Annotated in this window: 114 protein-coding genes and 3 pseudogenes (2 of these 117 running past the window's edge); 71 read left to right on the top strand and 46 right to left on the bottom strand. The window is 45.4% G+C overall.

What is annotated here, in order from left to right; genetic code table 11:
• From KJS52_RS03285 to glnA, 3 genes are all read left to right on the top strand, one after another.
• Window positions 1-281, top strand: partial view of a methionine gamma-lyase family protein gene (locus tag KJS52_RS03285; RefSeq protein ID WP_213513187.1) — the final stretch only. It extends 985 nt beyond the left edge of the window; the window shows 281 of its 1,266 coding nt (coding positions 986-1,266); its start codon lies beyond the left edge, outside the window; it ends in the stop codon at window positions 279-281.
• A gap of 92 nt (window positions 282-373) precedes the next feature.
• Entirely contained in the window at window positions 374-784 is a 411-nt protein-coding gene (locus KJS52_RS03280) for a MerR family transcriptional regulator (RefSeq protein ID WP_213513186.1), read from the top strand.
• Window positions 785-1,087: 303 nt separating this feature from the next.
• Window positions 1,088-2,416: a type I glutamate--ammonia ligase gene (gene glnA, locus KJS52_RS03275; protein WP_213513185.1), complete on the top strand. Its 1,329-nt coding sequence runs from the start codon at window positions 1,088-1,090 to the stop codon at window positions 2,414-2,416.
• Between the two features lie 99 nt (window positions 2,417-2,515).
• Here the strand turns inward: glnA and KJS52_RS03270 are convergent, their stop codons facing one another.
• Window positions 2,516-2,752: a ferredoxin gene (locus KJS52_RS03270; RefSeq protein WP_213513184.1), complete on the bottom strand. Its 237-nt coding sequence runs from the start codon at window positions 2,750-2,752 to the stop codon at window positions 2,516-2,518.
• A 172-nt stretch (window positions 2,753-2,924) separates the two neighbouring features.
• Here KJS52_RS03270 and KJS52_RS27270 point away from each other — a divergent pair.
• Window positions 2,925-3,501, top strand: a pseudogene (locus KJS52_RS27270) (kinase).
• A 37-nt stretch (window positions 3,502-3,538) separates the two neighbouring features.
• On the opposite strand, the gene KJS52_RS03265 reads toward KJS52_RS27270, so the two are convergent.
• Window positions 3,539-3,826 carry a transposase gene (locus KJS52_RS03265; RefSeq protein WP_213513183.1) on the bottom strand — a complete coding sequence of 96 codons (288 nt, stop codon included), beginning with the start codon at window positions 3,824-3,826 and terminating at the stop codon, window positions 3,539-3,541.
• A 155-nt stretch (window positions 3,827-3,981) separates the two neighbouring features.
• On the opposite strand from KJS52_RS03265, the gene KJS52_RS03260 reads away from it, so the two are divergent.
• Window positions 3,982-4,137, top strand: coding sequence for a hypothetical protein (locus KJS52_RS03260; protein ID WP_213513182.1), 156 nt, complete (start codon window positions 3,982-3,984; stop codon window positions 4,135-4,137).
• Between the two features lie 53 nt (window positions 4,138-4,190).
• Here KJS52_RS03260 and KJS52_RS03255 read toward each other — a convergent pair whose 3' ends face one another.
• Together KJS52_RS03255 and KJS52_RS03250 are read right to left on the bottom strand one after the other, a co-directional pair.
• Entirely contained in the window at window positions 4,191-4,997 is an 807-nt protein-coding gene (locus KJS52_RS03255) for a hypothetical protein (RefSeq protein ID WP_213513181.1), read from the bottom strand.
• A gap of 134 nt (window positions 4,998-5,131) precedes the next feature.
• The gene (locus KJS52_RS03250) at window positions 5,132-5,746 is read right to left on the bottom strand and encodes a hypothetical protein (RefSeq protein ID WP_213513180.1); all 615 of its coding nucleotides are present in this window, start codon (window positions 5,744-5,746) and stop codon (window positions 5,132-5,134) included.
• A 484-nt stretch (window positions 5,747-6,230) separates the two neighbouring features.
• On the opposite strand from KJS52_RS03250, the gene KJS52_RS03245 reads away from it, so the two are divergent.
• Window positions 6,231-6,914 (top strand): hypothetical protein, encoded by a 684-nt coding sequence (locus KJS52_RS03245; protein WP_213513179.1) that lies wholly within the window; start codon window positions 6,231-6,233, stop codon window positions 6,912-6,914.
• A 75-nt stretch (window positions 6,915-6,989) separates the two neighbouring features.
• Here the strand turns inward: KJS52_RS03245 and KJS52_RS03240 are convergent, their stop codons facing one another.
• On the bottom strand, window positions 6,990-7,268 hold the full coding sequence (locus tag KJS52_RS03240; protein ID WP_213513178.1) for a hypothetical protein: 279 nt from the start codon (window positions 7,266-7,268) through the stop codon (window positions 6,990-6,992).
• A 189-nt stretch (window positions 7,269-7,457) separates the two neighbouring features.
• On the opposite strand from KJS52_RS03240, the gene KJS52_RS03235 reads away from it, so the two are divergent.
• Window positions 7,458-8,651, top strand: coding sequence for a copper amine oxidase N-terminal domain-containing protein (locus KJS52_RS03235; RefSeq protein ID WP_213513177.1), 1,194 nt, complete (start codon window positions 7,458-7,460; stop codon window positions 8,649-8,651).
• Between the two features lie 149 nt (window positions 8,652-8,800).
• Here KJS52_RS03235 and KJS52_RS03230 read toward each other — a convergent pair whose 3' ends face one another.
• From KJS52_RS03230 to KJS52_RS03215, 4 genes are all read right to left on the bottom strand, one after another.
• Window positions 8,801-9,097, bottom strand: coding sequence for a hypothetical protein (locus KJS52_RS03230; protein WP_213513176.1), 297 nt, complete (start codon window positions 9,095-9,097; stop codon window positions 8,801-8,803).
• 81 nt (window positions 9,098-9,178) lie between these two features.
• Entirely contained in the window at window positions 9,179-9,625 is a 447-nt protein-coding gene (locus KJS52_RS03225) for a hypothetical protein (RefSeq protein ID WP_213513175.1), read from the bottom strand.
• Window positions 9,622-10,452 (bottom strand): non-homologous end joining protein Ku, encoded by an 831-nt coding sequence (ku, locus tag KJS52_RS03220; RefSeq protein ID WP_213513174.1) that lies wholly within the window; start codon window positions 10,450-10,452, stop codon window positions 9,622-9,624. Before ku ends, KJS52_RS03225 begins: the two co-directional genes overlap by 4 nt.
• A 156-nt stretch (window positions 10,453-10,608) precedes the next feature.
• Window positions 10,609-10,896, bottom strand: a complete 288-nt coding sequence (locus KJS52_RS03215; protein ID WP_213513173.1) for a phosphatidylinositol kinase — start codon at window positions 10,894-10,896, stop codon at window positions 10,609-10,611.
• 185 nt (window positions 10,897-11,081) lie between these two features.
• On the opposite strand from KJS52_RS03215, the gene KJS52_RS03210 reads away from it, so the two are divergent.
• Window positions 11,082-11,714, top strand: a complete 633-nt coding sequence (locus KJS52_RS03210) for a nitrite reductase (protein WP_213513172.1) — start codon at window positions 11,082-11,084, stop codon at window positions 11,712-11,714.
• A gap of 105 nt (window positions 11,715-11,819) precedes the next feature.
• Window positions 11,820-12,428 (top strand): acetylglutamate kinase, encoded by a 609-nt coding sequence (locus KJS52_RS03205; protein WP_213513171.1) that lies wholly within the window; start codon window positions 11,820-11,822, stop codon window positions 12,426-12,428.
• Window positions 12,429-12,559: 131 nt separating this feature from the next.
• On the opposite strand, the gene KJS52_RS03200 is transcribed toward KJS52_RS03205, so the two are convergent.
• Window positions 12,560-13,243 (bottom strand): hypothetical protein, encoded by a 684-nt coding sequence (locus KJS52_RS03200; protein ID WP_213513170.1) that lies wholly within the window; start codon window positions 13,241-13,243, stop codon window positions 12,560-12,562.
• Between the two features lie 136 nt (window positions 13,244-13,379).
• Between KJS52_RS03200 and KJS52_RS03195 the strand changes: the two genes are divergently transcribed.
• The 10 genes from KJS52_RS03195 (at window position 13,380) to KJS52_RS03150 (ending at window position 24,697) form a co-directional block, all read left to right on the top strand.
• Window positions 13,380-13,610, top strand: coding sequence for a hypothetical protein (locus KJS52_RS03195; protein ID WP_213513169.1), 231 nt, complete (start codon window positions 13,380-13,382; stop codon window positions 13,608-13,610).
• 282 nt (window positions 13,611-13,892) lie between these two features.
• On the top strand, window positions 13,893-14,837 hold the full coding sequence (locus tag KJS52_RS03190) for an ABC transporter permease (RefSeq protein ID WP_213513168.1): 945 nt from the start codon (window positions 13,893-13,895) through the stop codon (window positions 14,835-14,837).
• Window positions 14,838-14,866: 29 nt separating this feature from the next.
• Window positions 14,867-15,763, top strand: coding sequence for a carbohydrate ABC transporter permease (locus KJS52_RS03185; RefSeq protein ID WP_246563085.1), 897 nt, complete (start codon window positions 14,867-14,869; stop codon window positions 15,761-15,763).
• A gap of 148 nt (window positions 15,764-15,911) precedes the next feature.
• Window positions 15,912-17,696, top strand: coding sequence for a type 2 periplasmic-binding domain-containing protein (locus KJS52_RS03180; RefSeq protein WP_246563082.1), 1,785 nt, complete (start codon window positions 15,912-15,914; stop codon window positions 17,694-17,696).
• A gap of 220 nt (window positions 17,697-17,916) precedes the next feature.
• Window positions 17,917-19,671 carry a sensor histidine kinase gene (locus KJS52_RS03175; RefSeq protein ID WP_213513167.1) on the top strand — a complete coding sequence of 585 codons (1,755 nt, stop codon included), beginning with the start codon at window positions 17,917-17,919 and terminating at the stop codon, window positions 19,669-19,671.
• A complete protein-coding gene (locus tag KJS52_RS03170; protein WP_213513166.1) occupies window positions 19,664-21,052 on the top strand; it encodes a response regulator in 1,389 nt (462 codons plus the stop codon). The genes KJS52_RS03175 and KJS52_RS03170 overlap by 8 nt, the downstream gene beginning before the upstream one ends.
• A 5-nt stretch (window positions 21,053-21,057) precedes the next feature.
• Window positions 21,058-22,704, top strand: a complete 1,647-nt coding sequence (locus KJS52_RS03165; protein ID WP_213513165.1) for an extracellular solute-binding protein — start codon at window positions 21,058-21,060, stop codon at window positions 22,702-22,704.
• Window positions 22,705-22,810: 106 nt separating this feature from the next.
• Window positions 22,811-23,176 carry a response regulator gene (locus tag KJS52_RS03160; protein ID WP_213513164.1) on the top strand — a complete coding sequence of 122 codons (366 nt, stop codon included), beginning with the start codon at window positions 22,811-22,813 and terminating at the stop codon, window positions 23,174-23,176.
• Between the two features lie 116 nt (window positions 23,177-23,292).
• A complete protein-coding gene (locus tag KJS52_RS03155) occupies window positions 23,293-23,724 on the top strand; it encodes a zinc ribbon domain-containing protein (RefSeq protein WP_213513163.1) in 432 nt (143 codons plus the stop codon).
• On the top strand, window positions 23,714-24,697 hold the full coding sequence (locus tag KJS52_RS03150; RefSeq protein ID WP_246563185.1) for a TRM11 family SAM-dependent methyltransferase: 984 nt from the start codon (window positions 23,714-23,716) through the stop codon (window positions 24,695-24,697). The genes KJS52_RS03155 and KJS52_RS03150 overlap by 11 nt, the downstream gene beginning before the upstream one ends.
• 48 nt (window positions 24,698-24,745) lie before the next feature.
• Here the strand turns inward: KJS52_RS03150 and KJS52_RS03145 are convergent, their stop codons facing one another.
• From KJS52_RS03145 to KJS52_RS03130, 4 genes are all read right to left on the bottom strand, one after another.
• Window positions 24,746-25,525 (bottom strand): energy-coupling factor transporter transmembrane component T family protein, encoded by a 780-nt coding sequence (locus KJS52_RS03145; RefSeq protein ID WP_213513161.1) that lies wholly within the window; start codon window positions 25,523-25,525, stop codon window positions 24,746-24,748.
• A complete protein-coding gene (locus KJS52_RS03140) occupies window positions 25,494-27,134 on the bottom strand; it encodes an ABC transporter ATP-binding protein (protein ID WP_213513160.1) in 1,641 nt (546 codons plus the stop codon). Before KJS52_RS03140 ends, KJS52_RS03145 begins: the two co-directional genes overlap by 32 nt.
• A 17-nt stretch (window positions 27,135-27,151) precedes the next feature.
• On the bottom strand, window positions 27,152-27,721 hold the full coding sequence (locus KJS52_RS03135; RefSeq protein WP_213513159.1) for an ECF transporter S component: 570 nt from the start codon (window positions 27,719-27,721) through the stop codon (window positions 27,152-27,154).
• Between the two features lie 252 nt (window positions 27,722-27,973).
• Window positions 27,974-28,555: an LOG family protein gene (locus KJS52_RS03130; RefSeq protein ID WP_213513158.1), complete on the bottom strand. Its 582-nt coding sequence runs from the start codon at window positions 28,553-28,555 to the stop codon at window positions 27,974-27,976.
• Between the two features lie 512 nt (window positions 28,556-29,067).
• On the opposite strand from KJS52_RS03130, the gene KJS52_RS03125 reads away from it, so the two are divergent.
• The gene (locus KJS52_RS03125) at window positions 29,068-29,613 is read left to right on the top strand and encodes a sigma-70 family RNA polymerase sigma factor (RefSeq protein WP_213513157.1); all 546 of its coding nucleotides are present in this window, start codon (window positions 29,068-29,070) and stop codon (window positions 29,611-29,613) included.
• Window positions 29,606-30,901 carry a DUF4179 domain-containing protein gene (locus KJS52_RS03120; protein WP_213513156.1) on the top strand — a complete coding sequence of 432 codons (1,296 nt, stop codon included), beginning with the start codon at window positions 29,606-29,608 and terminating at the stop codon, window positions 30,899-30,901. Before KJS52_RS03125 ends, KJS52_RS03120 begins: the two co-directional genes overlap by 8 nt.
• Before the next feature lie 111 nt (window positions 30,902-31,012).
• Here the strand turns inward: KJS52_RS03120 and KJS52_RS03115 are convergent, their stop codons facing one another.
• Entirely contained in the window at window positions 31,013-31,738 is a 726-nt protein-coding gene (locus KJS52_RS03115; RefSeq protein WP_213513155.1) for a copper amine oxidase N-terminal domain-containing protein, read from the bottom strand.
• A gap of 91 nt (window positions 31,739-31,829) precedes the next feature.
• Between KJS52_RS03115 and KJS52_RS03110 the strand changes: the two genes are divergently transcribed.
• Both KJS52_RS03110 and KJS52_RS03105 read left to right on the top strand, forming a co-directional pair.
• Window positions 31,830-32,681: an EAL domain-containing protein gene (locus tag KJS52_RS03110; RefSeq protein ID WP_213513154.1), complete on the top strand. Its 852-nt coding sequence runs from the start codon at window positions 31,830-31,832 to the stop codon at window positions 32,679-32,681.
• Between the two features lie 59 nt (window positions 32,682-32,740).
• A complete protein-coding gene (locus tag KJS52_RS03105; RefSeq protein ID WP_246563078.1) occupies window positions 32,741-33,724 on the top strand; it encodes a GGDEF domain-containing protein in 984 nt (327 codons plus the stop codon).
• Between the two features lie 73 nt (window positions 33,725-33,797).
• Here the strand turns inward: KJS52_RS03105 and KJS52_RS03100 are convergent, their stop codons facing one another.
• Complete coding sequence (locus KJS52_RS03100; RefSeq protein ID WP_213513153.1) at window positions 33,798-34,358, bottom strand: LOG family protein; 561 nt, start codon at window positions 34,356-34,358, stop codon at window positions 33,798-33,800.
• 589 nt (window positions 34,359-34,947) lie between these two features.
• Here KJS52_RS03100 and erm point away from each other — a divergent pair.
• Window positions 34,948-35,784, top strand: a complete 837-nt coding sequence (gene erm / locus KJS52_RS03095) for a 23S ribosomal RNA methyltransferase Erm (protein WP_213513152.1) — start codon at window positions 34,948-34,950, stop codon at window positions 35,782-35,784.
• 214 nt (window positions 35,785-35,998) lie between these two features.
• On the opposite strand, the gene KJS52_RS03090 is transcribed toward erm, so the two are convergent.
• Both KJS52_RS03090 and KJS52_RS03085 read right to left on the bottom strand, forming a co-directional pair.
• Window positions 35,999-37,705 (bottom strand): FAD-dependent oxidoreductase, encoded by a 1,707-nt coding sequence (locus tag KJS52_RS03090; RefSeq protein WP_213513151.1) that lies wholly within the window; start codon window positions 37,703-37,705, stop codon window positions 35,999-36,001.
• Window positions 37,702-38,004, bottom strand: a complete 303-nt coding sequence (locus KJS52_RS03085) for an ArsR/SmtB family transcription factor (RefSeq protein WP_213513150.1) — start codon at window positions 38,002-38,004, stop codon at window positions 37,702-37,704. Before KJS52_RS03085 ends, KJS52_RS03090 begins: the two co-directional genes overlap by 4 nt.
• A gap of 204 nt (window positions 38,005-38,208) precedes the next feature.
• Here KJS52_RS03085 and KJS52_RS03080 point away from each other — a divergent pair, with 204 nt between their 5' ends.
• On the top strand, window positions 38,209-39,090 hold the full coding sequence (locus KJS52_RS03080; protein WP_213513149.1) for a DUF4085 family protein: 882 nt from the start codon (window positions 38,209-38,211) through the stop codon (window positions 39,088-39,090).
• A complete protein-coding gene (locus tag KJS52_RS03075) occupies window positions 39,083-39,379 on the top strand; it encodes a hypothetical protein (RefSeq protein ID WP_213513148.1) in 297 nt (98 codons plus the stop codon). Before KJS52_RS03080 ends, KJS52_RS03075 begins: the two co-directional genes overlap by 8 nt.
• Before the next feature lie 50 nt (window positions 39,380-39,429).
• Here the strand turns inward: KJS52_RS03075 and sigK are convergent, their stop codons facing one another.
• Complete coding sequence (gene sigK, locus KJS52_RS03070) at window positions 39,430-40,149, bottom strand: RNA polymerase sporulation sigma factor SigK (protein ID WP_213513147.1); 720 nt, start codon at window positions 40,147-40,149, stop codon at window positions 39,430-39,432.
• A 309-nt stretch (window positions 40,150-40,458) separates the two neighbouring features.
• On the opposite strand from sigK, the gene KJS52_RS27630 reads away from it, so the two are divergent.
• The 4 genes from KJS52_RS27630 to KJS52_RS03050 all read left to right on the top strand — a co-directional run bounded on the left by KJS52_RS27630 (window position 40,459) and on the right by KJS52_RS03050 (window position 44,382).
• Window positions 40,459-41,730, top strand: coding sequence for a collagen-like domain-containing protein (locus KJS52_RS27630; protein ID WP_281425560.1), 1,272 nt, complete (start codon window positions 40,459-40,461; stop codon window positions 41,728-41,730).
• Between the two features lie 57 nt (window positions 41,731-41,787).
• Window positions 41,788-43,038 carry a collagen-like protein gene (locus KJS52_RS27625; protein WP_281425543.1) on the top strand — a complete coding sequence of 417 codons (1,251 nt, stop codon included), beginning with the start codon at window positions 41,788-41,790 and terminating at the stop codon, window positions 43,036-43,038.
• 74 nt (window positions 43,039-43,112) lie between these two features.
• Window positions 43,113-43,946, top strand: a complete 834-nt coding sequence (locus KJS52_RS03055) for a collagen-like domain-containing protein (protein ID WP_281425542.1) — start codon at window positions 43,113-43,115, stop codon at window positions 43,944-43,946.
• Window positions 43,930-44,382 carry a hypothetical protein gene (locus KJS52_RS03050; RefSeq protein WP_213513842.1) on the top strand — a complete coding sequence of 151 codons (453 nt, stop codon included), beginning with the start codon at window positions 43,930-43,932 and terminating at the stop codon, window positions 44,380-44,382. Before KJS52_RS03055 ends, KJS52_RS03050 begins: the two co-directional genes overlap by 17 nt.
• A gap of 77 nt (window positions 44,383-44,459) precedes the next feature.
• Here KJS52_RS03050 and KJS52_RS03045 read toward each other — a convergent pair whose 3' ends face one another.
• On the bottom strand, window positions 44,460-45,125 hold the full coding sequence (locus tag KJS52_RS03045) for an IS3 family transposase (protein ID WP_213513146.1): 666 nt from the start codon (window positions 45,123-45,125) through the stop codon (window positions 44,460-44,462).
• A gap of 348 nt (window positions 45,126-45,473) precedes the next feature.
• A complete protein-coding gene (locus KJS52_RS03040) occupies window positions 45,474-45,668 on the bottom strand; it encodes a helix-turn-helix domain-containing protein (RefSeq protein ID WP_213513145.1) in 195 nt (64 codons plus the stop codon).
• 115 nt (window positions 45,669-45,783) lie between these two features.
• On the opposite strand from KJS52_RS03040, the gene KJS52_RS03035 reads away from it, so the two are divergent.
• Window positions 45,784-45,972, top strand: a complete 189-nt coding sequence (locus tag KJS52_RS03035; protein ID WP_213513144.1) for a hypothetical protein — start codon at window positions 45,784-45,786, stop codon at window positions 45,970-45,972.
• Between the two features lie 506 nt (window positions 45,973-46,478).
• On the opposite strand, the gene KJS52_RS27620 is transcribed toward KJS52_RS03035, so the two are convergent.
• The 4 genes from KJS52_RS27620 to KJS52_RS03015 all read right to left on the bottom strand — a co-directional run bounded on the left by KJS52_RS27620 (window position 46,479) and on the right by KJS52_RS03015 (window position 49,241).
• On the bottom strand, window positions 46,479-46,724 hold the full coding sequence (locus tag KJS52_RS27620; RefSeq protein ID WP_213513143.1) for a hypothetical protein: 246 nt from the start codon (window positions 46,722-46,724) through the stop codon (window positions 46,479-46,481).
• A gap of 301 nt (window positions 46,725-47,025) precedes the next feature.
• The gene (locus KJS52_RS03025; protein WP_213513142.1) at window positions 47,026-47,853 is read right to left on the bottom strand and encodes a hypothetical protein; all 828 of its coding nucleotides are present in this window, start codon (window positions 47,851-47,853) and stop codon (window positions 47,026-47,028) included.
• A gap of 76 nt (window positions 47,854-47,929) precedes the next feature.
• Complete coding sequence (locus tag KJS52_RS03020; protein WP_213513141.1) at window positions 47,930-48,748, bottom strand: cytochrome c oxidase assembly protein; 819 nt, start codon at window positions 48,746-48,748, stop codon at window positions 47,930-47,932.
• Window positions 48,741-49,241 (bottom strand): DUF2243 domain-containing protein, encoded by a 501-nt coding sequence (locus KJS52_RS03015; RefSeq protein WP_213513140.1) that lies wholly within the window; start codon window positions 49,239-49,241, stop codon window positions 48,741-48,743. Before KJS52_RS03015 ends, KJS52_RS03020 begins: the two co-directional genes overlap by 8 nt.
• Window positions 49,242-49,771: 530 nt before the next feature.
• Here KJS52_RS03015 and KJS52_RS03010 point away from each other — a divergent pair.
• From KJS52_RS03010 to KJS52_RS02980, 7 genes are all read left to right on the top strand, one after another.
• Window positions 49,772-52,015: a rhamnogalacturonan lyase family protein gene (locus KJS52_RS03010; protein WP_444980912.1), complete on the top strand. Its 2,244-nt coding sequence runs from the start codon at window positions 49,772-49,774 to the stop codon at window positions 52,013-52,015.
• Between the two features lie 416 nt (window positions 52,016-52,431).
• The gene (locus KJS52_RS03005; protein ID WP_213513138.1) at window positions 52,432-54,201 is read left to right on the top strand and encodes a cellulose binding domain-containing protein; all 1,770 of its coding nucleotides are present in this window, start codon (window positions 52,432-52,434) and stop codon (window positions 54,199-54,201) included.
• A 217-nt stretch (window positions 54,202-54,418) separates the two neighbouring features.
• Complete coding sequence (locus KJS52_RS03000) at window positions 54,419-55,105, top strand: hypothetical protein (protein WP_213513137.1); 687 nt, start codon at window positions 54,419-54,421, stop codon at window positions 55,103-55,105.
• A 3-nt stretch (window positions 55,106-55,108) separates the two neighbouring features.
• Window positions 55,109-56,440: an oligosaccharide flippase family protein gene (locus tag KJS52_RS02995; protein WP_213513136.1), complete on the top strand. Its 1,332-nt coding sequence runs from the start codon at window positions 55,109-55,111 to the stop codon at window positions 56,438-56,440.
• Entirely contained in the window at window positions 56,437-57,648 is a 1,212-nt protein-coding gene (locus KJS52_RS02990; RefSeq protein WP_213513135.1) for a glycosyltransferase family 2 protein, read from the top strand. The genes KJS52_RS02995 and KJS52_RS02990 overlap by 4 nt, the downstream gene beginning before the upstream one ends.
• A gap of 46 nt (window positions 57,649-57,694) precedes the next feature.
• Window positions 57,695-58,603 (top strand): decaprenyl-phosphate phosphoribosyltransferase, encoded by a 909-nt coding sequence (locus tag KJS52_RS02985; RefSeq protein WP_213513134.1) that lies wholly within the window; start codon window positions 57,695-57,697, stop codon window positions 58,601-58,603.
• A gap of 70 nt (window positions 58,604-58,673) precedes the next feature.
• On the top strand, window positions 58,674-59,081 hold the full coding sequence (locus tag KJS52_RS02980) for a divergent PAP2 family protein (RefSeq protein ID WP_246563075.1): 408 nt from the start codon (window positions 58,674-58,676) through the stop codon (window positions 59,079-59,081).
• Between the two features lie 117 nt (window positions 59,082-59,198).
• On the opposite strand, the gene KJS52_RS02975 is transcribed toward KJS52_RS02980, so the two are convergent.
• The 6 genes from KJS52_RS02975 to KJS52_RS02950 form a co-directional block, all read right to left on the bottom strand.
• Window positions 59,199-59,591 carry a hypothetical protein gene (locus KJS52_RS02975; RefSeq protein WP_213513133.1) on the bottom strand — a complete coding sequence of 131 codons (393 nt, stop codon included), beginning with the start codon at window positions 59,589-59,591 and terminating at the stop codon, window positions 59,199-59,201.
• A 10-nt stretch (window positions 59,592-59,601) separates the two neighbouring features.
• The gene (locus KJS52_RS02970) at window positions 59,602-60,969 is read right to left on the bottom strand and encodes a sensor histidine kinase (protein WP_213513132.1); all 1,368 of its coding nucleotides are present in this window, start codon (window positions 60,967-60,969) and stop codon (window positions 59,602-59,604) included.
• Between the two features lies 1 nt (window position 60,970).
• Window positions 60,971-61,636, bottom strand: a complete 666-nt coding sequence (locus KJS52_RS02965) for a response regulator transcription factor (RefSeq protein WP_213513131.1) — start codon at window positions 61,634-61,636, stop codon at window positions 60,971-60,973.
• Entirely contained in the window at window positions 61,633-63,735 is a 2,103-nt protein-coding gene (locus KJS52_RS02960) for an MMPL family transporter (RefSeq protein ID WP_213513130.1), read from the bottom strand. Before KJS52_RS02960 ends, KJS52_RS02965 begins: the two co-directional genes overlap by 4 nt.
• A 176-nt stretch (window positions 63,736-63,911) precedes the next feature.
• A complete protein-coding gene (locus KJS52_RS02955; protein ID WP_213513788.1) occupies window positions 63,912-66,098 on the bottom strand; it encodes a pectate lyase family protein in 2,187 nt (728 codons plus the stop codon).
• Between the two features lie 396 nt (window positions 66,099-66,494).
• Entirely contained in the window at window positions 66,495-67,592 is a 1,098-nt protein-coding gene (locus KJS52_RS02950) for a glycoside hydrolase family 88/105 protein (protein ID WP_213513129.1), read from the bottom strand.
• Between the two features lie 130 nt (window positions 67,593-67,722).
• Between KJS52_RS02950 and KJS52_RS02945 the strand changes: the two genes are divergently transcribed.
• Window positions 67,723-68,553: an AraC family transcriptional regulator gene (locus KJS52_RS02945; protein ID WP_213513128.1), complete on the top strand. Its 831-nt coding sequence runs from the start codon at window positions 67,723-67,725 to the stop codon at window positions 68,551-68,553.
• Between the two features lie 10 nt (window positions 68,554-68,563).
• Here the strand turns inward: KJS52_RS02945 and KJS52_RS02940 are convergent, their stop codons facing one another.
• From KJS52_RS02940 to KJS52_RS02920, 5 genes are all read right to left on the bottom strand, one after another.
• Window positions 68,564-69,334 carry a Ger(x)C family spore germination protein gene (locus KJS52_RS02940; RefSeq protein WP_213513127.1) on the bottom strand — a complete coding sequence of 257 codons (771 nt, stop codon included), beginning with the start codon at window positions 69,332-69,334 and terminating at the stop codon, window positions 68,564-68,566.
• Window positions 69,327-69,701 (bottom strand): Ger(x)C family spore germination protein, encoded by a 375-nt coding sequence (locus KJS52_RS02935; RefSeq protein ID WP_213513126.1) that lies wholly within the window; start codon window positions 69,699-69,701, stop codon window positions 69,327-69,329. Before KJS52_RS02935 ends, KJS52_RS02940 begins: the two co-directional genes overlap by 8 nt.
• On the bottom strand, window positions 69,694-70,773 hold the full coding sequence (locus KJS52_RS02930) for a GerAB/ArcD/ProY family transporter (RefSeq protein ID WP_213513125.1): 1,080 nt from the start codon (window positions 70,771-70,773) through the stop codon (window positions 69,694-69,696). Before KJS52_RS02930 ends, KJS52_RS02935 begins: the two co-directional genes overlap by 8 nt.
• Window positions 70,774-70,786: 13 nt before the next feature.
• Window positions 70,787-72,259 (bottom strand): spore germination protein, encoded by a 1,473-nt coding sequence (locus KJS52_RS02925; protein WP_246563072.1) that lies wholly within the window; start codon window positions 72,257-72,259, stop codon window positions 70,787-70,789.
• Window positions 72,260-72,378: 119 nt separating this feature from the next.
• Window positions 72,379-72,726: a hypothetical protein gene (locus KJS52_RS02920; protein ID WP_213513123.1), complete on the bottom strand. Its 348-nt coding sequence runs from the start codon at window positions 72,724-72,726 to the stop codon at window positions 72,379-72,381.
• A gap of 183 nt (window positions 72,727-72,909) precedes the next feature.
• Between KJS52_RS02920 and KJS52_RS02915 the strand changes: the two genes are divergently transcribed.
• The 5 genes from KJS52_RS02915 to KJS52_RS02895 all read left to right on the top strand — a co-directional run bounded on the left by KJS52_RS02915 (window position 72,910) and on the right by KJS52_RS02895 (window position 76,059).
• Complete coding sequence (locus KJS52_RS02915; protein ID WP_213513122.1) at window positions 72,910-73,452, top strand: ATP-binding protein; 543 nt, start codon at window positions 72,910-72,912, stop codon at window positions 73,450-73,452.
• 50 nt (window positions 73,453-73,502) lie between these two features.
• On the top strand, window positions 73,503-74,039 hold the full coding sequence (locus KJS52_RS02910) for a P-loop nucleotide/nucleoside kinase family protein (RefSeq protein ID WP_213513121.1): 537 nt from the start codon (window positions 73,503-73,505) through the stop codon (window positions 74,037-74,039).
• Window positions 74,040-74,105: 66 nt separating this feature from the next.
• Entirely contained in the window at window positions 74,106-74,642 is a 537-nt protein-coding gene (locus KJS52_RS02905; RefSeq protein WP_213513120.1) for a phosphoglycerate mutase family protein, read from the top strand.
• A 46-nt stretch (window positions 74,643-74,688) separates the two neighbouring features.
• The gene (locus tag KJS52_RS02900; protein WP_213513119.1) at window positions 74,689-75,450 is read left to right on the top strand and encodes a GNAT family N-acetyltransferase; all 762 of its coding nucleotides are present in this window, start codon (window positions 74,689-74,691) and stop codon (window positions 75,448-75,450) included.
• A gap of 63 nt (window positions 75,451-75,513) precedes the next feature.
• Window positions 75,514-76,059: an HAD-IIIA family hydrolase gene (locus tag KJS52_RS02895; protein ID WP_213513118.1), complete on the top strand. Its 546-nt coding sequence runs from the start codon at window positions 75,514-75,516 to the stop codon at window positions 76,057-76,059.
• An 85-nt stretch (window positions 76,060-76,144) separates the two neighbouring features.
• Here KJS52_RS02895 and bioB read toward each other — a convergent pair whose 3' ends face one another.
• Window positions 76,145-77,131 carry a biotin synthase BioB gene (gene bioB / locus KJS52_RS02890; protein ID WP_213513787.1) on the bottom strand — a complete coding sequence of 329 codons (987 nt, stop codon included), beginning with the start codon at window positions 77,129-77,131 and terminating at the stop codon, window positions 76,145-76,147.
• A gap of 279 nt (window positions 77,132-77,410) precedes the next feature.
• On the opposite strand from bioB, the gene KJS52_RS02885 reads away from it, so the two are divergent.
• Both KJS52_RS02885 and KJS52_RS02880 read left to right on the top strand, forming a co-directional pair.
• Window positions 77,411-77,839 carry a GNAT family N-acetyltransferase gene (locus KJS52_RS02885; RefSeq protein WP_213513117.1) on the top strand — a complete coding sequence of 143 codons (429 nt, stop codon included), beginning with the start codon at window positions 77,411-77,413 and terminating at the stop codon, window positions 77,837-77,839.
• Window positions 77,840-78,147: 308 nt separating this feature from the next.
• On the top strand, window positions 78,148-79,131 hold the full coding sequence (locus KJS52_RS02880) for a hypothetical protein (protein ID WP_213513116.1): 984 nt from the start codon (window positions 78,148-78,150) through the stop codon (window positions 79,129-79,131).
• Between the two features lie 234 nt (window positions 79,132-79,365).
• Here KJS52_RS02880 and KJS52_RS02875 read toward each other — a convergent pair whose 3' ends face one another.
• From KJS52_RS02875 to lexA, 5 genes and pseudogenes are all read right to left on the bottom strand, one after another.
• Window positions 79,366-80,115 (bottom strand): type II toxin-antitoxin system prevent-host-death family antitoxin, encoded by a 750-nt coding sequence (locus tag KJS52_RS02875; RefSeq protein ID WP_281425539.1) that lies wholly within the window; start codon window positions 80,113-80,115, stop codon window positions 79,366-79,368.
• Window positions 80,116-80,260: 145 nt separating this feature from the next.
• Window positions 80,261-80,589, bottom strand: a pseudogene (csaA, locus tag KJS52_RS02870) (chaperone CsaA).
• An 18-nt stretch (window positions 80,590-80,607) separates the two neighbouring features.
• Window positions 80,608-80,724, bottom strand: coding sequence for an excalibur calcium-binding domain-containing protein (locus KJS52_RS27255; RefSeq protein WP_246563177.1), 117 nt, complete (start codon window positions 80,722-80,724; stop codon window positions 80,608-80,610).
• Between the two features lie 99 nt (window positions 80,725-80,823).
• A pseudogene (locus KJS52_RS27250) lies at window positions 80,824-81,225 on the bottom strand (NucA/NucB deoxyribonuclease domain-containing protein); the annotation flags it as partial.
• Window positions 81,226-81,448: 223 nt separating this feature from the next.
• The gene (gene lexA / locus KJS52_RS02860) at window positions 81,449-82,084 is read right to left on the bottom strand and encodes a transcriptional repressor LexA (protein ID WP_213513114.1); all 636 of its coding nucleotides are present in this window, start codon (window positions 82,082-82,084) and stop codon (window positions 81,449-81,451) included.
• A 164-nt stretch (window positions 82,085-82,248) separates the two neighbouring features.
• On the opposite strand from lexA, the gene KJS52_RS02855 reads away from it, so the two are divergent.
• The 4 genes from KJS52_RS02855 (at window position 82,249) to KJS52_RS02840 (ending at window position 84,383) form a co-directional block, all read left to right on the top strand.
• The gene (locus KJS52_RS02855) at window positions 82,249-82,656 is read left to right on the top strand and encodes a LysM peptidoglycan-binding domain-containing protein (RefSeq protein ID WP_213513113.1); all 408 of its coding nucleotides are present in this window, start codon (window positions 82,249-82,251) and stop codon (window positions 82,654-82,656) included.
• Window positions 82,657-82,815: 159 nt separating this feature from the next.
• Complete coding sequence (locus tag KJS52_RS02850) at window positions 82,816-83,016, top strand: DUF896 domain-containing protein (RefSeq protein WP_213513112.1); 201 nt, start codon at window positions 82,816-82,818, stop codon at window positions 83,014-83,016.
• Window positions 83,017-83,064: 48 nt separating this feature from the next.
• On the top strand, window positions 83,065-83,574 hold the full coding sequence (locus KJS52_RS02845) for a hypothetical protein (RefSeq protein ID WP_213513111.1): 510 nt from the start codon (window positions 83,065-83,067) through the stop codon (window positions 83,572-83,574).
• Between the two features lie 23 nt (window positions 83,575-83,597).
• A complete protein-coding gene (locus KJS52_RS02840) occupies window positions 83,598-84,383 on the top strand; it encodes an HAD family hydrolase (protein ID WP_213513110.1) in 786 nt (261 codons plus the stop codon).
• A 100-nt stretch (window positions 84,384-84,483) separates the two neighbouring features.
• Here KJS52_RS02840 and mtnD read toward each other — a convergent pair whose 3' ends face one another.
• Window positions 84,484-85,023 (bottom strand): acireductone dioxygenase, encoded by a 540-nt coding sequence (gene mtnD / locus KJS52_RS02835; RefSeq protein ID WP_213513109.1) that lies wholly within the window; start codon window positions 85,021-85,023, stop codon window positions 84,484-84,486.
• A gap of 204 nt (window positions 85,024-85,227) precedes the next feature.
• Between mtnD and metH the strand changes: the two genes are divergently transcribed.
• From metH to KJS52_RS02775, 12 genes are all read left to right on the top strand, one after another.
• Window positions 85,228-88,608, top strand: coding sequence for a methionine synthase (gene metH, locus KJS52_RS02830; RefSeq protein WP_373871344.1), 3,381 nt, complete (start codon window positions 85,228-85,230; stop codon window positions 88,606-88,608).
• 236 nt (window positions 88,609-88,844) lie between these two features.
• Window positions 88,845-91,124, top strand: coding sequence for a DEAD/DEAH box helicase (locus KJS52_RS02825; protein WP_213513107.1), 2,280 nt, complete (start codon window positions 88,845-88,847; stop codon window positions 91,122-91,124).
• Between the two features lie 27 nt (window positions 91,125-91,151).
• A complete protein-coding gene (locus KJS52_RS02820; protein ID WP_213513106.1) occupies window positions 91,152-92,657 on the top strand; it encodes a ribonuclease H-like domain-containing protein in 1,506 nt (501 codons plus the stop codon).
• A gap of 166 nt (window positions 92,658-92,823) precedes the next feature.
• Complete coding sequence (locus tag KJS52_RS02815; protein ID WP_246563069.1) at window positions 92,824-93,630, top strand: HAD-IIA family hydrolase; 807 nt, start codon at window positions 92,824-92,826, stop codon at window positions 93,628-93,630.
• A gap of 95 nt (window positions 93,631-93,725) precedes the next feature.
• The gene (locus tag KJS52_RS02810) at window positions 93,726-94,538 is read left to right on the top strand and encodes a DNA-formamidopyrimidine glycosylase family protein (protein WP_213513105.1); all 813 of its coding nucleotides are present in this window, start codon (window positions 93,726-93,728) and stop codon (window positions 94,536-94,538) included.
• 54 nt (window positions 94,539-94,592) lie between these two features.
• Window positions 94,593-94,949 (top strand): cyclic-phosphate processing receiver domain-containing protein, encoded by a 357-nt coding sequence (locus tag KJS52_RS02805; RefSeq protein WP_213513104.1) that lies wholly within the window; start codon window positions 94,593-94,595, stop codon window positions 94,947-94,949.
• Window positions 94,946-95,968, top strand: a complete 1,023-nt coding sequence (locus KJS52_RS02800; protein WP_213513103.1) for an SAM-dependent methyltransferase — start codon at window positions 94,946-94,948, stop codon at window positions 95,966-95,968. Before KJS52_RS02805 ends, KJS52_RS02800 begins: the two co-directional genes overlap by 4 nt.
• 146 nt (window positions 95,969-96,114) lie before the next feature.
• The gene (locus tag KJS52_RS02795) at window positions 96,115-97,689 is read left to right on the top strand and encodes a serine/threonine protein kinase (protein WP_213513102.1); all 1,575 of its coding nucleotides are present in this window, start codon (window positions 96,115-96,117) and stop codon (window positions 97,687-97,689) included.
• Window positions 97,690-97,820: 131 nt separating this feature from the next.
• Window positions 97,821-98,516: a response regulator transcription factor gene (locus KJS52_RS02790; RefSeq protein WP_213513101.1), complete on the top strand. Its 696-nt coding sequence runs from the start codon at window positions 97,821-97,823 to the stop codon at window positions 98,514-98,516.
• On the top strand, window positions 98,516-99,871 hold the full coding sequence (locus tag KJS52_RS02785; RefSeq protein ID WP_213513100.1) for a sensor histidine kinase: 1,356 nt from the start codon (window positions 98,516-98,518) through the stop codon (window positions 99,869-99,871). The genes KJS52_RS02790 and KJS52_RS02785 overlap by 1 nt, the downstream gene beginning before the upstream one ends.
• A 17-nt stretch (window positions 99,872-99,888) precedes the next feature.
• Complete coding sequence (locus tag KJS52_RS02780) at window positions 99,889-100,737, top strand: carbon-nitrogen hydrolase family protein (protein WP_213513099.1); 849 nt, start codon at window positions 99,889-99,891, stop codon at window positions 100,735-100,737.
• Between the two features lie 68 nt (window positions 100,738-100,805).
• A complete protein-coding gene (locus KJS52_RS02775) occupies window positions 100,806-101,468 on the top strand; it encodes a GNAT family N-acetyltransferase (protein WP_213513098.1) in 663 nt (220 codons plus the stop codon).
• 161 nt (window positions 101,469-101,629) lie between these two features.
• Here the strand turns inward: KJS52_RS02775 and KJS52_RS02770 are convergent, their stop codons facing one another.
• From KJS52_RS02770 to KJS52_RS02760, 3 genes are all read right to left on the bottom strand, one after another.
• The gene (locus tag KJS52_RS02770; RefSeq protein ID WP_213513097.1) at window positions 101,630-102,274 is read right to left on the bottom strand and encodes a TetR/AcrR family transcriptional regulator; all 645 of its coding nucleotides are present in this window, start codon (window positions 102,272-102,274) and stop codon (window positions 101,630-101,632) included.
• Window positions 102,275-102,371: 97 nt separating this feature from the next.
• Window positions 102,372-103,409, bottom strand: coding sequence for an ABC transporter permease (locus tag KJS52_RS02765; RefSeq protein WP_213513784.1), 1,038 nt, complete (start codon window positions 103,407-103,409; stop codon window positions 102,372-102,374).
• Window position 103,410: 1 nt separating this feature from the next.
• Window positions 103,411-104,130 carry an ABC transporter ATP-binding protein gene (locus KJS52_RS02760; RefSeq protein WP_213513783.1) on the bottom strand — a complete coding sequence of 240 codons (720 nt, stop codon included), beginning with the start codon at window positions 104,128-104,130 and terminating at the stop codon, window positions 103,411-103,413.
• Between the two features lie 237 nt (window positions 104,131-104,367).
• On the opposite strand from KJS52_RS02760, the gene KJS52_RS02755 reads away from it, so the two are divergent.
• The 9 genes from KJS52_RS02755 to KJS52_RS02715 all read left to right on the top strand — a co-directional run.
• Entirely contained in the window at window positions 104,368-105,042 is a 675-nt protein-coding gene (locus KJS52_RS02755) for a GNAT family N-acetyltransferase (protein ID WP_213513096.1), read from the top strand.
• 142 nt (window positions 105,043-105,184) lie between these two features.
• Window positions 105,185-106,975 (top strand): sensor histidine kinase, encoded by a 1,791-nt coding sequence (locus KJS52_RS02750; protein WP_213513095.1) that lies wholly within the window; start codon window positions 105,185-105,187, stop codon window positions 106,973-106,975.
• Window positions 106,968-108,524: a response regulator transcription factor gene (locus KJS52_RS02745; RefSeq protein ID WP_213513094.1), complete on the top strand. Its 1,557-nt coding sequence runs from the start codon at window positions 106,968-106,970 to the stop codon at window positions 108,522-108,524. Before KJS52_RS02750 ends, KJS52_RS02745 begins: the two co-directional genes overlap by 8 nt.
• A 180-nt stretch (window positions 108,525-108,704) precedes the next feature.
• A complete protein-coding gene (locus tag KJS52_RS02740; protein WP_213513093.1) occupies window positions 108,705-110,024 on the top strand; it encodes an ABC transporter substrate-binding protein in 1,320 nt (439 codons plus the stop codon).
• Window positions 110,025-110,079: 55 nt separating this feature from the next.
• On the top strand, window positions 110,080-110,853 hold the full coding sequence (locus tag KJS52_RS02735) for an MBL fold metallo-hydrolase (RefSeq protein WP_213513092.1): 774 nt from the start codon (window positions 110,080-110,082) through the stop codon (window positions 110,851-110,853).
• A gap of 76 nt (window positions 110,854-110,929) precedes the next feature.
• Window positions 110,930-113,209, top strand: coding sequence for a helix-turn-helix domain-containing protein (locus KJS52_RS02730; RefSeq protein WP_213513091.1), 2,280 nt, complete (start codon window positions 110,930-110,932; stop codon window positions 113,207-113,209).
• A gap of 2 nt (window positions 113,210-113,211) precedes the next feature.
• Window positions 113,212-113,496 (top strand): hypothetical protein, encoded by a 285-nt coding sequence (locus tag KJS52_RS02725; RefSeq protein WP_213513090.1) that lies wholly within the window; start codon window positions 113,212-113,214, stop codon window positions 113,494-113,496.
• A gap of 23 nt (window positions 113,497-113,519) precedes the next feature.
• Entirely contained in the window at window positions 113,520-114,476 is a 957-nt protein-coding gene (locus KJS52_RS02720) for an ABC transporter permease (RefSeq protein ID WP_373871328.1), read from the top strand.
• A gap of 15 nt (window positions 114,477-114,491) precedes the next feature.
• Window positions 114,492-115,343: the 5' portion of a carbohydrate ABC transporter permease gene (locus KJS52_RS02715; RefSeq protein ID WP_213513089.1), read on the top strand. 48 nt of this gene lie beyond the right edge of the window; 852 of the gene's 900 nt are visible here — the first part of the coding sequence; the start codon lies at window positions 114,492-114,494; its stop codon lies off the right edge, out of view.

Below are 115,343 nucleotides of genomic sequence, written 5' to 3'. Positions count from 1 at the left end.
TTGGACAAGCCGATCATTTGATCAGCTTTGTGCAGGGCATTCAGCAGGCCGCAGCAGTTGATGCGCATGTTACACCGGAGCCGTGGGACATGCCTGGCTACGAGCATGCAGTTATTATGGCGGCGGGCACCTTTATTCAAGGCGGCAGTCTGGAGCTCTCAGCTGATGCCCCGATTCGCGAGCCGTACATCGCCTACATGCAGGGCGGCTTGACCTATGCTCATGTCAAATATGGCATTTTAACGTCGCTTGCGAAAATGAAAAATAATGGGCTAATTTAGCGGTTTATTGTAATTAAACCTTACACTGGTTGACATATTTGTCACGTGTCGGTACAATAAAAGCAATATAGCAACAGGAAGGATGGTGCGATATGGCTGACGAAATTCGTAGAAATATGGCTTTATTCCCAATAGGTATTGTGATGAAGCTTACAGATCTCACAGCAAGACAAATTCGTTATTATGAGCAGCATGAGCTGATTGTTCCTGCAAGAACTGGCGGTAACCAACGTTTGTTTTCATTTAATGATGTAGAACGATTACTTGAAATAAAATCACTTATTGAAAAAGGCGTCAACATTGCTGGAATAAAGCAAGTGATGAATCCTGTTTCCAAGGAATCAGAGGAAGCGACCAAAGTAAGCGAGCAGTCGGAAGTAAAGCGCAGAGAAATGTCCGATACTCAGCTTCATCGTATGCTGAAGCAGCAGCTGCTTGAAAAACGCCCAGGTCAAACGTCAATCATTCAAGGGCAGCTTACAAGATTTTTGCATAAGCGTTAATACTAATTCAGAGAATGTTCGACAAGCCCGATTTCGGAGCTTGCCTGGACTAGGGCGTGTATACAACCACGCTTAGGGGCATCTTACACCGCCTTTTCGCCCCCTGCTTCGTTGCCTTTCCTTGACGTACACCCGGTACGCATTCGAAAAAGCGCCTTGCATGGAACGAAAATTCGGCATAATCTGCTCCCTTCTAAGTTTGCATACACGCCATGGTGTAATAAGCTCAAGCTTTCGCAGCGTTTTTCATGTACACGGAAGTATAATTAGCACGCAGCATGAAAAATTTAAGGAGATGATATAATGGGTTACACGAAAGAGGACATTAGACGTATCGCAGCAGAGGAAAATGTACGATTTATTCGCTTGCAATTTACTGACTTGCTTGGCTCAGTAAAAAATGTGGAGATTCCGGTAAGTCAATTGGAAAAGGCACTAGATAACAAAATGATGTTTGATGGTTCCTCTATTGAAGGCTATGTCCGCATAGAAGAGTCCGACATGTACCTGGTTCCGGATCTGGATACATGGGTTGTCTTCCCTTGGGTAACGGAGGATCGCATCGCTCGCTTGATCTGCGATATATATATGCCAGACGGCACGCCATTTGCCGGCGACCCGCGCGGTATTTTGAAGCGCGTGCTCAAGGAAGCGGAGGAAATGGGCTTTTCCAGCATGAATGTAGGGCCTGAGCCAGAATTCTTCTTGTTCAAAACAGATGAGAAGGGTAACCCGACAACTGAACTGAACGATCATGGCGGATATTTCGATTTGGCGCCGATGGATTTAGGCGAAAACTGCCGTAGAGATATTGTATTGACGCTTGAGGAAATGGGCTTTGAAATTGAAGCATCTCACCATGAGGTAGCACCTGGCCAGCATGAGATTGATTTCAAATATGCAGATGCGATCCGTGCAGCCGATCAAATTCAAACCTTCAAGCTAGTTGTGAAAACAGTAGCACGCGTGCATGGCTTGCATGCATCCTTCATGCCGAAGCCGCTATACGGCTCCAACGGTTCAGGCATGCACTGCCACGTTTCCTTATTTAAGGACAATGAAAACGCATTTTACGACGAAAGCGATCCGCTAGGACTAAGCGATACAGCTCGTCATTTCATGGCAGGAGTTATGTATCACGCGCGTGCGATGGCAGCGATCACGAATCCAACCGTCAACTCTTACAAGCGGTTGGTTCCTGGCTACGAAGCGCCTTGCTACGTTGCATGGTCTGCAAGCAATCGTTCGCCGATGATTCGCATACCGGCATCTCGCGGCATTTCAACACGTGTAGAAATCCGCAACCCGGACCCGGCAGCTAATCCTTACTTGACGCTGGCTGTCATCTTGAAAGCGGGCCTGGATGGCATTCGCAACAAAATGTCGCTGGTTGCTCCAACCGATCGCAACATCTACATCATGACAGAAGAGGAGCGCCTGGACGAAAATATCCGCAGCCTGCCTAACGATCTTCGCGAGGCGTTGAATGAATTGCTGCGCTCCGATGTAATTTGCGATGCACTTGGCGATCACGCACTTGCTCATTTCTACGAGCTGAAGGAAATCGAGTGGGATATGTATCGCACACAGGTTCACCAATGGGAATTGGATCAGTATTTGACGCATTATTAAAATTGTAAAGGTCTGTAGCACTACGGGCTAGGGGGATTTATAGTTGGGGACACCTAACCACACAGATAGTGGTTAGGTGTCCCTGATTTAGTAGGAGGGCTAAATATTAAAAGGGTGATCTGCAACCTTAACTGCAAGGGTAGGACAGCCTTCATAGGCATCTTGCAAATCATCATAAAGATAACTCGGAATTTCCATAACTCCACGGTTTGCATCCCCATTGAAGATGACTTCAGCATAGCCATCATCATCGTGACCGTATATATCAGGCGCAGCCGCATAACAGCCTCCACATGCGATGCATCTATCCTTTTCAATCCATGTATATTTACTCATATATTATTGCCTCCTGCTAATATGTACACTAGGTATAAGAGAGATTCATTTCAAAATCAAACAAATCCTTCCTCATTTCTCCAAATTATATGGTACAATCTAGGTAAACACAACAGGTTTATACGTTCGATCCAATGGATTTAGTCAGGCATTCTACGGATTTTCTATATTAATGGTAATGGATATCATTTTGAGCCGCTATATTAACAAACGACTCGTACTCGGGATTGACGGGCTAAGTCGTTCGGGAAAGACCACATTCGTAGCGGAATTGATGAGTAGGATGAGTCAATATCAGAAGCCTATATGCATCTTCCACATTGATGATCACATTGTGGAACGCAAGAAAAGATACGACACTGAATATGAGCAATGCTATGAGTATTACAATCTTCAATGGGATGTTGGACTTCTGCGTAAACAGTTATTTTCAAAGTTAAACCATGCAGAAGACATAAGTCTTCCTTTCTACAACTCCGTCTTGGATCAGTTAGAAATAAAGACCGTTACTATACCTAGTGACTGCATTCTGATTGTTGAAGGTGTGTTTCTTCAACGACCAGAGTGGCGGGACTTTTTTTGATTTCATCGTGTATTTGGATTGCCCAAGAGAAAAACGATTCGAACGTGAATCTGCATCTGCAAAGGAGAATATTGAAAAATTCAAGTCGAGGTATTGGAAAGCGGAAGACTACTATTTGGACTCGGTAGCTCCTTTAGCCAATGCCAATTTGATTATAAGCTCCTAAAGAATGTCTTATTGCATCCAGTAATTGTGGTGAAGATCTAGCTTTCTTGAAATGTTACAATGAGCAGTCTATAGACAATGTATAGCCCAAGGTAAGCTCCAGTTATTAAAAACAATGGATTGAGAAATACACTATGAATTGTTGTCATAAAAACAGCATCGTCAATAATGATTTGGTAAATGGAAATAGATGCAATGCTCCCGAAAATAACGGCTGAGATAACGGCTATAATATTAAAAAATAATTGGGATTTTTTACGTTTACGTTTTAGATAAAGCATAAATAGTGGAAACACGATAATGCCTACAATTATTAAGATTTTCATAACATCCCTCCTTTGAAATATTTATTTCCTAACAAGAAGGAGAGTAAACATATCGGAGTATACGGTATTATGAAGGGTTGAAATTACAAGATGATCCAGCAGAACAATTGTAGCGGCAGACTAAATAAAACGTAAAAATAGAGAAGGGGAAATCCATGAGAATTTTAGGTTTTATTGTTATGGGGATGGCTATTGCATATCTATTATTATTTTTGGGTGAATTTGGCTTGATCCTGCTAGGCGGGGCAGTTTTTGGACTACTTCTCTATATTGCAATTGAAATTACGAAAAATAATCAACGAGGAACATAAAGAACGTATGTTTGATTTTTTCTGTTAAAAGAAAAGCCCGAAACGGGCTTATTTTAATTACTTAAGTCCGCTCCTCCAAGAGCTTCGTAAGCCTCCATTACATTTTTAATAGCAGTTTTTTCTTTGTTTGTGAGGGTACGATCATAATAATACTGGCCTTGGTGCCGAATTATTGTTTTTTCTGAGGCCAGGATCGATTCAATTATTTCATAATTTTCCGAAGTAATTGGTATGTCTAACCATTCCCATACTTTGGCTCCGCCATTGTCTTGATTTACATCTCCAAACTCAGTGTAGATCGTGAAGGTATCATCATCCGTTTTTATAATGTATTTATCAATGAAAAGCCAATTGTCACCTTCATATTGGATTCTTAGCCTTAGGAACGGAGGGTACTCTTTCATTATTCCAGCGTATATATAAAAACCATTTTCGTTTACATATTTTACTGAAGTTTTATCGAAATAATATGCTGTTTCGGTTACTTCATCTTTTTTAATCCTCATATTTGTTAATTTTGCGCTTACTTCAGCGATGCGTTGTTTTTCCTTCTCAGCATCTTCCTTCTTTTTAATTGCAGTCAACTCATCGCTCATTTCTTTAACAAATGCAATTTGTTCTTTAGCTTCTGGTGTATTGCTTTTTAGTTTTGCCAAAACTTCATTAACTTTTGTTAAATCGTTTTCTTCATAGTGTTTTCTAGCTTGAAAAAGCAACAAGTCTGGATCTTCCATTACTGGTGTAGGTGTTGCTGTTGTTTTATTTTTAGTCAAGTTTTTTTCGGCTTCTGCAGGGGTTTCAATATTGCCGCAAGCACTCAGCATTAAAATCACCAAGGCTGTAATCAATAAGCGCTTCATGTTTATTTACTCCTATGTGTTCCTGATCGGTTCAGGGATTTGCTAATATGTTTGTTCAGGTGCACCATTTCAGTATAGTAAGATGCGTTGAGATGAATTACCACAGCACATGACAGCATAGATGAAGTTTGCTACTAAGTATTGGGTTCGTGATTTTGAGGACGACCAAATCGATATATGATCCGACGATTGCTTAAAGTGGCTGACAAAATTTGATATTGATCGTCGGAAAGATGAACTGTGAGAGGGTGTTCCTTTTCGATTTCATCTATCACAATCATGAATTTTCTAAGAAGTGTTTTCTTATTATCTTCAATTTTAAAATGTACAACTAGGGCAGTTGACATTAAAGCAATACTTATAACAAGAACAATCGAATAACTCATCATATCAGTTAGTACTGGCATTATAAGTTTTGGGTCCACAGCAACAATACAAGTAATAACCATTGCAGCAACTGCTATTATTGTTGCAATAGTTGTAAACTCAGTAGAAACCATCTTAGTTGTGAAAGTATCCTCCCTTATGGAACGTATTGTAAACTTAAGTTTTCTAAAGATTTCGGGTGAAAGAATTTTGACTTCATCATATAGAATCTCAATGTTTGACATAATTCGTTTTTTAGTTTTTGAAGAAATGTTCCTTCTCAAACAACCAGTTATTTTCTTTACTAGTCTTAAATAAGCTATTAGCTCAAATATCATGATTAGACCGAATAAGATGATTATTCCGATAACCGCATAAATCAATTAGTGTAACTCCTTTCTTAAAAGTAATCTCAATTAATTATTTATCGGCTATGGAGGTTGTAATATGTAGTGTCAAAAACGAAGTGTAACTTGAGAAACAATGAAACTTGCTCTAAAGTATTCAATCGCATAATAATATAATTAAGGGGGCTTTATATGTGGAGATTGCCTAAAACGTTTACTTTCTGGTTGGCTCTGCTTTCAGTATTTGTATGCGCACACAATCTGTTGGGCTATGACGACAAGAATCTCCTGCTTGGCTACACGAGTCCTTTGTTATTGTGGTTCAGCTCTCAATTTACGAGACTACACTACTCACTGGAAAGTGAGCAATTGTTTTATTTGATTTGGTATGTGACTCATTTAGTTACATGGCTGCTTATCGGACTCGTGATCGACTGGGGAGTTTCAAGGATCAAGCGAAACAAAAGCTAAAGAACTTACTGCAAATCGCAATATTACAGTTACTCAAACTTCTTAATATATGGTAACATGGAATATATTACATATAGGGGCTGACAAAGTGCGTTTAGTTCGAAATATATTAGCTGCAATTTCTTTTTTATTGGCATTTATGTTCTTCTTGATAGCAGCAATGGCTTTCTTGGTAGAATTCGAAGGACTCGGATTAGCAATCGGATTAACGGTATTTTGTACTGTTGCAGGGTTTATGCTTAGTACAAAAACTAAACGGCGAATCAATTTTGAAACCGAGCGAGAGCTGCGAGGAATACTTGAATCCACTAAAACGCATCATCTTGAAGGCTTGCCAATTGCAGAAAAAACAAACTGTGAGATTACTTTATTTTATGATCGACTTGAGATAGTCGGTGGTGGTATTAATTTTACTTTGTCTATCAACCAAATTGTTGCAGCGGAAGTTAAAACAGATGTTGAAATTGCACGTATCATTCATAGTAGTGCAATGAAAGGAAGAGTCGGCGGGCTATTATTCGGTCCTATAGGCCTTGTTGTTGGTTCACGCGCAACTACGAGGGTGAAGAGGAAACTGCACTATTACTTGGTCATTAACTATATCAGTTCTTCTGGTGAAGTTGCATTTATGCTGTTTCAAGATAATGTTATCCCATATTTTACGAAGCAATTAGTATCAAAACTAAAGCCAATGCTGCCGGAAAAAAGTCAGGTTACAAGAATACAGCTATAATGACAAAGGCAAAACACTCTTACAATATGAGGGTGTTTTTGCAAATGGCATGATGGTACAAGTTTGCCGACTATTTTAACGATTTAGAACGATACGATGGAGCAAACGAATGATTTCGCCAATACCGATCAGGATCAATCCTGTTGTTAGCTCACGGAAAGCAGATGAAAGAAAGGTAAGAAATTGCACCTTACCATCCAGCTCGTTGGATTGATAAATTCCGCTAATGCAACCGACAATTAAAATAACCCAACCAGCAATGCTCATTAACACTGAAACCCAGTTTGTAGAAGGTATTGCATCTAATTTAGACGTAGGCTTGACTGTTTTTTCATAGTTTTCATATTCTGGCACTTTAGCACCTTCCTTTCTCCTTCCAATTCAAAACGGACATTCAACAAATTTCATCCAAATTAGTAATCCACTGTAATATCTATTATAGCCGATAAGTTGTTCATGGCGATATATAGAAAAGAAATGAAACGAAAATAACCAGGATTCGTAATCTATGGTTGAGTCTAGTAAAAAATGGGAGGTAAGTAAATGTTGAAAAAAGGTTTAGTTAGCTTGCTTACAGTAATACTGCTTTTTAGCTCTGCCTCAGTATTTGCTCAAGGAAAGATCAAGATTTATATTGACGGCACTGCCTTGAAGGTGTCTGTTGCGCCTATCGTGGAGAAAGGTACTACGCTTGTGCCAATGCGCAGCATTTTTGAAGCGCTTGGTGTGCCGCTGAATTGGGATAAAAAGACTCAAACTGTATCAGCGAAGCAAGGCGATAAAGAGATCAAGTTGACGATTGGCAAAACGACTGCTTATGTGAATGGTAAGAAGGTAACGCTTGCTGTTCCAGCTAAAGTGGTAAAAGGCAACACGATGGTTCCGCTAAGATTTGTGACGGAAGCTTTGGGAAGTAAGGTGGAATGGCGCTCGTCGATTAACAGCGTCCTTATTTCGACAGGTAGCTATGTATACGCCAAGGATTTTGCAGTAGATGAACAAGATGAGCTGTATGCAGTAAATGCATCTGGACAATATGCCGGATATAAGCGATTGATGGGTTATCCTGGAGACGACAAATATTTGATCTATTTCCAAGGTGACAGAGACTATTTCCACACGAAAACGGTGGACAAACGAAATATTAATATGAATGAAAAGGTAACGTGGAAATACGGCGGGAAAACCTATAAGTCTACAAAGCAACAGCTTTATGGCTTCTTTTTGGATACATCACAGCTTAAAAACTATTTAGGAGCTTCTAATTATACCTTTACGACAGAATGGTACCAGAATACATTTGGAGATGTTTATGATGAGTGGTTGTATGGCTTCGCTATGGACAATGACGCACCTAGATTAGTTCAACAGTACTTTGCTCAATTTGACGCTCCAACAGCTCCGATTAGCGATGGCTTTGGGGAATCCTACCGAGATCAGGTTAACAACGGCACTGATTATGACTATTATGAATCTATTTATGTAGAGGAGGAATATGTTAGCGAGCCGGAAATGGAAAGTATGATGATGGCACTGCGTAGACTTCCTGACAGTATTGTAATATACGATAAGCTTGATGATACAACCATTTATGTTATTGAAAATGTTCCGAGCAGCTTAAAGGTAGGCACTGTTTATGAAAGCGACGGTGTCAGATATAAGCTGGATACTGATGATACGATTTTGCTGCATCGTGAGGATCTGAAAAGGATTGATGTATTCCGCGGAGCAAAGTAGTAAACAAATGAGATGGATATGATCAGGGTAGAGGGAAAACCTCTACCCTGTTTTGCTTTATGATTTAGCTTAATAAAATCACCCAGCGAAGAGGGGAATTACGCTGGGCGTGTACTAGCATATTTACATTAACTTGGAGGGAATTTACACTACTCACTTTCGGGCTCGTTGAACGTATCTATTGCTGCATTGCCTTGTCCCTGGTCATCGGGATAATCCCGTTCTTTACCAGAATGATACTCGCGATTTTCATAATCGAAGCGATTGGGAGGGCGTTGATCAATTCGCCAGGGCGTGCTTTTACCAAGCATTTCTGCATTTGTTGGCGAGCCGTACGGGCCGTCTGTAAATTCTTCAGCTGTTAAGTCGTTGCGCTGTGATTCTACTGTAGCCAGATCGGTATACTTTTGCCGATCTTCTTTAAGAAAGCCTTCTTCTTTAGACATTGTCAACCTCCTGAAGCTATTTTCCAGTAATATGCCCAGCCAGCTGGTGAAATATGTTGCCGCACAACTACGTTGCGGCAGCTACACCCCGAATCCGATGAGCTTTGGCTGCTTCAATTGCCCGCTGTCTGTAAATTCAAGTGCAGAAACCTTGCAGGCAAACGGCACGCTCAGCCACATCACGTCATGGCTTGGTTTTTTACTGAAAGGGCATTCGCCCGGATGCTGCTGGGCAAATTCCAAGATCAGCTTTTTCGTCACCCCGTCTAGCCCCGAAACATGTCCGACGTAGCGATTTTTGTAGCGGAGTACGAGACTATGCACGCCGCCGTCCTTCATTGCCACGCCAACGACATCAGCAATAAGTTTAAGCTCAGGCTGCTTACGCTGCTCGTACATGTAGTCATGCTGCGTTCCTTCTACAAATGGACTTGCTGATTGCCTGGTGAAATCTTGTTTTGCTTGTTGCTCGTTTGGCAAATTCGGTGAATTTGCCGGTGCTGCTGATACATTAGGCAGCTCGATCACGATACTTCCTCAGTCGTTTTCGTTTTCCTTTTACGCTTAGGCGCAGGGGGCTTCGGCTTGGTTGCCTCGAGGCTGGCCTGCAAAGCAGCCATCAGGTCAATGACATTCGCTTTGCCGCTTGGAGGTGCTTGTACAATATCGACGCCTTCGCCAGTAATTTTGTGTTCAATCAGCTCGGATAGACGCTGACGATAGTCGTCTACATATTTGGCAGGATCAAAGCTTTCACTAAGCTGCTCGATAAGCATTTTGGCCATTTCAAGCTCCTTCTGATCCACCTGGTTAATATCTGGCAAATTCGGAACCTGATTAATGGAGCGAATTTCATCAGGAAAATGCATCGTCTCCAGACAAAGGCAATTCTCTACTACACGAATTGCAGCCAGGCTGCTTTTGCTGCGAATCGTAATTTTGGCAACTCCGATTTTGTTCGTTTGCTTGATCGCTTCCGCAAGCAGGCTGTACGCGCCCAGACCTGTCTGATCAGGCGAAAGATAGTAAGGCTTTTCAAAATAGATCGGATCGATTTCACTAAGATCTACAAAGTCCAATATTTTGATCGTCCTTGCAGATTCAGGCTTGATTGCCTCAAGCTCGTCCTCATTGACAACGACGAACTTTCCTTTTTCATACTCAAAGCCCTTTACGATATCTTCAGCTTTAACTTCTTTGTCGCAGTGCGGACATTTTTTCTCGTAGGATATTGGCATTTTGCAATCTTTATGCAGCTGTCTAAAATGAATGTCGCGATCCTCTGTTGCCGAGTGCATCTTGACTGGCACATGCACCAGACCGAAGCTGATAGCCCCTTTCCATACGGTATGCATTGCTATAACCTCCTTTTTTGCTTAATATGTCCAAATTCATCGTAAAACATTTGCTAATGGAGGCGAATAAGGAAGCCTTTAGATGCGAAATAGGGGAGAAGGAGGGAGCTGCAGAGGAAGCAGAGAAGAGGAGAAATGTCCTGCTTCCTCTGGCAGCTAAATGAAGAACGGAAGTAAAAACAAGGCGGCGATGCTCCCTAACGGAATGCGACGATGAAAAAATCTTCTTCTGGGGAAAAATCCGGGGTGATAGCCAAACTGTCTGTAGCCTTGCTGCTGTACCGGCGCTCCATTCATCATTTCATTGCTTGGAATGGCAAGCGTGACATAATCATTGTCGACATGAGCTATAAATCCGTCATGCGCCATTCCGTCATTCGTCTGGATTCCAACATATTTGTTCATACAGGTCAAGCATATATTTTGGTAACCGTTTCTATCCATACATAACCTCCAATCTGAAATTTACACTATAGTCTATGGACTGATATCTTTGCTGAACACGGTATTCGCCTATAAAGCTAAAAAAAAGAAATTATTGGAAGAAAACCTGTCGCTTTATTGACATACCTTCGGGGGGTATGGTATGTTGATGATGCAGATAGTATAAAGCAAAAAGAGGGATATTTATGGGAGAGAAAGTAATAATCGCGGTCAATCCGCCTATCCAGGTCGGAGGAAGCCTGTTTACCCCTGGTCAGCTAGCAAAAATCGGCGCTTTGGCTGAAGAAGGGATGAACATAGAAATGACGCCGTTTAAACAGCTTTATATTGAATTGCCGCTTGAACGACGAGACTACGTTGCAAATGAACTAAGCAAGATTGGGTTGGAAGTAACGCCATCGGGCTTCGTTGTAAAAAGCCTAATCGTGTGCAATTTTTGCAAAGGCGCGGAGGAAGGTGGTCTGGAGACGGCACGCAGGCTAAATCAGGCAATTGCTGGTGAAGATACGCCAACGCCTCTTAAGGTAGGCTTTGCGGGCTGCGGACTTGGTACTAGTGAACCACTTTTGAAGGATATCGGGATTGTGAAAATAAAAGATTCCTTTGATATTTATGTTGGTGGAGAACCAAAGGGACTTAAAGCATCGCTTGCCAAGCGTCTTCTGTCCGGCGTAGCCGAAGCGAGGCTCATAACGGTCATACAGGCTATCATTCATTACTACAAAGATAATGCTAAAGGGAAAGAGAAATTCAGCAAATTCGTAGACCGTGTCACACTCGAGGCATTGCAGCGAATTGCCGACGGCAAAAACATTTAAACAAACGTACACCTGATCGTACATTCAAGCAAAATGCTTTAAAGAGACAAAGTACCGACCAAACGCCCATTCATATACTGGTGATAAAAAGGAGGAGTTTACTATATGTATGGTTACACTTCGTATTATCCCTGGTATGATTACAGACAGGCAGCCTTTAGCTGCGAATGGACGCCTTCAAGAGTAGAGCTGAACAGAACGCTGCGAGCTTTATGGGAGCAGCATGTCTACTGGACCAGATTAACGGTAAACAGCATTGTTGGCAAGCTTCCTGATCAGAAGGAAACGACTGCACGCTTGCTAAGAAATCCGATAGATTTCGCCAATTCTCTTGCTCCGTTATACGGCCAGCCTATTGCTCAGCAGTTTGCTAATTTGCTCACAGGGCATCTTACCATTGCAGCCGAGCTTGTTACGGATTTGAGAGACAACAACATGGAAGCAGCTAAGGATGCTCAAAGACGATGGTATGCCAATGCAGAAGAACTGGCACAATTTCTGGGCAGCATTAATCCATACTGGTCTAAAGACGACTGGCAGCATATGCTTTTTGAGCATTTGAATCTGTTGGCTGAAGAGGTTGCCGCTCGCATAGCTGGCGATTACGCCAAAAATGTTGCATTAAACGATCAAATTGAACCGCAAGCGCTTGAAATGGCGGATGTGATGACAACAGGGATCATACGGCAATTTCCGATGAGCTTCCAAAATTAAGGCTAATTAAAATAGCAAATGATATTGCTGAGGATGAGTTTACATAGACTCATCTTTTTTATGCAAATAAAAAGCATGCCGACTAATAAGCGATTGCTTATCAGCGACATGCTGAACCTAATGCCTGTCAGCTAGTTGCTGCTATTGTCATTAGGGAAGTAAACTGTGTCGTATACTTCATCTGTTGCCGCGTCCTTTAAATGAAAGGGGACTTTCATATCCGTTGTATCTGCGCCGTTGAAGGTGTTGTACATAATGCCTTGAACGCTTAAGCCCAGTAGTACAAAAGCATCCATACTGCCTTCATACTGCTCTTTATCAACAACGATTGTAAACTCGCTAAAGTCATCATTGTAGGTTACGTCCTTCAACGAGCTGAAGGTGCCGCTATCGAGCGTTTCCGTAATGCCGGATTCTATGGTTTGCTTCAATTCCTTCATCATATCACTATGAACGGATTTAGGGTAAGTAAAGGTATAAGAGCCATCATCATTTTGTACCGCTTTGGTTGCACCTTGCTCCTTGGCATCGCTCAGCACGGTCTCCGCATCTGTATCCTCATAGAAGGAAGCGGGGATAGTCACGTCTACATTAAGCAAGCCTTTGTCTACTTCTACAGCTGATCCTTCATTGCCTTCATTTCCACTTTCTGTTTCACTGCCGGAATTAGTGGCAGCTGAACCGTTAACTGCTTCTTCGTTAGATGCTGGATTGCTAGTATTGCCAGTATTGTTGCTGTTGCCGCTATTAGCGGAGCAGCCTGCGAGCAGCAATACAATAAGTGTTAATCCAATCATCTGCTTCAAGTTTTTCATGTTAGGCCTCCTAAAATATTACATACCTGCTTATTCTATTACATTTCCATATCTTGTACAATCTATTTTTTATTTTAACTTGAAACAGAACATATGTTCGGTTATAATAGGAGCATACTGAATAGGTGGTGAGGTTATGCAGAAATATATTGGCAAGGACGTACAGCTTATTTATGTTGATCGCAAAGGCAATGTTTCGATACGAAATGTACGTGTGTTAGTAACGGGGGATCAACGCTTTCTTGCATACTGCTACGAGGCAAAGGCTGTGCGGACGTTTAATCGAAGCGGAGTAGTGGACATCGAGCTGGTTAGCTCAAAGCCGCTACATGGCAGCGCCCTGTCAAGCTATTCGAACAGCGTATGACGCCTATGCTATTAACGATATAAATCTAGCAAGCTCCTGATTTCCATTAAGTTGGAACCAGGAGCTTTTTTGTTGGTTATACGAACAGAAGCAGTCACTAGAGTGTACGAGGGGAGAAAATGGTTTAATCACCGTTGAAAAATGTTTTTTGATAGCTGACAGAAAACATCAGACTGTTAACAGCTTTCCCTCCCTCATAAAACTGAAACAGCCTACAATAGCATTAACAGCAGTAAAGGTAAGCGCTTACTAATCTTGCTTCAAATTTAAAGGAGGCTAACTATGAATCCGGTAGTTGAACCGAAGCGAAAACGGGTCAGCTTTACGATAAGTACACGCTATCGCTTACTATTGTATGCTGCACCGTTTTTAATATTAGTACTTGTATTTAGTTATTTTCCACTGTATGGCTGGACCTACGCCTTTTTTAATTATCGGGTCGGTTTTCCGTTATTCGACACGGAATTTGTTGGCTTCAAATGGTTTACGTCTATCATTTCCAACGAGTTTCAAGTACGTGAAATCGTGCGTGTCATGAAAAACACCTTTGGCATTAGCACACTCGGACTGATTACGTCTATTTTTCCGGTTATTTTCGCTATTTTACTCGTTGAAATTCGCACCAACTGGTATAAGCGTGTCGTGCAAACGTTAACGACGCTGCCGAACTTTATTAGCTGGGTGCTCGTTTATGCGATTGCCTTTATGCTGTTCTCGGTAGACAGCGGCATCATTAACAAGCTGATGATTTCGCTGGGCCTGCAATCGGGGCCGGTTAACTATTTGGCGTCCCCGGATCATATCTGGATTAAGATGACGCTGTGGTCGATCTGGAAAACGCTAGGGTGGAGTGCGATTCTTTACATCGCCGCGATCACCTCAATCGATCAGGAGCTGTATGATGCAGCCAAAGTAGACGGAGCCGGTCGCTTCCGCCTTATGTGGCATATTACGCTGCCAGGCGTCATGTCTACGTTTTTCGTGCTGCTGCTGCTTTCCATCGCCAATTTTATTAACAACGGCCTGGAGCAATACTTTGTCTTCCAAAACAGCCTGAACAAGGACAGCATCGAGGTGCTGGACCTCTATGTATACAATACAGGGCTTGTCGGCTATAACTTCTCGTTCGCAACTGCAGTAAGCATGCTTAAATCGCTAGTCAGTGTATTTTTACTGTTCGTTGCCAACCAGTTGTCCAAATGGGTACGCGGAGAATCAATTATTTAGGCGAAAACCGCATGAAAGGAGCACCAGATATGAAGCAGCATTACAGTATGGGAGATCGCATCTTTTCCATCTGCAACTATACAATGTTCGGAATATTTACGCTGCTGTGCGTTTTTCCGTTCTACTACTTGTTTATTCAAACAATCAGCGACAACTCATTAAGCGCCAGCGGCCAAGTAACCTGGTACCCTAAAGGCATTCATTTCTCAAACTATGTCGAGGTGTTGAAGGTAAAAGGGCTTTCTAATGCCGCCCTTGTTTCGGTAGCCAGAACGGTCATCGGCACAATCGGTACTGTGATTGGCTCAGCCTTTCTAGGCTATCTGTTTACGAAGCGCAAGATGGCAGGACGCGTGTTTTGGTATCGTTTCGTAATTATTACGATGTATTTTAACGCAGGGATTATCCCTTGGTTCATTATTATGATGAATTTGAATTTGACGAACAATTTCTGGGCGTATATTTTGCCGGCAATCGTTTCACCGTTCAACGTTATTTTGGTTAAAACCTTTGTTGAATCATTGCCTGAGGCGCTTGAGGAATCAGCGGAGATGGACGGAGCAGGAACGATCGTATTGTTCTCGCGCATCGTGTTCCCGCTTATTGTGCCGATTGTCGCGACGATAGCTATTTTTTCAGCAGTCTCGCAATGGAACTCGTTTATGGATACGGTATTTCTTATGACCAACGACAAGCTGTATACACTGCAATTCGTGCTGTACAAATATTTGAATGAATCCAATTCGCTCGCAGCGATCATTCGCTCAGGACAGGGGATGGAAAATATCGATCTTTCAAGAGTGCAAACGTCAACCTCGATTCGCACCACGGTCGCGATGATTGTCGTAACGCCAATTTTGCTCGTATATCCGTTCTTCCAGCGCTATTTTGTAAAGGGTATTATGATTGGCGCGGTTAAAGGCTAATGGTCGTGAATTAGTTAGGGGAGGTGAATGTAGCAAGAACGAAGCGATAGCTTTTCTTAAAACTAGAAAAGGAAGTTCAAAAAGCCCACTTTCTTGGTCCTGAAAGCCGAGCTTTTTGAACACTCATTAGAAGGGAGTTAAAAAGTCGATGAAAAAAGTAAAAAAATCTTTGCTGGCGCTGCTTATATTCGCTTTAATAGGCTCTATGCTGGCAGCGTGCAGCTCGGGCAACAATGATCCGAAGCCGAGCGCATCGCCTAATTCTACTACTAGCGATCCTGAGACTGGAACGGAAGAACCAGCACGCGAGGAAATTACGATTGATGTATTTTCCATGCTTTCCAACTTTTCTGGCGAGCAAACAGGCTGGTTTGCTCATGCGTTGAAGGAAAAATTTAATGTCAAGCTTAATATTATTTCCTCCAACCTTGAAGGTGGCGGAGATATTAAATTCCAATCGATGATGGCAGGCGGAGATTTGGGTGATCTGGTCGTATTTGGCGATACAGACAGCAAATATTTGGATGCTATCGCTGCAGGCATGCTGCTGGATTGGACAAAGGATGGCTTGCTGGACAATTACGGTAAAAACATGCTGCAAAACGCTCCAAAAGCACTAGAAAAAAATAAAGCACAATTTGGCGGCGGCACAAGCATTTACGGAATCGGCAACGATGTAGGTCCTGAAACTGAAGGGCCGTCAGAAGCGAAGGAGTTAAACTATCATCCGAATTTGCGCTGGGATTTATATGAACAGCTAGGCAGACCGGAAATCAATACGATGGAGGATTATTTGCCGGTTCTGAAGCAAATGCAGGAGCTGCAGCCTGAAAGCGACAGCGGCAAGCCTACTTACGCATTTTCCATGTGGGCTGACTGGGATGGCAATTTGATGATGAATACAAAGGCTTGGGCGGGCATGCATGGCTATGAGGAAGGCGACGGCTTTAACCCGGGCGGCTTTACGCTCGTATCTGCGGATACAGAGGATGTGCAAGGCATTCTGGACGAGGACAGCTATTATATGCGCGGACTTCGTCTATACTTTGATGCCAATCAAATGGGGCTCGTTGATCCGGATTCAATTACGCAAAACTTCGATGAAGCAGTCAATAAAATGAGAGACGGCCAGCTGCTGTTCTCATGGTTCTCATGGTTCGACGATGCTTACAACACACCTGAGCGCATGGCGGAAGGCAAAGGCTTCCATCTTGTACCGTTCAATGAAGCAAGATCGTTCTCCAACGGCTTTAATCCATATGGCGGCGGACGTGTGTGGGCAATTGGCTCCAAAGCCGAGCACCCTGAACGGGTAATGGAAGTTATCGATTGGCTGTATTCACCAGAAGGCAATATGGTTGCGAACTACGGACCAGAAGGCATGATGTGGGAGCTGAAGGATGGCAAGCCAGTACTAACAGCACTTGGCGAGGAAGCATTCCCGTCCAATAAAACGCCAATTCCAGCAGAGTTTGGCGGCGGGGTATGGGATGACGGTCGCAATCAGATCAACAATACAACCTTCAAAAACACGATGATCAACCCGGATAATGGTGATCCATACGATTACACGCTATGGACATCAACGCTGGCAAAGGCTCCTACAAAGCTGGAAGAAAACTGGAGAGCAGCGATGGATGCCAACACGCCGGTAGAATGGTTTACGAAAAACAATAAAATCGCTGTACAAAAAGCGATCTACACCGGTCAGCCATATGTCGAGATGAGCGACGATATGAAGCAGAAGCAAGGTCAGGTTGCATCCGTCATTAAGGAATACTCATGGAAGCTGATTTACGCGAATGACGAAGCACATTTCAATCAGTTGAAGGAAGAAATGATTAGCAAAGCAAAAGGCCTGGGCTATGATGAGATTGTAGAATTTAACAAAGAGCAGCATAAGGTAGTATTTGAATTACGGAAAAACTCTTAAATGATGATAGAAAGTATGGAAACTCCCCCTGTTTCCATGCTTTCTTTTTAGCCTTTTACCTCACGAGCGTGGAACGCATTGCTCATTGACTCTATCAAATCTATCAATTTGGCTGCTCATACCAAAAAAATCCTCGGGCGGGCATTTCTTACTATTCCTTTCAAGAAAGAGATTGTTTACAATAATATAGTAAAGATTAACAATGGAGTGGTTGCTCTCAATGAAGCTAATGAAGCGTACAAAGCAATTTTTCAAGCGCGGCACACTTAGAAGAACGCTAATTTTTTATTTGCTGATCGCGTGCCTGTTCCCGCCTGCGCTGCTGGCAGGCTATACCTATTCCTCGATGCATTCGATTTTGCAGCATAAAATATCTGCCGGGATAGAGGCTAGCTTGAAGCAGGAGGCGATGGGGATTGAAAACCTGCTGAGCAATCTCGATTTTGTGTCGAAGCAATTTGCTTTGGATGGACAAACGGCTGCCAGAGTGAATGAATACATGCTTAGTGCCAGCTTGGCGGAAAAGGTAGCGCTAATTGAGCAAATTGAAGGCACCTTCAACATCGTTAACTTTACGAATCCGAATGTTGGCTTGATGGTTTACTATCATGACAATGCTAGCGATGAGCAGCCGATTCTATTTAACAATCTATCAGTGCGTGATGATTTTACGATCGAGAAGCTTCCATTATTTATCCGCTATAATGGAACCGCTTACTATGGGCCGCACCAGACGCAGTACAAGAACAGTGAAAATATCGTATTTTCATCAATTCGCGAGGTTAAATCAGACAGCAATTATTCTCTCTATATTTACCTGGAATCCAACTATAATATGTTCCGCAAAATGATGAACAGCAATTGGTACGGTATGCCTGTCTATCATTATTTAATTTCCGAGCAGAAAGAGGTGCTGTATGCGGACGCCGGTGATCCTCCCTTTAGGGCGGAGGAGCTGACCTGGGAAATGGTCGATAACGGCGTAAAGCAGGTAGAGGATCATTATGTATTCGGATATGAGAGCATCCAGGGCTGGAAGCTTGTTATTGCAGTAAACAAGGATGAGTACAATCACGAAATTAATCAATGGCTGGTTCGCATGGTGGCGCTTGTGCTTGGCTCGCTTATACTAGCCTTTGCGATTGCGATGATGATCTGGCGCAAAGTATACGGCTCCTTGCGGCGAGTGAATCTGGAAATCGTGAAGCTGACAGGCGAACGGGACTCACCAGTGAAGCAAGTGGGCATTGAGGAATTTGATACGCTGCTGCAAAACTTTCAGGTGATGAAGCATACGGTCAATGAGCTGATTGAAGAAGTATCGTGGAATGAAAGAAATAAATCGCAGCTGGAAATCGAGAAGCTGCTAAGTCAAATCAACCCGCATTTTTTGCATAATACGTTGAATACTGTGCAATGGATGGCGAGAGCTAAAGGACAGGATGATATTGATCGTATTGTAACCTTGCTCGTCAAGCTACTGCATTACAACATGGGGAAAAGCAGTCTTATTGTGACGATCAAGCAGGAACTGGAAGCGCTTCAGCATTATATTGATTTGCATATGATTCGCTATGAGGACGAGCTGCAATTTGAACTGCATGTAGATCCAGAGCTGCTGCATGTTGCAGTTCCGCGCTTTCTGCTGCAGCCGCTCGTTGAAAATGCGATTTATCATGGACGCAGTGATGAGCAAAGTATCATTGAGCTAACGATAGAGCCTTATTCGGACAACGCTTTACAGCTCCGTGTTGAGGACAACGGTCAAGGAGTAGACCATCAAACGCTGATGCAGCTTAGCACAGCAGGCAAGCAGACGACAATGGGAATGGGCATTGGACTGAGCTATGTTCGTCGGCTGTTGGATAGATTTTACGGAGATGCAGGAAAGCTTCATATTGAAAGCAAAGCAGGGGCTGGAACTTGTTTAACCGTTATCATTCCATTAAAGCTGGAGGAGGAGCGATATGATTAGTGCACTTGTTGTAGATGATGAGCGAATGGTTCGCCAAGGCTTGCAGTCGCTGACCAATTGGGATGCTTATGAAATATCCTTTGTTGGAGAAGCGAAGGATGGCATTCAAGCGTTGCGTTTTTTGTCAAAGCAGGCCGTCGACGTCATGTTCGTAGACATTACGATGCCAAATATGAATGGATTTGAGCTAATGAAGCGCGTGCAGGAGCTGCATCCTCAAGTGAAATTTGTCATCTTGACCTGTCATCATGAGTTTGATTACGCTCAGGAAGCACTGCAGCTCGGAGCGATTGACTACATCGTGAAGACACTGCTTAATCGCGATAACGTAGATGAAACGGCCAAACGCATTGTATCGCGCTTGAAGCGGGAGACAGAGCGCAAGCATGAGACTGTGCCGCTCTATAATGGCGGCTTGTACATGTACAGGCCGCTGGCGGCTCCGTTCACATCGTTTGAAAATCAGCTGATCGCCAGCAATTCGCTAGTCGTCAAGGAGCTTGGCCGCAGCTGGTTTCGACTGGAGACCTCGGCGGTATCGATTCCGCAGGAGAGCTTGCTTTTTGAGCTGCAGGAGCTTGGCCAATTCGTCGTGATGCCGCAGTGCGGCAAAAAAGCAGAGGAAATTGAGCCATGGCTAATTGAGCATGGTGAACGGCTGCTGTTTTATTACAGCGATGCCGGGGGCAGCAGGTGCTTTCATCTGAGCGAAGAAGAGCTGCTTGGCTTAATGAAGCAGCTGACTGCGGTCGATCAGCGCGAGCAGCAGAAGTTTTTCAATGAATTGGAGCAATATCGCTGGCTGTTGTATCCGCAGGAATGGAACGCATGGACGAAGCGTGTTAAGCAGCTGCAGCCGCAGCCGTCCTATTTGCAGCAGCTATGCAATCAGTTTTATCGTCAGGTCGTGCTTTCAATCAATATTGCTGAGCCTTATATAGACGTACCAGAGCAGCCGGATACGAGTTGCTGGAAAACAGTCGAGCATTGGCTGCAGCAGTTTTCGGTGCTGCTGCGAAGTCGAATGGGAGATTTATCGTTCTCGCATGAGGTGATGCTCTGTATGATTAAAGCGATTCGTTATATGCATCAGCAAATTGCGCTCGAGCTGAATCAAAATGATATTGCTTACCAGGTTGGGATGAGCCGCAGCTATTTCAGCCAATGCTTTAAACGATTTTTTGGCGTTTCCTTCGGTATCGTATTGCGCGAGCTGCGAATTGATGCGGCCAAGCAAATGCTGGTTCGCACACAGCTTTCGATCTCGGAGATTGCCAACCGTGTCGGATTTGTCGATCATAAATATTTTAGCCGAACGTTTAAAGCGCAGTTTGGCGTTTATCCGACGGAATATCGATCATTGCACTATGAGTTGAGGTGAAAGCGATGAACAGGAAGACGATGGCTCTGGCAGCTCTTATCCTTGTTCAGCTTGTTGCAGGCTGCTCGAAGGGAAGCTCCAGTGAGCCAATGAACAGCATGGAGCCCTATCAGGAAAGCATCGTGCTGCGTGTGCCTTATTCGTATTCTGATATCGAGCTGCCCGAAGGCGATGTAGGGGCGGACAATTTCATGTCTCGCTATATTCTGCAGAAGACCGGGATTGAAATTCAGTATAGCTGGGAAGCGAGCGGCGAGGAGAATTACATTACGAAGCTGGAGTTGGCTATCCGCAGCAATGATTTGCCCGATGTCTTTATCGTAAATCGCCAGCAGCTGTATCAGCTTGCCGAGCAAGGCTTGATTGAGCAGCTTGGAGAGCATTACGAGCAGTATAGCTCTCCGCTGGTCAAATCGATCTATGATGCGACAAGCGGCAAAGCGCTTGAGGAGGCTACCGTGAATGGCGAGCTTTATGGCCTGCCCAATGTCGGCATAGAGGCAGATGCGCCGAGCTATTTGTGGGTAAGGCAGGATTGGCTGGAAAAATTGAATTTGCCTGAGCCGCAAACCTTGGCCGATATTGAGCAAATTGCGCTTGCCTTTGTCCATCACGATCCTGATGGCAATAACGAGCAAGATACAATCGGAATTCCTGTAGATAAATCGCTAGTTTACCAGCAGAAAACGGGGATTTTTGGCCTGGACTCCGTCTTTTCCAGCTTTCATTCCTTTCCGCAAAGCTGGTTTATTAACGAGGAGGGGAATTTGGTATACGGCTCCATTCAGGAGGAGACAAGAACAGCACTGGCCGAGCTTGCCAAATGGTATGAAAAGGGCGTCATTGATCAGGACTTTATGCTGCGCAAGGAACCGAGCCTGTTCGTTACGGAAAACAAAGCAGGAATTATTTTCTCGCCTTGGTGGGCGCCTTTTTGGCCGTTGAATGCCTCGGTTTCCGCAGATACGAAGGCGGAATGGCGCGTCTATATGGCTCCGCGCGACAGCAGCGGCAGCTTTGTTACGAAAACGTCGCCGATTACCGATCGTTATCTTGTCGTTCGCAAAGGATATTCGCATCCCGAGGCAGCCGTCAAGCTGCTCAATCTACTTACCGCCTTGGAGCGCTATGAGGAGGAAAAGGATGAGCAAAGCGAGTATATTCGCAGTGTCGCCGCGCAAATGGGCGTTCAGCTGCGCAATTATTTTCCTTTCGATTTGCTGCTGGATGATCCGGATGGCGTGACGAAGCGCTACGATATTTTACAGGAGCTGCTCGCTGGCAAACGCAGCGAGGAGGAGCTTTCACCAGAGCTGTCAAAGCTATATCAGTATGTGGTGCAGGATCAGGAGCAGCCGAAGAAGGATATGGAGGCATGGAGCAACAATCATGCTTATATGCAGGGCGGGGCTGTCGCCAAGCAGCCGATGATTCAAGTCGAAAGCTACAATATGGAGCATCTGGATGCCTATTCGCAATATTGGGAGGAGCTGCTGGCGCTCGAGATAGATTATTTTTTGCAAATTATTTCAGGCGAGCTGCCGCTAGCCAGCTTTGACAAATTTGTTGAGGAATGGCTGAACCAAGGCGGCCTGCAGCTAATGAAGGAAGCGAATGAGGATATGCTGCAGCGAAAACTAAACTTAAATTAACGCCCAAATGATGCCCAAAACGAGCAATCCGAAATGAAATTTCAGCTTTTGTTAAGATCGTTTTGTTACGATAGCAAGCAGAAAGGAAATAGAGGATGTGCTAGAAATGAAAAAGGTTTTAATTGTGGATGATACATCATTTATGAGGAAGCTCTTAAGGAGCATCGTGACAAAGCACGAGTATCAGGTAGTAGCCGAAGCGGTTAATGGAGAGGAAGCTGTCTACCAATACGAGCTATATAAGCCCGACCTGGTCATTATGGATATTACGATGCCTGTCATGGATGGGCTGGAGGCAACAGAAGCAATTCTGGCTAATAACCCTGGAGCGAAAATTATTGTCTGCTCTGCGATCGGGCAAAGAAATATGATTATGCGCATGATTGAAGCAGGAGCAAGAGATTTTATCGTTAAGCCGTTTCTTGAGGATCGTATCGTAATGGCTTTAGAGAAGCAGTTTCAGTCGATATAGCTGAGGCTGCTTTTTTTGATGCGGGTATCATTTTTTTTGTTTTCATTTCGTGTTGCTGCCATTATGATAGAAATAGCTTTGAACAAATTTGACGTCGAGAAGAAGGAGTGATCGCTTTGAGCTTTTTTGATAAATTGAAAAGCGGAGTTTCTGAGGCGGGCTCGAAGGCTAAAGTGCTCGTTGAAATCAATAAGCTTAAGCTGATAAATGTAGGCAAACAAAACGAAATTAACGGCTTGTATAAAGAAATCGGCGAGAAGGTAACGCTTGCCGCGGAGCTGGGTCAAGAGCTTCAGCTTGTCTATTTTAGCGAGCAGCTTGAGAAAATTGCGATGCTAAAAACAGAAATCGAGCAAAATCAATTAAAAATCGCCAATTTATCGGATGAAAAGCAATGTCCAAGCTGCAATCGCAGCTTGCCGATTGATGCGAAGGCTTGTCCGAGCTGCAATACCAGCTTTCTAATTGAAGAGCCGCAAATTATAGAGCCAACCTATATTGATCTGTCAAGCAAGCCGAAGGATGAGCGCGGCAGTGATGATAAATAAAGACGGAGTACGCGCTAATCCAGCTTATATGTATCGCTTTACCTGTCATGAGCAGGAGCGTGCGCTATGCAGCATGGAGATTCGCCAGCTGCTGCAGCAGGAGCCAGGCTGGCAGCAAGCGTCGGCTGTCGTGGAAAGCATGCTTGATATAGCTGTGGAGCGCAGCCCGTACTTGAAGTATCGCCTGCAAATTTGGCTGCGTGCCGCCAGCTTTGAACAGTTTCTCCAGCAAGCGGCGGACTTGCAGCTTGATCAAAGCTACAAGGTAGTAGCGACTGAAGTCGTTGCTGGCGGCAAGCCAGGCAAGCTTGCTTATGCTGAGCGGCGTCGCATCGAGCAGGCGCTTGGCATTGCAATAGGAGGCAAGGTCGATTTAGCAGCGCCAGAGCTGCTGCTGGGCGTGATGCAATGGGAGGGGGAGTGGCGGCTTGGTCGCTATGAGCAGAATGAGGCTGATTGGCAGCGCCATGATCGCAAGCCTCGCCATTACTCAACTGCACTTGGCACTCGAGTTGCCAGAGCGATTGTAAACATAGCTGTTCCGCGCCCGGATGCTTCGATCACGCTGCTCGATCCTTGCTGCGGCATCGGCACAGTGCTGATGGAAGCGGTCAGCCAAGGCATCGCTGCTCGCGGATACGATATGAATCCACTCGCAGTTGTCGGCGCAAGAGAAAATATGGCGGCGTTTAACTACAATTGCGAAATTTCGATAGCCGACATGCGCACGCTGCAAGGCAGCTACGAGGCGGCTGTGCTTGATTTGCCGTACAATCATTGCTCTGTGCTGCCTGCTGAAGAACGCTGGCAAATGCTTTCTGCTCTAAAAGCGCTATGCAAGCGAGCGGTAATCGTTTCCGTAGAGCCAATCGGTGAGGAGCTGCGCCAGCTGGGCGCTCATATTATCGATGTCGGCCAGGTTGCGAAAACTCATTTTAAGCGAGACATCTGGCTCGTGTCCTTTACAGAATAGCACAAACAAAAGGATGCAATGCGCCCAGCCGCAAGCATCCTTTTTTCGTCAATGAGAAATAAGCTTCGATCCCAGTACGGCAGCTAACATACACAGAACGACGATGCCAATAAAAAAGCCATCGTTTTTTGAAAAGCCGGTTACATAGTAATAGGTGCGCTGCTGTCTGAATTGCTTGGCTACCATCGCGATGCCGATGCGATGAGCTCGCCGTATCGCTTGAGCCATTAGCGGGATGCTGTACAGCTTGATCGTCAAGTAAACGCCGCGCAATCCTTTTTCGCGCTTGACTCTGCGGATGCGCAGCGCATTGCTGCGCAGCTGATATTCCTCGATCATAAACGGGATCAAGCGCAGGCCAGCTAAAAAGGAATAAGCATACTTGGCCGGCAAACGCAGCTGCTGCATTAAGGAATAAATAAGCTGGACTGGCGGTGAGGTAAGCAGCAGAAGCAAACCGATTACGCCGATCAGGATCGATTTTGTACCAATCATCAGGCCGGAATGAATGCTCTCATGCGATATTTTAACGATCCACCATTGCCAGATGACCGAGCTGCCTCTGCCAAACAGCGTCAGGCTAATCGCAGAGGAAAGGCCAGAAATAACAACAGGAATATGCAGCAGCGCAATTTTGCGCGGCGGAAAGCCGCTGCAGCTCCACAGCAAAGCGCTGAGACATACGATAAACATCAGATAGATTTCAATTGTGCGGCTGAAAAAGACATAGAGCATCATAAGGAACAGCAGCACGAATTTGACGGAAGGATTGCAGCGATGCAGCCAGGTTTGCTTGCTAGGTGTAAACCAGTTCAGCACGTTGTTCATCGTCAGCCTCCTTATCTGGAGCTGCATCCTGAGGCAGCTTTACGTTTAATTGACTAGCCTGCACCTGCCAAATTTGCGTTGCGAAGCGTGTCGCGATTTGCTCATCATGCGTCACCATTACAATCGTGTTGCCTGCAGCCTGCAATTGCAGCAGCCACTCCAGCATAACAAAGGTGCTGCGCGCATCCTGACCAAAGGTAGGCTCATCGAGCAGCAGAACCGATCTGCCCTCTACGAGCGCAGTCAATACACTTAACCGCCGTTTCTGCCCAATGCTGAGCTCATAGGGATGACGCTCATACGGCACATGCAGCTTCAACTGATCGAGCGCAGCCATTGCCTGCTCGGTTAATGCCTGCCTTCGCTGCTTTGCTTTAGCCGATTTGCCGCGTTTGGAGCGGGGTGTAAACAGCTTCAGCAAGCTACCACGCTTTAATGGCTGCTCGTTTTCGTTAGCGTCAGCCTGCTCATTTCGGAGGAGCAGGGAATGGAGCACTTCATCGATAATCGTATCGGTAATAAATTGCAGCTCCGGATTTTGAAAGACGTAGCTAATCTGCTCGGGAATTTCTGCTGGCGCGGGCTTTCCGCTTAAATGATAGCTGCCGCTGCTTGGCAGCAAGCGAGCAAGAGCGAGCAGCAGCGTGCTTTTGCCAGCGCCATTGACTCCAGTAATGGCGATCCATTCTCCTTGCCCGGCAGCGGCGTATGGAACCTCAACCGTGCATGCGCCGCGGGTTACCGAGAAGCCTTCCAGCTCCAGCAAAGGCGGAGCCGCTTGTGACTGCATGGGATACTTAGCCGTGGAGCCTTTATGATCGTTCTGCTTTATCTTAAGCGGATCAACAGAACGGAAGCGGCGTACAGGCTTTGCTTGCCATGCCTGCTCCCAAATATGAGGATGCCAGATGCCATATTGCAGCAGCAGTGCTTTATGCTGCTCGAACATCGTTTGCGGCTTCTCATCGGCAATGATGCTGCCTGCATCATCCAGCACAACGACGCGGTCAAACCAGTCGAGGATGCCGTCGATATGATGCTCTACAACAATGACCGTTTGCTGCTGCAAGGCTGCGCGGATCGACTGCCAGATCATTTGCTTTCCTTCTGGATCGAGCAGAGCAGAAGGCTCATCAAGAAATACGACCTCTGGCTGCAGCAACAGGGCAGCAGCCAACGCCAGCCTCTGCTTCATCCCTTGCGACAGCTCGGCAATTGGCGTATGCAGGCGCGGCAGACGAAGCTGGACTGTAGCGAGTGCTTCTACGATTCGCTGCTCCATTTGAGCCTGAGGCAGGCGTTGATTTTCTAGCACAAAGGCGAGCTCCTCATCGACATAGCTCATGCAAAATTGGGTATCGGGGTCCTGGAACACAAAGCCCCAGCTTGCAGGCTTCTCGATATGCTCGGCGACCATCGGCATGCGGATCGTGCCGGGAATAATTCCGCTCATAATATGCAGCAGCGTCGATTTGCCGCAGCCGCTAGGTCCAAGCAGCAGCAGCTTTTGACCCTGGGGAATTTGCAGGGATAGATCCTTGAAGATAAGCTGCTCTTCACCGCTATATTTTGCACGCAGGCCCGTTACGCCTATTGCTGCAGTTGTCATCATAGAAGTCTCCTTCATTAAAGCTTCAGCTTATCCAGCTCATGATCATCGACTGGGCGAATCAGATTGGTTACCTTCGTTTTTTCCAGCGCGAGCACGATATAGTAAGCAAATACGCCAGTAAAGATAAATGAGCTAATCACACGCAGGCCGTATTTGACAAATAGCGCCCAAGCCTCAAGATCGGCATAGCCGTATACAAGATCAAGCAGGAAGCTGCCGATACAGGATGCCACTCCTGCCAGCCCAGCGACGAGAATAGAAAATTTACGATAGCGGAAGGCGAGGAAAATAAGCTCTGCAAACAAGCCTTGAACCAGCCCATACATGAGCACGGAGATGCCATTGCCCATAAATGCCGACAGACTCGCTCCAGCTAAACTGGCCAGCAGCGCTGCTCCCGGCTTGCGAATAAGCAGCGCAGCAAACGGGCCTACCATAAACCACATGCCGTAAACGAGCTGCCGCAGCGTTGGCAGCAATGGTTTAATGACTCCATACAAATCATCCCAAAACTTCATAATTATACCAAAAACGATGCCGACGACAATAATAACGACGATATCGACAAGCTGTAACTTTTTCATGCAAATCGACTCCTTTATTATGTAATTGCTGTTTTGAAGCACAAAAAAACCGCCTGGAAACACGCAGACGGTCAGAAAAATCCCTCTATTCTCCCCATTCTCTACGCTGGTATTATCCAGTTCAGATCAACGGTCAGTAGCGGTAAATAGCTACAATCTCAGCCTGATTCCACAAGCCCCCGACGGTTTCATATGCAACTGTGATTAAATTTACAATAGATTTGCAAATTTTACAATACTATTTTCATAAAATTATGAGCTCGATAGCGATTGATACTCTTTTAGTCCTGGATGGACAAACTTGTCAAACAAATCCAGCAGCTCGGCAGGCTCTGCAGCGACAAGCTTCATCTTGAAGTATTTTTCAGCCAAAAACTGCTCCTGCTGCATATGCTCAAAAAATGAAATTAAATGATCATAGTAGCCATTTACATTGAGCAAGCCGCACGGTTTTTGGTGTAAACCGATCTGACTCCAGGTGAACACCTCGAAAAATTCTTCCATTGTGCCTGGGCCGCCCGGCAAGGCGATAAAGCCATCTGCCAGCTCGATCATTAGCTGCTTGCGCTCATGCATCGTTTCCACCTTATAAAGCTTCGTTAGTCCTTGATGAGAAATTTCGCGCTGCTCAAGCAAGGAAGGGATGACGCCGATTACTTCACCGCCGCCTTCCAGCACCGTATCTGCTACAATCCCCATAATGCCAACCTTTGCTCCGCCATATACAAGTGTAAGTCCACGCTTTACAAGCTCCTTGCCAAGCTGAATGGCCATCTCCCGATAAATCGGGCTGGCGCCAACGCTCGAACCACAATAAACCGCGATTGCTTTCATTGAATTCCCTCTATTCCTTTTTTGTATCCAAACAAAATATAGTATATCATACACCTTAATGGCCCATATATAGTGTTTTTAGCTTATTTTTAGAGCGCATAAAAAAATTTAAGATAGAATGAACTTTTTAGCTTGCTCAACACTCTTATAATGTGTATGCAAGATGGCACGATACTTAGAGGGCGAGGAGCGCAGCGTAGGCAGAAGCTACGTGAGCACCGGAGCCCTCGGTAGCGTGACATATTCGCCGCCGACTAAGCTACAACGCACCACCTCGTCATCAAAGTCGAGCTTATTGAACATCCCATCAAATAGAAGTTCAAAAAGCTTGGCTTTCAGGACCAAGAAGCTTGGACGCTAGTAGAAAATGAGGAGCGCAGCGTAGGCAAAAGCTACGTGAGCACCGGAGCCCTCGGTAGCGTGACATATTCGCCGTCGGCTATGCTACAACGCACCACCTCGTCATCAAAGCCGAGCTTTTTGAACATCCTCTAAGAAAGAGAGGTGAAGACATGAATATAGTAAAACTAGTCAAACAAGCCAAGAGAGGCAATAAAGAGTCCTTACTGCAGCTCATCATGACAGAAAAGGATACTTATTACCGACTTGCTTATACCTACATGGGGAATCCGCATGACGCAATGGATGCGCTTGAGGAAATGATCGTTATTTTGTACGAGAAGATAGACCAGCTCAAATCAGAGAAAGCTTTTTACAGCTGGAGCAAGACCGTACTGGTCAATACCTGTAAAAGCATGCTGAAGCAGCAAAGCAGGCTGGTGCTGCAGGAGGATATGATGCTGGACGGCAAGGAAGCGAGGCAAACAGCGGCGATCAATGACCCGTATCGAAGCAGCGATCAGCAAATGGACATGCAGCAAATGCTGCAAGTGCTCAATGAACAGCAAAAGGAGGCTGTTATGCTGAAATATTGGCATGACCTCGACTATGAAACGATTGCAGCTATAACAGATACTTCTATTGGCACTGTTAAATCAAGGGTATTTCAAGGGCTTAAAAAGCTAAGAGAACGATATGGAGGTGAACAGCTTGGATAAAATCGAACAGCAATTAAGTGGAGAAAAGCTGCATTTACAAGCAGTAAAGGCACCAGAGGAGATGGAAGCAAGACTAAGGCAGGCGCTGGCAAGAATACCTGCCAAAAGCTCGAAGCAACGAGCGTCATATTGGAAGTATACAGCGGCGGCGGTCGTAATAAGTGCAATTGTTTTCGGCAGCAACTATAATGCATTTGCCTACTACAGCAAGAAGCTGCTTGGCTTTGATGAGCTGTTCAACGGCACACTGCAGCAATTAAATGAGCAAGGAATGGGGCAAGTAATTGATCAAACGATAACGCTGCTGGACGGCACGGAGCTTACGATTGATGGCATTATGTCCGACTCTAATCAATTTATACTGTACTATACATTAAAAAATGAAAAAGGCTTGCAGGAGGATATAAGCGAGCATTTTCGGCCATCCGACATAACAGGCTTGTTTACGAATGCTCGTGTTATAAGCGGTTCTGCGATGATTGAGGAGAATCAAATCGAGCAGAAAGGGATGTATACCTTTGAGCAGGTCAGCCCCTTCGCCAAAACTTTAAAGCTGAATTTCTGGCAAATGGATGCGAATGGTCAAATGGTTGAAGATCAGCTGACATTTTCATATAACCCGAATAAGGCGATGCAGTCTGAGTTCAAGCAATCAATCAAAAAATCGGTAAAGGTAGATCAAGGCTCGATCACCTTTAATACGATTAAGGCGACACCAACGATGACGAAAATTGAAGGCAAATTAAATGTGAAAAACTTAAATAGAGTGGAATCGGCACTTCATGAAATTCAGTTAATCGCCAACGGTCATCCAGTCGCCATGTCAAGCAGCGGCTATAACTCCTCGCTCGGTCGCGTGAGCTTTGAGCTGAGCTATGATGCATTGCCGCAGCCGCTGGAGTCTCTTGAACTGCTTGTTTCGAAATTTGTTGGCTATGATGAGCTGGACGCCAAGCTGCCTTTAACGGAGAGGCAGGAAGACCCAATTGCTTTGAGCAATGGCAAGCAGCTATGGATCAACGAGATAAGGACAACATCTGAGCGGCTTGAAATTACAATCGCAACAGAGGAGAACATTATGCTTGATGGTGTTTCGGTTCAAACTGCTGCGGGCACGGTCGAGCTTGAAACAACGGTTAATGAGCGAACAGAGGAATTAGCGGATGGTCGGCAGCTGAAGCAGCGAACAATTGTCTTTCATACAACAGAGACACCACAATATTTGCTTATAAAGGGGATGCACCTGTTGAAAAGCTATGATGAAACAATAGAAATTAAAGTAGATTAGTCAGTTGGAACCGCACCTGGCACCATTCACAATCTCAAAAAGCCGTCGGCTGCATGAAGCAGAGCAGTCGATGGCTTTTTGTCATGAAGCGGAGCCGTAATTACACCGCAATTATGGTGAGATGGGCGTTTCAATTTTGTTGAACTGTACTGAGTCGATCTTCCATACGCCATTCTCATAAACAAGCTTGCTGGCGCGCTCCATCGTTACGTAAACATTTGTCCCAATTTCGATGGATTGAGTTGCATTAGCAGTTGTTGAGCTGGTGTAGAAAGGCATATAATCGGGAAAACCAGTGTACTCGTAGCTGTAAGCCAAGCCATTGCTTTGAATAATAGAATTAATAAAGCGATCTGTAAAATAAGGCTGGAAATAAGTGCGAACCTGTGCAATGCTGGAAATGTCTCTGGCCTCATTCAGCTTGTCATTCAACTGCTGCAAGCGAGCCTTGGTAGCCTTTTGCTTGGGAACGGGCTTGGCAGGAGCAACGCCAACTACGATTTGTTTATCTGCTGTTGTGATCGTCGCTTGCTGGGCCTTTTGATTCCACGAGATGCTTGCACCCAGAGCTTCGCTGACAAAGCGCAGCGGTACATAGGTCGAGCCGCCATAATAAACTTTAGCTGGAACCTCAAGCGAAACATCTGCACCATTGACTAACACCTGCTGTAAGTCAATGGTCAGCTCGATCACCTTTTCGTCTTTGGAAACCGTAATTGATTTGCTCTCATTATGCCAGGTTACCTTGGCATCGAGCTGATTGGAAACATAGCGAAGCGGTATAAGCAGGCGATTAGACGCAAGTTTCAGAATGAAGTTGCATAAAGCACTTAACAAACTTTAACATTGGATTAACCGTTTGTTTACATAATGATGGTAAAGTAGAACTAGAAAAAAACTTCATCATAGGCACAAAGGGTGAACATCCATGAAGAGAGAAGTATCTCTCCATTCTTACAAAACCGAGCTGTTACGATTTATTAGACATTTGCATCACGCTGTTCAAAAATCAGTTCACTCTTCCAGGCAATTCTCTCAACTGCAAAAAATTATGCGCGATAGAATGCTGACAACTTATTTTCAACCAATCCTTAATTTGCAGGAGGGAAATTGTCTAGGCTATGAAATATTGAATCGACCGCCGCAGTCGCGACTGTTTCCGAATACGGAGGCCTTTTATGAATTTATTGGTCATACGGATCAAGTTTTTGCCTTCGAGCAGTTTTGCCGCGAGCTTTCGATTGAGCGGTTCAGCGCGGCTTTGAACGTCAAGAGAAATGCAGAGCAGCAAGTCATTTTTCTAAATGTGCACCCTCAAGTATTATCTGACTCGAGCTACAGAAGCGGAGAAACGATCAGCCTGTTGCAGCGCTATGGCTTGTCGCCCCAGCAAATTGTGTTTGAGCTTACTGAAAAACAAGCGGTTCACGATTACGTGGCCTTTGAACGAATATTATCCAATTATCGCGCGCAAGGCTTCCGGATTGCGATCGATGATGCAGGCTCTGGCTATAACAGCCTTAAGGCAATCGTTAGCTTGAAGCCTGATTTTATTAAGCTGGACAAGGCATTGATTCACTATGTTGATGTTCATCACGATCAGCAGCAAATTGTTAAAATTCTAAAGCAATTTGCCAGCAGCTCTAATACGAAGCTGATTGCAGAAGGAATAGAGCGGATGGAGGAAATTCAGTTTTTACGCAGTGAAGGTATAGAATACGGTCAAGGCTATGCGATTGGCAAGCCTGATATGATATTGAAGGCTCCAAATAAGCTTTAGTCATACATAATGGAAATCCACTATCCAAGCGCACCATCTTGGATAGCTCAGGAAGGGCTATGAAAGAGAAGGTGAATGCTATACTTAAGCAAATAGGTGATATAGCAGAGACGATTCCTGCAGTAGCGTCTGATACTAAATGTGATACCGTGTACCAGCTATTTATATCGAACCCTCATCTGGAGGGCCTGGCAATCGTAGGCAAGGACGGAGCACTGTCGCTCATGATGCGGGCCCGGTTTTTTCAAAAAATTGGTACACAATATGGCTATACGCTATATATGGGTCGAGCAATTGAACTGGTAATGAATGCTGGTCCGTTAGTAGTCGATTATAGTGAGCTGATTACTGAGGTAAGCATTCAAGCTATGAATCGAGCGGAGGAAGAACTGTATGACTTGGTACTCGTAACCTCAAAAGGAAACTTGGTTGGCGCGGTAAGCATACGCCGACTGCTGCTCGCAGTCGCGGATGTTCGTGCTGAAATGGCGATCTTCATGAATCCTCTTACCGGTCTTCCCGGCAATCGCATTATTGATGATCGACTGAATCAAGCGCTTCAGCTCGATGATTTTAGTGTGCTTTATCTCGATCTCGATCATTTCAAATCCTACAATGACAGCTACGGCTTTAAAATGGGTGATGAATTGATCCAGGCAACGGCTAATGTGCTGCGCAAATATTTTGTTATGCCGGAAGCATTTCTCGGACATATTGGCGGCGATGATTTTATTGTCATTTTGCACCATCATCATTTTGAAAAAGTGTGCGCGGAGGTGCTGGTCGATTTTGAAAGGATTAAACGCCAGTTCTACAATGAGGAGGATTGGGACAATCAATATGTGTTGGGCGAAGGCAGGTCCGGCATGAGTCACCGAATTCCACTCGTGTCCGTGTCGATTGCGGTTGTAACAAACCGCATTAAAAAATACGATAATATCGACCATCTTGTACATGAAGCGACTCGAGTCAAAAAAATTTGCAAGGCCATAACTGGCAGCATCGTCTGCTGCAACGAAGAAATGGAAATAAAAACTCCATAACAAATACGCTGATCAGCAAACAATGCTTCTCAGCGTATTTTTATTTTTATGTAGGAATATGCAGCAAGGGAGGTTAATTGCTGTTGTCAGGATGCTGAAAATGCTGCATCAGCCGTAATAGCTCTTCAGGAGAATCTGATACTAAATTCAGCTTAGCATATCGCGCAGGAACGAATCGCTCATTTACCATATGCTCGAAAAAGTGAATCAATGGATCGTAGTAGCCCTTAACGTTAAGCAGGCCGCACGGCTTGCGATGCAGCCCGATTTGGCTCCAGGTAATGACTTCAAAGTACTCTTCCATCGTTCCAGCACCGCCAGGCGCCGCAATAAAGCCATCGGCAAGCTCCATCATTTGATGCTTGCGTTCATGCATGGAATCGACCGAAATAAGCTTGGTAAGCTGCTGATGCGCTATTTCGCGCTTCGCAAGATGAGTAGGCAGTACGCCGATAACTTCTCCTCCATGCTGCAAAGCGGCATCCGCTACAACTCCCATAAGCCCGGTACGCGAGCCGCCGTATACAAGTCCGATGCCACGCTGTGCCAATTCTGCGCCAAGCTCGGCAGCCGCTGCAGCGTATTCGCTGGAAGCTCCGGGACTAGCTCCGCAATAAACCGCTACTCGTTTCATTGTTTCACTCCATTCTATGTAACATTTTTTATTCAAGGGAGGGGTTAGGAAATTCTTTGAACATGTACTTAAAGTATACCGTGCACAACCACTGTCTATGCAAGCGAAATCAGTGAATGCAGCAGTTTAAGGATATTTGGGCTTGGAAATTGGCCCAATCTATGCTACTATGTACACATCTACAGGAATGGAGGGTTGTCCTAATAATGGGTATTATAATTTCAGGAAGATTGCGTTTTTTCACTTTGTACAGCTAATTAAATAGTGAACAAAGGCTCGGCCTGCGTGCGGAGCAAACGGAATCGGTCTGCCCATTTTAGGATATCTGATAGCATTTAGGAATCAACAAGGGACAGTGCTGCTGTCTCTTTTTTTGTGTCTAAAAATACCTTCCTAGCGCTTGATTTTCAATCTTAATCAGCTTTTGCCTATAAGCATATAGGCAGAGGTCTATTTAAATGTGCATATTTAATAGTTTTCCATTTTCGTTTGATCCGCCGCAGGCATATGCCTGCGGCTTTTTTGTGCCAACAAAATCAAATTCGGAAAGGAACTGATAAATATGTACAAGCGCAATAAACATGAACGAATGAAAAAGACGGTAAAAACGACCAAGGTAAATTCGGCAAAAGTAAAGCCGAATTTTACAGGTCAGCATTTGCTTCACAATCCCAAGACGGTAAAGCGAATGCTTGAGCTTGCGAGGCTGAAGAAGAGCGATACGGTGCTTGAAATTGGAGCAGGTAAAGGAGTGCTTACGTTTCCACTTGCAGAGCAGGCGGGCAAGGTAATTGCTGTAGAAGTGGATGAGTCATTTTCCAAGCTGCTGAGAAGCAAGGTGGCAGACAAGGCTTGCTCAAACATTTCGATCAAGCAAGCAGATATACGGACATTTCGCCTGCCAGCAACGCCTTTTACAGTCGTAGCTAACATACCGTATTCTATTACAACCCCTATTTTGGAAAAGCTGCTTGGCGCAGAGGGCAGATCCATGCATAGAGCTGTGCTTATGGTAGAGAAGGGAGCGGCGAAGCGCTTTACTCAGGCAGCTACGATGGATACGCGCTTGTTGATGTGGAAAATGTTCTTTATTTTTAAGCTAGAAAGCGTAATTCCGCGAACGCATTTTGCACCGCCGCCGTCCGTGGATTCAGCAATATTATCGATAAAGCGCAGAGACTCTGCCTATATTCCTGCGCAGGAGGCAAGAAGGTTTGTCGCATTTGCCACTTATGTATTAAGCGTGCCCCAGCTTTCAGTAGCATTAGCGTTAAAAGGGATTTTCACAGCGCCACAGCTTAAAAAGGTGCTGCTGGATGCGGGCCTGCATCGTGAGCAAACAGTGCAAGAGATCGAATTGGAGCAATACGGGACACTGTTTAACGCGATGCTTAAGCATGTACCAGCCTTTCGCTGGCCGAAATAGTAGCAGCTTCTCGCAAACAGTATCGCTTGGAGCCGCTTGCAGTTCAATCATAACTAATTAAAAAACAGAGCCAAGACGCATCATTTCTTATTAAGAAGGAGATGGTCTTGGCTTTTCATTCTACACCTTGCTGAACGGAGGTTTCGATTAACTCCTCCAGAGACCGCAAGCATCCAGCCCCACATCAGCACGTAAAATCGTTGGTTCCTGCTGTTCAGTTGCAGAGACTGTTTCCAGGCGATAAGTCACGGGATGAAGCCTGACGATTGTTAGAAGGTGTGTAAGTGGCCATTTTGTATGTCTTGTAGCCGCCTGCTAAATTTCGAACTTTAAACCCGTGCTGCTGTAAAATTCGTGATGCAGTATAGCCTCTTAAACCAACCTGGCAGTAGACCCAAATTTCTTTATTCGAATCCAATTCATCTAAGCGGTCACGCAGCTCATCTACAGGAATCAGTTTGGAGCCAGCAATATGACCATTGCTATGCTCGAGCTCTGAACGAACATCAACGAGCGTTGCTTTTTCAGGCTCAAAGCTTTTCAAGTCTTCCGGTACGAATACTTTAGTTTTTCCTGTCAAAATATTTTCCGCTGTGTATCCGGCCATATTGACGGGATCCTTAGCGGAGGAATAAGGCGGGGCATAGGCAAGCTCCAGCTCGGTCAGATCGTAGACTGTTCCACGCAATCGCATGACAGTTGCAATCGTATCGATACGTTTGTCGACGCCATCTGCACCAACTGCCTGCGCGCCCAATATCGCGCCCTCGTCATTGAAAAGCAGCTTGATCGTTAACGGAATAGCCCCTGGATAGTAGGAAGCGTGAGAACTTGGGTGCACATAGGTTACATGATAAGAAATTCCCAAGCGCGTAAGGCTTTTTTCATTATGACCAGTGACAGCGCCCGTCAAACCAAAGACTTTAATAATCGATGTTCCTTGCGACCCTTTATAGGATGACCCCAGACCGCAAACATTATCGGCAGCAATCCGGCCTTGTTTGTTGGCTGGACCGGCTAAAGGGATAGCTGTTTTGCTCCCGTTAATGTAATCGACAACCTCAATTGCGTCACCGACGGCAAATACACCCTCCAGATTAGTCTCTAGTTTCTCATTCACTATAATGTGGCCGCTTGCTGTAATCTGCAAACCGCTTCCAGCTAAAAAGGCGGTATCTGGTGCAACGCCAACAGCCCAAATCACAATATCACCAACTAGAGCTGCACCGCTCGCCAGCTCAACCTGAATTTGCTGGCCAATTTCCTTAAATGATTGCACGCTTTCTGAGAACAGCAGATTAACGCCATGCTGCTCCAATTCTTGAGCCAGGGCATGGGACATTTCGCGATCGAATGGCGCAAGCAGCTGGGAGCTGGATTGAATCAAGCTGACATCGAGCCCGGCATCTTTCAGGTTTTCAGCCATTTCTACGCCTATGAAGCCACCGCCTACTACAATCGCTGACCTCGTATTGGTTTCGGCTACTCGTTTCTTGATCCGGTCGGTGTCCGCTATGTTGCGCAATGTGTAAATTTTGGAGCTGTTCATACCAGGTAGGTTGGGCCGAATCGGTTTTGCGCCAGGAGACAATATGAGGTAATCATAGCTCTCGTCATATTCGCCACGCGCCTCACTATTGACACGTACGGTTTTGGATTCGGGATCAATACTCATTACTTCGCTTTTTGTGCGAATATCAAGCTTAAAGCGTTGATGCATAGCCTCTGGTGTTTGCACCAAAAGCTTGGAGCGGTCTTTAATTGCGCCTCCGATATAATACGGTAAACCGCAATTTGCAAACGAAATATATTCATCTCGCTCAAACATGACGATGTGCGCTTTTTCATCCAAGCGTCTAAGTCGGGCAGCGGCCGAGGCGCCCCCGGCAACTCCTCCGACAATTAGCACTTTTTTACTCATGATAGTTCCTCCCCGAAGAATATTTGAACGAGTTGCTTCACTCTTTCGTCAGCAATGGTGTAGTTTACTTCAAGTCCATTGCGTTCTGTTTTGACAATGCCGCAGCTGCGCAGCTTTTGCAAATGCTGCGAGACAGTAGATTGCGGCAGCTGCAAGCATTCCTGCATATACCCGACATTGCAATGACCTTTCTTAAGAAGTCCCTTCACAATGCACAAACGCACCGGATGAGCCAGTGCTTTTAAAAGCTCCGAAACTTCATTAAATTGCTCAAAATTTTGGTCAAAATTGTTGTCCATCTGAACTATCCTCACTCAATAAAATCGTTATATCACAATATTACGATATAGCGATCTAAAAAACAAGCGTTGCTCGAGATGGTCGAAGTAAAAAGAAGGATAGCTTGTCGTTTGTAAACTGTCGGAAATACGATACAATGTAAATAATCGGAAATCTAGCAATTATCACTGCATAGAAATTTTAGTAGTAGGAGCGAGAGAGATATGAAATATTTAACGAAGGAATGGTACGATCTTTCACAGCAGACAGGGCTTCACTTCGGCAAAAGAGTACATAAAGGAGCGCATGTGCATGACGAGGCTTTGTATCAGCGGCTTTACAAAAGAAAAGAAAAAGAATATGTAAATTTTCAGCGAGAACTATATAATACGGACCCTCGTTTTATGCTGAAGAGCGATGGGATGACGCTTGTGCCGTTAAGTAAAGTGTTGGATGGGGGAGAGATAGCAGAGGAAGATACAATTATTCATCATATGTCTGCAGAGGAAAGAGATAGAATCGAAGCATTGATTGCGGAATATGATCGCAGACCACCCTTTGACGAAACAGATTGCAAGCAGCAATTTCATGAAAGCGTGGAGTGGGGCAGCAAGGCTGCTGCTGCTAAGCTGCCCCACGAATTGTTGACTCAAATTGCCGATATTCGGGTTTTCGCCCTTGGCTACTGCACAAAGGAAGTATTGCTCCAGTTGAAAAAACAAAGCATAGAAAACGAACAGAAGGTAAAGTCCACAATGGAGCAATATGCGAAGGCACAGCAAGCTCAGCATATTCCCGAGTCGATTCGTAGCAAGTTCAATTTTCATGATTGCACTGTAACAGCTCTCGATGTAGGGGAGCATATAGTTGTAAGACTCGATACACGCGGAGGCTTTACCAATACCAACAAGGTTACGTTTATATCAGCGGAGATGATGAAGCAGGACGAAGGGATTGCAGGCTGTCACTGGATTTATGATGAGCTGTATCGCATAGATGATGGTTATGAGGTGCATGTGCTATTTGCAGGGCAAAGAATGCCTGAAATGATCATTCGCTGTCGGGACATTCTTCTTGAGAAGGAGGAGGAGAATATGTGTGACTAGAAAATTACTATTCATGTTTATTATTATCGGGTTACTTAGTTCTTGTTCAACTGATCATACTAATAATGAAATTGCTGGAGTTGTTTCCAATATGCTAATAACAGAAAAAGGAGGGGATGACAATACAGGTTACTGGATTATAGGGGAACGCTCTGAAAATATAGTGAAGATCTTCATTGATGGAAAAAGTACATGGGATTTAATTAACACTGATCATATGTATACAGTCCATTATGGTCAAAAAAGTAATGGACATGCTATACTCTATGAATTTGAGTTGATAAGATAAATTGGTGAGCGGACATGTTCCGCTCACCAATTTTATTACCATCATTTCTATTATGATTTGCGTTTGGTTTTATCCGTTTCTTTATAAAATTCATGATAAAGCTTCATTAGTGCGCGCTTTTCGATGCGGGATACATAGCTGCGGCTTATACCTAAGTCTTTGGCAATTTCGCGCTGTGTTCGTTCATCGCCGCCGTTAAGCAAGCCGAAGCGGGTAATGAGCACTTCTTTTTCCCGATCATCTAGAATGCTAAGATTTTTAAATATTTTACTTTTTTCCATTTCAAGCTGCACCTGATCCGCGATATCGTCGACTTCGTTACCTAGAATATCAATCAAAGTTATTTCATTCCCCTCTTTATCCGTGCCAATAGGGTCATGCAGCGACACGTCTTTACGTGTCTTTTTCAAAGAACGAAGATGCATCAGAATTTCATTTTCGATGCAGCGAGCGGCAAAGGTAGCGAGCTTGGTGCCCTTGCCAGTTTGAAAGCCTTCAATGGCCTTAATCAGTCCGATCGTGCCGATCGAGATCAGATCCTCTTGATCCTCGCCAGTGTTATCGAATTTCTTCACAATATGTGCGACAAGTCTTAAATTATGTTCGATCAAAACATTGCGTGAATCGACATTCCCCTCAGCCATCTGAGTTAAATGATACTGCTCCTCCTCTTCCTTAAGTGGCTGTGGAAAAGCATTGTTCTTAACGTAAGATACTAGCAAGGTTAATTGCTTGATAAAAAGAGCGATCGATGCAAAAAAACCAGGCATAGCTCCACCTCCTGATGTAAGTTCGAATGCTGATCACATCCTATGTGTAGACTACGGCAGTCTGTTTTCTAATGTATGAGGATAGTCGCCCAGATGTGCCTGTACGGTAAAAATAGGTACGGGCAATAGAGGGGACAAGGAGGGGAATGGATCGGAATTAATATGGAAGTTTTTATTGTGGCTAGGCGCAATTTAAAGCGACTAACATATAATACATAAAATGTAAATGAGGAAGAGGCTGAAGAAGCTATAAGGAGATGTGTAATTTTGGATAGGCATGAGCATTTAAACAATAGTAATGAGCCACCCTTGGCTAAACCAACGAAAAAAGAGGCAACAACTAGCGGTATCCGTTCTATACATTGTGGAGCAACTGGACCGACTGGCCCGACGGGACCGACGGGGCCGACGGGGGTGGCCGGTCCAACCGGTCCGACCGGCCCAATCGGTCCGACCGGACCGACAGGGCAGACAGGAGCGGCGGGACCTGTTGGTGTTACGGGACCAATCGGCCCTATGGGGCCTGCTGGTCACGTTGGTGCAACTGGCCTGAAGGGATCGACAGGTGAGACTGGGCCAACTGGGCCAACTGGGATAACTGGTGCAACTGGCCCGACAGGTATTTCTGGTGCAGTTGGCTTAAAAGGGCCGACGGGCGTTTCTGGATCGACAGGTGCTATCGGGCTAACCGGGCAAGCGGGTTCTACCGGCCCGATTGGTACAACTGGTATGGCTGGGCTAACAGGGCCAACCGGGCCGACGGGCGCTAATGGAGTAGGCTTGACCGGTCCAGTGGGCCCAACCGGCGCAACAGGTATAGGGCCAACCGGCCCAACCGGGCCGACTGGAGCTACTGGTATTGGCCCAACCGGCCCAGTGGGACCGACCGGCGCAACAGGTATAGGGCCAACCGGCCCAACCGGGCCGACTGGAGCTACTGGTATTGGCCCAACCGGCCCAGTGGGACCGACTGGCGCAACAGGTATAGCGCCAACCGGCCCAACCGGGCCGACTGGAGCTACGGGGAGAGGGTCGACTGGCCCAACCGGCCCGACTGGTGCAACCGGCGGATTAATTGGCAGTACCGGCCCGACTGGTCCCACCGGCGCTACCGGTACTATAAATGAAAGCTTCACTGCTTTCTTTAACGGTACCGTAGCTTCGGGAACAATACAGAACTGGATAATAACTTCCCCATATAATTCATCGCCTAACTTCAACAAGGATAGTGGAATTTACACGATTCCGACGACAGACAGATATGCTATCTACGCTACGATAAACTATTTTATAAGTGCTAATATCCCAACAAATTTAATTCTTTCGGGTGCTCCGCAATTTTCTATAGGGTATGACGATAATTACCTGTTGGAATGCACAATCCCATTTTTTGCCGATTTCAGTAAAAATATTTACTCACTCCTTAGTGCTCAGCCTATTACAATGGCAGGAGTCTTTGAGTTTTCAGCTGGAGACACGATTCAAATGATCTTCCAAGCAGCAGGCTTAACCATTCCATTAGATTTTAGTAGAGGAGGTATTACTTGGTCAGTCACTCGAATGACTAATCATATGTTTTAGTCTGAACCTTTAATTGCCTTTAATGATTTTTAAAACCTTATGAGGAGCTGTATTATATTGGAAAGAGACGACCACTTAAAGAATAACGAACCCTGTGGACCAACTGGCGCTACTGGACCTACTGGCTCCCTAGGAGCTACGGGTCCAACTGGTGTTATGGGGGCGAGTGGTCCAACAGGCGCTACAGGTCCGACAGGATCAAAAGGCACTGACGGACCAACCGGTTTAAAAGGACTAACAGGCATCGTGGGTCCAACTGGTGTTAGGGGAGCTACGGGCCCGACTGGTGATACAGGTCCAATTGGTGTTACGGGAGCTATTGGCCCCACTGGTACTACTGGTGCGAATGGCCAAACTGGCCCGACGGGCCCGACGGGAGCTATTGGTCCGACCGGTGCTGCTGGTGCGAACGGCCAAACTGGACCGGTTGGCCCGACTGGAGCTACTGGCGTAAGTCCGACCGGTCCGACCGGTCCAACTGGCTCTACCGGCATTGGATTAACCGGAGCTACGGGCCTTACGGGGCCGACGGGTGCAGGTCCGACAGGAGCAATAGGCCCGACAGGAGCTATGGGTACAGGTCCGATGGGAGCAACAGGCCCGACAGGCATTACGAGCGTGGGGCCTACCGGGCCAACAGGTCCAACAGGAGCTACCGGAGTGGGCTTGTCTGGAGCAACAGGCCCGACAGGAGCTATGGGTACAGGTACAGGTCCGATGGGAGCAACAGGCCCGACAGGCATTACGAGCGTGGGGCCTACCGGGCCAACAGGTCCAACAGGAGCTACCGGAGTGGGCTTGACTGGAGCTACGGGAGCTACCGGAGTGACCGGTGCTACAGGTACAGTAAGTAGTGATGGTTTCTCTGCATCTTTTATTCAGAATAGCGTCACAACAGATTTAAAGCCAATTACCGGTTGGACAACAAATTCACCGTATTATACTTCACCTAATTTCAGTGCAGCTACTGGGATTTATAATGTTCCAACAAATGGAATGTATGCTTTTTGTGCTACGATTAGCTATGCTGTAAATAATAATCCCCCAGATATGCTTGGACCTACCGTTAGACCTGCATTTACGTTTTATCGCGGTAGTGAACTGTTGTTGATTGCTCTATTCCCAAGAATTACGCTAAATATAGATACCGGGCTCGATACAATTGCTACTGTTGCAACGTTTACAATGATAGGAGTCTTCGAGCTTTCAACTGGAGACAATCTTAGTCTGAATTATGAATCAAACGGGTTAACTACTGCATTAGACTTTAGCGACGGTATTATTTGGTCAGTCAACCGTCTTTCATAACCGGATATTAAGTTCGATATTCATCTAAATAATATTCAAATAAATAATATTCAAAGTTAAGGAGATGTATTATTTTGGGAAAATCTGATCGGATAGTTAATCAAACAAAAAAAGAGGTGGTAACCAATGGTATCCAATATATAGGTTATGGAGCGACGGGTGTTACGGGTCCAACTGGGCCACCAGGAGCTTCGGGGACTGTGGGAAATATTGGAGCGACTGGAGTTACAGGACCAAAGGGACATGTAGGTGCTACGGGTCCAACTGGTTTAACAGGCCCTACCGGACCAACAGGTGTTATAGGCCCTACTGGCGCTACGGGTCCGACTGGTTTAGGTCCTACTGGCATCATCGGACGAACAGGTCCTACTGGACCATTAGGACCAACAGGGGCAATTGGGCTTTCAGGTCCCACGGGTCCGACTGGCGCTACGGGTCCTACTGGACCAACAGGACCGTCTGGTCTAACAGGTCCCGTTGGTCCTACCGGTGCTACCGGCAGGACGGCGGAAGGAATTACAGGGCCTATGGGAGCAACAGGGGCAACCGGTGCAGGGTTAATTGGAGGAACGGGTCCAACAGGTGCTACAGGCCCCGGACTAATTGGCCCCATTGGACCTACTGGCGCCACGGGGGGGAGGCAGGCAGGGCCGACTGGTCCAACAGGTCCTGCAGGTATAGCTATTACCGGAACAACAGGCCCAGCAGGTGCTACAGGGGGGGGGGATGACTGGAGCAACGGGCCCAACAGGGAGTACTGGTGTAGGTTTAACTGGAGCAACAGGCCCTACAGGTCCTATTGGAGTTGGCGTAACTGGCGTAACTGGACCAACGGGTGTTACAGGCTTTGGATTGACCGGAGGAACGGGCCCCATAGGTGTTACTGGTGTCATGGGGCCTATAAGTAGTGAAGGCTTCTCAGCATACACCAATTTTACCGTTTCGACAGATGTTAAGCCAATTAAAGGGTGGTCAACGAATTTTGCTTCCCTTCATTTTGATCAAAATAATGGAATTTACTCAGTTCCAATCAATGGGAAATATGCTATATATGCCACTCTAACTTATGGTTTTCAATTAGGTTATCCCCCAAATCCACTTGGGTCAATTAAACCAAAATTTACAATTTATCGTAATAGTGAATTACTGCTAATAAGCTTATTTCCGAGGATAACCTTCACTGTAGAGGGAGGGTATGACTCATTGAGTACTGGTGCAAATTTATCGATGGTAGGTGTTTTTGAACTATTAAATGGAGATAAACTTAGTATGAACTATGAGACGGATGGCTTAACCAATTCAGTAGTGTGTGATATTTATTGGTCAATCTACTGTTTTTCTTAATCATACTTATAAAACTAAAAGTGAACTGCTCTCCGTTAAGTAGACAATGGAAAAAATAAAGGAGTTTAATGGAGTTGTCAAGAAAAGTCCAGTTCGAAAACACACTCATGCAGAAACCCCATTGCTTGAGCTGCCTTTGACAGCATTCTTTCGCGATAAATAACTGGCGGCCAGCCTCCTGGATTAGAGGTGTAGATCCGCTGTCTGTTGTAGTAGACCATGATGTATCTGAAAATGATCGATTTCATCTCGACCATCAGATAGCGCTCTGTGTTGAGCTTGTACAGCTTCTCTTTCTTTAGCGTGGCAAAAAAGCTTTCCATCCTTGCGTTGTCATAGCAACGCCCTGTACCGCTCATGCTCTGAATGGCATCTCGTTTAGCTAGACACTCTCGGAATGCATGGCTCGTGAATTGGCTGCCTCGATCGCTATGAAAAATCATGCCACGAGCATTTCTTGCTTTACAGGCGTTCTCGAAAGCTTGGATGCAGAGCTCTTTGCGCATGTTGTCGTCCATGGCAAAGCCTACGATCTCTCCGTTAAAACAATCCAGTACGGCGGACAGATATAGCTTGCCATCTGAACAAGGGACCTCGGTGATATCCGATAGCCACTTTTGGTTGGGTGCTGAGGATCTGAAGTCTCTCTGGATCAGGTTCTCGCTCTTTTGAGCTGCGGCATCCTCGCGTGTAAGGCTATTTGGATGACGCTTCGCTTTTTTCAGCAGGCCATGCTTCTTCATGATGCGGTAGACGGTGCTGTAGCTGGTCGTGATCTCGCGTGTGACAGCGCCTGCAGAATACGCTGAACACCGTAATTTCGGTTGTCTTCATGCTCTCCCATGATATCGTTGATTTTGACCAGAAGAAGATGCTACCGCTCCGGTTTGAGTGAGGGCTTCAGGCTACGGTAATAGCCCGATTCACTGACAGCAAGTACGTGGCACATCGTCTTGACGGTCCACTGATCCCGTCGTTCACGGATGTAAGCATAGAACTGGCAGGTCTTTACCGCTTCCGGTCTTTTGCGAAAAAACCGAGTGCATCCTTGAGAATTTCATTCGCGCGGCGCAACTCGCCGATTTCTTTTTCTAATTCCATTTCGCGTGTGGTTTTATGGGCAGCGGCATAAGCGTGTCCGCTCCCACTATGCGCGCCTTCGCCATGCAGGGTTTTTCGCTTAGGGTGTAGTAGGATATGTCTAACTGCTCAGCAGCTTTCTTTGGACCAACCTCATGACTTAATCTTACGGCTTCTTCCTTAAATGCTTTGTCATATCTTTTCATTCGCGTTCCACTCCCTCGTCAGCTTTCATTTTATTTCATATGAGGGGGTTTTGCGACTGCATTTTTATCGTAGCACTCCATAAGTAAATTAAGCTATTGAAAGGAGTCATTTGCTATGAAACGGCAAACAAAAGTTGCTCCAATTTTTCGAGTTATGATATGGGCAGGGCTCATTGTGACGTCCTTGTATATGATGATTCCAAGTGTTGTTGCTTTTTCAATGAGAGTGCTTGAAAAAGCTGTAACGGATTCATTTATATTTTCTAGGGTTTATAGAGATAAGGATGCTGTATATGAATTATAATCCATGACGGTTTGGTAGTAGAGGTAAATCGGAGAATGGATGAAAAGAACAAGGAAGACAATTACTACAATCGATCCATTTAGCGAAGGAAAGAGAATTTAGAAAAACAATCTAATAATCGTGTAACAGCCGAAGACGGTAAGAACAAAAGCAATTGTTTTAAAAACGGGTTTTAATTTAAAGGCTAACATGATGAATTCACTTCCTTTTCAAATTACTCAATTCATTAATATTCTATCAAATAATTACTGTACTGCATAGTACGATGCTACCGATCAGCAGCAGATTCAAACAGCGAAGTAAATTTGATTGGTGTTAGGTGCTTGTAATAAAGCTGAAAAAGATCCCGGAGCGTACATACTCCAATTTTGTCCGTCCGAGGAAACCTCCAATAATGCAGTTAGTGTAAGTGGTATTGACCCTCCGTTAACTGCATTAACTTGAAAATTAACCAGGTATAAATGATTTGATGCTAACTGGAATATGGTTCCTGTGTAGTAAGCTAATTAAATCTCCATATGCTGGGTAGCCGGTCTGCACGAATCCTGAAATAGGGAGAGCTCCCCGGGTAATGTGATCGTTTGCTCGTTTACAAATTGAGCAGTTCCTGGTGACAACCCCGCTGGATCGGTCGGTCCAGTCGATCCATTAAATCCATTTTGCCCCGCTAGACCAGTAAATCCTCTTGGCCCCGTCGGCCCTATAGGGCCGACATCTAGCTGGTTTTGGAAATCTACATCTTCTATACTCATTGCTATTAAACTCCTTTTTCTTAAAATACACTCGATAATCATCAAGGACCTGACCTGTTTCAGTCTATGTCTGACATATAGAAAAGTAGTGTGTGCTATTCCTATTAACCTAAAAGAAACAGGGCTCAATAATTAACCTTTTCCTAATTCTGTTTTTGGATTTTTCATGATAAAGTAAAAGGATATCGTCAGTGTAACAGAAGCGCACGATTGCAGTGCTGATCTTCTTGTTAGAGAGGATATCCTTCAATAATTCACTAGATTGTCTTGGAAATACCTGCAGACTATATTCTACTTATTCTCAAGTAAGAGCAACAATGTTTATAAGCGCTGAGGGACCAGTACTAGTAGGTAATAGTGATGTAGAATCCGTGTTTAAGGTCCCATAGAGCTGCATATATTGTCCGCCGGAGATAATGGCAGAACCACTCATGTTGAGCTCAATAAAATTTCCGTTAGGAGTAAAAACTGCTGCAGATGTTCCCTCAGGATGCCACTCCCAATTTTGTTGGTCGGTTGAAAGTAATAGGTAAAACACTATATAATCTTGCTCTATAAGTCTTAAAGTAACTTGGTAATTAACTAAATACATATGATTTGGCGCCAAATGGAATATGGTTCCAGAGCTATCGATACTGATCAAATTACCATATACGGGATTGGAGGTTGTGTTAAATCCTGATACATAGATTTGAGTATCTACAGGTGTAAGAGTCTGCATATTCATAAATTGAGCAAACCCTGGTGACAATCCCGCCGGCCCCGTAGGTCCTGCGGATCCCGTAGGCCCTTGCGAGCCGCTTGGACCAGTCGGACCCTCATTACCTTGTGGCCCTTGCGATCCGGCAGGTCCTGTAGGCCCTGGCACTCCAGTCGGTCCAGTTCCTGATGGTCCCGTCAGCCCTGATGCTCCAGTAGGTCCTTGCGAGCCCGTCGGTCCAGTTCCTGATGGTCCCATCGGGCCTGGCACTCCAGTTGGTCCAGTCGGCCCGGTTCCGGTTGGCCCCGTCGGACCAGTCGCTCCGTTAAACCCATTTTGTCCATTTAGGGCTCTTGGTCCTGTCGGACCGGTAGGTCCCGTTGGACCGACCTCCTGCTGGGCTTGCAATTGCCCATCATCTATTGTCATCTATTCTAAGCTCCTTTTATGTCAAATCACTCTCGGCATTCGCCAAGGCGTTTACATAGTCTATGCCTTATAGGCATCAATGTGTGTGGGTTGTGGCAAGCCTTTTTCGAGGTCGGGTGGCTTTATACCAATGCAAGCAGAGGATGAAAATGATAACAACAGCGACAAGATCTCCGCCATAATACATGAGCAGGGCTCCTTGTTTTGCTTGAACTGCAGGAACTCCAGATGGGGGATAGGCGTAGATGTATTTAGACAGAACACCATGCCCGGCTAAGGCAATAATGAGTGCGACTGCACGGTACATAAAAGGGGCTCTGTGAGACACTGGATCGACATAGATTATGGACACGGTAAACAAATAGCCAGCCAAAAATATATGTAGATGCACGATTAGCAGCAAAAGGCTGCTCTGATGCATTAGCGAATAAAGGCTCGTTGTGTACAGGAGCCAAAGACCGCCTATATTAAGGAAGGTTGCAACTACGGGGTTGGTAAGCAGTTGTGATGGCCAGCTTTTTAGCATTTGGGATAGCTTTCTAGCTGAGGGAACCGTGAGCGTCCGCAGAAAAAGTGTAATTGGCGCAGCTAAAGCTAATAGCAATGGTGAAAGCATCCCTAAAAACAAATGGCAAAGCATATGTGCTGTGAAATTCAGATGGGCGTGGTCAGCTAAAGGGCCTGCAACTGAAAGTGCAGCTAATAAAATCCCGCAGGCCCAGCAAACGCTGCGATAGATTGGCCATCGTTTATGTCGCATATTGGAAAGCACTACTGCAAGGATGTACATAACAAGTGCCAACAAAAACAACAACACCAAGCCAAGCTGAGGCAGTAGCCTGACTATAGCATGAATCAGGGAGCCTGCGGGCTGATGAATGTGAATGTTATCCATGTTTATATGAGACTTCCTGTTCTGATTTTCGTTTGCTTCTTTTAGACATAACGAGAGCGAGGCCTGCTATAATCATGACGATAGCTATTACGTTCCAGATTACATCGTAAATAATGACGTTCTCCACATATCGAATTTGATGGATACGCATTAGTTTGTGCTGAATGGTACCATCATAGAGCTGGAACGCGCCCGCACCGATCAACTTTCCTGCCCACCATATTTTGAGCTGTAGTTCGTTTCGTCTGCGAAGATCCGCGAACATAAACAAGCTTCCAATGGTCGCAAACCAGCTAAAAGCATGAAAAAGCCCGTCAGAAATCAGGCCGATATCGGTCGTGGATTTGTCATAAAAATGATGCCATCTTAGCAGCAGATGGAACACTGCCTCGTCTATAAAGGCAGCCAAACCAATGCCAAACAGAATGCCAGACCACATATTACGATTTGCAAAAACAGCTTGCCCGATATGTTGATTACTGCTTGCAGCCATAGTATTCTCCTTTATTGTGTATTATGTCATTTAGTGTTTCCTTCCATTTCCCTAATTAATCAAGTTGCTAATCTATTCTAGCTCTTTTCATTTTATGTGAAAGCGTATACAATACAGATAGGTGAGCAGTGTTAATTTGCTCGAGGAAGGGAGGGGTATGTTATAAGGATTAATATAAATATTAATTAATTTTCGTTATTGTAATTGTAAATTATTGTGAGCTACTCGTAACAAAACTCTCCAGATAGTGGGGGCAGCTTATGTTTTCACCTCCTTTCTAGCAAAACGTTGTCAGCGTCACTGCTAACTCCTCGGTTTCTTACCGCCAAAGTACGTCAACGGCCCCACTCAGTTTTCGATAAAACTACCTCTCATTGATTCTTACTTTCACAACATATTTCCATCTGCTCACCATCATCCAGATAGCTCCTGCTTAATATGATGGTTTATTCATGAATGGAGGTATATTTATGAACACAAAACGCTTGCCGAACGTCAGCAGATTGTTTTTGATATGCTTGGCTGTTATTATGGTGCTGGCGCTTATTCCTGTTCAACAAAGCGCCTATGCCAACACACCTAGACAGATGGAAGCACTTGATCGCGGGGTTGTAGCGGTACAAGTCAATAATGGTATATTTGTAAGCTGGAGATTGCTTGGCACAGATCCGAGCAGCATTGCATTTAATGTGTACCGCAACGGAACAAAGGTGAACAGCAGCCCGATTGCGACTAGCACGAACTATGTAGACAGTGGCGGCTTATCAAGCTCTGTATACACGGTCAGACCGATCGTCAACGGAGTGGAAGGAGCTGCTTCACCTCAAGTGACTGTATGGGGACAGAATTACTTGACTGTGCCGCTGCAGCGACCTGCTGGAGGAACAACACCTTCTGGAGAAAGCTACACGTACAGTCCTAATGATGCGAGCGTCGGCGATTTGGACGGTGATGGAAAGTACGAGATTGTGCTTAAGTGGGATCCGTCCAACGCCAAGGATAACGCGCATGACGGGTATACTGGGCCGGTCATTATTGATGCTTACAGGCTGGACGGAACAAGATTGTGGCGGATCAATCTTGGACGAAATATCCGGGCAGGGGCGCATTATACGCAGTTCCTCGTCTATGATTTTGATGGTGACGGCAAGGCCGAGGTTGTTATGAAAACAGCAGACGGCACAGTAGACGGAACCGGAGTTGTAATCGGCAATGCCAATGCAGATTATCGCAACAGTCAGGGACGGATCCTGAGCGGCCCGGAATTTTTAACCGTGTTTGACGGTCTTAGTGGACGAGCGTTATCGACAATCAATTATGAGCCAGCGCGAGGGACTGTTTCCAGTTGGGGAGACAACTACGGCAATCGCTCTGACCGCTTTCTGGCTGGTGTAGCTTATCTCGACGGACAACGGCCTAGCATTATTATGGCGCGCGGCTATTATGCGAAGACGATGGTTGTCGCGTACAACTGGCGGAACAACCAGTTAACCAAGCTTTGGACGTTTGATTCAACGAGTTCGGGGAATGGAGCCTACGCGGGACAAGGCAATCATAGTTTAAGTATTGGTGATGTGGATGGCGATTCCCGCGATGAAATTGTTTATGGCGCGATGGTGCTTGATGACAACGGTAGAGGACTGTACTCGACAGGTCTTGGCCATGGCGATGCGCTGCATTTAGGCGATTTCAATCCAAATCGTGCCGGCTTGGAAGTATTTGGCGTGCATGAAAGCACATCATCTGCGTACGGTGCCGAGCTGCATGACGCGCGCACCGGACAAATTTTATGGGGCGTGCACACTGGTGCAGACACCGGTCGTGGTTTGGCTGCGGATATCGATCCGAGATATCCCGGAGCGGAGATGTGGGCATCCAATGGCGTAGGGGTAAGGTCTGCGACCGGCCAACTGATTACTTCAAGCACGCCGTCCATTAATTTCGCGATATATTGGGACGGCGATTTGCTGCGCGAGCTGCTTGATCATACAGGCGGCACTGGCAAGATTGACAAGTGGAACTATAACAATTCCAGCATGACGCGACTGCTGACCGCCACCGGAGCAGTGTCTATCAACGGCACGAAAGGTAATCCGAGCCTTCAGGCAGATATTTTAGGCGACTGGCGAGAGGAAGTGATCTGGCCTACAGCGGATAGTACAGCGCTCAGAATTTACACGACTACGGCGTTGACGAATCATCGAATTTACACGCTAATGCATGATCCGATCTATCGGCTAAGCGTCGCGTGGCAAAATGTCGCATATAATCAGCCGCCGCATACTGGTTTTTTCCTGGGTGACGGCATGGCCCCGCCGCCTCAGCCGAATATTTACGTGGTCGCGCCACCGTCAAGCAGCAACACGGTTCGCCTGCAATCGCATAATTTCACTGACCGTTATATTAGGCATATCGAGTTTCGCGTACAAATCGATGCCAATGTTTCTCCTGCTCAAGATGCGCAATTTCGGATTGTGTCAGGATTGGCAGGATCAAGCGGCATCTCGTTCGAGTCCGTCAACTATCCAGGACATTATTTGCGCGTACGAGCAAACGGTGAGGTTTGGCTGGATCAGAACGATAACAGCTCAAGCTTTGCCAATGACGCGACCTTCCGTCGTGTAGCGGGGCTGGCAAACTCCTCGAAATCGTCCTATCAGATGTGGACGGATTCCAGTCGATATTTGCGTCATTACGACTACTTGATGTACGCTCAGAGTGGATCGGGCTCAACGTTTAATGCTGATGCGACGTTTGCTGAAGTTACCCCATAAAGCAGTTTAAACACGAGAAAGGGCCTTGCAATTACGACGACAAAGCTCCTCTGTAAGCAGTCAGGCTGAAGCCAACCGCTGCTTGCAGAGGAGCTTTTTGCTTGTATGCCGATCATGAAGGTTAAGGTAAGTATGCTTGTAGACTGTCTACGGTTGAAAATTGTTTTAAGAAAAGAGCATGATGACAATACAGACCATTTACTGTTATTTACAGCTATACTAAAATGTTGATAGCTTGAGTGATCAAGCAGTACTCATGCATGCGCCATTAAAAACCGCTAATTTAGGAGAAAGGAGGTTTGCCACCGCAAGAAAAGTAAGCGCTTACCATTGATAATCAACATCATAACATCCTGTCAGTCTCAAAAAAATTTGAAGCTGAATATAGGGTACGCCCAAGAGAGGATGATTGTATAATGCGAGTGAATGTTATACGCAAGATGCTGATGCTTGCGCTGTCGTTTATGCTGGTGCTGTCTTTTACAGCTCCGTTGCCAAAGGCTTCGGCGGCAACTTCTGTCAAAGGATTTTCCGTGGTAGGGACGCAAATCTACGATGCAACGGGTCAGCCCTTTGTGATGAGAGGAGTCAATCACGCCCATACCTGGTATAAAAATGATTTAAGCACTGCAATTCCGGCGATTGCAGCAACCGGGGCCAATACAGTTCGAATTGTACTGTCAAATGGCCAGCAATGGACAAAAGATGATCTTGCCTCAGTAGAAGCTGTATTGGCATTATGCGATCAATATGAGCTGATTGCTATGCTGGAGGTGCATGATGCGACAGGCTCGGACAATGTATCGGCATTAAATGCTGCGGTAGATTACTGGATCAGTATTAAGGATGCGTTAATTGGCAAGGAAGATCGCGTCATTGTCAATATTGCCAATGAATGGTTTGGCTCATGGAGCGCAGCTGGCTGGGCGGCAGGCTATCAAGCGGCTATTCCGGCACTGCGCAATGCAGGCATTAAAAATTTGCTTGTTGTGGATGCGGCAGGCTGGGGACAGTACCCAACCTCGATCTTTACCAACGGCAACGCTGTGTTTAATTCCGATCCGCTAGGCAACACAATTTTCTCAATTCATATGTATGAGTATGCTGGCGGCAATGCAACAACCGTTAAAAGCAATATTGACAATGCGCTAGCGATTGGCGTGCCTGTCATAATTGGAGAATTTGGCCATTATCATTCCGCTGGCGATGTTGATGAAGCGACGATTTTGAGCTACACGCAGCAGCTGGGAGTTGGCTGGCTTGCCTGGTCATGGTATGGCAATAGCGGCGGAGTTGATTATTTGGACCTGGCGACTGGTCCGGCTGGCAGCTTGACGGCATGGGGAAATACGATCGTAAACGGACCTAATGGATTGTCTACAACCTCGGTGCCTAACGGTATATACACAACGCCAGGATATGTTCCGATTCCCGATGGCGGCTCCAGCACCACACCAGCTACTCCGACAGGCTTGGGCGCAGCGGCGGGAAATGGACAGGCAGCTTTAAGCTGGAATGCAGCGACAGGCGCTTCTTCCTATAATGTGAAGCGGGCATTGAATAGCGGTGGTCCTTATACGACGGTTGCGACAGGTCTAATCGCAACGAGCTATACAGATACGAATTTGACAAATGGAACGACGTATTACTACGTTGTCAGTGCGGTGAATGCAAACGGAGAGAGTGCAAATTCTACTCAAGTCAGCGTTCAGCCGCAAAGCATTCCAGCTCCGCAAAGCGATTTGGTCGTTCAGTACCGCAACAGCAGCTCTGGCGCAACGTCAAATACAATTGCTCCGCAATTCAATATTAAAAACAATGGCACGGCAGCGGTTCAGCTAAGCGACTTGACGCTTCGTTATTACTTCACCAAGGACGGCAATCAGGCTCTGGATGCTTGGGTCGATTGGGCTGCGATTGGCTCGGCCAACGTGCAAAAAACGTTCGGCAGCACAACTGGAACGAATGCGGATACGTATATTGAGCTCAGCTTTACTGCAGCAGCGGGCTCCATTCAGCCAGGCGGGCAAAGCGGGGATATTCAGCTGCGCATTGCCAAAGCAGATTGGTCCGATTTTAATCAAGCAAATGATTATTCATTCGATGCAAGCAAAACCGCATTTGCAGATTGGAGCAAGGTGACGCTTCATCAAAATGGTGTTTTAGTTTGGGGAACAACGCTTTAATGACTTTAAATAAAAGGGAGTCTCGTGATAAATTCGCGAGGCTCTCTTTTTCTATTTTGTAGAAAAATACGCACAATTTGTAAGAAAAAGTCATTTTAGCGTTAATCGAGTCATATGGGCATTAGTGCTGCTCGAACGAATCCAATACAATAATTGGCATACATAAGCTGCACCAGCACATAAAAAGCTGTACATCATTAAAAATGGAGGGATGGAAATGGAGTTAATTCGCAGATATTTATGGCTTGTTTTTCTTTTACTCGGCATGATTGGCTTCCTGGTGGTATGGTTCGCTATTCCGCGCGAGCCGGAGATTGAAAAGCTGTGGCATCTGTATCTCAAGCTGGCCAGCTATGGCTGCATTCTTGGCTTTATCGCCTTTTTCCCGAACAAGCTGAAATATGGTTACTTGCTTGTTTATGCACCGTTTATTGTTTTTCTCGGCTACTTAATCCCGAGAGTCAGCTTCTTCGGTGTAACAGGAAACGTCATCGTAACCAATTTCGAAACGGTTGGCGAATGGTACACGCTGCTTTATTTGCTCGTCGTGCAAATGATTAATTTCTCCGTCGCTTTCGCGTATCGCATGGGGGGCGGAACACCTGGCAAAACGATCAAAATTTCACTGCTGGCCACGATCACGCTCTTCTCAGGATTTCTGGATTTGGCGTTTTACACGATTAACCCTGTTGAAATTCCAGAAGGCGGACTCATTTATGCGCATCACATCATTGTATTTTTGGGACATGCTCCGTCCTTTAACGAAACGATTATATTTGCGCTATGCCATATTCCGTTGTTTCTGCTCGTCGTGTTTGCACCGTTGGACAAATGGTTCGAGCGAATTTCCAAACGAGTTCAGAGCAGAGGGAAGAAGGAAGCAGCGCCAGTCATTACCTCGTAAGCTATGGAGCACAAGCGTATACTAGTGGCTGGAAAATGGCGGCAAGCCGCGACTGTCCTAGCCAAAATGAGGTCGTGGACTCGAAGCCCGAGCAGCGCTGCCTTTCTTAAAAACTTTGGCATCACCTTTATATTCAAGGCGTTGTCGCTTCTGTTAACGCTAATCGTCTATGTGCTTGCTGTTCGTGAGCTTGGCGTCATTACATGGGGGCAAATCGCGTTGATCGCCAGTGTTGCCAATATTATGCTGATTCCATTGACTTTTGGCCTGCATAATGGCGTCATCAAGTATGTTCCCGTCTCCACGAAGGAAGAAAGCAAGGAACTGATGGGAACTGCGCTTATTGCGAATCTCATACCATCATGCATGACTTCGATTTTGCTAATAGCAGCAGCGCCAGTTGTAGAAAGCTGGTTTGGCTTTCCGCTTATGAACTGGATTGCCGCGGTAGCGCTCGCTATGAGCATAAACCTTTATATTTTGACGGAATCGTTTCTCCGCGGTCAGCAGCTGTTTTTTCGCCTTGGCCTCTACAAGCTGATTGCATCTATTGTTTTTTTAGTCGGGACAGCGATTGGACTTTATATGCTGGGAGAAAGATCAATAACCAGCTATATGATTCCGTTGATTGTCCAAAATGTATATTTCTTTGTTCACGCGCTCCTCAAAAGCGGAATCTCTCCTTGGCGATACTCTTTCAAGCTATTAAAAAAGCTATTTTCCTATAGCTTATTTACGATGTTTTCCTGGCTCGTTTCTGCACTGCTGTTTACAAGCGACTTATTTTATGTAGCGCATTTTGGCGAGCAGTACGAGCTGGGTGTTTATTCGATCTACCAAAATACGATTCGCAATTTGTGCTCAGTGTTGTTTCATGATGTATTTGCTGTCGTGTTTATGCCTTTGATTGCTGCTTTAAATCGGCGAGATGTAGATGCAATGGTGATGAAGTACAGTGCACCTATATTTATGCTTATTTGGCTCGGCGCAGCCATGTTAACGACCGTACTCGTGTTGCTGTACGGCGTTCCGCTTACTTGGACTTATGTAGGCTTGACCTCAGCAGGAATAGCGATGAATATGATGTACCTGCTTATGACAACGGTTATTGCTATGGATGGGGTCAAGGCAGCCAGATGTGTGTTTGCTGCATTGGTTATTCCAATACCAGCTCTTCAGTATCTTCAATATGTGCTTGTAAAACATTGGGGAATGATTGGCGGGATGAGCTCTGTCATTGTCATTAACATCTGTTTGCTTATCGCGCTGCGGATAACGATACGATACTTTTACCACTTTCAATCCGTTCCCTTGGAAAGAGAGGGTTCAGCATGATCAAATTCAGTGTAGTTATACCTACCTATAATAATAAGGTGCTGCTTAATAATACGCTGGAAGCGTTGAATGACCAGCTTGATTTTGAGTCTAACACGTATGAAGTCATTGTTGTAGATGATGGCTCCAGCGACGATACGCTGCAGTATATTCAAGAAACACCGAGAACGTATATCTTCCATTATATTTATTTGGAGCGAACGCCGGATTCCTGCAGAGCAAGAGTACGCAATACAGGCTGGAAAAGGGCGCAGGGACAATTTGTAGTATTTTTAGACGCTGATATGATTGTCAAGCGAAATTATTTGCGAGAGCTGCAGCTCTATTTTGAGGTGAACAAGGAATTACTCGTTATTTCCTATCGCTTTATGTTAAAGGAGCCCATTGCGCTTGAGGATGTTCGCTCAGGGCAAATCTTCGAAAAAAACTACCGCACGCTTGATTATTTTGAAGCGCGTCACTTTGACAGTCTCGTTCATTCGTTTAATATTGCGACACTGAAGCATCCCTGGCACTGTGTATTTTCCTGCAATATGGCGCTGCCGAGAGCTGTATTAGAGCAGCTAGACGGATTTGACGAGAATTACAAGGGCTGGGGGATGGAGGATACAGATATCGGCTATCGCTGTTACCTGCTAGGAATGCGCATCGTCTCCCATCTTGGCATAGAGGCGCTGCATCAATATCATGGCGAAGCATTCGGCGATGTGAAAAATCAAGAGAAAATGATTGAATGGGATCAAAATATTGCGCGCATGTATCGAAAATTCCCATCTCTGCATAAGGAGCTGCCGCGCTGGCGCATCAATCTTGCTTATTTTACGCGTCGTGTCCCGCAAATACTGATGCGGCCGGCAAGATATATGAAAACCTATCATTTCACCGTTAAAAGCGAAGAGGAGCTGCCTCTCTTGAAGGAAAAGATTGAGGAGCTTTCCTCCAGGCCAGGAAATCTTGTTATTGTATGGGACGAGCTTGAATCTGCAGCGTTTCATCTATGGATTCAGCTGCTCGGCTATACAAGAAGTGAAGTGCGCTATTACCCGAAGTCGTTCCTGTTTGAACGAAAAGAAATCAAGCAGTTTTTAGGCAATGTATTTACATGGAAAAAGCTACTCGTTTTGAGCTTTAGGTGCATAAGGCTACTAAGCAGCAGGCTAACACGACGTTTTTCGCGCAGGCTTACCTTACAGTCAGCCAGGAAATAGGCTGCTTTTCCTTGCGCTTTACTTTAAGGAGGGAGGCGAAATAACGATGGAGCTAGGCAAAAATACGATTCCGTTGGAAGGCAGACCCGCTTTAATGGAAGTCGCTCTGTTATTGGTCAAGCAAATGAGGCCACGACAATGGAGCAAAAATCTTCTCGTATTTGGCGCATTTTTATTTTCAGCCGACAGCATGAACATGGAGGGCCTGATGGCCAGCTTTGTAGCATTTCTACTGTTTTGCTTCGTTTCCGGATGCGTATATATTTTGAACGATTATGTTGATCGGGAAGCGGATCGCCAGCATCCTGAGAAGGCCAAGCGTCCGATGGCCTCAGGAAGACTTAATCCGATGACCGCGCTGCTGTTTGGCGCAGTGCTGCTCACCCTTTCGCTGACAGCGGCATTTTTGCAGCATGTACCGTTCGGCTTTTTGCTCGCGGCTTATTTTATTATGAACGTATCCTATTCCTTAAAGCTGAAGCATATCGTTATTCTCGATATTATGATGATTGCAAGCGGCTTCGGCTTGCGGGCACTGGGAGGGGCGCTGGTCATCGATGCCGGCTTTACGTCTTGGTTTTTGATGTGCGTATTCTGCATTTCATTGTTTTTGGCAATAGGAAAGCGGAGGCATGAGCTGCTGCTGCTGGAGCATAACAAAGCCTCGCATCGCAAGGTGCTGGTCAGCTATTCCGAGACGCTGCTTAATCAGCTGTCGGGCATCGTTACTGCGATGACCATCATGTCTTATTCTCTGTATACCTTTATATCTGAGCACTCGATTTATTTGATGTGGACGATTCCTTGTGTGATTTACGGGATGTTTCGCTATCTTTATTTGATACATGTGCTGGGCAAAGGAGGGAAGCCAGAGGAGCTGTTGTATGAGGATAAAGGAATTCTTGCTTCAACGCTTGTGTTTGGCATTGCCGTTATCCTCATTCTAAAGGTTTAAGAGCCTGTTCAAGGCTCGAGAGAGCGCATGAGCTACTCTTGGCAGCTAACTGAGCAAAGGGGGAAAAGTCGTGTATATAATCGCGCCCTTCCTTGCCTGGGTTATCGCAGGCGGCTTGAAATATATAATCAATCATGTCCGCTACGGCAATGCGCGGGAGCGGATCGGCAACGGGGGCTTTCCAAGCAATCATACGACGATTATGACGACCACTGTTATGCTGATCGGCATGGAGGAGGGCTTCTCAAGCGCAATGTTTGGTCTGGGCGTTGCGATAACCTTCATCGTCATCATTGATGCTGCTGGCTTAAGGCGACATGTCGGTCGACATGCGAGAGTAATCAACCGCATGATAACTGATGATGAGAGGCTGAGAGAAAGCATGGGGCATAAACCGATAGAAATTGTCGGAGGGCTTGTGCTGGGCACGCTGCTTGCTTTGGCGCTCAGCTATGGCAAGGCATTGCTTTTGAGCTAACGCGCGACTGGAGGAGTGATTAGCTCCAACGGTAAAGGATTATAAATAGAGGTAGTTCAGATTGTCTGTTTTCACTGACTTTCTGAACTACCTCTTTTGAATGATAGATGAGTGCAGTTATTTGCTTTTCTCCGTTAGGAAGGTCAATATGACAAATAAGAGAAAGGCTAGCAGCAGCACGCTGCCGCCCACGATGAAAAAGACCAGCACAAACGTTTCATTCCAGGAAAAAGGATTGATGAAGTAAAGCCACATGCCCGCGGTCAGGCCGAAGGAGCCTATAATCGCACTCCAGCCGTGCAGCGTAACCAGCTTTTTGAATTTAATCGTGTACAGCTTGTAAAACACTCCCCAAGCGAATACCGAAAGCCAGCCTACCAGCAAAATATGCGCATGGATGGGGCGAAATTCATAGTCCATGCTGCCAGCCATATGTGACCCAAGATACGTTCCTATTAACCCGAAAATAGCTGCATACCTGATTAACCACAAGCTCCATTTTTGTTCCATAGTTATCCCTCTATTCTTTATTTTTAAATTGAACGGTAAAGCTGCTGCCTTTATTTACTTCACTAACAACGCTTACTTGTGCGCCAAGCAGCTTCGCGATTTGATCGACAATCGACAGACCGAGTCCGCTGCCATCTGATTTTCTGGCATGATCGACCTGGTAGAAGCGCTCGAAAATAAGCGCCAGATCCTGCTCAGCAATCCCCAGCCCCTCATCAGTAAACGAAACTTCAACGACATCGTTATGCGCACTGCATGCAACATGGATGCTCCCATTTTCCCGATTATATTTGATCGCATTAGTCAGCAAATTGTCCCATACATTCATAAGCAGCTCCTTGTCTGTAACAAGCTCGGCTTGCTCAAGCTTATAGGAAAGCTCGATGTTTTGCTCAGCGAGACGCCACTGATATCGACGCACCAGCTGCTTAAGCTGCTCGTCAACTCTTACTTTTTCCAGCTTAAGCGGATAACGATCCTGATCGAGTGAGGTAAGCAGCAGCAGCTGTTTTGTTAGATTAGCGAGGCGCTTTGCTTCTTCATTTATAATTTCTACATACATTTTCCGTTGCTGTGCCGTTACGTTTGAATCGAGAAGCAGCTCGGCATAGCCTTGAATATTGAGCAGAGGAGATTGAAAGTCATGCGATACATTGCTTATAAAAGCTTTTCTTGCTTCTTCATTATGCTTCAGCTGTACGCGCATGTCGTGAAAGGCTTCTATTAGCTGACCGATTTCGTCATTTCTCTTAATATTTAGCTCATAGTTAAAATTTTCATTGGACAATGCTTTTGTTGCTTCCGTGAGCAAAGTGATTGGGCGGATCAAATGCTTCGTCATCCATACGACGCCAATAATGCTTAAAACCATAACCGCCAGAATAAAGCCCAGCAATATCGTATGAAAATCCGAAAACAGCAGCTGGCTGCTAGGCTTCATAAATAGTGCGTATGAATTGTGCTCTAATGCAAGAGGGACGCCAACCGTATTTTCAAGAGCATTCGAGAAATGGTTCATCATCCAGAAGCTTTGCTTTCCTTCATAAAGCTCCCCGTTCAAGACAGCTTGCACAATAGCAGGCTCGATATGATAGCTGTCGAATGGATTTCCGAAATGCTCCTGGTTGCCTTGGCTGTCTACGATAAATAGTTGATAGCCCAGCTTGCTGACTGATTGCAGATACGGCTTGAGCGTTTCATAGTCGTGCAAATGCTCCATATTATCGACGATAGACTGGGCCGTCTTAATATTGTTGCTGGTTACCTTTTGCTGCGTATACACGACATATACGATGTTGGCCAAGGTAAGTCCGACGATGATGCTGACTGATAAAATCGTAATCGTAGCTACAATAAACTGCCGATATAATGTATTCATCCTATCCCTCTAATCGATAGCCGATGCCGCGAATCGTTTGAATTTCTACGTTGGCTCCGTGTTTTTTCAAACGGTCGCGGATGCGATTGATATGCGTATTCAAGGTCAGCTCGTAATCTGCGAGATCGTCTCCCCATGTACGTTCAATTAATTCTGAACGGGTCACCACTTTATTGGCGCGGCTGGCAAGCAGGCTTAACAATTCGAATTCCTTCATCGGAAACAGCAGCGTCTCATTTTGAATCGTGATTTCGTAATTTTGCCTGTCGATCGTCATATTTCCAAGCTGAATGAATGCCTCTACCATGCGATCAATCCGCCTTAATACGACTGCTACCCGGAACAAAAGCTCTTTAGGCTCGAAGGGCTTGACAATATAGTCATCCGATCCGGCTGTAAAGCCCTGTTCCTTGTCCGCCAATTGCCCTTTAGCCGTCAGCAAAATGACGGGGATTTGAAGATCCTGCGTCAGTATGCTTGTTAATTCATAGCCATTCATTCCTGGCATCATAACATCCACCACAGCCAGGTCAACCTGCTCATTTTCCAGAAATTGGAGAGCATGCTCGGCGCTTTCCGCACAAATGACCTGGTAACCCTCGCGCGACAAATGGATGCTGACGAGCTGTTGAATATTCGGATCATCATCGACAACAAGTATTTTCATTTGGTTTTCCTCGCAAATAGAAGAATTAAAGCCGGCAGCAGTACACCGCGCACTAAAAACGTATCCATGAGAATGCCGATTGCAACGATAAAGCCAAATATAAATAAGTCCGCAATAGGCATCGTTGTTAATGCAGCGAAGGTTGCTGCGAGAATGACGCCAGCCGAAGAGATGACGCCGCCCGTATTTCGAATCGCGATTTCAAGAGCGGTTTTCATGTTATGCTGCTTGCATTCTTCCAGGAAGCGGGAGATAAGGATGATATTATAATCAATCCCTAGCGCTACGAGGAATATAAAGGCATACACAGGAACTCTTGTGCTGATCGCCTCATAGCCGAACAAGATGTCGACGAGGAAAATTCCAAGCCCTAAAGCAGAGGCATATGAAATAATAATTGTAGCCATCATATAAAGCGGCATTTTCCAGGAACGAGTCAAGAAGAATAATAGTATTAAAATGAGCATCGTTTCTAGTACAGCGATTGTTACAATGTCCGCATTATTCACTGCTTTCTCATCAACAAGCTTGGCCGTTACTCCGCTAAAATGAATGTCAGATTGGGGAGCAAGCTCTGCTAACAGTTGATCTGATGAGCTGCGCAGTTCCTCAATAAAAGCAATTGCTTCACTGGAATAAGGATTCATTGATAGCGACATGGACAGTTGAACTGCCAGCTTATCCTCAGTATACCCAGAAACACGCACGCTTTGTACTTCGGTAAAGCTTGCAAGCCGCTCAGTTACAGCGTCTACTTGTTCCTCTGACAGCTCCTGCTTGCTTGTCAGCAAAACAGTAGTTGGGGCGAGATCGCCTTTGTTATACTTCGATTCTACGATTTCATAGCCAACTCGCGATGGCAAGTCCTGCGGGAACTTCTTAACTGAATCAAACTCATAATCAAGATTAAATACATTGAGTGCTGTGATGGCTAAAAAGATAGCTACGATTCCGCCAGATCGTGCTGGTTTATTTACGATGAATTTGGCGATTGGTCCCCAAAATTTATGCTTGATTTCCTTTTCTGTGCCGAACTGTGGAACCTTGGGCCAGAACGCCTTGCGTCCGAACAAGGTGAACAGCGCGGGAACCAGCGTAATGGAAGCCAGCATAATGACAAGCATGGCTGTTCCGAATACAGGCGCAAAATTTTGATAATCTCTAAAATTAGCCAGGAACAAGACGAGCATTGCCGCCAGCACGGTTCCTCCTGCAAATAAAACCGGCTCACCAGTTGCCCGCATCGCAAACTTCATCGCCTCATATTTGCTCTCGTAATGGTTCAGTTCTTCACGGTATCGTGAGAAAACGAATAAAGAATAATCGATGACGGCTGCAAACAGCAAAATACTCATAATCGAGGTCGTTGAGCTATTAATTTCAAGCCCTGCAGCGCCCATCAGCGCAACTGCCTGGTTGACAACCTGGTAGACAATAATGGTTGCTAGCAACGGAATAAAGGCAAGCAATGGCGAGCGATAGATGGCAATTAGTAAAATAAGTATAATGACAATGGTAGCTAGCAATAATACGAGATCCGCCTGTTCAAATAGCTTGACTGTATCACCAGCTATGCCTGCGGGACCTGTAATATAAAATGCTGTGCTGGAAAGCTCGCCGGCAATTTCCGTGCCAATTGCTGATGCGCTGTCGTTGATTTCAGAGTATTTGCTGTTTCCAAGGCCCGGATGCAAATTCATCGGAAGGATGATCGTTGTTCGATCCTCTGATATAAAATTTTGAATGACCGCTTCAGGCATTTGTGAAGGATTTACGATGCTCTCTATGCCTTCGATCTCGGCTGCAGCAATGCCATCTACAATTTGCTGTACTTCCGATAATTGAATCTCCCCATGCTCATTATGAAATACTAATATTCCCGGCATGCCTTGGTCATTGGGAAAGCTTTCTGCAAGCTTCTTTTCGGCTATGATCGATTGAGCGGAAGCAGGCAAAGATTGAAAGGTGGCTGCTTTATGGTCGCTCAATTTCGGTCCCGCACTAAGAGCGATCAGGACGACTAGCCAAACGATGATCGTGATTCGCATTCCCTTTTTCGTAGATACCCAATCCGTTACTTCCTGCAGTAGTTTACTCACGCATTCTCCTCCTTGTCTATATTCATCTGCGATTATACATAAGCTACATAAATGGAATATAAACTTGGAGTAGGGAGCGATTTGCATAGAGCATAATAAGAAAAGGCGTGTCTGGAATGTCAGGGAAAGCTGACAATCTAACACGCCACTTTTATGATTGAGTTGGTACCGGATGTTTAATCTAGCTGCATGTAATATAGATTGGTTACACTATCCTTCGTAATCGTATGCGTGCCAGCAGATACGGGAACGCTTACAATACCGTTTGTCATAGAATAGCTTGTTCCGTCAATTTTGATTTTGCTGCCATCTGCAGAGTTGAATACTAACGTCAGCGTTGAAGCTTTCGCAGCAGTAAACGTAATATTGGTCGAGCTTTCAATTTTCAAGCATTGTGTAAGTGTCAAGCCATTGTAGACAACAGTTCCTTTCGTTGTAGAAAGATTACCTTGAATATTAAAAAAGTTGCTTGCTGTTCCATCTGTTGTAAAGTTATGGGTATAGCCTGTTGCTGGAGTTGGTGTTGCCGATGGTGCAGGAGTTGCTGTTGGTACAGGTGTTGCCGATGGTGCAGGAGTCGAAGTTGGCACAGGTGTTGCCGTCGGTGCAGGCGTAGCAGTAGGCGTTGCTGTCGGCGCAGGAGTTGGAGAAGGCACTGATGGAGTAGAATTGCCTCCTACAGATACTAGCTGTGAAGTGTAGCTTCTTATTTTAGCCATCAATGGGGCATTAAGCGCGTATGAATCATCATCAATGGAATTGTTGAACGTCCAGGAGAAGTCTCCATGATTCAAGCGTCCCGCTTGCGATGTAACGATTTGTTCAACATTATTTACATGATCGATATCGGATGCATGTACTCCGAGATCGACGGTTGTATCGAAGTTGTTATAGGCTGTTCCGCCTTTCAAGGCTTTATATGTGCCAGGAACAGTTTCTGTTCGCGACGAAGCCAAGTAAGCATCGAAGGAGGTAGCATGAGCTGGAGCTGTTCCCGTATTGGAATTAGCGTAGATCAAGCTGTCAGCATCAACAATCAAGTTGTTGTACGCTTTAATCATGCCGCCGTTTTCGCCTGAGAACGTTCCTTCTCCCAGTGAGTCTGTACCTTGCAGCGAGCTCATCATCGGATATTTGGCGTTTCTAAAGTAGTTGGACTCTACGAATGCCGAGCCCCCGGTCGTAATGCCTACGCCGTACTTGGAAATGCCATCGAAGTAGTTATTGTAAATATGAACGGACGCTACTCTGATGCGTGGATGACGAGAGTCTGAATGATCAAACCAGTTATGATGGAAGGTAACAAAAAACTCCGCAGATTCGCTTAAGCCAACAAGAGAGGCTTTGCCGGAATCCCAGTAGTGATTATAGGATATCGTAATGTAGGTGGAGCCTTTTTTAAGGTCAGTAGAACCGTCGCCTTTCGCTTGGTCAGCGTCACCGCCAGCTGTTCCGTAAAAAATATCATTATTGTGGACCCACACATTCACATTGCCGGTATCCATTGAAATACCATCGTCCGGGAACAGCATAAAGCCGAGGTTGCGGACTTCCACGTTGCCAACATATCTGAGAAGCAGTCCCCAGCCGTAAGCATAAGCATCGTCCCCGATACCCTCAATCGTTATATTCATCTCGGCATAATTGTTTTTACCCTTCACTTGCAGATATCCGCTGCTGTTAAGCTGTCCGCTCAAATCATCATCTGTTACTTTTCCGATTATGCGAATAGCAAGCGGCGTTGTATCATAGCCCTTCTGTCTAAGCTGCAATATTTCGCCTAAACCAACACCGGTTTGCAGCTGGCCCGAGCTGTTGACTTTTACATCAAGCGTGACGGTTTGTGCAGTTTCAGATGTAATATACAGCACTTGTGTGCCATTTTTGAGCGTACCATTATCTTGATAAGCACCTGACCCTGTACCGTATGGTGAGTTTGATGAAAAAGCAAAGCCCGATCTGTCATAGGAGGAAACAGAGAGCGTACCGGTTACCGCGCTTAATTTGGAGCCGCCTGACAGGCGTGCTTCAACCTTCATAACATACTGTCCGGCTGCCAGACCTACAGCGTCAGCTCTCCACTTGGAAGGGTAGCGTCGAATTAGCTCATTGTCGAGCTGCTGATAGTGGGAGTCCGAAGCATTTGCTGGTTTGACATAGACATTATATCCTTCTGCATTACTGAAAGGCGCCCATTCCACATAGGCGGTTTCATTCCAGCCACCGCTGTTAGTAATTGAAAGACCTGCAGCCTGTACTGAAGAATTAGACATTGCGCTAGAAATTAAAGAAAACGCAAGAGAGAACAATAGAGCGATACTTGTTAGATTTACCAATCTCTTATTCAAATAAATCCCTCCCATAATATTGTCTAAGGCCATTTTGAAACCGTTTGCAAAAAGCCTCGAAGTTGTTTTTCATCACCTCTTTTCAGCATGAATATTGCAAGAGCGCTCAAGCAATCTAAGCATAGCAGTCTGGAAAACAATACGGAAATAATCATTTGCTCATATCGCGCTAATCCTGCGACGGTTACGAGCGCTTGGTAATCGCTTCGCAAAATTTCTGAGCTAATGATTATCCAAGTGGATGGGATGACACTTTTGAGCTCTATATTATAGGAAATCGAAGAATAAGTGAGGGAGATTTGAAAAGATCCTTCCAGTTAACCACAAATTAAAAGCATCAGCTCCGGAACAAAGCATTCCGAAAAACGACTGGAGGATGCTTTGTTCCGGAGCGCTGAATTCCGAGAACTTTTATTTGGCCGCCAAATTCATTTCGACACACATTAAAATAAAAGCGCCGGCTCCGTGCAGGTCGTTTTCGCTGGTTGGACGTGCGATGTAATGAGCGTAGTCGCCAATTCCTGTTCCGATGCAAATGTTGCCAATGACAACGTGACCGTTCTCGTCAAGCTTTAAGGTATCGATTACGCCATGATAGCCTTTCCAGGCATATTCCATATATTTCGCGTCCAGATAGCCGCAGCGAACAGCTTTGGCAATGGCATGTACAAATAGTGATGTGCAGGAGTTTTCCAGCCAATTATCCGGGCGGTCGCCTTTGTCGATGACTTGATACCATAAGCCGGTAGCGGAATCCTGAAACTTCGTCAATGCAATTAGCAGATCCTGAACGATCGCCACCAGCTTTGCTTTATCAGGATGATCTTCTGGCAAGTGCTCGAACATTTCCAATAAGGCGACGGGATACCAGCCAATTGCACGCCCCCAAAATTCTGGTGCGAGTCCGGTTTCCGGATCTGCCCATGCGGCTTGCTTCGTTTCATCCCAGCCATGATACAGCAAGCCGGTAGCAGCGTCCTTAGTATGCTGCTCCATAAGAAGAGCCTGGAAGGTCATCATATCGAAATATTCGTATTGGCTGAAGGTTTTGGCAAATTGAACGGCGATCGGGCCTGCCATATATAAGCCGTCAAGCCACATTTGATTCGGATAGTGTCCTTTATGCCAGAAACCGCCTGAAGCATTTGTCGGCCAAGATTTCAGCAAGTGAACCAAGGTGTGCAGCGCTTTTTTGTAGCGTTCATCTCCTGTCAGTTCGTAAAGATTAAACAGAAGCACGCCTGGCTGAATATCATCAAGCTCATCGGATTTGAACTTTTTTATGCTGCCGTCTTCAAGCACTTGACTGTCGACCCATCGTTTAATGTAATCGAGCAGCTTTTGTTCTCCAGTTTGGCGCCAGCATTTTTCCATCCCGGATAGAAACACGCCCTGATGGTAGTGGAAGCGGTCGGGTGGTAAATTTTCTGGCTCGAATTTGGCCATTAACGCCTCGCACGCTTTTTGCGCCCATTGAATAGGGGTCATAACGGATGTGAAAGCTTGCATCAATAATCTCCTCCTTTTTTGCTGTAATGCTATTCTAGCATCGGAGGATGTACATTTTTTGCGAATTTACCTGCTTTCTTCTTATTTCTTGCTGTATAATAAACTGGATAAGGAAGGAGGGCGGTAAAGCGTGGAGCAGCTTTATTATGAAAATCAAGCCGGTACTTTCATCGTTTCCCATCGAAAAGCGCTAAGCCACCATATGCCGGCCAGTCATTTTCACAGCACATACGAGTTTTACTATCTAATGTCTGGCCAGCGGGAATTTTTCATTCAGGATCGTACGATTGCGATTAATGAAGGGGATATCGTCATTATTGCGCCTAATATTTTGCATCGGACGACGAATGCAGAATCGCCGAAGCATGAGCGGCTTATTATAAATATACATGAGCACTATTTTTCGCAGGATGGTTCACATCGAGCAGTGCTTCAGCCTTTGCTGGAGCATGATTATATCATTGTGAAAGCGGCGTTGCGCGACCGGCTGTTGATTGAGTCTTTGGCTCGAGCAATTATACAGGAAACGAAGGAGCAGGGAGTCGGCTTTGAATTGTTTGCGCAGACACTGGCTGTACAGCTGCTAATTATTTGCTGCAGGCATGTTATGCAGCATGCTATGGAGCCTATGGCCGCGCCAAGCCCGATGCATGAAAGAATTTCGGAGATTGTTCGTTATATTAACGAGCATTATATGGAAAAGCTGTCGCTCCATATGCTGGCGGAAAAGTTTTATATTAGCCCGTTTTATTTGAGCCGATTCTTTAAGGAAGCGACCGGCTTCGCATTTGTGGAGTACGTTAACAGTGTCCGCATTATGGAAGCAAAGAAGCTTCTGGAGAGCTCTACGATGAAGGTGAATTTGATTGCCAAAAAGGTGGGCTTTGGCAGTGTCACGCATTTTGGCCGGGTATTTAAGGAGGTAACGGGCAACGCTCCGCTATACTACAGGAAAAGCTAATAAGCATTAATTACTTCATAAATTTTCCGGCATCCTTAATACGAACCTTTGCATGACAGTTGACTTCAATGTCAGGGTATACTTCATCCCAATTTAAGTCGCTCCACTGCTCATAGCTCAGCACGTTTCTAACATATTTTCCAAGTCCAAAACTGTCCACTTTCTGCTCCTGCACGGTTTTAATCATTTCTTCGGCCTTTATTTTGGCATAGTCGGATATAAGCTGTTCGACTTTGTTGCGGTCGGAACTACTATTAATATCAAGATTACCGATATATTCCAACACCGAACCGGTTACATCAATATATACATCGACTTTAAACGGGGCCCCAACCTTGCTGGGTGCTGCCTTTACTTTTCGTTTGCTGACTAAGGAGCTGAACATTACCTTTTCATTCTCTCTCCCTACCTCGGACAGATTGATGCTAATTTCTCCGTGTGTAAAATTGCCGCGTAAAAAAGCGAAGATTAAAGCTTGGCTCGGCTCGATTTTCATCACATAATGATCATCCTTAAAGAGGGCAATTCCATCAACTATGATGTCATCGCCATTTATTCTAATCATTGGTGCAACAGGATCGATGCCATCATCCAAGTAATCCTTAGTAAATTCATGAATGCTGCTTTTTGGAATGGTAGTTGCCTGTTCCTCTTTTTCCAACATCCTATCAATAAATTGCGCGGTTCGAGGGTGCTGGGGATACTCTTTAACTAACAGCTCATGTGCGTTCCCGTTAACTACCGTAATTTTCGTTCTTGGAGAGATGGACGGGTCACGCACTAAAAGTATCGATCTGTTCCCAAATTCCTTGTTTTGCCAGGCTTAACCCAAAAAGTGAATTCCGCAATTGGCCGCTTACGAGCATTAATTCGGTTTGTCTTGAAAGATCATATCTTCCTTCCTTAGCGGTAGAGGATACAGCCGTTAGTACTTGTCTTCTGCCATCCCCACTCCCAGTGCCAGACTCGGGCCTTGGTATGGAAATACTAATCATTAATTTGCGATCCGATTCATCTTCATCCGTTTCAATCAGGTCATAGCTTACGGTATGGGTAAATCCAAGCCGCTCCAGAACCCGCTGATCGCCGCAACCAGCCAAGAGCAGAGCGATTATGAAGATAATACTTATTCTTAATCGATTAGACATGTTTTTTTCCACCTTTGCTAAGGAGCAAAATGATTAAAAGAAACAGCGGCAAGCCGAAAGCAATTCCAATTTCCATATATCCTAAATATTTTATCCATAGCTCAACCTCGTTCAATACATCAGGAATCCAGGCAACTGCAAAGGCAATACCTACAATTGTTCCTGCAAGCCATTTGGAATTTGCTCGCGGGATAACTCTATGTACCGTTTCTTTTGCTGCCCATATGTATGCGACTATCGTTATTAACGTTGTAAACAAAAATAATGAAAAGATAATATTGTCGACTCGTTCAACAAAAGGAAACTTGATTTGTGCTAGTAAGTCAATAACCGGATACTTCATTCCTTGTAGCTGATTGAAGCTGTAGAAACCGAAGCATGTCAAGCTTACCGTTATATACGTTATAGCCGTTAACAAATTTCCGATATGAACAGCCTTTATAAAGCTTTTGTTTTTCTCTACATAAGGGAATAGCAGCAAAGCAAGCTCATATCCTAAAAAGGATGAAAATATACTTAAACCTCCGAGAAAAAAATCTGTGGATTCCTGAAAAAAGAAAGGGGTCAGGTTCACCCACTGAAAGTTTTTAACGAAAAAAAGCAGCAGCAGCAATGTCCATATGACTAACCAGAAAAAGCTTGTCGCTGCTTTAGAAATATTGTAAATCCCTTTAATGATTAATAAGTAAGCAAGGACATCTACGAGAAATTTCATAAACATCGGGTGCGTTGTCGGAAAAACAAATGCCTGGAAAATAAATACATACTGCTTTGCTACCAAGCATCCAAGCATGGTCCATACAGATACCAGGATGAAATAAAGGGGGAGTACGATCACCTTTGGCAATGCCTGCTCAATAATTTGAAAAATCGATTTCCCGTTGCTTAACCGATAAACCAAGGAAATAAGATAAATATTCAGCATCACTACACCTGTGTATGCGAACAGTGTTATCCAGCCGTTATATCCCATATGCTGTGCTAGTAGCCGTGGGAGGGAGAAGATAATGACCCCCGTTTGAATCATATACACGAGCAAGCTTACATGAAATGGATACAACTTCTCTTTCATCATGATCCCCCAGTTATTTCTTCATTCCAGTTTTCAACTTGTTTGGAGATTTCGACTGTGAAGGTCTGCCACGCATTGCCCAAAAAGGAGCGCGAATAAACATATCTCGCCAATCCTTGAAATTAAACGGTGAAACGGGCGTCATATAGGATGAGGTTAAGCTTGTCAGCCCAGATAAATGAATAACAATATATGCAATCCCGATCGCAATTCCCAAGTCGCCTAATATCCCTGCCATAATAATTAATCCAAAGCGGATTAAACGAATGGATGCGCTCATAACGTAGCTCGGAATAACAAAGGATGCAATAGCAGAAGAGGCTACAGCAATAATTAGAATGTTGCTCGTAAACCCTGCCTGTACAGCAGCCTGGCCAATGACGATACCGCCAACGATACCGATGGTCTGACCGATCTTCGTCGGCAGTCTGGCTCCTGCTTCTCTTAACAACTCAATCGTTAGCTCCATCAATAATGCCTCATACAAGGGAGGGAAGGGAACTCTGCTGCGTGATTCAGTTATGATTAACAGCAGTGATTCAGGGATCATTTCGTAATGAAATGTAGTAATCGATACGTATAAGGCTGTAAATGACAATGTTATGACCAAAGCGAGAAACCGTAATATGCGAAGGGATGAGCCAAGCAGCCAACGTTGATAATAGTCGTCAGGCGAAGCAAAAAATTCAAAGAACGATGAAGGGGCGGTAAATACTGAAGGACTGCCATCCAGAATCCCGACAATTCTTCCTGCAACCAGCTTGGAGACTGCTGCATCAGTTCGTTCGGTTGTTGAGAATAAAGGAAAAAGGGAGTTTGGATAATCATCAATGTACTGAATGAGCATATTGCCATCATGTACAGCATCCACCTCGATTAATTCGATACGTTTAACTAACTCCTTAACGTAATCCATGTTAACCAAGCCGTCGATATATAGAATATACACATCATTTTTAGTGATCTCGCCAACCTGCAGCTTTAGTACCTTTAGATGCGAGCTTTTTACTCTTTTTCTTATGAGCGATATATTGGTGGTTGCTGTCTCGATGAAAGAATCATGCGGGCCGGTTATAATGGTTTCTGTTTCAGATTGCTGAATAGAGCGTGATTTGGGCTTGCTGACGTTGACTAAATAAACATTTGCATAGTGGAATATAGCGACCTCGCCGTTTAGAATTCCTTTAATAAGCTCCTTTGAGTCTGTAATTGGCCGGAATTGGCTTCGTTTAAATAGCTCCTGAGCTTGATATTGTTGAATATGCGTCAAAGGCTCAATAACGTCGCGAGTAAATTCATCATTTCCGATTAAATGCTCAAAGTACACAATGCTAACATGAAGTTCAGGAAAGGTGCGGTAAACGAGATCGACGCAATCCTTAAAATTATCCAGCGTATGCCCAAGTGTAGGTGGTACAGTATCTTCTTGCTCGCTACTACTAATATCGTTTGGCTCAATACTATTGGCATATGTTGAATGATTCACGTCAGGAGATTTTTTCATAGCTGCAGCCCTGCCTCAATATCTGTTATCTTCAACGTTTCCCTTATCGTTTCCCTTTAATGCGAAATTATACCTTTTGATTCCAATAAGCGATGGGCCGTTCATTTTTGCTTGACGAGCATAATGCCAATGGCTATAACAGCAAGACCAATCCAGATTTTCCATGTCGGCATTTCCTTCATAAACCAATAGCCCATCCATACAGAAATGAGCACCTCCATACATTTTGCGATGATCAGAATATAGCCTAATTGCTGAACGGCTTTTACGCCAAACTTGACTCCGTATCCAATGCATAGATTAGCAATAAGAAACAGAGGCAGCATTAGAAGCTGGAACTTCAATGTGGACCAAAATTGCGGGTCAATATGCTTGCTTTGATAAGAAAAAATAATGTTAATGCAAGTTAGTCCAATGAACATAAGTGCAAAGCTTATAATGTATACCATATAATCCTCCTTTAAGCATTGATGCACTTAATGTTTCCTATAGGCAAAACTTTTATCCGAGTGCATAATTGACGGACGTTGGTGTTCTTACGCACTATAACAAGAAATTGGATCGCACATATGCTTCAAGTTTACAAAACTGGTATAATAAAGTATCAATTGTGCTTCTAAGGAGGAAAGCTTGTGAATCGCTTTATGATCATGACGGTCGGCAAAACTCATAGTGGAAAAACAACGTTTGCGAATCAATTGGAAGCAGAGCTTAGGCATGCTGTAGTGATAGATCAGGATAATCATGCGGAATTTATAAATAAGCACTATGTGAAGCTGCGTCCCACTGCAGGAGCCAATACATTGAAGTTTGCTGTCACGAATGCAATTGTCGAGTATGCTGTGCAGCAGAGCCATGTGCACATTATTTTAAGCAACTCGAATCTATCAAAGCATGGGCGCTCGAATATGCTTCGTTACTTTCATGATCATGGATTTGTTCGTATTATTGTCTATTTTGATTTGCCAATTGAGCTGCTTAAAGAACGAGTCGAGCATTCACAACGAACGAAAGAAATTTTTCGCTCTGCCTCAAGCTTTCTGGAAGTGCTTGAGCGCCAAGAAAGAATGGGGTTAGACGAACCAGCCGAAAATGAAGCCGACCATTTGTTTGTGATGAAGAGCCCGAATGAAGCTGCAGATATTATAGATCAGATCAAAGCTTTAGCTTGTTAGGAAGCAGTTGAATAAAACAGACAATGAACTAGTAAAAGGGGCATAATCCTATGACTCATCCTAAAATGATATTAATTACAGGAATAATGGCGAGCGGAAAATCAACGGTTGCGCAAAGACTTGCGGAGCAGTTGAACAATTCTGTTCATTTGCGCGGAGATATTTTTCGTAAAATGATTGTAAACGACCGAAGAGAAGTACACCCAGACGCTAATGAATCTCAGCTGGAACAATTGCGATTGCGGTACAGGCTTACTGCGCAAGCAGCGGATTCTTACATTGAAGCAGGATTTTCAGTTATTGCACAAGATGTTGTCGTTGGACCAATGCTTGCAGATTTTATTTCATACGTGCGTACTCGTCCCTTGCATGTCATCGTCCTGTCGCCAAACCCGGATGTTGTGGCGTTGCGGGAAGCAAACCGAGCAAAGAAAGGCTATGGCATATGGACGGTTGAAGCATTGAATGATGTTCTGCAGCATGAAACACCGAGAATTGGGCTATGGCTCGACTCCTCGTATATGACTACTGAGGAAACGGTGACTGAAATATTGCAAAGATTGGATGAGGCTGTAATTGCAAACTAGCATCGCTAAGTATTATGAGAGAGCGAAACTGTCAGTTGAGAGGGAAAAGAAATGCAGATTGGGTTGATGCGACATTTTAAAGTCGTTGCTCCGCAAGCGAAAACGTTTATGTCTGCTCCCGAGTTTAAAGAATGGGTTGAACGATATAACAACGCGGAAGTGGAGTGTACACAATGGAATGCAAACGATGATATTGAGTGGAACTTATGCTACTCAAGTGCGTTGCCAAGAGCGATTAAAACGGCACAGCATATTTATACGAATGAGATTTATATTCGGGATCAGCTCAATGAAATCCACATCGCTCCGATAGTTGAAGCACGATTAAAATTACCGTTGTCGCTGTGGCTCATTGCCGGAAGAATAGGCTGGCTGATGAACCTGTCCAGCCAAGAGCGAAAAATGGACACATTGTTCAGAACAGCAGCAATAATAGATGAAATTGAGAGCCTGACAGATAATAGCACGAATGTTTTAATCGTGACTCATGGCGCTTTAATGACGGTATTAAGTCGAGAGCTTAGAAAAAGAGGGTATACCGGAAGGGTTATAAATAGACCGAGCAATGGGACTATCTATACGTTTTCCAGACATCTTGACTGAAGTAGCGCTCCGACTCTAATTAACTATAAACAGGGAGATGATTGAGTTGCTAGAAATAGTAGATGTAACAGCGGACAATGTACACGAAAAAGGCTTTTTTTGCATGCGCAGCAAGCCGAAATCTGAAGGGTACAAAAGAAAGCTCTCCTGGCTGTTGAAACGGTTCGAAGAGGGTTTGAAACTGAAAGTAATAGAGGAGGATGGTCAGCCAAAGGGCTTCATCGAGTACTTGCCGATTGAGCATGCTTGGCGAACGGTTGAAGGCGAAAATTATTTGTTTATTCATTGCCTCTGGATTGTAGGCAGAAGCAAAGGCAAGGGCTACGGTAAACTATTGCTGAATGAATGCTTGGACGATGCAAGACGAAGCCATAAATCAGGAGTCGCGATTATGACGAGCAGCCAAACATGGCTGGCAGATCAACAATATTTTATTAAAAACGGGTTTGAATTAGTAGATCATGCTCCACCAAGCTTTGAGCTGCTTGTACATCGGTTTGATGATAAACCGCATCCAGTTTTCATTCATGGCTGGGAGGATAGAGCTGCAGCATATAGTGAAGGGATAACTGTATTTGCATCGGATCAATGTCCGTACATTTACGATGCAATTGCGACAATTTTGGAGGTAGCAGAGGAACGAAATCTGCAAGCAAACGTTATTCATCTTGAAAGCGCGCAGAATGCCAAACAAGCCGTATCTGCATACGGCGTATTTAATGTTACGTTTAACGGGAAATTGTTAACCTATCATCCTGTTCATAAAAGAGAGTTGAATAAATTACTGGATCAAGCGTTGCAGCTTTAAATTATGCCCGCCTAAGATGACTGATCGGATGGCGGCGCAACGCTAAAGAAAGGGGAATAAGCAATGGCAGAGCCTTCGGCCAATATCCAAGCTGTATTTATAGATCGCGATGGAACGATTGGTGGAACCGGACATTTTATTCATCCAAACGCATTTAAGCTGTACGATGGCGCTCAAGAAGCGATACATCTATTAAAACAGACCGGGCTTAAGCTGTTTGCATTTACGAATCAGTACAGAATTTCACGTGGCGAGGCGACTATTCAGGAGTTCGAACAACAATTCAAGCAATTTGGATTTGATCAAGCATATATATGTCCGCATGAAGAGGAATGTACTTGCAGGAAACCTAAACCTGGAATGCTGCTGCAGGCTGCAGCACAGCATCATTTGGATTTAAGCAAATGCATTGTTATTGGCGATGTAGGCGATACCGACATGCTTGCAGCTCAAGCAGTAGGAGCCAGAAAGATAATCGTGCGAACAGGTTGGGGAGAAGCTTCCTTAACAACATATAGACACAAGTGGCTCGAAGCAGAGCCTGATTACATCGCTAACGATATATTGGATGCAGCCAACTGGATTTTAGACAACAAAGACAAGCTATAATCATTTTACTTTTTTACGTACTCTATATGAATCTATTAAACGATAGAACCGAGCCACTCGAGAGTGGCTCAAGAATAACTAACACTTACAGCGCGCAAAGCTCGATTTCGAAGCCAAGATCTTCAATCATTTGATGATCGAGCGCTGTTTCCTGACCAGATGTTGTAAGATAGTCGCCAACGAAAATTGAATTGACGGCATAGAGTGCAAGTGGCTGGAGTGATCGCAGGCTTATCTCCCGTCCTCCAGCTACCCGAATTTCCTTGTCAGTGCAGACGAAACGAAAAAGCGCCAGCACCTTCAAGGCAAACAGAGCAGGCGTGCGCCCCGTTCCAGCTAGAGGCGTTCCTTCAATCGCATGCAGGAAATTGATTGGAATGGAGTCAGCGCCAAGCTCTCGCAATGCAAATGCCATCTCTACAATATCAGTTAGTCGTTCACCCATGCCAATAATGACACCAGAGCAAGGGGACATGCCGGCCTGCTTCACGGTTTGCACGGTCTCTTCGCGCTGCTCATAGGAATGAGTGGTTGTAATAGCGGTATAATGGTCGCGGCTCGTATTCAAATTATGATTGTAGCGAGCGACACCAGCTTCTGCCAAACGCTCAGCTTGACCAGGCTTCAATAAGCCTAGGCAGGCGCATATTTTCAAGGGCATGGTTGCTCGAATTTCACGTACCGCCTCAATTACTTGCTCGAGCTCGCGATTGCTAGGCCCTCTGCCGGAGGCTACAATGCAGTAGGTTCCCGCCTTGCGCTTTAATGCCTCCTGCGCCCCTGCCAGCAGTGTATCCTTGTCGAGCATAGAATATTTGCTTACAGGAGCTGAGGAAACGATGGATTGTGAACAATAGCCGCAATCCTCGGGACAAAGCCCGCTCTTGGCATTTATGATCATATTCAGCTTAACCTGCTTGCCATAATAGTGCTTGCGAATTTGATAAGCTGCATAAAGAATCGGCAGCACCTCCTCATCGTTTACCTCTAGTAATGCCAGCGCCTCACTTTGCGTTATTGCTTGTCCCTGCAGAACCTGATTTGCGAGCTGATTCCAATTCGTTACGCACATCTGCTTCGCATATTGCTTCATCATAAATTCCCCCTCAGCCAGCTCATAAATAAGTTTAGTTTTATTGTTAACCAATTATAAAATGAATTAGGTTAACAATTAGACTTTAGCAAAATTATCCTTGCTTGTAAAGAGAGCCTTTAAAAGCTTGAAAAGTGCAAATAGATTGCATTAAAGCATTGGTTAAAAATACGTATTTATGTAAAATGGTAGAAGAAGGCAAACTATAGATTTAGTAAGAGCGCTGTCGTCTAATCGGAGGAAAGAGAGAGGATTATTATGAAAGAAAAATATGTAACTATTCATAGACTGCCAACTGTCAATGAGTATAAAAAAATTAGCGATGCTGTAGGTTGGACCGACTTTATGAATTACGAAGTAATAGGACAATCTTTGAAGCAGTCACTTTTTGGGGTGGTTGTTCAATATTATGATGAAATCGTCGGGATGGGAAGAGTCGTTGGGGATGGACATATCTATTTTTACATTCAAGATATCGCAGTCATGCCGCAACATCAAGGAAGCGGCATCGGTAACTTTATTATGGATGCGATAACGGCATACTTAAAAGAACATGCGCCTGAGAAATCATTCGTTGGCTTGTTCGCCGCTAAAGGGAAGGAACCGTTCTATAATAAATATGGATTTAATAAGCATGATGGCATGACCGGAATGTTCGGCGTCGTGCATGGCAGTACGATTATGTAAGTCTAGCCATTTTGAAAGGGTCCGGGATATTTACTTGTCAGCTAGGATAACTTGACGGGATTCAGCTAAGCGATTTCGGCTTTTTACCCGAAGACAGTAAATAAAAACTTGTTTTCGCTCACGTTCGATAAGGAGGCTTGAGTTGGAGTAGGAGCACCAATAGACTGCCCACCCTGCGTGGGTAAGACATTCTAGCTACTTCGATTTTCACGCGTGCACGGGACTACCAGAGGCTCTAGGTCAATGCAATTACTAGGCTCTGGTAATTCACACTCTTTACTTGACAATCTTAAAGGAGGGGATTAAACGTGTTAGATAAAATTAAAGATTCATTATTAGATCCATCAGTAGCATTTAGCGGATATGTATTAACTTTATTAGGAAATATAAAAGCTTTGCAATTTAAGATATTTGCTCATACATCTATTGAAGAATTAAGTTTTATGAGTAGGAATATTAAAGTGTTTCGTAAATTATTATTAAATGTGAGTTTATCTTTATTCCTCTGTATATATACCGTATTTCTGTTCACATTAGATTTTGATGTTATTAATTTATATACTCTAGTTTCTCAGTTTAATTTCACAATATATATAAGCATATTCCTATTTACGTTAATATACCTGATCATATTGTTAATCCCATTTATACAGAAAAAAGTTGCTGAATTAATAATGGTTAATCGAAAGTCAAGAAGGAAGCATTCATCTTTTGTATTAATTACAATATGCATGATGTTAACATACTCGCTATGTGTCTTGTTTTTATATGCAATTATTGTCATTAACTATTTAAAGGCGCGTTCAATAGACCTACTAGGGAGTGCACCAGAAGAATTTGATTTTTTATTATCTAGTGCATTATATTCCCCGAAAATAGTTTTTCAACTGCTATTCTTTACATTACTATGTATTTTATTTCTTTCATTATTACCATTTATATCAAAATACTTAGCTGATTCTGAAGTCGTAATCTGTATAACATTTAAGGATAACACAATATTGGAAAATAAACATATAATTAATCCTAACGTCAGAAATGGTATTCTTGTCTCAGATTCTAAAGACTCATTTTCTAAAAAGATTTACATCCCAAATGAAAATATTAAAAAGATAGACTTTTTAATCATACAATATTTTTTAGGTATAGATGAGACTACAATAAAACCTGTTACCACCAACAAAAATAAACTCGTATCGGAACTCATAAATCTTAGTGAAAAAGAAAAAAAAGTTGTAGAAGATATACTTCAAAATAGCATGAAGTGTCAAGAAACAAAAACTACTGTTTAACAAATGATATCTAATAGCGAATGCACTCACTAAAAAATCGCAATTAATATTGATTGATACAAGTACTAATTCACATCACAGCGACACGATATCGTGGTTCTCAAGATCATCATTCAGATCGAATTGTTGTTAGGAGCATTTGGCAATACCGATGCATTGTTGGAAGCGATATTAATTAAGTACAAAAAAGCGCCAGCGTTACTTTCTAATGCAGGCGCTTGTTCATTGTGCGAGTTATGTTTCGAATATATCGTTGATATTAATTTCAAGCCCTTCGAAAATATAAGAGCGCAACACTTCATTTGAGCGATAAGTGGCATATTCGCTAATATTATAATTATCGAAGCTATATATTAAAACGGAAAGCTTGTCAGGATCAACGACCCAAAATTCCTTAACCCCTGATAGCATAAATGTATTTAGTTTATCAATCATATCCTTAGAGCGGGTGCTTTTTGATAAAATTTCGATACAAAGCGAGGGAGTGCCCATATATCTATCCTTTTCATTCACAGCCTCATCAAAATCACAAGCAATGAGCAAGTCCGGCTGCATAACATCAGGTGTGTCTAGATCCTTTTTATAGAAATGTACATCAAAAGGAGCGTAAAAAACTTTGCACTTTTTTCCTTTGAAATAGGCTCGCAGCTGAACGTGCAAATTCCCGGAAATATCTTGGTGAAATGTACTTGGAGAAGCGAGCAAAACAATTTCTCCATTAATATACTCCATGCGCAGCTCACTATTTTCGTAAATTTCCATAAACTCTGCATAGGACACCTTTTTACCGCCATATTGATAATCCTGTGCGCGTTCCTTCACTGTAAAATATCGTTCGATTTCAGAAATGTATGGCGTCAATCGTGCAAACTTCGTTCCGTTTTTTGTGATGACAACTTCGTTATTGGCGGCAGTATAGTCAAGATATTTGCCCAAATTTGCTTTAAGCTCAGTCGCTGTAATGACCTTTGTTGTATCCTTCATTTCGATCACCTCACAACATAATAATTGAACGAACCGTACGACTATTTCAGAGCATCGTGCGCTTGAAAAAAATACATCGTACGATAATCATATCATATCGTACGATGTATAGTAAAGTGTTTACTTAGCTGGAAATGAAGCTGCTTTATGCGATAGGCGTTCCGTTCGGCACAGCCTCATCAGGCCGAAGCAGAATTACGTCGCCAGCCTCTGGTGTGCCTCCGATAACAAGCACCTCTGATTTAAATCCTGCGATTCGTCTCGGCGGGAAGTTGACGACGGCGACAACCTGACGACCTATCATTGCTTCAGGTGTATATCGCTTTGTAATTTGTGCGCTAGAGTTTTTAATTCCGAGCTCGCCAAAATCAATTTTCATCTTAATTGCTGGAACTCTTGCTTCGGGAATGGCTCAGCGGCTATGACTGTGCCGATTCTCAGGTCGATTTTAGAAAAATCCTCAATTGTAACCATAAGCATATTCCTTTCCTTCTATAGCTCACAGGCGACGCCGTCTCCGTCTCGATCCAGCTTTTTGCTGTATCCAGGGTCACCTTCATATAATGGAGTGACGCCTGCTGCATGTGCCTCTGAGCAATTTTTGTACACAATGTCAGCTGCTTGCTTATCTTTTTCGCTCGTCAGCAAATCCTCATCAAGCTTTAATTCAGAATCATCGGATCCGCCAAACAAGTTTTTAGGCTTTGTTACAATAAATAATACTTTTTCGCCATCCTCATAAGCAGATAGTTGATGGCCGACCCAGCTGCCAGCACCGCGATTATCACTTGAGTTGACATACGCTACACTGGCTCCTTCACCACCTTCAGCGCACATCGCCATTGGCCATTCGTCACGGTCATAGCCTTCTCTTGTACTAATGCCCTTTAAAGACTGCTTGCGCCGTTCATCTGCGCCATCCCGGTCAATTGTGCAAACATCCGAATGTCCGTTTTCAATAGCAGAGTATATATGAAGTGCTGTCTCGGGATAGCTGTCGCTCGGAAATTCAAGCACATAGTCGTACTCGTCTGGTTCAGTTTGCACGGGAGAGGCAGCTTGATCATCAGCCTGCCCGTCTAGCGATTTCTGAACTTGTTTCTGTCCAATACCGGTTGTGTGGTCATTATTTTCGCTTGCTTCTGTTGCGGTGGAAGGCTGCAGATCAATCGTTGTTTGCTGGCCGCAAGCCGATAGCAGAATGCAGAGCAGGAGCAGCAAGCTTATTATTTTTCTCAAATTAATTCCTCCAATTCTAAGCTGTAAAAACAAAGACCACTATGTACAGCTGGACTGTACGATAATGGTCCCGAAATATCCAGGTTGTCTTGCGTTAGTGCATGTCGCGGAACAAGCCGATTACTTTGCCAAGAATCGTTACATTCTTTAAAATTATTGGCTCCATAGATGCGTTTTCCGGCTGCAGGCGAATATGGTCCTTCTCACGATAAAAGGTTTTGACAGTAGCTTCGTCATCCTCAGTCATTGCAACGACAATATCGCCGTTATGTGCGGTTTGCTGCTGGCGAACGATTACCAGGTCGCCATTATGTATACCAGCTTCTATCATGCTATCGCCGACTACATTTAATACAAATACGTTATGCTCCCCAATAAAATGGGAGGATAGCGGGAAGTAATCCTCGATATTTTCCGTAGCCGTAATCGGGATGCCGGCAGTTACTTTACCGATAATCGGAATATGCTTGACAGGAAATGGAATGACATTATCGGACGGATCTGGAAATACATCGTCCTGGTCCAATATTTCAATTGCCCGCGGCTTGGTAGGGTCGCGGCGAATGAAGCCTTTCTTTTCCAGACGATCCAAATGGCCGTGTACGGTAGAGCTGGATAATAGCCCAACTGCCTCGGCTATTTCCCTTACGGAAGGAGGATAGCCCTTTTCCTTAACCTCTTGCTTTATAAAGTTCAATATTTCCAACTGACGCTTAGAAAGTTTATTCATGAGATCAACTCCATCTATTATTAGGGAAATTATAACATAGAACTCGAGTTCGCACAAACATAAGTTCTTAAGAATATATGTTCTTATTTTTTGCGCAAAACCATTGACAAGAAACATATGTTCGCATATTATAAAAACAGAACAAATGTTTGGGAGTGGTAATCATGTCAACCTATAATCCATACGCATTTCAAAGCTATGAAGTGAAAGCTTCAGTTTCAAATAAACGTTACGCAGACAATAAGTCGCATGCTGCTGTATCGAAACTAAAAGAGTTTTTACATAAGCAGCAGTTATCCAAATGGTTTCTTTGCTTGTTTGTCATCCTATTATTTGTTACGAGCTTTTACCTTGTTCGGGCCGCTGCGTCCACAACTTCAGATGATCACATTGCGATTGGAGAAGAGAAGGTGATTACGGTAAGCTCCGGTGATACGTTGTGGGAAATTGCTGCGCAGCACTACAGCCATATTCAGGATAAAAATTACGCCGTATATTTAATTAAAGACCGCAACGGATTATCGTCAAATATCATTCTTCCCGGAGACAAGCTTATATTGCCGGAGGAATAAGCACATACAATAGAGCACCGCCTATATGGTTCATCGAAAAGATGTAACTTTATAGGCTTTTTTGCTATAATAGATTTGTTATGGATTTTTCGGTGTTCAGTGAAACTGCCTATTGCAGCATGATGGTGAGCCGTATAGGTGATGAGGGGAGTGGATGGAATGGATATGGATAAAATCATTGCTCGTATCAATGAGCTGGCACGTAAAAATAAGACGGTTGGTTTAACGACAGCGGAGCAAGCAGAGCGTGCTGAGCTAAGAACTAAATATCTTGCTGTATTCAAGTCTAACTTTAAGCAGCAGCTTGACAGCATTAAATATGTCGAAGATGAAGATCCCGACAGCAAGCCGCTGCATTAAATAGCTAGTACAAAATTCTATGTTGATGAAGACAGAGGAGGAGTTTGCTTGTCGCGTTCTTGGGAAAGAAAAGTGAAAAAAAATATGGAGCAAATTAATAAGCAGCGCAAAAAATCCGGAGCGGGCAACCTGGTGCTTAATTCCGAGAAGAAGCATGAGGTTACGTTCAAAGGCCGAAACATTGTGCTCCCAATTGTTTTGATATTGTTTATTGGCATGTACAATATCATTTTACTGATGGACCCAACGTATAAGATAGACGGTATGTATTGGGCAACGAATATTGCTTATATACTGCTGGCTGCATTATTTTTTTTCCGCAAGCCATATTTGACAGTCAGCAAGGAATATGTGCAGACTCGCCGAATGATGGGGGACAAGCAGCTTTTCGCTGTTGCCATAAAAGAAATTAAAGTACAAGGCGGCTATATTATTATTGTACCGAATAATGGCAGCAGCTGGGCATTTAATAAAACCTTCAATCGCTATCCGATTGACGATATGAAGGATGAGCTGAAAAAGTTTGCAGACAAGCATCATATTGCTTGGACTGAATAATTGGAAAAGGGAGAGAAACAAGCGTGAAAAAAGCGGTTTTATTTGACCTCGATGATACGCTGCTATGGGATGAGCGCAGCGTAAAGGAAGCGTTCCAGACGACCTGTGAGTATGCTGCAGCCAAGACGGGCGTTGACCCTGATGCATTGGAGGAAGCTGTGCGCCGAGAAGCTCGTCAAATTTACGAAGCATTCGAAGCATTTTCATTTACGAAAATGATCGGTATTAATCCGTTCGAAGGCTTGTGGGCAAGATTTGCCGAAGGGGAGCAGCAACAATTCCGTCAGCTGGAGCAATTTGTTCCTACATATCGCAAAGCAGCCTGGACGAAAGGATTAGCAGCGCTAGGGATTGAAGATGAGCAGCTTGGAGCTGAGCTAGGCGAAATGTTTCCGGCTGAACGTCGCAAGCGTCCGCTCGTGTACGAGGAAACCTTTGCAGTGTTGGACCAGCTAAAAGGCAAATACAAGCTGCTGCTGCTTACTAACGGCTCTCCTGATCTACAGAGAGAAAAGCTGGCGGGTGTGCCTCAGCTTGCACCGTATTTTGACCATATTATTATTTCCGGCGAGTTTGGCAAAGGCAAGCCTGATGTAACGATTTTCGAGCATGCATTGAGCAAGCTGGAGCTGAATGCAGAGGACTGCGTCATGGTTGGCGACAAGCTGACGACAGATATTTTAGGCGCGAACCGTGCTGGCATAGATTCCGTATGGATTAATCGCCATGGTGTTGATCTCAATGACGACATTATTCCAACTCATACAATTACTAGCTTGCAGCAATTATTTTCTATTCTTAACGCTTAATTCAGCTTAGTGTATCATTTGCTTATATTAATAAAATGGGCTTATCCAGAAAGTCAGTGCAAACTGACAATCCGGATAAGCCCTTAATGTAACATACCTATTACTTTTGGAAGTTAGGATCGTTGTGCGGATGAGCAATCCAGCCTTCTGGCTCAATAAACAAGCGCACAGCAACAATTTGCTTATTTTCCATTAGCGTAAAGAAGTGTGGCTTGTTCTCAGGGACTGAAATAACGTCGCCTGCAGTAAGTTCAACATCAAAGTAGCCTACATCATCCGAGCCTTTAATAATGAAGATGCCTTTGCCTGCTGTAATGGCGCGTACTTCATCTTCTGTATGTGTATGCACGTTTTCAAACTTGGCAAGCAGCTCTTCCAGATTAGGAGTCGCTTCAGAAAGCGTAATGACATCCCAGGTACGGTAGCCGCGGCGCGCTGCCAGGTCGCGAATCTCTTCATCGAAGGTGTTTAGCACTTCCTGTTTTTCTTCGTCGCTTAGCACGAATTTCTCTTGCAATTCCTCACGCAGCTTGGAAGGGTTCCAGTGCTCATAAAGCACTTCCTGGCTTTCCAAAAATGCGCGTACATTTTCTTCTCCTTGAATACGTTCGTCTGTATTGCGAATTCTAATCTCTGCCATCTATATTCCACCTTTTCCAATAGGAATTAAACTGTTATAGTAATCATTATAAATCATTATAAAGTACTTGTCGATTATAATCCTTTCAACTTATGTGAAGATCTGCTAAAATTTGAACTAGTGATTTGGGGAAGGGGAATGAATGTGGCAACCAGTAAGCTGCAAGAACAGCTAGAAAAACGCATTCTCATTTTAGACGGTGCGATGGGCACGATGATTCAGCAAGCCGATTTGACCGAGGAAGACTTTGGCGGAGCTGAGCTAGACGGCTGCAATGAGATGCTAGTGTTAACACGTCCTGACATTATTCAGCAAATTCATGAGCAATATCTTGAAGCTGGAGCGGACATTATTGAAACGAATACCTTTGGCGCAACAAGCGTCGTATTGGCTGAATATGATATTCCGGAAAAAGCAAGAGAAATCAATCTTGCTGCAGCCAAGCTGGCGCGCGATGCGGCAGATAAATATAGCACGCCTGACAAACCGCGCTTCGTCGCAGGAGCGCTTGGTCCAACGACCAAGACGCTGTCAGTTACTGGCGGCGTTACCTTTGATGAGCTGGTAGAAAGCTACTTTGAGCAGACTGTAGCTTTAATTGAAGGCGGGGTCGATGCGATTCTGCTGGAAACGTCACAGGATACGCTCAATGTAAAAGCGGGCAGCATCGGCGTTCGCAATGCGTTTGAAGCGACAGGCAAAACACTGCCGATTATGATTTCAGGTACGATTGAACCGATGGGTACTACGCTTGCAGGGCAAACAATTGAGTCATTCTATATTTCGCTTGAGCATCTGCAGCCGATTTCCATCGGCTTAAACTGTGCGACAGGTCCGGAGTTTATGCGTGATCATATCCGTACGCTAAGCGGCATTGCCAGAACAAAAATTTCCTGCTATCCGAATGCGGGACTGCCGGATGAAAACGGACAGTACCATGAAAGTCCGGAGTCGCTAGCACGCAAGCTTGAAGATTTTGCGCAAAATGGCTGGCTAAATATTGCAGGCGGCTGCTGCGGCACAACGCCGGCGCACATTAAAGCAATGGCGGAAACTATGGCCAAGTATGCGCCGCGCGAGGCGAATGGCGATCATCCGGATGCTGTATCGGGCATTGATACTGTATTTATTGAGTCTGACAATCGTCCGCTTATGATTGGCGAGCGGACCAATATTTCTGGCTCGCGCAAGTTTAAGCGGCTAATTAAAGAGGAAAAGTTCGACGAGGCGTCTGAAATTGCGCGCGCGCAGGTTAAAAATGGCGCGCATATTATCGATATTAACCTGCAGGACACCGATATTGACGAGGCTTACGCCGTTAATCACTTTTTGCCGCAGGTCATGAAAAAAATTAAAGCGCCGATCATGATCGATTCGACGTACGATCATATTATCGAGCTGGGCTTGAAATATTCACAGGGCAAAGCGTTAATTAACTCCATTAACCTTGAAGACGGAGAAAGCAAATTCGAAAAAATTGTGCCGCTCATTCATAAGTACGGAGCAGCAGTTGTTATGATTTTGATTGATGAACGCGGTCAAGCGGTTTCCCGTCAGGCGAAGCTAGAAGTGGCGGATCGCGCCTATGATTTGCTTGTCAACAAATATGGAGTGAATGAAGAGGATATTATATTCGATCCGAACATGTTCCCGGTCGGCTCCGGTGATCCGCAATATATTGGCTCAGCCGTGGAGACGCTTGAAGGAATCCGGATGATTAAAGAGAAATATCCACGCACCAAAACGATTTTGGGCTTGAGCAACATCTCATTTGGCTTGCCTGATGCCGGACGTGAGGTGCTCAATTCTGTTTATCTATATCATGCGACAAAAGCAGGGCTTGATTATGCGATTGTAAATACGGAAAAGCTGGAGCGTTATGCCTCTATTCCTGCTGAGGAAAGAGAGCTGGCTGAGCAGCTCATTTATAATACGAATGATGATACGTTGGCAGCCTTCGTTGCCGCCTTCCGCAACAAAAAGGTTGAAAAGAAAGAAAAGCTGTCCAATCTTTCGCTGGAGGAGCGCTTGGCTTCCTATATTGTGGAGGGAACAAAGGAAGGACTTATTGCCGATCTCGAGCTGGCAAGAGAGAAATATGCGCCGCTGGACATCATTAACGGCCCTCTAATGAAAGGGATGGAAGAGGTCGGAAGACTGTTCAACAACAACGAGCTGATTGTAGCCGAGGTGCTGCAAAGCGCTGAGGTCATGAAGGCCTCCGTCAGCCATCTCGAGCAGTTTATGGAAAAAACCGAAACCTCGACCAAGGGTAAAATTATACTCGCTACCGTTAAAGGCGATGTGCATGATATCGGCAAAAATTTGGTCGAAATTATACTGTCCAACAATGGCTACAAAATTATTAATTTGGGCATTAAAGTACCGCCTGAGCGCATTATCGAAGCATACCGCGAGGAAAAGGTGGATGCGATTGGCTTATCCGGCTTGCTCGTAAAATCGGCGCAGCAAATGGTTATTACGGCCCAGGATTTGCGCAATGCCGGCATTGACGCGCCTATTATGGTAGGCGGCGCAGCGCTGACTCGCAAATTTACGCGGACACGAATTTTGCCGGAATACGACGGGCTCGTTGTTTATGCCAAGGATGCGATGGACGGTCTTGATTTGGCTAACAAATTAACCAATGAGCAGCAGCGCCTGGAGCTGGAAAAGGAAATTGCCGAGCAGCGAATCGCGCTCGCCACAGAGGATCAAGGCGGCAAGCAGCTGCCTGCCATGACGCGAGCAGTCCGATCGAATATTTCACCTGATGCGCCAGTCTTTGCTCCGCCAGATACAGAGCGTCATATTTTGCGCAACATTCCGCTAGGGCAAGTGCTACCATACGTCAATATGCAAATGCTGCTTGGCCACCATCTTGGCGTGAAGGGACAGGTCGACAAATTACTCGCAGCAGGCGATGAGAAAACGGTGCAGCTGAAGGAAATGATTGATCAAATCTACCGCGAAGGAATGGTTGAGGGCTTCCTTGAGGCAAATGCGATGTATCGTTTCTTCCCGGCACAGTCATCTGGCAATGACGTCATCATTTATGATCCTGCTGATCATACGAAGGAAATAAAACGGTTCTCCTTCCCGCGCCAGCAGGTCGAGCCGTATCTGTGCTTGTCTGACTATCTTAAATCTGTTGAAAGCGGCGTAATGGACTATGTTGGCTTCCTCGTCGTAACGGCTGGTCGCGGCATTCGCGAGCTGTCCACTGTGTGGAAGGATCAGGGCGATTATTTGCGCTCGCATGCGCTGCAGGCTTGTGCTCTGGAAACAGCAGAAGGCTTGGCTGAAAAAGTCCATCAGATGATGCGCGAGCAATGCGGCTATCCAGATCCGCCTGAGATGACGATGAAGCAGCGCTTTGGCGCGCGCTATCAAGGGATACGCGTATCGTTCGGCTATCCGGCCTGTCCGAATTTGGAGGATCAAGGGCCATTGTTCGAATTGATGAAGCCGGAGGATATCGGCGTAGAGCTTACAGAAGGCTTTATGATGGAGCCAGAGGCTTCGGTATCCGCGATGGTGTTTGCCCATCCTGAGGCGCAATACTTTAATGTAGATAAAGCGTAATAAAGCGGCGGCATATTCAAGTTAAATGCTGCTTATAAGCTGCTTAAATGCTGCTGGAATAAAGGCTGTCAGCTCCGATCAACACGATGCGGCGCTGGCGGCCTTTACGCTTTTTTTACGATTTACCGGTCCTGTGCATACCTGAAATAGAATAGAGTATTGAATTGCGAACATGCATTCGATACACTATAGGTTAGGGAGATCGCTACGGAATGGTGAAAGAGGAGAGCTTAATGATGAACGAATGGACGGGAAAAGCGAGAAATATGAGCGAATGGCTGGAAAGCCTGAAGCAGCAAAAGGAGATTATGGAGAATGTAACGGAGTGGCGAACAATTCCGCCGCGCGAAGCTGTTTATGCGCCGCTTCCGCAGCAGCTGCACCCTGAGCTTAAGGGAGCCTTGCAGGCAAAAGGGATTGACAAGCTGTACAGTCATCAGGCAGAAGCTTTTGCTGCTGCTGCGCAAGGTGCGCATGTTGTAACCGTTACGCCAACTGCTTCCGGCAAAACCCTCTGCTACAATTTGCCGGTGCTGCAGGAGATCACCAACAATCCGGAAGCGCGCGCACTTTATTTATTTCCGACGAAGGCGCTGGCGCAGGATCAGGTTGCTGAGCTGCAGCAATTTGCCGACCTGATGGACTGTGATTTAAAGACGCATACCTACGATGGCGATACGGCGCCAAGCATTCGCACGGCGATTCGCAATGCAGGACATATCGTGGTCACGAATCCGGATATGCTGCATTCAGCTATTTTGCCGCATCATACGAAATGGGTGCGCTTATTTGAAAATATTAAATTTATTGTAATAGATGAAGTGCATGCCTATCGTGGCGTATTTGGCTCGCATGTAGCCAACGTGCTGCGCCGACTGCTGCGGATTTGCCAGTTTTATGGCTCCAATCCACAGTTTTTGTGCGCTTCTGCAACAATTGAAAATCCTGGCGAGCATGCATCGCGTTTGATTGGCAAGCCGGTGCATGTTATCGACAATAACGGCGCTCCAGCGGGCGAGAAGCATTTTATATTTTACAATCCGCCAGTCGTTAATCAGCAGCTGGGCATTAGAAGAAGCAGCGTCATCGAAACGAAAAAGCTTGCCAGCGCACTGATCAAGCAAGGGCTGCAAACGATTGTGTTCGCGCGCAGCCGGGTGCGTGTTGAGCTGCTGCTTACCTATTTGCAGGAGCTGACTGAGCATAAGGTTAATGATGGCACGATTCGCGGCTATCGCGGTGGTTATTTGCCGAAGCTGAGAAGAGAGATCGAGCGCGGCTTAAGATCGGGCGAGATTAAAGCGGTTGTCAGCACGAACGCGCTTGAGCTTGGCATAGATATTGGCCAGCTGCAGGCTTGTGTCCTCAACGGTTATCCTGGCACAATTGCAAGCACTTGGCAGCAGTCAGGCCGGGCGGGGAGACGCAACGAAATTTCTGTCACCTTTCTCGTGGCCAGCAGCAGCCCGCTCGATCAGTATATGATCCAGAACCCTGATTACTTTTTCAATCGCCCGCCCGAGCAAGCGCTGATCGATCCGGATAATTTATTGATTTTGATCGACCATGTCAAATGCGCGGCCTACGAGCTGCCTTTTAAGCGCGGCGAGCAGTTTGGCGCGGAGCGTCTTGAGGATATGATGGAGTTTTTAACGGAGGAAAAGGTTGTGCATCATGTCGGCGATACATGGTATTGGATGGAGCAGTCCTTTCCGGCGCATAACATTTCCTTGCGCAGTGCAGCGAGTGAAAATTTCGTCATCATTGATATTAGCAATCGCAACAAGGTGATTGGCGAGGTGGATCGCTTTAGCGCCCCGACGTTAATTCATGAAGAAGCGATTTACATACATGAAGGCGTGCAGTATCAGGTGGAAAAGCTCGACTATGAAGAGAAGAAGGCCTATGTGCGCGAGGTGGACGTCGATTACTATACCGATGCCAATCTGGCAGTTGAATTGAAGGTGCTGCATGTCGACAAGCAAAAGAGCTTCGGACATTTGGAGCAGTGCTATGGCGAGGTTACCGTAAATGCGCAGCCCACTATTTTCAAAAAAATCCGCTTGCGCACCCATGAAAATATCGGCTCAGGGCCGATTCACTTGCCCGAAGAGGAGCTGCACACGGCGAGCTATTGGTTCACCTTTTCCGATCAGCTTGCAGCATCGTTAACGAAGGAGCAGATGCAGTCGGCATTGATGGGACTTGCCAATGTGCTCAGCAATATTGCCCCGCTTTATCTTATGTGCGACCCGTTCGACATCCGGGTTGTACCGCAGGTTAAAGCTGTTCATTCCGGCAAGCCGACGATCTTTTTCTATGATCGCTATCCAGGCGGAATAGGCTTAAGCAAGCGTTTATATGAGATTCATAATACGTTACTGCAAAATGCCGAGCAGCTCATTAGGCAGTGCGGCTGTGTCAGCGGCTGCCCCGCTTGTGTCGGGCCGTTGGAGGAAGTCGGCATATGGGGCAAGCAAACGGCGCTGCAGCTGCTTACGATGAAGCTAGACTAAGATTTTATAACGAAGGAGGAATCGCTGATGAATATGCTGCGGAATCGGCTGCGGCGCCTGCAAGGTAAGTCTGTTGATGCTCAGCCCGCAAACCATGCTGAAGATAGAGCTGCTAGTTCGCAGTCTGATAGTCAGCAAGCAGACAAGCCTGTCGAAGCTCAGTCTGTTAACCAGGCAGAATGCGAGCCGACGATCGGTCACAGCGGTACTGGACTAGACAATGATACACTCGAGTGCTCTGCAAATTCAACGGCTCACTCCAGCGAGACTGCGCCTGCTGAGCAGGCTGTAGCTGCCGGCTCATCCACTGCATCGCTGCTGCAACTGCAGCTGAGCGCTTTACCAGCCGATGAGCCTTTTGCCGAGAAATGGGCGGAGCTCTCCGTTCAGCTGGCACAAAATGAATTTGGCAGCTTTTTGCTGCGTTCTCTGCGCGCTTGCGGAACGGAAGCTATCGGCATGCATGCGTTTGGCGAGTGGCAGCAGGCCAGCAGCTTTTTGAACGCCTTTCATCCGCAATCCTCAGCAGATCCAACGCAGTTTTTATTTCTTGATTTGGAAACGACAGGACTCGGCAGTGGTACTGGCAATGTGCCCTTTATGGTTGGACTTGCCTTCTGGGAAAACGACGGATTTACGGTACAGCAGGCACTTATCCGTCACCCGGCAGAGGAGCGGGCGATGCTGGCCTATGTGCATCGCCTGACTGCTCGCTTTACCCATCTTGTTACATACAATGGAAAGAGCTTCGATTGGCCGCTTATGCACAGCCGTTATGTATTGAACGGCATGCGTCAGACGATCTGGGAGCCGCTCCATATTGATTTGCTGCATCCTTCTCGCGCAATTTGGCGCAATACCCTCGAGTCATGTAAATTAAGCCATATTGAAAAAATGAGGCTTGGCATTGTAAGGATCGACGATTTGCCTGGCGCAGAAGCGCCGGCGCGTTACTTTCAATATTTGAATAGTGGTGATCCCGGCTTGCTGGAGGATGTATATCGGCATAATGAAATTGATATGCTCTCGCTTGTCACGCTGGCGATTCGCTTTGGACATTTATTGAGCAATCGTGATGTGAAAAGCATCGTGCAGCAGCCCAATGAGCCTGAAGAAATGGTGCGTACCGGTCTATGGCTGGAGCGGATGGGCTGCCAGCTATACTCAGAGCAGCTGTTTCAACTGGCTGTCCATGTGCCGCAGCAGCGCACGCAAACGCTAATGCTGCTCGCGATGCGAGATAAACGCATGCAAAATATGGAGCGTGCGCTGCAGCTTTGGCAAAGAGTTGTCGATACGGAAAGCATTTGGACAACACATGATCAGGTGGAAGCGGCGATCGAGCTGTCGATGTACTACGAGCATAAAGCAAAGCAGCTTGAGCAAGCACTCGCTTATGCAGAAACTGCATACGAGCGTTTGCGGGAAATAAGGCCCGGCGGCCGCCGCTCAGCTCAACAGCAGCAAAAAGAGCTGGAACAGCTGGAGAAGCGGCTAAATCGTTTAAAAAAGAAGTGCCGCGGCACTGCATAGACATATATAATGTGGAACAGGGAAACAAAATTAAACTATTGAATAAGAACTCGTTTCTGGTAGACTATCTGTATAACAAAATTATAAAAACGATACAGCACATTAAAATGAACAGAATGAATCGCAGTTTTGCGCTTTGATTCATATAATGGGAGACTGAACAACAATGATCGCTTTGCATGAACGCTATAAAGCATTATTAATTGATCTTGATGGCACAATGTACCATGGAGAAATTCCGATTGATGGCGCAAATTTGCTTATTCAAAGCTTGCGTGAGCAGCAGTGGAGCTACCGCTTCGTGACGAACAATTCTTCGGCTACTCCAGAGCAGGTTGCAGAGCGCCTGACTCGTATGGGGATTGCTGCGGATGCTGCCGATATTTGCACCTCGGCACAGGCAACGGCCTACTACATTGCGAATAATGATCCTGAGGCAAAAGCGATGGTGATTGGCGAGCATGGACTGCGCCAGGCTTTAACAGGCCAAGCGCTGGAAATTGTTGAAGAACAGCCAACAGTGGTTGTGCAAGGGATAGATCGTGAATACACTTATGAAAAAGGGAAGCGTGCTGTGCAGGCTATTCGTGCTGGTGCGCAATTTATTATGACCAATCCCGATTTGCTGCTGCCTACAAGCGATGGACTAATCCCTGGCGCCGGCTCAATCGGAGCCATGCTGCAGGCAGCAAGCGGCAAGCAGCCGGTCATAATCGGAAAGCCGTCGCGCATCTTAATTCAATATGCGCTTGACCAGCTGGACTGCGACGCGGAGGATGCGCTAATTATCGGGGACAACATGCTGACTGATATCCGCTCCGGTCAAGAAGCTGGCTGTCATACTGCGCTGCTTTATACTGGTATTACAACGCCTGATAATTATTCATACTATAGAGAGCAAGCTGAATGCGAACCAACCTATGTTTATGCCGATCTGCATGAGCTAAGAAAAGCATTGAACAAGCAACAGTAAAATTGAACTTATCTATCAAATGGATAAAGGATGCTAATTCATTTAATCCCCTTTACGAACCAACCTGGAGTCAAGACATATAGGAGGCACAAGTAATGTACGAATTACCGGAACTTGAAGTGATAAAAGCGATAATGGCTGAAAAATATGCAGGAGCTACAATAACAAAAGTAATATGCAATACGAAAGCAATAACAGGCAAAAAAGCGAAGCTGTGCGAAGAGCTTCAAGGAGCAACCATCTGGTTTGTCGAGCGGCGCGCAGGGCATCTTGTGCTGCATCTTGACACTGGCAAGCGGCTTCTTATTTATTTTGATCATGACTCCACCTTCTACGGCGGAGAAGCAGGGGAACGCTTGAAATCAGGCTCTGCTCTAGTTCTAGAGCTTGGAGATCGCTATATGGCGTTTGGCAAGCTGCCTGAGCAGGCCGTACAATTGTTGACCGTACGCGAGGTGGAAGAGCTGCTTAGAGGGTGTGCGCCAGATCCGCTTGACAAGCGTTTTACCCAGAGCTATTTGCTGGGCCAGCTAGGCAAAAAGCGCAGCTCGCTAAAAACCTTTTTGCTTGACGCCACGGTCGTTTCGGGAATTGGTGCGGTATACAGTGATGAGATTTTGTATGCGGCCAATCTTCATCCAGCGCGCAAAGCGAACAGCTTGAGTACGGAAGAAGGAGAGCAGCTGTATGAGGCAATTCGCAACATTTTAAAGGCTGCGATTTCGGACGGGGGAATACGCATACAGCCGCTTTATGCGCAGGATAGCTTGACGGGCAGCTATTCCGATCAGCTTGCGGTTTACGGACGCGAAGGCGACTATGCATTGGATACGACTGAGCCAGTTGAGCTGATTACCGTTGCCAAGCAAAAATGCTACATCTGTCCAACACGCCAGCAATTAAGCTAATATAAGAGGAAGTTCAAAAAGCCCAAATAAGTCGAATTAAAGGAGCTCTAGGATATGATCCACGTGTATTTAGATGATTTTCGACATTGTCCTGATGGGTTTGTGCTCGCCAAAAATGCGGCAGAATGCAAGCTGCTAATCGATTTTGAGCAGATCGATATTTTATCGCTCGACTATGATTTAGGCTGGAATGAGCCTACAGGCTACGAGGTCGTTATTCATCTGATTCATTCCAGGAAGTACCCTAGACGCATATATCTGCACACCTCCAGCATGTACGGCAAGCAGCAAATGTATGATGCGCTTCGCCAAGCGCTGCCAGCTGATTTCGAGCTGTATGCTCGTCCGATGAACAGGCAAGAGCTGGATGCTGCTGCGAGGCAAATACATGATGAAAGAGGCACAGAATGAGCAAGTGGATTGGTACATCAAATCATGGCTTCTCTCCGTACGGAATGGAGGAGCTTCGCAGGCTGTTTCCGCAAATCCAGTTTAAACAGCTGCTGCCTGGAGAAGTTTATCAATTCGAGGTCTCGGAGGAAAGTGACGAAGTATTGCAGCAGCTGGCGCATGCTGAATTAATTTTCGTCAGACATGTGCAGCCGATAGACCGCGAGCTGCTTCTAAATGGTGATGCCGACGATCAGCTGCAAGCGGCAGCGGCAATGATCGCATACATTGACAGCTCTGTCGCAGGAAAACAGGTTGCGGTGCATGTCCGCATGAGTCGTCAGCATAGCTTGGCTGCAACGAAGCAGCAGCTAAAGCAAGCGATGGATCAGGCATTGATTGAAGCTGGTGCAACGCCTGTTTTGAAGGAGCCTGAGCTGATCATAGCGGTATTTGTACATGAGGATCAACTGCTGGTCGGCTTTGCAACGCCCGAGGAAATGGGCTCGGATTGGCCGGGCGGGGCGATTCGCTTTCAGCGCGAGGAAGGACAAGTATCCCGCGCCAAGTTTAAGCTGCTGGAAGCGGAAAAGGTGTTTGGTCTTGATTACAGCCAATATAAATCGGCAATTGACGTCGGCGCTGCCCCTGGAGGCTGGACAAGCCTGCTGCTTGAGCGCGGGCTAAAGGTGACTGCAATCGATCCTGCTGCTATGGATGAGCGGATTGCCCATCATCCTGCGCTAACGCATTTAAGAATGAACGCTTCGGCTGTTAAGCTGCCGAAGGCAAGCCATGATCTGCTTGTATGCGATATGAGCTGGAGCCCGCTCGAAATGTGCAAGCTTATTTTGCAGCTGAAATCAGCACTTAAGGCCAACGCCTATGCGATTGTTACAGTCAAGCTGATGCATAAGAAAGGGCTACAAAGCATTCGTGAAGTAAAGCAGCGGTTAAGCTCTGCATTTACGGTGCTTGGCGCCAAGCAGCTTTTTCATAATCGTGAGGAAATTACCCTGTTTTTGCAAAAGAAAGGATAGCGCCAAGCAGCAGCTTCGGCTATACTTAGAGCAAGCAAAGCTGCCAAGCGTGCAGCATTCGGAAAAGCATTCTGAGATTAGACGATCAACGTCTACTCCAGAATGCTTTTTTTATTGTCATGAATTCGTTTATGGAGGGGAGTCTGATGGCAGAGGGATCGACTCATATTATTAATGGCAGATACGAGCTGGTACACAAGGCTGCTGACGGCGGAATGGGCGAGCTGTACTATGCGCGCGATTTGAAATTAAATGGGATAGCACGGGCGCTGAAGATGCTGAAGCATATAGAAGGCGCGCAGGAGCAGTGGATTGCGCAGGAGGCTTATCTGTTAACGCGGCTGCAGCATCGCTGCCTGCCGAGCATTTATGACTTTTCGGCAAGTGATGATGGGAGCAGCCATCCATTTTTAGTGATGGACTGGATCGACGGCATCAGCCTTGCGCAATTGCTGCAGCAGGGCACCAAGCCGCTCGCCTTAAGCTATATTTATTATATTGCGCAGGAGGTGCTGGAGGCATTGTGCTACTTGCATGCGCAGCACCCTGTTATCGTGCATCGCGATATTAAGCCTTCCAACATTATGCTAGGAAAAGACGGCAGTGTGAAGCTGATCGACTTTGGCATTAGCAAGCAGCTCGGACAAGGGAATGCGGCTACCTTTCGCTTTGGCACAAGGGGCTATTCTGCTCCAGAGCAGCTGTTGGGTCAAGCAACGGATGAGCGCAGCGATATTTACAGCTTCGGAGCCACATTGCTGACTATGCTTGGCGTAAATTCTGCTCAGCTGCTGGACAGCAGCAATCCGCAGCGCGAGCTACGGCGCAGGCTTGCCGCTGTTCCGAAGGGCCTCGCTCAGCTTATTTTCGATTGCCTGCAGCCATTGCCGCAGCATCGGCCACAGCGGGCTGCCGAGCTGCTGGAGAAGCTGGGCGGGCTTGCGCTCGCTCACGAAAATAGCGGGCTATCAGCGGTCAAAGCCAACGTACGAGAAGCAAAATTTGTCGGGCGCAGAATTGCGGTAATAGGAGCGCATGCTGGAGCAGGTGCTACGCTGCTGGCTCTGGCACTAGCGCAGTTGTATCATGGCGAGGCAGCAAGCTTTGCCTATATTGAGCATCGCAGCAGCGGCGGTGAGCTTGGAGGCTTTCATCTTCAGCCTGCTTCCATGAGCGATTTTGAGAATGCGTCGCAAGCGCTGGAGGAGGATCGCCTGCTTAAGCAAGCTGGAGCCGGGTGTTATTATTTAGCCAATCCACTGTCCGAGCTAAGCGAGCAGGAACGAATGAAGCAGACATGCGAGCTGGCTTCGCTGCTGGCTCTGCAGCAGGATGTGCTGGTCGATTACTCCTCGCACTGGAAGGCGCAGCAAATCGAGCAGATGGTCGAGCATGCCGACTTGATCCTGCTTGTAAACAGTCCCTGGCTAATGAAGCAAGAGCCGCAAGCCAAGCAGTTGCTGAAGCTGCTGCTGCAGCAGGCAAGCGGCAGACAGCTGCCCATAATTTGGATCAGCAATCGAGATCAGCCCTTTCATGCGCGCCATGCGTGGCATAAGCTAAGTGGACAATTGGCTCATCTGAAAATTCCTGAGCTGTCCAGTAAAAAGGTATTAAATGCGTTATGGACAGACAATAGCTTCCCGCCTTATGCAAGTCTAACGGTGGAAATTGGTAAATATTTAATGCCATTAATGAAAAAATTGATTCGCTTGCAATAATAGGCTACCTTACATTATGATGAAAGTACCGATTATATAAGAGGATGTTCAACAAGTCTGTCGATCGTCCAAGCTTCTTGGACCTGAAGCCGAGCTTTGTGAACACGAACTATAAAGGTGGGTGCAACATTATGAGCGATAAAATTTTAGTCGTTGAAGATGAATCGGGAATAGCGCGAATATTACAGCTAGAACTAGAGCATGAGGGCTACGAGGTTGGACTTGCATCCGACGGTAAACAAGGTTATGAAATGATCAATAGCGGAGAATATCAGCTTGTGCTGCTTGATGTGATGCTGCCTAAAATGAGCGGCATCGAAGTGCTGCGTCAAGTGCGGCAAGCCGGAAATCTGATTCCGATTATTTTGCTAACGGCTCGTGACACTGTGCCGGATAAGGTAAGCGGCTTTGAGCATGGAGCGAATGATTACATTACGAAGCCGTTCGCGGTCGAGGAGCTGCTCGCAAGAGTGCGCAATATATTGCGTATTTTCCAACAGAAGCCGAAGGAAGCGGAAGGCTCCGATATTATTACGCTTGGGGATTTAACAATTGAGCTAAGAACGCGCAAAGTAACGCGCAAGGATAATATTATAGAGTTAACGCCGCGTGAATTTGAATTGCTTGTTTTTCTGATCGAGCATGTCAATGAAGAGAAATCGCGCGAGGAAATTTTGTCGGAAGTATGGGGCTACGATTTTATTGGGGAAACGAATCTGGTCGATGTGTACATTCGTTATCTTCGCCAAAAGCTCGATAAGGGGTATCGCTACAAGCTAATTCATACAGTGCGTGGCGTCGGTTATATGATCAAGGAGCCTGATTGATGACACTTCGAAAAAGGTTTACGTTATTTACAATATTTTGGTTGATTCTGATTTTAATATTCTTTAATATCTTCGTATATTTTTATGTCATCAAGATCACAACCGAAAGCGAAGAGGAAATTATCGCCAATAAAGTGAAGCTGCTGCTGGAAAACCCGAGGATACAAAGCGGTCGCGGCTTGAACAGTGCGGATTTGCTCAATGAATACTATAACGCTAATGAAATGATTCGGATTATTAGCCCGAACAACCGCGTTGTCAACATAACGGGCTCTAATGAAATTTTGCTCGAGCTGCCTGCGGAATACAGCACGTATCAAAACTCCGGCATGTATACGAAGAGCGGAGAGCGGATTATATATTCACGTGTCCCGTTGTTCGAGGATGGACAAGTTATTGCGATGCTGGAAGTAACACGGATACTGGATGAGCTGGATGATTATTTGCAAATCCTGATTGCTGCGTTAAGTGTAACGAGCGGTGGGGCTATTTTATTTGCGATTTTCGGGACTTATTGGTTTACTTCCAGATTGACAGAGCCGATCTCGCAAATGGTAACGACGATGCGCGAGATCGATCGCAGCGGAAAGCTGAGAAAAATTGAACTGGGCGAGCGTGAGGAGTCTGCCGAGCTGCAGCAGCTTATTCGCGCATTTAACCAGATGATTGATCGCCTGGACCGCACCTTCGAGCGGCAGAAGTTTTTCATTGCCGACGCCTCGCATGAGCTGAAAACGCCGTTGACCGTCATTTCCAGCTATGCGAATATGCTGAAGCGCTGGGGTGCGGATGATGAGAATGTTCGCAAGGAAGCGATAGATTCCATTGCGAGAGAAACGACGAGACTGCAAAGCTTGACGAAGTCAATGCTGACGCTAGCTGAAGCAGAGCAGGAGGATTGGCTGACGCTGGAGAGCTTTGATGTTGTGCCTGTGATCGAAGAAATTGCAACGATGATGGAAACGACCTTTCAGCGCTCGATTCGCGTAAAGGCTTTTTCGCACAATGTGCGGATGGTTGGCGATAAGGATAAAATCCAGCAGCTGCTCGTCATTTTAATCGATAATGCCATTAAATATTCCAAGGAGCCGATAGATATTTCCGTTGCTTTATCCAAAGGAATTGTAAGGATCGAGGTAAAGGATAAAGGAATTGGCATTCCGGAAAATGAAATTCCACATCTGTTCGAGCGCTTTTATCGTGTCGATGGTGCCCGTGCTCGTACAACCGGTGGGGTCGGGCTTGGCTTGGCGATTGCCAAGCGGATTATTGATCTGCACGAGGGCAAGGTTGAAGTGTTTAGTCTGCTGAATTTGGGCACAACGATTACGCTTCAATTCAAGCAGCGTAAATAATTTTGAGGAGGATGATCGTGAAGTACCGTGTAGGAGCCGTTCAATATAAACTGGCGGATATTGCGTCCTTTGAGCAATTTGCTCAGCAAGTCGAGCATTATGTCCGCAACGCTACAGAATATGGTGTACAGCTATTGCTGTTTCCTGAATTTATGACGACGCAGCTATTATCTATTCCGGATCAAAACGGATTGGCACAGCCGATTGAGAAGCTGCCAGGCTATACGGAAGCGTATATTCAATTATTTCAAACATTGGCTGCCAAATATGAAATGCATATTATTGGCGGCACGCATGTAGTAGCCATGGAGGATGGCTCTCGCCGCAATGCTGCGCATTATTTTTCACCAGAGGGCGAGATCCAGGTTCAGCACAAAATTCATTTGACACCGACTGAGGTAGAAGAATGGGATATGAGTGCAGGCGATGGGGTGGCTGTATTTGATACGCCATTTGGCAAAATTGCGATGCTTACCTGCTATGATATTGAATTTCCTGAAATTGTGCGGATCGCGCGCGCACAAGGCGCAGATGTTGTTTATTGTCCTTCCTGCACCGATGATCGTCACGGCTTTCATCGCGTACGCTATTGCGCCCATGCGCGGACGATTGAAAACCAAATTTACGTTGTAACGACAGGGACTGTCGGAGCGCTGCGCAGCGTTGATTTTATGCGTGCCAACTACGGGCAGGCAGCAATTATTGCGCCTAACGATATTCCGTTCCCGCCAGGAGGCATTATCGCTGAAGGTGTCATCAATGATGATATGCTTATTGTAGGCGATCTTGATCTTGAGCTGCTGTATGAGGTGCGCGAGAAGGGCTCAGTTATGACATGGCGAGATCGCCGCACTGATCTATACTAGGATGTTCAACAAGCCCGGCTTTACTGACGATGTAGTACGCTGCAATAAAAAGGGATGGAGGCGATAACGTGTATAAACAGCTATACGTCATTCAGGAAGGCAAGCCAGAGCTGGCAACCATACGCAGCTATAACACCGCTGACTTCGAGCAATTGATCGATGTGCAGCGGCAAAGCTTTCCGCCTCCTTTTCCCGAGGAGCTGTGGTGGAATGAGGAGCAGCTGCGCGAGCATGTTGCCAGATTTCCGCAAGGAGCGCTTTGTGCTGAAGTAAATGGCAAAATTGTCGGCTCCATGACTGGCCTGATTGTGGCGCTTGATGATTACGGTCATCAGCACAGCTGGAGCGAAATTACAGATGAAGGCTATATCCGCAACCATAATCCTGAAGGGGACACGCTATACGTCGTCGATATTTGTGTCGTTCCTGCCTATCGCAAGGCTGGGATTGGCAAATGGTTGATGCAGTCGATGTATGAAACAGTCGTCCAGCTAGGCTTAACCTCGCTGCTTGGAGGCGGCAGAATGCCAGGCTTCGCTCAGCATGTCCATCAGCTTTCGGCGCAGCAATATGTAGACAAGGTTGTTGCAGGCGAGCTTAAGGACCCGGTGATCAGCTTTTTGCTGCGCTGCGGGCGTGTGCCGATTGGCGTAGCAGAGCAGTATTTGGAGGATGAGCAGTCGTGTAATTACGCTGCTATTATGCAGTGGAAAAATCCATTTAAGGTTTAAAGAATCTGGGTAACGTTACATGATCCGTTTGGAGACGATGGATATTCCTTAGAATGAACAAGACTTCATTGGTCACACATAACGTTATCCAGCTTCCTTAGCGACCAGCGCTCCCTTTGCCAGTCTTTCAGCCCTTTACTTTTCAGAAAGCTCCTTTTCTATTAATCGGCAGACAGTCCTCGCATAAGCATTTGCATCGTTAATTCAATATCCTGCTCATCATTCCACTCCTTATCCGGGAAGATAAGGTATCTGGCAGCAACGTATCCCAAAATGACAGAAATAGTATGACGAACAACGGCTGCAGGTGGGATCGTAATAATTTGCCCTTTTTTCTGGTAGTATTCCGCCAAATGGCAGAATCGTTCAAACGTTTTCTTGCCGATATTTTCTACAAACAGCTCCTTCAGCTCTGGGTGAAACGGGATTTCCTGAATAAGAATTTTGATAAGAGATGTATTGTTTTTTACGAATGCGATGCGGTTTTCTATCATCGCTCTTAAAAAATCTTCATAGTGCTCGTACTGGTGATCGAGCACCTTATACAAGTCTTTAATGACAAAGGGAGCAAGCATTTTGGAAACGATCGGTGTAATGATGCTAATTAACAAATCCTTTTTTGTCTTGAAGTGTTTGAAGATAGTGCCTTCCGCAACCCCGGCTTTTTTGGCGATTTCGCTGGTTGAGGTTGCTGCAAATCCTTTTTCGGAAAATGTTTCAATTGCCGCAATAATAATTTTCCTTTGCTTTTCCGTCAGCTCTCCGTTCACAAAGAGATCATCCATCGTACGATTAGCCTCTTCCATTTTTTACTCCTTTACATTCGTAGCATTATTTCACCATTATAGCTTGTTTTCTGCGAATATAAAAATATTGCTCATAGAGGTGAGCGAAGGCAGCGGCTTATATTTTTCTATATTTTCGAAGTGCCCATATATTGAGTACAATCATAATTAGAGAAAATCCAAGCAATATGAGCAAATCGAGATAAATAGCTTCCCAGCCGCTTCCTCGAACCATAATGCTGCGCAAGGCGTTTGCTGCATAGTAAAGCGGTGTGAAAGGGGCAATCCAGCTCAGCCATTGCGAAATTGTTTCAAGGTTGAACAGCCCGGAAAAGAAAACTTGTGGCACAACAACGACTGGAATAAACTGCATCATTTGCAGCTCATTGCTGGCGAAGGTTGATAGCAAAATGCCCACTGATAGTGCAGTAAAAGCAAGCGCTAATATCGTGAACAGCAAATAAATGAATTGTCCTTCCATCAGCATGCCAAGCACATAAATGGCGTATGCAGAAATGACGGTAGCTTGCAGCGTTGCAAATATGCCGAAACCGAGCACGTAGCCGACGACGATTTCCCATCTTCTTAGCGGGCTGCTAAGCAGTCTTTCCAACGTTCCAGTCGTCCTTTCGCGCAGAAAGGATACCCCTGCAATCAGAAAAACGAAGAAAAATACGAAAAATCCGAGCAATACGGGACCGAAGTAATCAAATTGGCTCATGTCGGCACTGCCATGCTGATAGGTGATGTCGGCTTGCAGGTTAGGCAAGCTGGACGTTGCTTGAGTGAGTGGAGCGAGACTCTGCTGCAGCCACTTCAATACAGCTCCATTTTTAACAGGATCACTGCCTTCAAGCGTCAAGTGTGGCTTGGCTTCTTGCAGGGCAATATAACCGTCCAACTGCAACTTTTCCATATCCTGCTGTGCTTCATCAGCATCGTCATAGTAAAATAGCTGTGCGCCCTCTGAGGCGAACTGCTGCGCCAGTGGTTCTGGAATGTTGACGAGCCCGATTTTCGGCTTATAATCTCCGCCGTTAAATACGAGATGAAGCATTGTCAACACTAAAATAGGTGCAAGTATTAGCAGGCCCAGCGTCCGTTTATCCCGAATAAGCTGCTTAATGATTCTAGTTACTAATGCAGTTACCCGCATGTTAAGCACCTCCATAAGCGAGAAATGCCTCTTCGATACTGGCAGTTTCTGTTTGCTGCAGCAAAGCGTTTGGCGTTCCAAGCGCGATCAGCTTTCCGTCGCGAATCATGCCGAGACGGTCGCATTTTTCCGCTTCATCCATTACATGAGTTGTGACAATAATCGTTTTGCCGGCTTGCTTTAGATCGTGAAAGGTTTGCCAAATTTGCTTGCGCAGCACTGGATCAATGCCAACTGTCGGCTCATCCAATATAAGCAGCTCAGGCTCATGCAGCAAAGCAGCAGCGAGCGAGAGCCTCCTTTTCATACCGCCGGAATAGCTGCTGACTAATTTATTGGCATGCTCTTGCAAATTGACGATCGCCAGAACTTCAGCAATTCGTCTGCGTCTTTGTTTCTTACTCAATTTATATAGCGCTGCAAAAAAATCCAAATTTTCTTTGGCGGTTAGCTCGCTATACAAAGCATCCGCTTGCGCCATATAGCCGATCTGTTGCATGACGTGCAGGGAAGGCATCTTATGTCCCATTACTACATTTTGTCCGGAAGAAGGGACTTCAAGCCCGGCAAATTGTTTGACTAAAGTCGATTTGCCAGCACCAGACGGTCCCAGCAGCCCTAAAATTTCGCCGCTGCGCACCTCCAAATCTATATCGTGCAACACTTGCTGGCTGGCAAAGTGCTTGCTGACGCCTCGAGCCGATATAATGCTGGTCACTATCAATCACCCTTTCTTTGAAGTGAGTAATCACTCACCATTATTTTAACGATGGATTGCTAAATTGTAAAGTGAGTAATCACTCACTTTTTGAAGCTTGCATGGAACGAAGATTCGGTAAAATTTGCAGTACCTGGTGTTCTCAGACACTGCTTAGAAGGAAATGACTCATTTTTGTTGAATGTTATAGGTTGAGCAACAATTAAATAAAGAGGCACAACGCATAGGAGGAAATCAATTATGTTAACCTATCATCGTATTCAATCTATAGAGGATCCACATTTCCCGGCGCTGCATCAGCTGCTAGGTACGATATTTCCGCCTGAAGAGGTATTGGCTTACGAGCTATGGAAGGAGCCTTTGCTTGATCCGAGCATCCATGTTTATGTAGCCTTGCATCAGGGCCAAGTCGTTGGCGCTACTGAATATCGCTACTACCCTCAGTTGCGCGTTGCGATGACTGACTTTACGATTATTGGTCAAGCTGGTCTCGGGATTGGGCGCTTTTTGCTGCGTCAGCGCGAGAAGGATTTACAGCAGCTTGCTAAAGCTTCCGGTACGGAGTCGATTGGCATGTTTGCAGAGGTTTATGATCCGTTCCGCGCGCAAATTCACGAATTTGGCGGCGTTTCACCAATGAATCCAATTGTGCGCCGTGAGGTGCTTTCCCATATTGGCTATAAAAAACTGAATTTCCCTTATGTGCACCCGTCATGGGATCATGAAGGAAATGCAGTATCCGAGCTTGATCTTTGCTTTTTGCCTGCGGATGAAGAGCAGAGCGAGCTGGCTGCAAGCTTGATTGCAACGTTCCTCGAAACGTATTATGCGGCTTTACCGAACAAGCCGCAGCAATGGCTGGATATGGTTGAGACATTGAAGAGCAAGCAAGCTGTTGAATTGCTGCCTCTGTAAGCACTAACAAGCACACGCCTCGTATTCAGGCAACAATCGAATATTTCTCGGCATGGCGAAAGCTGTGCCGAGTTGCGGGAATCACCCTTGTAATCTCCTTCGCATGCGGAAGGAGATTACGTTTTTTGCTGAATGATATTAGTTGTACAGATTACAAGCTGAGGAGTCGTTTGCATTGGGCAGCATCATTTCGTTATTATCCAATATGAAAATCAAATACAAAATATTTGTGCTCATTGCTGCTTTAATGGTGAGCGTCATTCTGTTGACCAATGTTGCCCACACCTTTGCCTTCAAGGCCTATGATGAGCTTGTCTATCAGCAATCGTCAAAGGCGCTTGGCATCTCATCGCTTGGCATGGAGAGTGAGCTTCGGAAAATTTCAGCCCTTTCCTACAACGTTGTGACCGATTCCGCGATTCAGGAGTATTTATGGGATATTCGTAATGCCGAAACGGATTATGTCAGCTATGTCTCTTATACAAAAATTCGCCAGCGTCTTGTTGACCTGGGAGCGCTGGACAAGTATGTGCTGTCGCTTCAGCTATATGATGTTAACAATAAGGAATATACGGTAGGCGCCAGGCCGATTACGCTGAATGAGGATAGGCTGCAGCGACTGAACGATGAGGCGCATGCATTTAAAGGAGGCATCTCCTGGACGGCGCCGGACGAAAATGATAATGTGCTGACAGCGGTTCGCAATATACGGCGCTATCAGGATTTATCGCTGGAAAGCTTGGGCACACTGGCAATCCGAATTGACGTTAATCGGCTGTTTTCCGACTATGTAAACGGTATTGATCATGAGGACGCTACGTTTATTATATTGAAGGGTGACGATGAGATTGTTTATCCTGAACAAGCTCAACTGGATTTGCAAACGCTTACTGATCTAAGGGATCAGGAGCATCGTTACAAAATTGTACGAGAGGATGGCAAGGCGTATTTTTTGACGTATCGTTCCTCAGCCTTTACCGATTGGACGTACTTTACCGCCATGCCGTATGATACGATTTTTTATACGACGGATCGCGCGAAAACGATCGTGCTGGTTGTTTACTTGGCGCTGTTTTTAATTGCTGTTGTCGTGGTGCTTCAGCTTTCCAAGCGCATTACAGATCCGCTGGAAAAGCTGACCTTGAAAATGCGCAGGGTGCAGCTTGGCAACTTTGATTATATAGAGGATGGCAATGAAGTAATAGCGATGGATGAGGTCGGGCAAATCCAGCGCCACTTTCGCATTATGCTGCAAAGAATCAATGAACTGATTCAGGAAAACTACGTGAAGCAGCTGACGATTAAGGATACGCAGTTTAAAGCGCTGCAAGCACAAATTAATCCGCATTTTCTATATAACACGCTGGAATCGATTAACTGGATGGCGAAAATGAGCAAGCAGGAGCAAATTTCGCAAATGGTAGAGTCGCTCGGCGCTTTGCTGCGCTTGTCGATTAGTGAGAAGGAATCCGTCATCTCCTTTCAGCGAGAGCTGGACATTGTGAACCACTACCTGGTTATTCAAAAGCTGCGCTTTGATGAGCGGCTAGATTTTTCCCTGCAGGTGCCAGAGCATCTGACCTCATGCAGCGTACCGAAGCTGTCCGTGCAGCCAATTATTGAAAACGCCATTCATTACGCGCTTGAACCGAATATCGAGCCTTGCAAAATTGTTCTGTCCGCCCATGTTTCAGACGACTGCTTGCATATTGCCGTTGAAGACAATGGGCCGGGCATGAGCGAGTCGTTTCTTGATAAATTAAATCGCGGCGAAATTAAGCCGAAAGGAACGGGATTAGGGCTGCAAAATATTAAGGAGCGAATCAAGATGCTGTACGGCGAGCAATATGGGGTCGAAATCGAAAGCGCAAGTGAACAGGGAACGAAGGTTACACTTATTCTACCGTATATCGTGAGGGATGAAGATGTATAAAGTGCTGCTGGTAGATGATGAACGAATCATTCTCGAAGGGATTTCGACGATGATCGATTGGCGCTCCTGTGAGGCAGAGCTGGTTGGAACGTCTCGCAACGGAATAGAAGCGCTTGATTTTATTAACAAGCATAATCCCGATATCGTCATTTCCGACATTAAGATGCCGGGCATGGATGGGCTGCAGCTTGTCAAGAAAGCAAGCGAGCTAAACCCTAATCTTGCTTTTATTTTGCTGTCAGGCTTCGATGATTTTGGGTATGCTCGCACGGCGATGCAGCACGGAGTAAAGCACTATTTGCTCAAGCCCTGCAATGAAAATACGATTATCAATGCACTGACAGAGGTCATTAGCGATTTGCAAAGCAGGCGCAAAAAAGATCAGTTCATGCATTCGATTCAAGCCAAGCTTGCCAAAGCATTGCCCTATGCCAAGGAGCAGTTTCTAAAGGAGCTCGTAACGAATAAAACATTCGGACAGCGGGATTGGGACGATTACCGCAGACTGTTTCATATTACGGAGCAGCCGGAGCAGGTGCAGCTTATATTATTTCAGCTGGAGGGCAGCTATGATTATGAGCATTTGTTTGCGATTAAAAATATAGCTGAGGATGTGCTGGGCCAGTCTATCGTGCTGCTGGGAACAACAATCGGCAGTCAGGTGCTGTTAATGCTTCAGGTGTGCTACGAGCCTGGCTGGCTGTTTTCGCGGCTTGAGCTGATCAAATCAACATTTACCGGCTTTTATAAGCTGGACTTGACGATTGCCGCCAGTGATGCTGCGCCAATCGATGCGGTTCGCAGCATGTATCATGATACGCTGGAATGCTTGAATTATCGCTTTTACTTGGGGGAGGGCACGATTATCTCGAAAAAGGATATCGCCGATGTCATGTCGGAGCGCCCAACCTTTTACTTTGACGATGAGCAGCTGTCGATCTTTATTAAATCCGGTGATTGGAGCTCGGCACAGCAGGAGCTAAGCCGATTTTTTACAGAGCTTGCCGAGCGCAGACTGGATTCGGCCATGTCCAAGTCGTATGCACTATCGCTGCTTGTTGCGATTACGAGACTATGCAGTCGCGAGCAGATGAGCCATTATATGCAGTGCATCGCCAAGCTGGACGAGCTGAGTTCGCTGCGCTCGATGGAGCAATACATTATGTCTGTCGCCGAGCAAATTACCGAAACTAATTTGCAGCTGCAAAAAACGAAGCATTCCTCGATTATTCAGCGGGTGATCAATGTTGTGCAGGCCAATTTGAGCCAGTCTGCATTATCGTTAAATTGGGTAGCTAGCGAAATTTTATATATGAATGCTGATTATTTAGGAAAGCTATTCAAAAAGGAGACGGGTGAGAAGTTTTCCAACTATGTAATGCGGCTGCGGATTGAGAAGGCGCTGGTGCTTATTGAAGCATCAAGCGATGTAAAGGTGTTTGAGCTTGCCGAGCAGCTTGGCTTCGGCGATAATCCGCAATACTTTAGCCAGGTCTTCAAAAAATATACCGGTCAAACACCTACTGAATACCGCAAAACGCCCGGCTAGAAAAAACAGAGGGATTCAAGCGAAAACAGAGGGATTCAAGCAAAAACAGCTTGGCTTCCTCTGTTTTTTTAACAAAGAACCCGTTTTTTTAAATTCCAGCCGCCTCGTCGCTTTACTATAATAAATGTATACGCTGGAATAGCTGTCTCTTATTGACGAGAATCGAAGGGAGAATATACGATGAAGTTCCCGCAATTAAAGCTCGCTTTAGCTTTTCTAGTTATGTTAATATTGCTCTCCGCTTGCCAAGGAAATATGTTTCAATCCATGCTGAGCAACAATTCCGGCTCTCGTGAAGCCAGCAAGAAGCCCGTAACGATTCGCGTTGCCTGGTGGGGAGGAGACGCACGCCACGATTATACGAAAAAGGTTGTTGAGCTGTATGAGCAGCAAAATGATCATGTGACGATTGAAATGGAATATAACGCGAACTATGATGACTATTGGAAAAGAATGGCGCCGCAAGCCGCCGCCGCCGAGCTGCCGGATATTATTCAAATCGATACAAGCTATTATGCGCAATATGCCGGCAAGCAGCTGTTTGCGGACTTGACTCCTTTTTTGGGCAATGAAATCGATATTTCCAATATTAGCGAAAACGTAATTCGTGCAGGAATATATAAGGATGGAAATTATGGAATGACGCTAGGCATTAACTCGCTAGGCTTTCAGTACGATCCCGAGATGCTGATAAAGGCAGGCATTGAGCGCATTCCTGAGCATTGGACATGGGATGATTACGAGCAGCTGGCAGCCAAGGCGCAAGCAGCTGGCATCTATATCGACGACGGGATGCGCAACGAAATCTTTTTTGCCTACTATTTGCGAACGAAGGGTGAAACACTGTATAATGCTGACGGCACTGGACTTGGCTATAGTGACGATGCCTTGTTTGTTGATTTTTTCGGGCGCTTAATTCGATTGGTGCATAGCAAAGCGGCACCGACTGCTGACGCCAAGACACAAATTAAAGGCTTTGGCGACAATTATTTGTCCAAATCAAAGCAAATCGGCATCTGGCAGTGGTCCAATCAATATTTGGCCGTGCAGCAAGCTATCGACCGTCCAATGGCTATTGCGCCAATGCTGGGACCTAATATGGAGCAAGGGCTTTATTTGAAATCCAGTATGTTTTTTTCGATAGCAGAGACCTCCAAGGTGAAGTCGGAAGCCGCCAAGTTTATTAATTTCTGGATCAATGATATTGAAGCCAACAAGCTAATTCTTGGAGAACGCGGCGTACCGGTTTCATCAGAGGTTCAAGAGGCAATTAAGCCGTTTCTGTCCGAGGCCCAGCAGCAGGTGTTCGATTATGTGTCCTGGACCGAACAAAACAGCTCGCCTGGAGATCCTGTCGACCCGGTCGGATCTTTGGAAATAATCGAAAGCTTGAGACAGCTGTGGGAGAAGATGGAATACAAGCAGATTACGGTTGAAGAGGCAGCGCAGCTTTTCCGGGCTGAAGCGAGCAAAATATTGGAGAAAAACAAGCAAGCATGATAGGGCTATTAAATATAGATTTATGCAGAAGCGTAAAACTTAAGGAGCATTGAATATGAACATTGTTTTTCGAGGAACAAGCGATGCACATGGTGTGCCGCGACTATATTGTGAATGTGAGGTTTGCCAGGAGGCGCGAGCGACAGGAGTGAACCGTCGCTATCGCCCTTCCATTCAGCTGTTTTTCAAGCAGCATACAACGATTTGGGTAGATTGTGGCCCGGATTGGTACCCGCAAATGGAAATGGCCGATCAGCGCATTGTATCGCATATGCTGATCACGCATGCCCATTTTGATCATATCGGCGGCTTGCCGCAATGGTATGATCAATGCCGCTATATTAACGCAGAGCCTAGGCTGTATGCAGCAGCGGAAGTCATCGAGGAAATCAAGATCAGATTCCCATGGCTGTCTGGCCGCATTCTATTTATAGCGATTGATGACGGGATCGAATTTGAGGACTGGAGGCTGCGAATTTGGCGAGTTAATCATGGCCGCAATGGCTATTCCTATGCATTTCGCTTCGAGCATAAGCAGCGCGCGACAAGCTTCGTGTATTGTCCCGACAGCATCGCGCTGTCAGAGGAGGAGCAGCGTTTGCTGTACAATACTGATTTGCTGATTATGGGCGCCAGCTTTTTCAAAGAGCCGTACGCATTTGAAACTCGCTCATTATACGATGTGACAGAGCTGATTGAGCTGCATAGCAAATGGCAGCCAAAGCAGCTGTGGATTACGCATATGTCACACGATATCGATACAAGAAAGCATGAGGCATTGCCTGAGCATATTCACTATGCGTATACAGGCAAGGTGCTCGAGCTATAGTTTGACTGATTGGCCACTTTGACATCTGAGTTGCGACATACGTTCATAATGTTGATCAAAGGAAAGGTGATGTGCGATGAAACGGCTTCCGATGATGCTGCAGCTCGCGTTAATTTTGTTTTGCGTCATGTTTATTCCAACGATTGTCATGACGATGTATAGCGGCACTCAAATATTAGGCTATTCCGAAAAGGCGATTGCCGAGTCGTCGCTTGCTGGTCTGGAGGCCAATCAGCGTTTAAATGAAAACGCTTTAAATTACATTATGCAGGATTCGGTTCGCTTTGCTTCCTCCAACTTGTTCGATGGGATCAGGCATTATAAATCATATGAGCAGCTTAATTCGGATTATAGCCGCGTAGAGCATGCATTAACATTGTTTAAAGAGCTGCAGCGCCTGACTCGAAGCAATGATGGCGTATATTCGGCTTATTTTTATTTAAGTGAGGCTGATTATATTATCGCTTCTGATGAAGGGATTACGCCGCTTGATCGCTATGAATCAATCGCTTGGATCGAGCAGGCGCTTGCCAAAAAGGATGGCATTGCTGGTGTTTGGCAGCCGCGCAAAATGGAATCTGGCGAAATGGTGCTTTCTTATGTGCTGCCGTTAAACCGCTTATCCACCTCAACAAAAGGCATTCTCGTGGTAAATTTGAAGGAAGCACAAATCGCAAATTATATGAATGTCTCGGGCAATCACGAGTCAAGCTATATGCTGATCGATCTGGAAAATGAGCGGCTCATTTCGCATGAGAATAAAGCGCTGCTGTCGACGAATGCGGCAGAGCTGCCCTTTATAGCGGAGCTGCTGCAGCAAGGTAAGCGGCAGGGCTACAGCTTTTATGAATCGGATGGAGAGCGATTGCTTTATACATGGAACAAATCAGAGGGCTTCAACTGGCTTTACGTCAACCAATACTCGATGGATACGCTTATGTCGCAAACAAGCTCAGTGCAGCAGGGCATGATTGTTGTTACGGTTGCGATCATCTTGGTAGGCACGCTGCTTACCGTATGGATTGCGACCTGGGTATCGAAACCACTCAGAGAATTGGTAGGCAGCATACGAGCACGCAGCAATTTGGCGGTTTCCGGCAAAAATGAGCTTGATTTTCTCGGGACGGCATTCCGCAGAATGCAGGATGAGGAGGATAAGCTGAACAAGCTGATTATGGAGCATGAGCAGGATGCATGCAGCCTCGTTGTCCATCATTTGCTGCGCGGCGATGCCATCAATCGCAATAAAAAGGAATTGCTGCAGGAGATGTTCCCTGAACAATTTTTTGTCGTCGCGATGATTTCGATTGACCATTATAGCAGATATGTAGGCAAAACTAGTCCGGAGGCTCGTTCCTATCACCGTTATGCGTTTATATCAAGCTACGAGGATAAGCTTGCTCAGCAGCTTCGTATTAAAAGCGTCTACTACGGCGAAGGCAGAATTGCATTAGTGCTTAATTTCAATGATAACGAGAAGGATATTCATGCGAGACTGGCGGAGCAGCTTGCCTATATACAGGAACAGGCGATGGAGCTGTTTGGCCATACTGTGACGATTGGCGTCAGCAGCGCAACTGAATCAACGAATACAATACCTGACAAGCTGCTTGAGGCGATGGAGCTAATCAAGCATCGCATGCTTGAAGGCAATGGCCGCATCATTTATGGGCAGGACGAGGCGCAAAGCAGCCAAAAGTACATTTATCCGATCAATAGCGAGCGTCGTATTGTGAACTTTATAGATACAGGCGATGTAGACAGCATTACTGCCGAGCTGGATACGGTAAGGCAGCAGCTCGAAGCTTCCACCTCGATTTCCTATGACAATATATTATTTATTTACAATCAATTAATTGGCGTTACGATCAAGCATTTGAATGAGAAAAATATTAACACGTCTGCCATCTTTGCCGACAAGGGCAATATATATTCGGTCATTGCCTCGATGGACACGCTGGAAGAGCTGACTGTGTATTTGAAGCATTTTTACTATGAAATAAGCAAATACGTGAAAACAAGCTGCTCTGAGGTTAACTATTTGGAGAAAATTATCGCTTATTTGGATGAGCATTATAGCGACGACATCGTGTTTGAGGATATGGCCAAGGAAATCGGCATCAGCTATTCCTATATGCGCAAGCTAGTGTACGAAGGAACAGGCAAAAGCTTGATTGATTATATCAATCATAAGCGGATCCAGGCAGCGAAGCAGCTGCTCATTCGTTCCACGCTAAATGTAGCGCAAATAGCAACAGAGGTTGGCTATAACAACATTCAAAGCTTCAATCGTTTCTTCCGCAAGTACGAGGGTGTCACGCCAAGCAGCTATAAATACTCAAAATTAAATGGTTAATTTTGATAGAAGCTTTAATTTTTGATCTACAGCTTTTCCTTATTTCGACCTATATCCGCAAGGTTGAGGGAGCTGATTCACATAGTCGATGCATTTGCCGGCGCAATGCTGACGCAGAGCCGAAAGATACGGGAAAACCCAGTAATATCAAGGGTTTCAGGGCATTATCAAAAATGATATATGCTATCAAAATCGACAATTTACGGATGAACGAACTGTCGGTAATATGTGAATCAGCTTCTCCGTTCAATCATCAGGATGCTTTGAAAATTGAAGAGGGGATGTAAGTCGAAGGAGGGAAGGTGTAAATGTGAAAATTGCAAACGCTTTAAAGAATCGCACGGACACAGAAACGTTAAACAAGCACGGATTTTTTTACTATCTAAACAGAGACAAACAATTGTACCTCATGCTGTTAATACCAATCTTCTTTGTACTACTATTCAAGATTACACCTATGTTCGGTACGATAGTAGCCTTTAAGGACTACAAAATAGCAAAAGGCTTCTGGGACAGTGACTGGGTAGGCTTTCAAGTATTTCTCGATATCTTTGAAAAGCGAGATTTTCTGAGAGCTCTGCGAAATTCATTATTACTTAATACGTTAGACCTGCTGTTAAGCTTTACGGCACCGATTATTTTATCGTTGCTGCTTAATGAAATTAAAAGCGTAAAATTGAAAAGAATTAATCAAACCTTATTGTACTTGCCGCATTTCTTATCGTGGGTCATCATTGCCGCAATTGCTTACCAGCTGCTCAGCCTGGGCAATGGCGTGATTAATAACATTATCGAATCATTAGGGGGCTCGCGAATACCGTTCCTGCAAGAGGATAATCATTGGCTGATCAGCTATTTGCTTATTGGAGTATGGCAGAGCATGGGCTGGGGCACGATTATTTACTTGGCTTCTATTAGCTCTATTAATCCGGAGCTGTATGAAGCAGCAACTGTGGACGGTGCAGGGCGCTTGCGGAAAATGTGGAACGTTACGTTACCAGGCATTCGGGTTACGATCGTAACGCTATTGATTATGAACCTTGGCAGAGTAATGGGCGGTTCGTTTGAGCGGATTTACGCGCTTGCCAATAAGGCAACAACAGAGTACACCACGACAATTGAGGTGCTTGTCTATCGCTGGGGGATTGAAGGCGGCAACTTTAGTCGTGCTACCGCGTTAGGGCTGTTTCAAGCATTAATTGGATTGATGCTGGTCATTATCGCTGACCGTATTGCTAAAAAACTTGGTGAAGACGGATTACTGTAGAAAGGAAGAAACCAGATGAAAGCATCTTACAACCTGATTACGGCAAAGCCAAAAAAGCGATTCGATACTTGGGATGTTCTGATCAATATTGCCGTCATTATGGCATCATTAGCATGCTTGCTGCCATTAGTTCACGTGCTGGCCAAGTCGCTAAGCTCGGATGCTTACGTGATTGCGAACAAGGTCACGCTTTGGCCGATGGGATTTACCTTGGAAGCCTATAGTAAAGTCTTTGCAGATTCATCGATTCTTCGCTCGCTATATGTATCTGTAGTCGTCACTATAGCTTTTACAATACTAGGCATGATCATAACGATATGCGCAGCTTATCCGTTGTCTCGCAAGCAGCTTAAAGGGCGTAAAGTTCTTACGTTTGTATTTCTGATGACGCTTTATTTTAGCGGCGGCATCATTCCAGAATATATGCTGATCAATGAGCTGGGCATGCTGGATACGTGGTGGGCGCTCATCCTGCCTCAGGCCTTTAGTGCGTTCAACTTTCTCATTATGAGAAGTGCAATCTACAGCAATATTCCTGTAAGCCTGGAGGAATCTGCGCGAATAGATGGCGCGGGTCATTTCAGAGTGCTATTAAACATTGTACTGCCGCTTTCCAAACCTATTATCGCAACGCTTTCTCTGTTTTATGCGGTTGGTCGCTGGATTGCTTATCAGGACGCACTATTTTATATCAAGCAAAACGTTGATTTGCGACCGTTGCAATTGAAGCTGTATTACATGGTCGTTCAAGCAAGCGAGAGCTTCCAGCTGGAGGCTACTCAGGTGCAAGTCACCAACCCGGATGTATTGAAGGCAGCATGCGTTATTTTTGCTACCGTACCTATCATTATCGTATATCCGTTTATT

Source organism: Paenibacillus montaniterrae (assembly GCF_018403185.1).
GTDB classification, from domain to species: Bacteria; Bacillota; Bacilli; order Paenibacillales; family Paenibacillaceae; genus Pristimantibacillus; species Pristimantibacillus montaniterrae.
This window is presented reverse-complemented; position numbering and strand designations above follow the sequence as displayed.

Coding starts and splice junctions, on each gene's coding strand:
- KJS52_RS03280 (WP_213513186.1), top strand. CDS start 374: ATGGCTGACGAAATTCGTAGAAATATGGCTTTATTCCCAATAGGTATT.
- glnA (WP_213513185.1), top strand. CDS start 1,088: ATGGGTTACACGAAAGAGGACATTAGACGTATCGCAGCAGAGGAAAAT.
- KJS52_RS03270 (WP_213513184.1), bottom strand. CDS start 2,752: ATGAGTAAATATACATGGATTGAAAAGGATAGATGCATCGCATGTGGA.
- KJS52_RS03265 (WP_213513183.1), bottom strand. CDS start 3,826: ATGAAAATCTTAATAATTGTAGGCATTATCGTGTTTCCACTATTTATG.
- KJS52_RS03260 (WP_213513182.1), top strand. CDS start 3,982: ATGAGAATTTTAGGTTTTATTGTTATGGGGATGGCTATTGCATATCTA.
- KJS52_RS03255 (WP_213513181.1), bottom strand. CDS start 4,997: ATGAAGCGCTTATTGATTACAGCCTTGGTGATTTTAATGCTGAGTGCT.
- KJS52_RS03245 (WP_213513179.1), top strand. CDS start 6,231: ATGGTAACATGGAATATATTACATATAGGGGCTGACAAAGTGCGTTTA.
- KJS52_RS03235 (WP_213513177.1), top strand. CDS start 7,458: ATGTTGAAAAAAGGTTTAGTTAGCTTGCTTACAGTAATACTGCTTTTT.
- KJS52_RS03230 (WP_213513176.1), bottom strand. CDS start 9,097: ATGTCTAAAGAAGAAGGCTTTCTTAAAGAAGATCGGCAAAAGTATACC.
- ku (WP_213513174.1), bottom strand. CDS start 10,452: ATGCATACCGTATGGAAAGGGGCTATCAGCTTCGGTCTGGTGCATGTG.
- KJS52_RS03215 (WP_213513173.1), bottom strand. CDS start 10,896: ATGGATAGAAACGGTTACCAAAATATATGCTTGACCTGTATGAACAAA.
- KJS52_RS03210 (WP_213513172.1), top strand. CDS start 11,082: ATGGGAGAGAAAGTAATAATCGCGGTCAATCCGCCTATCCAGGTCGGA.
- KJS52_RS03205 (WP_213513171.1), top strand. CDS start 11,820: ATGTATGGTTACACTTCGTATTATCCCTGGTATGATTACAGACAGGCA.
- KJS52_RS03200 (WP_213513170.1), bottom strand. CDS start 13,243: ATGAAAAACTTGAAGCAGATGATTGGATTAACACTTATTGTATTGCTG.
- KJS52_RS03195 (WP_213513169.1), top strand. CDS start 13,380: ATGCAGAAATATATTGGCAAGGACGTACAGCTTATTTATGTTGATCGC.
- KJS52_RS03190 (WP_213513168.1), top strand. CDS start 13,893: ATGAATCCGGTAGTTGAACCGAAGCGAAAACGGGTCAGCTTTACGATA.
- KJS52_RS03185 (WP_246563085.1), top strand. CDS start 14,867: ATGAAGCAGCATTACAGTATGGGAGATCGCATCTTTTCCATCTGCAAC.
- KJS52_RS03180 (WP_246563082.1), top strand. CDS start 15,912: ATGAAAAAAGTAAAAAAATCTTTGCTGGCGCTGCTTATATTCGCTTTA.
- KJS52_RS03175 (WP_213513167.1), top strand. CDS start 17,917: ATGAAGCTAATGAAGCGTACAAAGCAATTTTTCAAGCGCGGCACACTT.
- KJS52_RS03170 (WP_213513166.1), top strand. CDS start 19,664: ATGATTAGTGCACTTGTTGTAGATGATGAGCGAATGGTTCGCCAAGGC.
- KJS52_RS03165 (WP_213513165.1), top strand. CDS start 21,058: ATGAACAGGAAGACGATGGCTCTGGCAGCTCTTATCCTTGTTCAGCTT.
- KJS52_RS03160 (WP_213513164.1), top strand. CDS start 22,811: ATGAAAAAGGTTTTAATTGTGGATGATACATCATTTATGAGGAAGCTC.
- KJS52_RS03150 (WP_246563185.1), top strand. CDS start 23,714: ATGATAAATAAAGACGGAGTACGCGCTAATCCAGCTTATATGTATCGC.
- KJS52_RS03145 (WP_213513161.1), bottom strand. CDS start 25,525: ATGAACAACGTGCTGAACTGGTTTACACCTAGCAAGCAAACCTGGCTG.
- KJS52_RS03140 (WP_213513160.1), bottom strand. CDS start 27,134: ATGACAACTGCAGCAATAGGCGTAACGGGCCTGCGTGCAAAATATAGC.
- KJS52_RS03135 (WP_213513159.1), bottom strand. CDS start 27,721: ATGAAAAAGTTACAGCTTGTCGATATCGTCGTTATTATTGTCGTCGGC.
- KJS52_RS03130 (WP_213513158.1), bottom strand. CDS start 28,555: ATGAAAGCAATCGCGGTTTATTGTGGTTCGAGCGTTGGCGCCAGCCCG.
- KJS52_RS03125 (WP_213513157.1), top strand. CDS start 29,068: ATGAATATAGTAAAACTAGTCAAACAAGCCAAGAGAGGCAATAAAGAG.
- KJS52_RS03110 (WP_213513154.1), top strand. CDS start 31,830: ATGAAGAGAGAAGTATCTCTCCATTCTTACAAAACCGAGCTGTTACGA.
- KJS52_RS03105 (WP_246563078.1), top strand. CDS start 32,741: ATGAAAGAGAAGGTGAATGCTATACTTAAGCAAATAGGTGATATAGCA.
- KJS52_RS03100 (WP_213513153.1), bottom strand. CDS start 34,358: ATGAAACGAGTAGCGGTTTATTGCGGAGCTAGTCCCGGAGCTTCCAGC.
- erm (WP_213513152.1), top strand. CDS start 34,948: ATGAAAAAGACGGTAAAAACGACCAAGGTAAATTCGGCAAAAGTAAAG.
- KJS52_RS03090 (WP_213513151.1), bottom strand. CDS start 37,705: ATGAGTAAAAAAGTGCTAATTGTCGGAGGAGTTGCCGGGGGCGCCTCG.
- KJS52_RS03085 (WP_213513150.1), bottom strand. CDS start 38,004: ATGGACAACAATTTTGACCAAAATTTTGAGCAATTTAATGAAGTTTCG.
- KJS52_RS03080 (WP_213513149.1), top strand. CDS start 38,209: ATGAAATATTTAACGAAGGAATGGTACGATCTTTCACAGCAGACAGGG.
- sigK (WP_213513147.1), bottom strand. CDS start 40,149: ATGCCTGGTTTTTTTGCATCGATCGCTCTTTTTATCAAGCAATTAACC.
- KJS52_RS03050 (WP_213513842.1), top strand. CDS start 43,930: ATGGGGCCTATAAGTAGTGAAGGCTTCTCAGCATACACCAATTTTACC.
- KJS52_RS03045 (WP_213513146.1), bottom strand. CDS start 45,125: ATGAAGAAGCATGGCCTGCTGAAAAAAGCGAAGCGTCATCCAAATAGC.
- KJS52_RS03040 (WP_213513145.1), bottom strand. CDS start 45,668: ATGAAAAGATATGACAAAGCATTTAAGGAAGAAGCCGTAAGATTAAGT.
- KJS52_RS03035 (WP_213513144.1), top strand. CDS start 45,784: ATGAAACGGCAAACAAAAGTTGCTCCAATTTTTCGAGTTATGATATGG.
- KJS52_RS27620 (WP_213513143.1), bottom strand. CDS start 46,724: ATGAGTATAGAAGATGTAGATTTCCAAAACCAGCTAGATGTCGGCCCT.
- KJS52_RS03025 (WP_213513142.1), bottom strand. CDS start 47,853: ATGACAATAGATGATGGGCAATTGCAAGCCCAGCAGGAGGTCGGTCCA.
- KJS52_RS03020 (WP_213513141.1), bottom strand. CDS start 48,748: ATGGATAACATTCACATTCATCAGCCCGCAGGCTCCCTGATTCATGCT.
- KJS52_RS03015 (WP_213513140.1), bottom strand. CDS start 49,241: ATGGCTGCAAGCAGTAATCAACATATCGGGCAAGCTGTTTTTGCAAAT.
- KJS52_RS03010 (WP_444980912.1), top strand. CDS start 49,772: ATGGTGCTGGCGCTTATTCCTGTTCAACAAAGCGCCTATGCCAACACA.
- KJS52_RS03005 (WP_213513138.1), top strand. CDS start 52,432: ATGCGAGTGAATGTTATACGCAAGATGCTGATGCTTGCGCTGTCGTTT.
- KJS52_RS03000 (WP_213513137.1), top strand. CDS start 54,419: ATGGAGTTAATTCGCAGATATTTATGGCTTGTTTTTCTTTTACTCGGC.
- KJS52_RS02995 (WP_213513136.1), top strand. CDS start 55,109: ATGGAGCACAAGCGTATACTAGTGGCTGGAAAATGGCGGCAAGCCGCG.
- KJS52_RS02990 (WP_213513135.1), top strand. CDS start 56,437: ATGATCAAATTCAGTGTAGTTATACCTACCTATAATAATAAGGTGCTG.
- KJS52_RS02985 (WP_213513134.1), top strand. CDS start 57,695: ATGGAGCTAGGCAAAAATACGATTCCGTTGGAAGGCAGACCCGCTTTA.
- KJS52_RS02975 (WP_213513133.1), bottom strand. CDS start 59,591: ATGGAACAAAAATGGAGCTTGTGGTTAATCAGGTATGCAGCTATTTTC.
- KJS52_RS02970 (WP_213513132.1), bottom strand. CDS start 60,969: ATGAATACATTATATCGGCAGTTTATTGTAGCTACGATTACGATTTTA.
- KJS52_RS02965 (WP_213513131.1), bottom strand. CDS start 61,636: ATGAAAATACTTGTTGTCGATGATGATCCGAATATTCAACAGCTCGTC.
- KJS52_RS02955 (WP_213513788.1), bottom strand. CDS start 66,098: ATGGGAGGGATTTATTTGAATAAGAGATTGGTAAATCTAACAAGTATC.
- KJS52_RS02950 (WP_213513129.1), bottom strand. CDS start 67,592: ATGCAAGCTTTCACATCCGTTATGACCCCTATTCAATGGGCGCAAAAA.
- KJS52_RS02935 (WP_213513126.1), bottom strand. CDS start 69,701: ATGTCTAATCGATTAAGAATAAGTATTATCTTCATAATCGCTCTGCTC.
- KJS52_RS02930 (WP_213513125.1), bottom strand. CDS start 70,773: ATGAAAGAGAAGTTGTATCCATTTCATGTAAGCTTGCTCGTGTATATG.
- KJS52_RS02920 (WP_213513123.1), bottom strand. CDS start 72,726: ATGGTATACATTATAAGCTTTGCACTTATGTTCATTGGACTAACTTGC.
- KJS52_RS02910 (WP_213513121.1), top strand. CDS start 73,503: ATGACTCATCCTAAAATGATATTAATTACAGGAATAATGGCGAGCGGA.
- KJS52_RS02905 (WP_213513120.1), top strand. CDS start 74,106: ATGCGACATTTTAAAGTCGTTGCTCCGCAAGCGAAAACGTTTATGTCT.
- KJS52_RS02895 (WP_213513118.1), top strand. CDS start 75,514: ATGGCAGAGCCTTCGGCCAATATCCAAGCTGTATTTATAGATCGCGAT.
- bioB (WP_213513787.1), bottom strand. CDS start 77,131: ATGTGCGTAACGAATTGGAATCAGCTCGCAAATCAGGTTCTGCAGGGA.
- KJS52_RS02885 (WP_213513117.1), top strand. CDS start 77,411: ATGAAAGAAAAATATGTAACTATTCATAGACTGCCAACTGTCAATGAG.
- KJS52_RS02875 (WP_281425539.1), bottom strand. CDS start 80,115: ATGAAGGATACAACAAAGGTCATTACAGCGACTGAGCTTAAAGCAAAT.
- lexA (WP_213513114.1), bottom strand. CDS start 82,084: ATGAATAAACTTTCTAAGCGTCAGTTGGAAATATTGAACTTTATAAAG.
- KJS52_RS02855 (WP_213513113.1), top strand. CDS start 82,249: ATGTCAACCTATAATCCATACGCATTTCAAAGCTATGAAGTGAAAGCT.
- KJS52_RS02850 (WP_213513112.1), top strand. CDS start 82,816: ATGGATATGGATAAAATCATTGCTCGTATCAATGAGCTGGCACGTAAA.
- mtnD (WP_213513109.1), bottom strand. CDS start 85,023: ATGGCAGAGATTAGAATTCGCAATACAGACGAACGTATTCAAGGAGAA.
- metH (WP_373871344.1), top strand. CDS start 85,228: ATGGGCACGATGATTCAGCAAGCCGATTTGACCGAGGAAGACTTTGGC.
- KJS52_RS02825 (WP_213513107.1), top strand. CDS start 88,845: ATGAACGAATGGACGGGAAAAGCGAGAAATATGAGCGAATGGCTGGAA.
- KJS52_RS02820 (WP_213513106.1), top strand. CDS start 91,152: ATGAATATGCTGCGGAATCGGCTGCGGCGCCTGCAAGGTAAGTCTGTT.
- KJS52_RS02815 (WP_246563069.1), top strand. CDS start 92,824: ATGATCGCTTTGCATGAACGCTATAAAGCATTATTAATTGATCTTGAT.
- KJS52_RS02810 (WP_213513105.1), top strand. CDS start 93,726: ATGTACGAATTACCGGAACTTGAAGTGATAAAAGCGATAATGGCTGAA.
- KJS52_RS02805 (WP_213513104.1), top strand. CDS start 94,593: ATGATCCACGTGTATTTAGATGATTTTCGACATTGTCCTGATGGGTTT.
- KJS52_RS02800 (WP_213513103.1), top strand. CDS start 94,946: ATGAGCAAGTGGATTGGTACATCAAATCATGGCTTCTCTCCGTACGGA.
- KJS52_RS02795 (WP_213513102.1), top strand. CDS start 96,115: ATGGCAGAGGGATCGACTCATATTATTAATGGCAGATACGAGCTGGTA.
- KJS52_RS02790 (WP_213513101.1), top strand. CDS start 97,821: ATGAGCGATAAAATTTTAGTCGTTGAAGATGAATCGGGAATAGCGCGA.
- KJS52_RS02785 (WP_213513100.1), top strand. CDS start 98,516: ATGACACTTCGAAAAAGGTTTACGTTATTTACAATATTTTGGTTGATT.
- KJS52_RS02770 (WP_213513097.1), bottom strand. CDS start 102,274: ATGGAAGAGGCTAATCGTACGATGGATGATCTCTTTGTGAACGGAGAG.
- KJS52_RS02765 (WP_213513784.1), bottom strand. CDS start 103,409: ATGCGGGTAACTGCATTAGTAACTAGAATCATTAAGCAGCTTATTCGG.
- KJS52_RS02755 (WP_213513096.1), top strand. CDS start 104,368: ATGTTAACCTATCATCGTATTCAATCTATAGAGGATCCACATTTCCCG.
- KJS52_RS02745 (WP_213513094.1), top strand. CDS start 106,968: ATGTATAAAGTGCTGCTGGTAGATGATGAACGAATCATTCTCGAAGGG.
- KJS52_RS02740 (WP_213513093.1), top strand. CDS start 108,705: ATGAAGTTCCCGCAATTAAAGCTCGCTTTAGCTTTTCTAGTTATGTTA.
- KJS52_RS02735 (WP_213513092.1), top strand. CDS start 110,080: ATGAACATTGTTTTTCGAGGAACAAGCGATGCACATGGTGTGCCGCGA.
- KJS52_RS02730 (WP_213513091.1), top strand. CDS start 110,930: ATGAAACGGCTTCCGATGATGCTGCAGCTCGCGTTAATTTTGTTTTGC.